Origin of the sequence: Frateuria edaphi, assembly GCF_021117405.1 — a bacterium.
GTDB classification, from domain to species: Bacteria; Pseudomonadota; Gammaproteobacteria; order Xanthomonadales; family Rhodanobacteraceae; genus Frateuria_A; species Frateuria_A edaphi.
The window spans coordinates 284,578-397,594 of sequence record NZ_CP088251.1; the positions used below are offsets into that span (position 1 = coordinate 284,578).

105 protein-coding genes, 1 tRNA gene and 1 other RNA gene (2 of these 107 running past the window's edge) are annotated in these 113,017 nt (G+C 68.2%); 71 read left to right on the top strand and 36 right to left on the bottom strand.

Annotation, left to right across the window (positions count from 1 at the left end; all coding sequences use genetic code 11):
* The 3 genes in view from LQ772_RS01265 to LQ772_RS01275 are tightly spaced (at most 60 nt apart) and all read left to right on the top strand, a layout consistent with a single transcriptional unit that may run on beyond the window.
* Window positions 1–489, top strand: partial view of a L,D-transpeptidase family protein gene (locus tag LQ772_RS01265; protein WP_231323269.1) — the 3' portion only. It extends 276 nt beyond the left edge of the window; only the last 489 of its 765 coding nucleotides appear in the window; its start codon lies off the left edge, out of view; its stop codon occupies window positions 487–489.
* Window positions 486–1,748 (top strand): dicarboxylate/amino acid:cation symporter, encoded by a 1,263-nt coding sequence (locus LQ772_RS01270; protein ID WP_231323271.1) that lies wholly within the window; start codon window positions 486–488, stop codon window positions 1,746–1,748. The genes LQ772_RS01265 and LQ772_RS01270 overlap by 4 nt, the downstream gene beginning before the upstream one ends.
* A 60-nt stretch (window positions 1,749–1,808) precedes the next feature.
* Window positions 1,809–2,942, top strand: coding sequence for an NAD(P)/FAD-dependent oxidoreductase (locus LQ772_RS01275; protein WP_231323272.1), 1,134 nt, complete (start codon window positions 1,809–1,811; stop codon window positions 2,940–2,942).
* A gap of 168 nt (window positions 2,943–3,110) precedes the next feature.
* On the opposite strand, the gene LQ772_RS01280 is transcribed toward LQ772_RS01275, so the two are convergent.
* Both LQ772_RS01280 and LQ772_RS01285 read right to left on the bottom strand, forming a co-directional pair.
* Window positions 3,111–3,746, bottom strand: coding sequence for a Vgb family protein (locus tag LQ772_RS01280; protein ID WP_231323274.1), 636 nt, complete (start codon window positions 3,744–3,746; stop codon window positions 3,111–3,113).
* A gap of 10 nt (window positions 3,747–3,756) precedes the next feature.
* The gene (locus LQ772_RS01285; protein WP_231323276.1) at window positions 3,757–4,977 is read right to left on the bottom strand and encodes a helix-turn-helix domain-containing protein; all 1,221 of its coding nucleotides are present in this window, start codon (window positions 4,975–4,977) and stop codon (window positions 3,757–3,759) included.
* A 112-nt stretch (window positions 4,978–5,089) separates the two neighbouring features.
* Between LQ772_RS01285 and LQ772_RS01290 the strand changes: the two genes are divergently transcribed.
* The 7 genes from LQ772_RS01290 (at window position 5,090) to LQ772_RS01320 (ending at window position 11,114) form a co-directional block, all read left to right on the top strand.
* Window positions 5,090–5,884, top strand: coding sequence for a DUF899 domain-containing protein (locus LQ772_RS01290; protein ID WP_231323278.1), 795 nt, complete (start codon window positions 5,090–5,092; stop codon window positions 5,882–5,884).
* Window positions 5,872–6,708: a DUF2182 domain-containing protein gene (locus tag LQ772_RS01295; protein ID WP_231323280.1), complete on the top strand. Its 837-nt coding sequence runs from the start codon at window positions 5,872–5,874 to the stop codon at window positions 6,706–6,708. The genes LQ772_RS01290 and LQ772_RS01295 overlap by 13 nt, the downstream gene beginning before the upstream one ends.
* A 138-nt stretch (window positions 6,709–6,846) precedes the next feature.
* Window positions 6,847–7,446, top strand: a complete 600-nt coding sequence (locus LQ772_RS01300; protein ID WP_231323281.1) for an anthranilate synthase component II — start codon at window positions 6,847–6,849, stop codon at window positions 7,444–7,446.
* Window positions 7,443–8,495 carry an anthranilate phosphoribosyltransferase gene (gene trpD, locus LQ772_RS01305; RefSeq protein WP_231323283.1) on the top strand — a complete coding sequence of 351 codons (1,053 nt, stop codon included), beginning with the start codon at window positions 7,443–7,445 and terminating at the stop codon, window positions 8,493–8,495. The genes LQ772_RS01300 and trpD overlap by 4 nt, the downstream gene beginning before the upstream one ends.
* Window positions 8,496–8,575: 80 nt before the next feature.
* A complete protein-coding gene (trpC, locus tag LQ772_RS01310; protein WP_231323285.1) occupies window positions 8,576–9,370 on the top strand; it encodes an indole-3-glycerol phosphate synthase TrpC in 795 nt (264 codons plus the stop codon).
* 4 nt (window positions 9,371–9,374) lie between these two features.
* Window positions 9,375–10,052, top strand: a complete 678-nt coding sequence (locus tag LQ772_RS01315) for a haloacid dehalogenase-like hydrolase (protein WP_231323287.1) — start codon at window positions 9,375–9,377, stop codon at window positions 10,050–10,052.
* Between the two features lie 93 nt (window positions 10,053–10,145).
* Window positions 10,146–11,114 carry a bifunctional helix-turn-helix transcriptional regulator/GNAT family N-acetyltransferase gene (locus tag LQ772_RS01320; RefSeq protein ID WP_231323289.1) on the top strand — a complete coding sequence of 323 codons (969 nt, stop codon included), beginning with the start codon at window positions 10,146–10,148 and terminating at the stop codon, window positions 11,112–11,114.
* 48 nt (window positions 11,115–11,162) lie between these two features.
* On the opposite strand, the gene crp is transcribed toward LQ772_RS01320, so the two are convergent.
* Window positions 11,163–11,906, bottom strand: coding sequence for a cAMP-activated global transcriptional regulator CRP (crp, locus tag LQ772_RS01325; protein WP_425600818.1), 744 nt, complete (start codon window positions 11,904–11,906; stop codon window positions 11,163–11,165).
* A gap of 226 nt (window positions 11,907–12,132) precedes the next feature.
* Between crp and speD the strand changes: the two genes are divergently transcribed.
* The gene (gene speD / locus LQ772_RS01330; protein WP_091334588.1) at window positions 12,133–12,918 is read left to right on the top strand and encodes an adenosylmethionine decarboxylase; all 786 of its coding nucleotides are present in this window, start codon (window positions 12,133–12,135) and stop codon (window positions 12,916–12,918) included.
* A gap of 104 nt (window positions 12,919–13,022) precedes the next feature.
* Here the strand turns inward: speD and coq7 are convergent, their stop codons facing one another.
* Window positions 13,023–13,664 (bottom strand): 2-polyprenyl-3-methyl-6-methoxy-1,4-benzoquinone monooxygenase, encoded by a 642-nt coding sequence (coq7, locus tag LQ772_RS01335; RefSeq protein ID WP_231323293.1) that lies wholly within the window; start codon window positions 13,662–13,664, stop codon window positions 13,023–13,025.
* On the bottom strand, window positions 13,661–14,848 hold the full coding sequence (locus LQ772_RS01340) for a (Fe-S)-binding protein (protein WP_231323295.1): 1,188 nt from the start codon (window positions 14,846–14,848) through the stop codon (window positions 13,661–13,663). Before LQ772_RS01340 ends, coq7 begins: the two co-directional genes overlap by 4 nt.
* 140 nt (window positions 14,849–14,988) lie before the next feature.
* Here LQ772_RS01340 and rplM point away from each other — a divergent pair, with 140 nt between their 5' ends.
* The 4 genes from rplM to LQ772_RS01360 all read left to right on the top strand — a co-directional run bounded on the left by rplM (window position 14,989) and on the right by LQ772_RS01360 (window position 17,838).
* Entirely contained in the window at window positions 14,989–15,417 is a 429-nt protein-coding gene (gene rplM / locus LQ772_RS01345) for a 50S ribosomal protein L13 (RefSeq protein ID WP_231323297.1), read from the top strand.
* Window positions 15,418–15,425: 8 nt separating this feature from the next.
* Window positions 15,426–15,818 (top strand): 30S ribosomal protein S9, encoded by a 393-nt coding sequence (gene rpsI / locus LQ772_RS01350; protein ID WP_231323299.1) that lies wholly within the window; start codon window positions 15,426–15,428, stop codon window positions 15,816–15,818.
* A gap of 54 nt (window positions 15,819–15,872) precedes the next feature.
* Window positions 15,873–15,946, top strand: a tRNA-Gln gene (locus tag LQ772_RS01355).
* 314 nt (window positions 15,947–16,260) lie between these two features.
* Window positions 16,261–17,838: an MASE1 domain-containing protein gene (locus LQ772_RS01360; RefSeq protein ID WP_231323301.1), complete on the top strand. Its 1,578-nt coding sequence runs from the start codon at window positions 16,261–16,263 to the stop codon at window positions 17,836–17,838.
* Between the two features lie 93 nt (window positions 17,839–17,931).
* On the opposite strand, the gene LQ772_RS01365 is transcribed toward LQ772_RS01360, so the two are convergent.
* Window positions 17,932–18,420: a hypothetical protein gene (locus LQ772_RS01365; RefSeq protein ID WP_231323303.1), complete on the bottom strand. Its 489-nt coding sequence runs from the start codon at window positions 18,418–18,420 to the stop codon at window positions 17,932–17,934.
* Between the two features lie 346 nt (window positions 18,421–18,766).
* Here LQ772_RS01365 and LQ772_RS01370 point away from each other — a divergent pair, with 346 nt between their 5' ends.
* A complete protein-coding gene (locus LQ772_RS01370) occupies window positions 18,767–20,653 on the top strand; it encodes a chloride channel protein (RefSeq protein WP_231323305.1) in 1,887 nt (628 codons plus the stop codon).
* 119 nt (window positions 20,654–20,772) lie between these two features.
* On the opposite strand, the gene rpiA is transcribed toward LQ772_RS01370, so the two are convergent.
* From rpiA to LQ772_RS01400, 6 genes are all read right to left on the bottom strand, one after another.
* Window positions 20,773–21,408 (bottom strand): ribose-5-phosphate isomerase RpiA, encoded by a 636-nt coding sequence (gene rpiA / locus LQ772_RS01375; protein WP_231323307.1) that lies wholly within the window; start codon window positions 21,406–21,408, stop codon window positions 20,773–20,775.
* A 57-nt stretch (window positions 21,409–21,465) separates the two neighbouring features.
* Complete coding sequence (locus LQ772_RS01380; protein ID WP_231323309.1) at window positions 21,466–21,933, bottom strand: EVE domain-containing protein; 468 nt, start codon at window positions 21,931–21,933, stop codon at window positions 21,466–21,468.
* Window positions 21,934–22,045: 112 nt separating this feature from the next.
* Window positions 22,046–22,651, bottom strand: a complete 606-nt coding sequence (locus LQ772_RS01385) for a 5-formyltetrahydrofolate cyclo-ligase (protein ID WP_231323311.1) — start codon at window positions 22,649–22,651, stop codon at window positions 22,046–22,048.
* A 91-nt stretch (window positions 22,652–22,742) separates the two neighbouring features.
* A non-coding RNA gene (gene ssrS, locus LQ772_RS01390) (6S RNA) lies at window positions 22,743–22,927 on the bottom strand.
* A gap of 7 nt (window positions 22,928–22,934) precedes the next feature.
* Complete coding sequence (locus LQ772_RS01395) at window positions 22,935–23,252, bottom strand: cell division protein ZapA (RefSeq protein WP_231323313.1); 318 nt, start codon at window positions 23,250–23,252, stop codon at window positions 22,935–22,937.
* Window positions 23,252–23,476, bottom strand: a complete 225-nt coding sequence (locus LQ772_RS01400; protein WP_231323315.1) for a TIGR02449 family protein — start codon at window positions 23,474–23,476, stop codon at window positions 23,252–23,254. Before LQ772_RS01400 ends, LQ772_RS01395 begins: the two co-directional genes overlap by 1 nt.
* Before the next feature lie 156 nt (window positions 23,477–23,632).
* Here LQ772_RS01400 and LQ772_RS01405 point away from each other — a divergent pair, with 156 nt between their 5' ends.
* From LQ772_RS01405 to cydB, 4 genes are all read left to right on the top strand, one after another.
* Window positions 23,633–24,199, top strand: coding sequence for a UPF0149 family protein (locus LQ772_RS01405; RefSeq protein ID WP_231323317.1), 567 nt, complete (start codon window positions 23,633–23,635; stop codon window positions 24,197–24,199).
* Window positions 24,157–25,506 carry an aminopeptidase P N-terminal domain-containing protein gene (locus tag LQ772_RS01410; RefSeq protein ID WP_231323318.1) on the top strand — a complete coding sequence of 450 codons (1,350 nt, stop codon included), beginning with the start codon at window positions 24,157–24,159 and terminating at the stop codon, window positions 25,504–25,506. The genes LQ772_RS01405 and LQ772_RS01410 overlap by 43 nt, the downstream gene beginning before the upstream one ends.
* Window positions 25,507–25,711: 205 nt before the next feature.
* Window positions 25,712–27,115 carry a cytochrome ubiquinol oxidase subunit I gene (locus tag LQ772_RS01415; protein WP_231323320.1) on the top strand — a complete coding sequence of 468 codons (1,404 nt, stop codon included), beginning with the start codon at window positions 25,712–25,714 and terminating at the stop codon, window positions 27,113–27,115.
* Between the two features lie 2 nt (window positions 27,116–27,117).
* Window positions 27,118–28,128 carry a cytochrome d ubiquinol oxidase subunit II gene (gene cydB, locus LQ772_RS01420; RefSeq protein WP_231323322.1) on the top strand — a complete coding sequence of 337 codons (1,011 nt, stop codon included), beginning with the start codon at window positions 27,118–27,120 and terminating at the stop codon, window positions 28,126–28,128.
* Between the two features lie 100 nt (window positions 28,129–28,228).
* Here cydB and pepQ read toward each other — a convergent pair whose 3' ends face one another.
* The 8 genes from pepQ to rph all read right to left on the bottom strand — a co-directional run bounded on the left by pepQ (window position 28,229) and on the right by rph (window position 37,377).
* Window positions 28,229–29,548, bottom strand: a complete 1,320-nt coding sequence (gene pepQ / locus LQ772_RS01425; RefSeq protein WP_231323324.1) for a Xaa-Pro dipeptidase — start codon at window positions 29,546–29,548, stop codon at window positions 28,229–28,231.
* Window positions 29,549–29,649: 101 nt separating this feature from the next.
* Window positions 29,650–29,994, bottom strand: a complete 345-nt coding sequence (locus tag LQ772_RS01430; protein ID WP_231323325.1) for a PilZ domain-containing protein — start codon at window positions 29,992–29,994, stop codon at window positions 29,650–29,652.
* Complete coding sequence (locus LQ772_RS01435) at window positions 29,991–32,111, bottom strand: DUF1631 family protein (RefSeq protein ID WP_231323327.1); 2,121 nt, start codon at window positions 32,109–32,111, stop codon at window positions 29,991–29,993. Before LQ772_RS01435 ends, LQ772_RS01430 begins: the two co-directional genes overlap by 4 nt.
* A 69-nt stretch (window positions 32,112–32,180) precedes the next feature.
* Complete coding sequence (locus LQ772_RS01440) at window positions 32,181–32,528, bottom strand: PilZ domain-containing protein (RefSeq protein WP_231323329.1); 348 nt, start codon at window positions 32,526–32,528, stop codon at window positions 32,181–32,183.
* A complete protein-coding gene (locus tag LQ772_RS01445) occupies window positions 32,525–34,765 on the bottom strand; it encodes a DUF1631 family protein (protein ID WP_231323330.1) in 2,241 nt (746 codons plus the stop codon). The genes LQ772_RS01440 and LQ772_RS01445 overlap by 4 nt, the downstream gene beginning before the upstream one ends.
* Window positions 34,766–34,879: 114 nt before the next feature.
* Entirely contained in the window at window positions 34,880–36,046 is a 1,167-nt protein-coding gene (gene hemW / locus LQ772_RS01450) for a radical SAM family heme chaperone HemW (protein ID WP_231323332.1), read from the bottom strand.
* 2 nt (window positions 36,047–36,048) lie between these two features.
* Window positions 36,049–36,645 carry an RdgB/HAM1 family non-canonical purine NTP pyrophosphatase gene (rdgB, locus tag LQ772_RS01455; protein ID WP_231323334.1) on the bottom strand — a complete coding sequence of 199 codons (597 nt, stop codon included), beginning with the start codon at window positions 36,643–36,645 and terminating at the stop codon, window positions 36,049–36,051.
* 3 nt (window positions 36,646–36,648) lie between these two features.
* Entirely contained in the window at window positions 36,649–37,377 is a 729-nt protein-coding gene (gene rph / locus LQ772_RS01460) for a ribonuclease PH (RefSeq protein ID WP_231323336.1), read from the bottom strand.
* A gap of 78 nt (window positions 37,378–37,455) precedes the next feature.
* Between rph and LQ772_RS01465 the strand changes: the two genes are divergently transcribed.
* From LQ772_RS01465 to LQ772_RS01495, 7 genes are all read left to right on the top strand, one after another.
* Complete coding sequence (locus LQ772_RS01465) at window positions 37,456–38,319, top strand: YicC/YloC family endoribonuclease (protein WP_231323338.1); 864 nt, start codon at window positions 37,456–37,458, stop codon at window positions 38,317–38,319.
* The gene (gmk, locus tag LQ772_RS01470) at window positions 38,316–38,939 is read left to right on the top strand and encodes a guanylate kinase (protein ID WP_231323340.1); all 624 of its coding nucleotides are present in this window, start codon (window positions 38,316–38,318) and stop codon (window positions 38,937–38,939) included. The genes LQ772_RS01465 and gmk overlap by 4 nt, the downstream gene beginning before the upstream one ends.
* 186 nt (window positions 38,940–39,125) lie before the next feature.
* Window positions 39,126–39,953, top strand: a complete 828-nt coding sequence (locus tag LQ772_RS01475; protein ID WP_231323342.1) for an ABC transporter ATP-binding protein — start codon at window positions 39,126–39,128, stop codon at window positions 39,951–39,953.
* Window positions 39,950–40,720: a lipid asymmetry maintenance ABC transporter permease subunit MlaE gene (gene mlaE / locus LQ772_RS01480; RefSeq protein ID WP_231323344.1), complete on the top strand. Its 771-nt coding sequence runs from the start codon at window positions 39,950–39,952 to the stop codon at window positions 40,718–40,720. The genes LQ772_RS01475 and mlaE overlap by 4 nt, the downstream gene beginning before the upstream one ends.
* 19 nt (window positions 40,721–40,739) lie before the next feature.
* Entirely contained in the window at window positions 40,740–41,600 is an 861-nt protein-coding gene (gene mlaD / locus LQ772_RS01485) for an outer membrane lipid asymmetry maintenance protein MlaD (RefSeq protein ID WP_231323346.1), read from the top strand.
* Between the two features lie 26 nt (window positions 41,601–41,626).
* A complete protein-coding gene (locus tag LQ772_RS01490; RefSeq protein WP_231323348.1) occupies window positions 41,627–42,298 on the top strand; it encodes an MlaC/ttg2D family ABC transporter substrate-binding protein in 672 nt (223 codons plus the stop codon).
* On the top strand, window positions 42,295–42,594 hold the full coding sequence (locus LQ772_RS01495; protein WP_338029234.1) for an STAS domain-containing protein: 300 nt from the start codon (window positions 42,295–42,297) through the stop codon (window positions 42,592–42,594). The genes LQ772_RS01490 and LQ772_RS01495 overlap by 4 nt, the downstream gene beginning before the upstream one ends.
* 82 nt (window positions 42,595–42,676) lie before the next feature.
* Here LQ772_RS01495 and LQ772_RS01500 read toward each other — a convergent pair whose 3' ends face one another.
* Window positions 42,677–43,507, bottom strand: a complete 831-nt coding sequence (locus LQ772_RS01500) for an MlaA family lipoprotein (RefSeq protein ID WP_231323350.1) — start codon at window positions 43,505–43,507, stop codon at window positions 42,677–42,679.
* Window positions 43,508–43,698: 191 nt separating this feature from the next.
* Here LQ772_RS01500 and rpoZ point away from each other — a divergent pair, with 191 nt between their 5' ends.
* The 7 genes from rpoZ to LQ772_RS01535 all read left to right on the top strand — a co-directional run bounded on the left by rpoZ (window position 43,699) and on the right by LQ772_RS01535 (window position 51,943).
* On the top strand, window positions 43,699–43,989 hold the full coding sequence (rpoZ, locus tag LQ772_RS01505; RefSeq protein WP_231323352.1) for a DNA-directed RNA polymerase subunit omega: 291 nt from the start codon (window positions 43,699–43,701) through the stop codon (window positions 43,987–43,989).
* Window positions 43,990–44,101: 112 nt separating this feature from the next.
* Window positions 44,102–46,261: a RelA/SpoT family protein gene (locus tag LQ772_RS01510; RefSeq protein ID WP_231323353.1), complete on the top strand. Its 2,160-nt coding sequence runs from the start codon at window positions 44,102–44,104 to the stop codon at window positions 46,259–46,261.
* Window positions 46,262–46,383: 122 nt separating this feature from the next.
* A complete protein-coding gene (locus LQ772_RS01515; protein WP_231323355.1) occupies window positions 46,384–46,767 on the top strand; it encodes a RidA family protein in 384 nt (127 codons plus the stop codon).
* A 100-nt stretch (window positions 46,768–46,867) separates the two neighbouring features.
* Window positions 46,868–48,982: an ATP-dependent DNA helicase RecG gene (recG, locus tag LQ772_RS01520; RefSeq protein WP_231323357.1), complete on the top strand. Its 2,115-nt coding sequence runs from the start codon at window positions 46,868–46,870 to the stop codon at window positions 48,980–48,982.
* A 129-nt stretch (window positions 48,983–49,111) separates the two neighbouring features.
* Entirely contained in the window at window positions 49,112–50,044 is a 933-nt protein-coding gene (locus LQ772_RS01525) for a nucleoside hydrolase (protein ID WP_231323359.1), read from the top strand.
* Between the two features lie 107 nt (window positions 50,045–50,151).
* A complete protein-coding gene (locus tag LQ772_RS01530) occupies window positions 50,152–50,397 on the top strand; it encodes a type B 50S ribosomal protein L31 (RefSeq protein WP_231323361.1) in 246 nt (81 codons plus the stop codon).
* A gap of 250 nt (window positions 50,398–50,647) precedes the next feature.
* On the top strand, window positions 50,648–51,943 hold the full coding sequence (locus LQ772_RS01535) for a citrate synthase (RefSeq protein ID WP_231323363.1): 1,296 nt from the start codon (window positions 50,648–50,650) through the stop codon (window positions 51,941–51,943).
* Between the two features lie 148 nt (window positions 51,944–52,091).
* On the opposite strand, the gene LQ772_RS01540 is transcribed toward LQ772_RS01535, so the two are convergent.
* Window positions 52,092–52,766: a hypothetical protein gene (locus tag LQ772_RS01540; protein WP_231323365.1), complete on the bottom strand. Its 675-nt coding sequence runs from the start codon at window positions 52,764–52,766 to the stop codon at window positions 52,092–52,094.
* Between the two features lie 72 nt (window positions 52,767–52,838).
* Window positions 52,839–55,370, bottom strand: a complete 2,532-nt coding sequence (locus tag LQ772_RS01545; protein ID WP_231323367.1) for a penicillin-binding protein 1A — start codon at window positions 55,368–55,370, stop codon at window positions 52,839–52,841.
* 251 nt (window positions 55,371–55,621) lie between these two features.
* Here LQ772_RS01545 and LQ772_RS01550 point away from each other — a divergent pair, with 251 nt between their 5' ends.
* From LQ772_RS01550 to LQ772_RS01600, 11 genes are all read left to right on the top strand, one after another.
* Window positions 55,622–56,680, top strand: coding sequence for a pilus assembly protein PilM (locus tag LQ772_RS01550; protein ID WP_275045769.1), 1,059 nt, complete (start codon window positions 55,622–55,624; stop codon window positions 56,678–56,680).
* Window positions 56,680–57,321 (top strand): PilN domain-containing protein, encoded by a 642-nt coding sequence (locus LQ772_RS01555; RefSeq protein ID WP_231323369.1) that lies wholly within the window; start codon window positions 56,680–56,682, stop codon window positions 57,319–57,321. The genes LQ772_RS01550 and LQ772_RS01555 overlap by 1 nt, the downstream gene beginning before the upstream one ends.
* Entirely contained in the window at window positions 57,318–57,989 is a 672-nt protein-coding gene (locus LQ772_RS01560) for a type IV pilus inner membrane component PilO (protein ID WP_231323371.1), read from the top strand. Before LQ772_RS01555 ends, LQ772_RS01560 begins: the two co-directional genes overlap by 4 nt.
* A complete protein-coding gene (locus LQ772_RS01565) occupies window positions 57,986–58,528 on the top strand; it encodes a pilus assembly protein PilP (RefSeq protein WP_231323372.1) in 543 nt (180 codons plus the stop codon). The genes LQ772_RS01560 and LQ772_RS01565 overlap by 4 nt, the downstream gene beginning before the upstream one ends.
* A 53-nt stretch (window positions 58,529–58,581) precedes the next feature.
* Window positions 58,582–60,783 (top strand): type IV pilus secretin PilQ, encoded by a 2,202-nt coding sequence (locus LQ772_RS01570; protein ID WP_231323374.1) that lies wholly within the window; start codon window positions 58,582–58,584, stop codon window positions 60,781–60,783.
* 163 nt (window positions 60,784–60,946) lie between these two features.
* Window positions 60,947–61,942: an AAA family ATPase gene (locus LQ772_RS01575; RefSeq protein WP_231323376.1), complete on the top strand. Its 996-nt coding sequence runs from the start codon at window positions 60,947–60,949 to the stop codon at window positions 61,940–61,942.
* The gene (locus LQ772_RS01580) at window positions 61,942–62,871 is read left to right on the top strand and encodes a DUF58 domain-containing protein (protein WP_231323378.1); all 930 of its coding nucleotides are present in this window, start codon (window positions 61,942–61,944) and stop codon (window positions 62,869–62,871) included. Before LQ772_RS01575 ends, LQ772_RS01580 begins: the two co-directional genes overlap by 1 nt.
* Complete coding sequence (locus LQ772_RS01585; RefSeq protein WP_231323379.1) at window positions 62,868–63,362, top strand: DUF4381 family protein; 495 nt, start codon at window positions 62,868–62,870, stop codon at window positions 63,360–63,362. The genes LQ772_RS01580 and LQ772_RS01585 overlap by 4 nt, the downstream gene beginning before the upstream one ends.
* Window positions 63,355–64,353 carry a VWA domain-containing protein gene (locus LQ772_RS01590; RefSeq protein ID WP_231323381.1) on the top strand — a complete coding sequence of 333 codons (999 nt, stop codon included), beginning with the start codon at window positions 63,355–63,357 and terminating at the stop codon, window positions 64,351–64,353. The genes LQ772_RS01585 and LQ772_RS01590 overlap by 8 nt, the downstream gene beginning before the upstream one ends.
* Window positions 64,350–66,242 carry a tetratricopeptide repeat protein gene (locus LQ772_RS01595; protein ID WP_231323383.1) on the top strand — a complete coding sequence of 631 codons (1,893 nt, stop codon included), beginning with the start codon at window positions 64,350–64,352 and terminating at the stop codon, window positions 66,240–66,242. The genes LQ772_RS01590 and LQ772_RS01595 overlap by 4 nt, the downstream gene beginning before the upstream one ends.
* Complete coding sequence (locus LQ772_RS01600; RefSeq protein WP_338029235.1) at window positions 66,239–67,924, top strand: BatD family protein; 1,686 nt, start codon at window positions 66,239–66,241, stop codon at window positions 67,922–67,924. Before LQ772_RS01595 ends, LQ772_RS01600 begins: the two co-directional genes overlap by 4 nt.
* Here LQ772_RS01600 and LQ772_RS01605 read toward each other — a convergent pair.
* Entirely contained in the window at window positions 67,911–68,438 is a 528-nt protein-coding gene (locus tag LQ772_RS01605; RefSeq protein ID WP_231323385.1) for an O-acetyl-ADP-ribose deacetylase, read from the bottom strand. The genes LQ772_RS01600 and LQ772_RS01605 overlap by 14 nt on opposite strands.
* A gap of 65 nt (window positions 68,439–68,503) precedes the next feature.
* Between LQ772_RS01605 and LQ772_RS01610 the strand changes: the two genes are divergently transcribed.
* The 4 genes from LQ772_RS01610 to LQ772_RS01625 all read left to right on the top strand — a co-directional run bounded on the left by LQ772_RS01610 (window position 68,504) and on the right by LQ772_RS01625 (window position 73,927).
* Window positions 68,504–68,959 carry a MarR family winged helix-turn-helix transcriptional regulator gene (locus tag LQ772_RS01610; protein ID WP_231323387.1) on the top strand — a complete coding sequence of 152 codons (456 nt, stop codon included), beginning with the start codon at window positions 68,504–68,506 and terminating at the stop codon, window positions 68,957–68,959.
* Window positions 68,960–69,097: 138 nt separating this feature from the next.
* A complete protein-coding gene (locus LQ772_RS01615; RefSeq protein ID WP_231323389.1) occupies window positions 69,098–70,210 on the top strand; it encodes an efflux RND transporter periplasmic adaptor subunit in 1,113 nt (370 codons plus the stop codon).
* Between the two features lie 144 nt (window positions 70,211–70,354).
* Complete coding sequence (locus LQ772_RS01620; protein WP_231323390.1) at window positions 70,355–73,450, top strand: efflux RND transporter permease subunit; 3,096 nt, start codon at window positions 70,355–70,357, stop codon at window positions 73,448–73,450.
* An 87-nt stretch (window positions 73,451–73,537) separates the two neighbouring features.
* Window positions 73,538–73,927, top strand: coding sequence for a hypothetical protein (locus LQ772_RS01625; RefSeq protein WP_231323392.1), 390 nt, complete (start codon window positions 73,538–73,540; stop codon window positions 73,925–73,927).
* Window positions 73,928–74,021: 94 nt separating this feature from the next.
* Here LQ772_RS01625 and LQ772_RS01630 read toward each other — a convergent pair whose 3' ends face one another.
* The 3 genes from LQ772_RS01630 to LQ772_RS01640 all read right to left on the bottom strand — a co-directional run bounded on the left by LQ772_RS01630 (window position 74,022) and on the right by LQ772_RS01640 (window position 76,744).
* On the bottom strand, window positions 74,022–75,458 hold the full coding sequence (locus LQ772_RS01630) for a M20/M25/M40 family metallo-hydrolase (RefSeq protein WP_231323394.1): 1,437 nt from the start codon (window positions 75,456–75,458) through the stop codon (window positions 74,022–74,024).
* Between the two features lie 127 nt (window positions 75,459–75,585).
* On the bottom strand, window positions 75,586–75,987 hold the full coding sequence (gene mscL, locus LQ772_RS01635; RefSeq protein ID WP_231323396.1) for a large-conductance mechanosensitive channel protein MscL: 402 nt from the start codon (window positions 75,985–75,987) through the stop codon (window positions 75,586–75,588).
* A gap of 70 nt (window positions 75,988–76,057) precedes the next feature.
* Entirely contained in the window at window positions 76,058–76,744 is a 687-nt protein-coding gene (locus LQ772_RS01640) for a fumarylacetoacetate hydrolase family protein (protein WP_231323398.1), read from the bottom strand.
* A gap of 182 nt (window positions 76,745–76,926) precedes the next feature.
* On the opposite strand from LQ772_RS01640, the gene pdxR reads away from it, so the two are divergent.
* The 5 genes from pdxR (at window position 76,927) to LQ772_RS01665 (ending at window position 83,035) form a co-directional block, all read left to right on the top strand.
* Entirely contained in the window at window positions 76,927–78,414 is a 1,488-nt protein-coding gene (gene pdxR / locus LQ772_RS01645) for a MocR-like pyridoxine biosynthesis transcription factor PdxR (protein WP_231323400.1), read from the top strand.
* Between the two features lie 116 nt (window positions 78,415–78,530).
* A complete protein-coding gene (locus LQ772_RS01650; RefSeq protein ID WP_231323402.1) occupies window positions 78,531–79,763 on the top strand; it encodes an efflux RND transporter periplasmic adaptor subunit in 1,233 nt (410 codons plus the stop codon).
* Between the two features lie 81 nt (window positions 79,764–79,844).
* Window positions 79,845–80,531: an ABC transporter ATP-binding protein gene (locus LQ772_RS01655; RefSeq protein WP_231323404.1), complete on the top strand. Its 687-nt coding sequence runs from the start codon at window positions 79,845–79,847 to the stop codon at window positions 80,529–80,531.
* 10 nt (window positions 80,532–80,541) lie between these two features.
* Window positions 80,542–81,708: an ABC transporter permease gene (locus LQ772_RS01660; protein ID WP_231323406.1), complete on the top strand. Its 1,167-nt coding sequence runs from the start codon at window positions 80,542–80,544 to the stop codon at window positions 81,706–81,708.
* 10 nt (window positions 81,709–81,718) lie between these two features.
* Entirely contained in the window at window positions 81,719–83,035 is a 1,317-nt protein-coding gene (locus LQ772_RS01665) for an ABC transporter permease (RefSeq protein WP_231323408.1), read from the top strand.
* 48 nt (window positions 83,036–83,083) lie between these two features.
* On the opposite strand, the gene LQ772_RS01670 is transcribed toward LQ772_RS01665, so the two are convergent.
* The 5 genes from LQ772_RS01670 to LQ772_RS01690 form a co-directional block, all read right to left on the bottom strand.
* Window positions 83,084–84,502, bottom strand: a complete 1,419-nt coding sequence (locus LQ772_RS01670; RefSeq protein WP_231323410.1) for a short-chain fatty acid transporter — start codon at window positions 84,500–84,502, stop codon at window positions 83,084–83,086.
* A gap of 217 nt (window positions 84,503–84,719) precedes the next feature.
* A complete protein-coding gene (gene yedA, locus LQ772_RS01675) occupies window positions 84,720–85,637 on the bottom strand; it encodes a drug/metabolite exporter YedA (protein WP_231323411.1) in 918 nt (305 codons plus the stop codon).
* Window positions 85,638–85,666: 29 nt separating this feature from the next.
* On the bottom strand, window positions 85,667–86,053 hold the full coding sequence (locus tag LQ772_RS01680; RefSeq protein WP_231323413.1) for a VOC family protein: 387 nt from the start codon (window positions 86,051–86,053) through the stop codon (window positions 85,667–85,669).
* A 144-nt stretch (window positions 86,054–86,197) separates the two neighbouring features.
* Window positions 86,198–87,064, bottom strand: a complete 867-nt coding sequence (locus LQ772_RS01685; RefSeq protein WP_231323414.1) for a methylated-DNA--[protein]-cysteine S-methyltransferase — start codon at window positions 87,062–87,064, stop codon at window positions 86,198–86,200.
* 75 nt (window positions 87,065–87,139) lie between these two features.
* Window positions 87,140–87,412, bottom strand: a complete 273-nt coding sequence (locus LQ772_RS01690) for a hypothetical protein (protein ID WP_231323415.1) — start codon at window positions 87,410–87,412, stop codon at window positions 87,140–87,142.
* A 76-nt stretch (window positions 87,413–87,488) separates the two neighbouring features.
* Between LQ772_RS01690 and LQ772_RS01695 the strand changes: the two genes are divergently transcribed.
* Window positions 87,489–87,830, top strand: a complete 342-nt coding sequence (locus LQ772_RS01695; RefSeq protein WP_231323416.1) for a Rieske (2Fe-2S) protein — start codon at window positions 87,489–87,491, stop codon at window positions 87,828–87,830.
* A 212-nt stretch (window positions 87,831–88,042) separates the two neighbouring features.
* On the opposite strand, the gene LQ772_RS01700 is transcribed toward LQ772_RS01695, so the two are convergent.
* Window positions 88,043–89,125, bottom strand: coding sequence for a polysaccharide biosynthesis/export family protein (locus tag LQ772_RS01700; protein WP_231323417.1), 1,083 nt, complete (start codon window positions 89,123–89,125; stop codon window positions 88,043–88,045).
* 104 nt (window positions 89,126–89,229) lie between these two features.
* Entirely contained in the window at window positions 89,230–89,724 is a 495-nt protein-coding gene (locus LQ772_RS01705) for a hypothetical protein (RefSeq protein ID WP_231323418.1), read from the bottom strand.
* A 68-nt stretch (window positions 89,725–89,792) separates the two neighbouring features.
* On the opposite strand from LQ772_RS01705, the gene LQ772_RS01710 reads away from it, so the two are divergent.
* The 9 genes from LQ772_RS01710 to LQ772_RS01750 all read left to right on the top strand — a co-directional run bounded on the left by LQ772_RS01710 (window position 89,793) and on the right by LQ772_RS01750 (window position 101,202).
* Window positions 89,793–90,227 carry a low molecular weight protein-tyrosine-phosphatase gene (locus LQ772_RS01710; RefSeq protein ID WP_231323419.1) on the top strand — a complete coding sequence of 145 codons (435 nt, stop codon included), beginning with the start codon at window positions 89,793–89,795 and terminating at the stop codon, window positions 90,225–90,227.
* Window positions 90,228–90,252: 25 nt separating this feature from the next.
* On the top strand, window positions 90,253–92,469 hold the full coding sequence (locus tag LQ772_RS01715) for a polysaccharide biosynthesis tyrosine autokinase (protein ID WP_231323421.1): 2,217 nt from the start codon (window positions 90,253–90,255) through the stop codon (window positions 92,467–92,469).
* 40 nt (window positions 92,470–92,509) lie between these two features.
* Entirely contained in the window at window positions 92,510–93,892 is a 1,383-nt protein-coding gene (locus tag LQ772_RS01720; RefSeq protein WP_231325838.1) for a UDP-glucose dehydrogenase family protein, read from the top strand.
* Window positions 93,893–94,043: 151 nt separating this feature from the next.
* Window positions 94,044–95,261, top strand: a complete 1,218-nt coding sequence (locus LQ772_RS01725) for a polysaccharide pyruvyl transferase family protein (protein WP_231323423.1) — start codon at window positions 94,044–94,046, stop codon at window positions 95,259–95,261.
* Between the two features lie 14 nt (window positions 95,262–95,275).
* On the top strand, window positions 95,276–96,181 hold the full coding sequence (locus tag LQ772_RS01730) for a glycosyltransferase family 2 protein (RefSeq protein WP_231323424.1): 906 nt from the start codon (window positions 95,276–95,278) through the stop codon (window positions 96,179–96,181).
* A gap of 2 nt (window positions 96,182–96,183) precedes the next feature.
* Complete coding sequence (locus LQ772_RS01735; RefSeq protein ID WP_231323426.1) at window positions 96,184–97,245, top strand: EpsG family protein; 1,062 nt, start codon at window positions 96,184–96,186, stop codon at window positions 97,243–97,245.
* A gap of 196 nt (window positions 97,246–97,441) precedes the next feature.
* Window positions 97,442–98,896: an asparagine synthase-related protein gene (locus LQ772_RS01740; RefSeq protein ID WP_231323428.1), complete on the top strand. Its 1,455-nt coding sequence runs from the start codon at window positions 97,442–97,444 to the stop codon at window positions 98,894–98,896.
* The gene (locus tag LQ772_RS01745; RefSeq protein WP_231323429.1) at window positions 98,893–99,990 is read left to right on the top strand and encodes a right-handed parallel beta-helix repeat-containing protein; all 1,098 of its coding nucleotides are present in this window, start codon (window positions 98,893–98,895) and stop codon (window positions 99,988–99,990) included. Before LQ772_RS01740 ends, LQ772_RS01745 begins: the two co-directional genes overlap by 4 nt.
* Window positions 99,991–100,032: 42 nt before the next feature.
* Entirely contained in the window at window positions 100,033–101,202 is a 1,170-nt protein-coding gene (locus LQ772_RS01750; RefSeq protein WP_231323431.1) for a glycosyltransferase family 4 protein, read from the top strand.
* Between the two features lie 143 nt (window positions 101,203–101,345).
* On the opposite strand, the gene LQ772_RS01755 is transcribed toward LQ772_RS01750, so the two are convergent.
* A complete protein-coding gene (locus LQ772_RS01755; protein WP_231323433.1) occupies window positions 101,346–102,497 on the bottom strand; it encodes a right-handed parallel beta-helix repeat-containing protein in 1,152 nt (383 codons plus the stop codon).
* A 459-nt stretch (window positions 102,498–102,956) separates the two neighbouring features.
* Window positions 102,957–104,051, bottom strand: coding sequence for a right-handed parallel beta-helix repeat-containing protein (locus LQ772_RS01760; RefSeq protein WP_231323435.1), 1,095 nt, complete (start codon window positions 104,049–104,051; stop codon window positions 102,957–102,959).
* A 702-nt stretch (window positions 104,052–104,753) separates the two neighbouring features.
* On the opposite strand from LQ772_RS01760, the gene LQ772_RS01765 reads away from it, so the two are divergent.
* The 7 genes from LQ772_RS01765 to LQ772_RS01795 form a co-directional block, all read left to right on the top strand.
* Window positions 104,754–106,040: a tyrosinase family protein gene (locus tag LQ772_RS01765; RefSeq protein ID WP_231323436.1), complete on the top strand. Its 1,287-nt coding sequence runs from the start codon at window positions 104,754–104,756 to the stop codon at window positions 106,038–106,040.
* 372 nt (window positions 106,041–106,412) lie between these two features.
* On the top strand, window positions 106,413–107,597 hold the full coding sequence (locus tag LQ772_RS01770) for a glycosyl hydrolase family 28-related protein (RefSeq protein WP_231325839.1): 1,185 nt from the start codon (window positions 106,413–106,415) through the stop codon (window positions 107,595–107,597).
* 226 nt (window positions 107,598–107,823) lie between these two features.
* The gene (locus LQ772_RS01775) at window positions 107,824–108,624 is read left to right on the top strand and encodes a glycosyltransferase family 2 protein (RefSeq protein WP_231323438.1); all 801 of its coding nucleotides are present in this window, start codon (window positions 107,824–107,826) and stop codon (window positions 108,622–108,624) included.
* Between the two features lie 183 nt (window positions 108,625–108,807).
* Complete coding sequence (locus tag LQ772_RS01780; RefSeq protein WP_231323440.1) at window positions 108,808–109,500, top strand: sulfotransferase family 2 domain-containing protein; 693 nt, start codon at window positions 108,808–108,810, stop codon at window positions 109,498–109,500.
* Window positions 109,501–109,734: 234 nt separating this feature from the next.
* The gene (locus LQ772_RS01785) at window positions 109,735–110,727 is read left to right on the top strand and encodes a glycosyltransferase family 2 protein (protein ID WP_231323442.1); all 993 of its coding nucleotides are present in this window, start codon (window positions 109,735–109,737) and stop codon (window positions 110,725–110,727) included.
* A 125-nt stretch (window positions 110,728–110,852) separates the two neighbouring features.
* Window positions 110,853–112,364 (top strand): lipopolysaccharide biosynthesis protein, encoded by a 1,512-nt coding sequence (locus tag LQ772_RS01790; RefSeq protein WP_231323444.1) that lies wholly within the window; start codon window positions 110,853–110,855, stop codon window positions 112,362–112,364.
* A 53-nt stretch (window positions 112,365–112,417) separates the two neighbouring features.
* Window positions 112,418–113,017 carry the 5' portion of a sulfotransferase family protein gene (locus LQ772_RS01795; RefSeq protein ID WP_231323446.1) on the top strand. Its footprint extends 243 nt past the window's final position, so only the first 600 of its 843 coding nucleotides appear in the window; the start codon lies at window positions 112,418–112,420; its stop codon lies off the right edge, out of view.

The window sequence follows — 113,017 nt, forward strand, 5'->3', positions numbered from 1 at the left end:
GGCGACCTGCGCAGCCCGGCCGGCGTGTTCGACATCGGCGAGGCGTTCGGCTACGCCGCCAAGGCGGACACCGCGATGCCCTACCGCGCGCTCAGCGCCACCGACTATTGCGTCGACGTCAGCGGCTCGCCCCAGTACAACCGCATCGTCGACGCCAAGGTCGCGGGCGAGAAGGCGGTAGAGGGTTCCACCGAACCGATGCGCCGCGACCTGCACGTGCACGGCGACCAGCGTTACCGGCAGGGCTTCGTGATCGAGCACAACCCGCAGCAGCGCGCACAGGGCGGCAGCTGCATCTTTGCCCATCTGTGGAAGTCGCCGGTCGACGCGACTACCGGTTGCACCGCCATGGATCCCTCGCTGATGCACCGCCTGCTGGCATGGCTGCGTCCGGACGAGCATCCGGTGTTCGTGCTGTTGCCCGCGTCTACCTATGAAAAGCTGCAAGCCGAATGGCATCTGCCAGCGCTGGAGGAAGCGGCCCGATGAGCCCCACCGCGCGCGTGCTGAGCGGCCTGGCCGCCGGCGCCATCCTCGGCCTGGTCCTGGCGGCGTGGAATCCACTGGTGGCCACGCAAGTGGCCGATGTGGTGTACCCGGTCGGCAAGCTCTGGCTCAACGGCCTGCAGATGACGGTCGTGCCGCTGGTGCTGGCGCTGGTGGTGGTCGGCGTCAATACGGCCACCGACGCGGCGGCGTCCGGGCGCATCGCGCGGCGCGCGATCGTGGTGTTCATCCTGTTGCTGTTGCTCGGTGCGTTGTTCACCGCCGCGGCGGCGCCGGCGCTGTTCTCGCTCTTCCCGCACAACCCGGCCCTGCGCGATGCGCTGGACCACGCGGTCGTGGGCAGCGCGGCGCAGGCCGCGCCGGTGAGTTGGTCGGCGGCGTTGATCGCGATGATTCCCAGCAACGCCATCATGGCCGCCGCGCAGAGCGCGATGCTGCCGCTGGTGGTGTTCGCGCTGTTCCTGGGCTTCGCGCTGACCCGCATCGCGCCCGCGCGGCGGGCCATGCTGGTGGAGTTCTTCCAGGCGATCGCCGACGCGATGATCGTGATCGTGCGCTGGGTGCTGTGGGTGGCGCCGCTGGGCGTGTTCGCGCTGATCCTGGGCGTGTGCGCGCGCTCGGGGCTGGGCATGCTGAGCGCGCTGGGTGTGTACGTGCTGGCGGAGATCGTGTTGTACCTGGCGGTGACCGCGATGATGTACGTCGTGGCGGTGGTCTGGGGCGGCGAGAAGCTGCGCCGCTTCGCCAGCGCGCTGCTGCCGCCGCAGGCGGTGGCGATCAGCACGCAGTCCTCGCTCGCCTCGTTGCCGGCGATGCTGGAAAGCGCCGAGCAACGGCTGGGCTACCCCAAGCAGGTCAACGCGCTCGTGCTGCCGATGGCGGTCACGCTGTGCCGCCTGACCAGTCCGGTGCAGTACCTGACCTCGGCTGCCTTCATCGCGTGGGCCTACGGCGTCGACCTGTCCGCCGCCCAACTGATTGCCGGCGCGCTGCTGGCGGTGGTGATCAGCCTGGGCTCGGTGGGCCTGCCCGGCGCGGTGACCTTCATCGCGACGAATCTCCCGGTGGCGCAGTCGATGGGCCTGCCGCTCGGGCCGCTGGGCCTGATGCTGGCGGTCGACACGCTGCCTGATGCCTTCGCCACCCTCGGCAACGTCACCGCCGACGTCACCGCCACCAGCGTGGTGGCAAGGCAGTCGCGCGATGCCGCGCCGGCGCAGCCAGACGCAGGCCAGGCATAACCCGCGCACAAACTTCCCTGCCTCCCCGCGACAGGGGAGAGATTCCCTGAGAGTCCCAGCATGCAATCGATCGAAACCGATGTGATCGTGATCGGCGCCGGCATGGCCGGTGCCTCGGTCGCCTATTTCCTCGCGCCGCACGCACGCGTGCTGGTGCTGGAGCGCGAGGCCTACGCCGGCATGCACTCCACCGGTCGTTCCGCGGCGCTGTTCAGCGAAACCTACGGCTCGCCGCAGGTGCGCGCGCTGACCCGCGCGACACGGCCGTTCCTCGACCATCCACCTGAGGGTTTCGCCAGCGCGCCGATCCTCACGCCGCGCGGTTCAACCGTGATCGGCACCGCCGCCGATGCCGACCGGGTGCGCGCGGAGTACGAGGCGATCCTGCCGTACACGCGCGATCTCGAGCTGCACGATGCCGCGCGCCTGCGTGCGAGCGTGCCGGTGCTGCGACCGGAAGCGGCCGCCATCGGCATGCATGAGCCGGGTGCCGCCGACATCGACGTCAACGAGCTGCACCAGGGTTTCCTGCGCGGCCTGCGCGCACGCGGCGGGCAGTTGCGCCTGGACGTGGCCATTCGCGCCATCGAACGCACGGCCGCCGGCTGGGAAGTCGACGCGGGCGAGACGGTCTACCGCGCGCCACTGTTGCTCGACGCCGCCGGCGCGTGGGCCGACCAGGTCGCACGGATGGCCGGCGTCGCGCCGCTGGGCCTGCAACCGAAGCGCCGCTCGGCCTTCGTGTTCGAACCGCCGGCCGGCATGGAGGTGCACCGCTGGCCGTTCGTCTGCGACATCGCCGAGACCTTCTACTTCAAGCCCGACGCCGGCCTGCTGCTCGGCTCGGCGGCCAACGCGGACCCGGTCGACCCGCACGACGTGCAGCCGGAGGAGTACGACATCGCGCTCGGCATCCACGGCATCGAGCAGGCCACTACCATGGAGATCCGCCGCCCGACCCGCACCTGGGCCGGCCTGCGCTCGTTCGTTGCCGATGGCGACCTGGTCGGCGGCTTTGCAGCCGACGCGCAGGGCTTCTTCTGGGTCGCCGCCCAGGGCGGCTACGGCATCCAGACCAGCGCCGCGATGGGCGAGGCCTGCGCAAACCTGGCACTGGGCCGGCCGTTGCCGGGCCCGCTGACCGACGCCGGCATCACCGCGGAGATGCTGTCGCCCGCGCGCCTGTCCAGGTGAGGGCTTTCGCCGCGAGGTCCGGGCAGTAGGCAGTCACTTCGCTTTCGGAGGCCGCCGTGCAACGGATTCTGCGCACACCGTGGGTGTTCTCCACGGAGCTGTTGCGCGACGGCATAGACCTGCAACCACCGACGCGTCCGGCTGGCTCGGCGGTTGGAGATGCGACGACTAGGCGGCGCGCCGCGGCCGGCGTACGACGCGCAGCTTGCCGCTGCCGCCGCCGCCGCAGAAGAAGCGTTCGCCGTCGCTGTCCAGGCCGGAGACACCGGTGCCCTCGGGCATGTCGATGCGTTCCAGCACCGCGCCGTCGCGCGGGTCGATCCGGCGCAATTCGCTTTCGCCGCCTTCCCAGGTGCCGTGCCAGAGCTCGCCGTCCACCCAGGTGACGCCGGTGACGAAGCGGTTCGATTCGATGGTGCGCAGGATCGCGCCGGTGTCCGGGTCCAACTGGTGGATCTTGCGGTCCTGGTACTCGCCCACCCACAGCGATCCTTCGGCCCAGGCCAGGCCCGAGTCGCTGCTGCCGGGGGCCGGAATGGCGGCGAGCACGCGGCCTGTCTGCGGATCGATCTTGTGGATCCGGTTCTCGGCGATCTGGTACAGGTGCCGGCCGTCGAAGGCGGTGCCCGCGTGCGCGGCCACCTCGATCGAGCGCAACGGCTTGCCGCTGTCCGGGTCCACGGCGGTGAGGCCTTCGCCGCCGGCGAACCACACCTGATGACCGTCCCAGGTCACGCCATGGACCATGTCGACGCCCGGATAGGGACCCAGTTCGGCGAGGATGTCGGCTTGGGATCGTTTCATGCGGGGCATCCTAGTCGCCCGGCAGCGGGGCGGGGAGTAACAAGGCCGTCGCGAAACCGGGCATCGGCGGGCACATCCAGCGGCGCGCGCGCCCGCGGCCGAGTGACTGCACCTTGCCGGCCCCGGCGAGCGCGTCGAGCGAGCGCTGCACGGTGCGCTGGCTGGCGCCGAGCGCCAGCGCGAGGGCCGAACTGGACCACGACTCGCCGTCGGCAAGCAGGGCGAGCACCGCCGCATGGGCCTCCTCGGCCGGCCGCGCCAGCACTGCAACGTCGCGCGCCCCATGTGGCATCAGCGCAAAACCCTGCTGCGTCGCGCGAACGTCGGCCAGGGGCCTGAGCAAGGCGCGCAGCCGGCCGATCTCCACGCGCAGCCGCGCGCGATGCGTTTCGTCCGGCAGTTTCGCGCGGAACGCGTGACGGATAAGCACTTCGCGCGGTACATCGCCGGGCCAGGCTTCCGCCAGCTTGCGCGCGAGTGCGAACAGCACCGGGCGGCTCGCCAGCGCGACCGTCGTGCCGGCGGCGTGCATGGCGTGGCGGCAGCCATCCAGCACCAGCGTCTCCGAGGCCAGCAGTGCTTCGACGTCCGCCAGCAGCAGCGATCGTTCCCCGTCCCTGGAAACCAGGCGCGCCCCGGGTGCATGCAGGGCCAGCGCCAGGCTCTCCACTTCCGCCGCCAGCGCCGGGATGCCCGCGTGGCGCACCGCGTGGCGGGCGCGTTCGAGTGCGGCCTGCGCCACCGCGGCCCGCAGTCGCCGCATGGCGATGCCGGCGACCGCCAGTTCGTGCGCCGTGCGCAGGGCGGGCGGCAGCAACGCGGGCCGGATCCCTTCGAGTTCGTGCTCGGCCTCGCGCAGGCGGCCGATCAGCAGGAGGCGGCGGGTCGCGAGGCAGCGGGCGTGGGCGGCATTGATGTGGTCGCCATGCTCCTCCAGCGCCTCCCGTGCGGCCGCGAGCGTCTTCTCGGGCCAGCCCAGGTCACGCGAGACCAGCGCGATCTCCGCCTCGGCCACGACGCAGCGCGCGCGGGCCAGCGCCTCCTTCGGACCGAACGTGCGCGCGGCCTGCCGTACCAGCGCACGGGCCCGAGCGAGATCGCCCAGCTGCGCCATCGCGATACCGCGCAGTGCGAGCGCCGGCGCGTCCTCGCGAAGCGCGACGCGGTTCAGCGCGCCGAGCGGATCGCCGGCGGCAAGCGCGCGACCCGCGGCCACGATCAGGGAATCCATCGCAATCCCGCCAAAGTTGTCACTCCCGCCTGCCCACGCCGCCGCGCCAATCTAGCCCACGACCACCACGCGCGTCGCCACGGCGACCGCGCCATCCACGGGAGCGCGAAACATGGCAAGCCACGAGACCACCACACGAGAGCAATGGCTGGCAGAACGACTCGATCTGCTGGCAGCGGAAAAGGAACTCACCAGGCGCAGCGACGAGCTGGCGCGACGTCGCCAGGCCCTGCCGTGGGTACGCATCGACAAGCCGTACCGCTTCATCACCGAGCTGGGCAGCGCCACGCTGGCGGAGCTGTTCCAGGGCCGCTCGCAGCTGATGGTCTATCACTTCATGTTCGGGCCCGACTATGCCGCCGGATGCCCATCCTGCTCGGCGATCGCCGACGGCTTCGACGGCATCGCAATGCACCTGGCCAACCATGACGTGACGCTGATGGCGGTATCGCGGGCGCCGCTGGACAAGCTGCTGGCCTACCGCCGGCGGATGGGCTGGTCGTTCCCGTGGGCGTCCGCCCATGGCAGCGATTTCGCGGAGGACTTCAACGTCGCCTTCGACCAGGCGCAGCAGCGCGCCGGCACGGTCGAGTACAACTACCGTCGCGGCGGCCATGCCATGGACGTGGTGCCCGCGCCCGCGCCGGTGGAGCAGTTCGCCGCCACCTGCGGCACCGACGCGCCGACCTACGCGCGCGACCGGCCGGGCATGAGCACCTTCGTCCTGGAAGACGGCGTGGTCTATCACAGCTATTCGACCTATGCGCGCGGCCTGGACGGGTTGTGGAACATGTACCAGTGGCTGGACCGGGCGCCGCGGGGGCGCAACGAAACCGGGATCTGGTGGCGTCGCCACGACGAATACGGCGGTGCGAAGCGCGGCATGGAGGCGCCATGCTGCGGCTGAGCCCCGCCGCGCCCGCGGGGTCGCCGCGAAAGGTTTCGCGGCGAGCGCTCCCGGGCATCCTGGCGCTGGCGTTCGCCGCCAGCGTGGCCGTCACGGTGCTCTGTGGCAACGCCACGGCCTCGATGGGTGCCATGCCCATGCCGGGGGGCTGGACACCGTCGATGGCCTGGATGCGGATGGGCGGGCAGGGCTGGCCCGCGGCGGCCCGAGGCTTCCTGCTCATGTGGATGCCCATGACGGCGGCGATGATGCTGCCGTCGCTGGGACCGGTGCTGTCGCGCTACGGCCGCACGCTGGCATGCGCCGGCGTCCGGCGACCCGGTCGGGTCATGTCCGCGGCCGCGCTGGGCTATTTCCTCGTCTGGGCCGCGCTCGGCGCGGCGATCTATCCGTTCGGTGCCGCATTGGCACAGGCGGCGATGGGCCATCGGTGGCTGGCGCACGGGGTGGCGTTCGTGGCCCCGATGGTCGTAATGCTCGCCGGCGCGCTCCAATTCACCGCATGGAAGGCGCGCCGCCTCGCCTGCTGCCGCGCGGCGCCTGGCGCCATGCCGACGCCACCGGGCAGCATGGCTGCGGGCCTTCGCCGTGGCGTACGCCTCGGGCTCGAGTGCGCTTGCTGCTGCGGCAACCTGATGGCGGTCTCGCTGGTCGCGGGAATGATGGACCTGCGAGCCATGGTGGCGGTGACGCTGGCGATCACGGCGGAGCGCCTGCTGCCCGCGGGCGAGCGGGTGGCCCGAGGCGTCGGCCTGCTCGCCGTCGGTGCAGGCGTGCTGTTGACCGTGCACGCCGTCAGCGGGGGCTGGCACCTCCGGCCCTGAACCCCCGGGCAAACCGGGTGGCGATTGCCACGGGATCGGCGCGGGCGGATACACTTTGGGCATCCATCTGGAATCGAACCCGCGCTCGCCGGCAGGCGACCGACGCGGCAAGTTTCCGCCCGCCGGAGGCCCAGGCCCGTGCTGCTGATGATCGACAACTACGACAGTTTTACCTTCAATCTCGTGCAGTACCTGGGCGAGCTGGGGCAGGAGGTGAAGGTGGTGCGCAACGATGCGCTGGACGTGGCCGGCATCCGCGCGCTCGAGCCTTCGCACATCATGATCTCGCCCGGGCCGGGCACGCCGGACGATGCGGGCGTATCGCTGGCGGTGCTGCGCGAGCTGGCGGGGGAGATTCCGGTGTTCGGCGTGTGCCTGGGGCACCAGGCGATCGGTCAGGCGTTTGGCGGCAGGGTGATCCGCGCCAAGCAGATCATGCATGGCAAGACGTCGCCGGTGCGCCATCGCGGGCGCGGCGTGTTCGCCGGCCTTCCCGATCCGTTCGAGGCCACGCGCTACCACTCGCTGGTGGTCGAGCAGGGCTCGCTACCGGATTGCCTGGAAGTCACGGCGTGGACCGAGCACGCCGATGGCTCGATCGACGAGATCATGGGCCTGCGCCACAAGACGCTGCCGGTCGAGGGCGTGCAGTTCCATCCCGAATCGATCCTGACCCAGTACGGCCATGACCTGCTGGCCAACTTCCTCGGGTTGCCGCGGCGGAAGCTCGCTGCATGAGTCCGCGCGGGATTTCGATCACGCCCCAGGAAGCGCTCCAGCGGACCATCGAACATCGCGAGATCTTCCACGACGAGATGATCGCGCTGATGCGCCAGATCATGGGTGGCGAGGTGAGCCCGCTGATGACCGCCGCGATCATCACCGGTCTACGCGTCAAGAAGGAGACGGTGGGCGAGATCACCGGTGCGGCGCGGGTGATGCGAGAGCTGTCGGCCAAGGTCGAGGCGCCGGCACATCCTCATTTCGTCGACATCGTCGGCACCGGTGGCGACGGCGCGTCGAGTTTCAACATTTCCACCGCCTCGATGTTCGTCGCTGCCGCGGCCGGCGCGCGCGTGGCCAAGCACGGCGGGCGCAGCGTGTCGTCCAAATCCGGCAGCGCCGACGTGCTCGAGGCGCTGGGCGCCGTGATCGACCTGGATCCGGCGCGGGTCGCCCAGTGCATGGAAGAGACCGGCATCGGCTTCATGTTCGCGCCCAACCACCATCCGGCGATGAAGGTCGTCGCGCCGGTGCGCAAGGAAATGGGCGTGCGCACCTTGTTCAACATTCTGGGTCCGCTGACCAACCCGGCCGATGCGCCGAACATCCTGATGGGCGTGTTCCACCCCGACCTGGTCGGCATCCAGGTACGCGTGCTGCAGGCGCTGGGCGCGCGCCACGCGATGGTGGTGTGGGGCCGCGACGGCATGGACGAGATCTCGCTGGGCGCGTCCACGCTGGTCGGTGAACTGCATGGTGGCGAAGTACGCGAGTACGAGATCGAGCCGGAGGATTTCGGCCTGGCAATGGCCTCCAGCCGCAACCTCAGGGTGGAGAGCGTGGACGAATCGCGCGCCATGCTGCTGGACGCGCTGGGCGGACGCCACGGCGTGGCGCACGACATCGTTTGTCTAAACGCGGGTGCGGCGCTTTACACCTCCGGGGTGGCGGCAGACATCGACGAAGGAATCGCGCTGGCGCGCCATACCATCGCCAGCGGCGCCGCGCATGCGAAAATGATGGAATTCATCGCCGCGACGCGAAGGCTCGCCGGACCCATGTAGGAGCGCCCCCGGGCGCGACCGCGTGTCGCCGGCTCGCCCCGGCCGCGCCCAAGTGCGCTCCTACGGAAATCCATTCCGCCATGACCGATATCCTGCAACGCATCCTCGCCCGCAAAGCGGAGGAGATCGCCGAGCGCAGCGCCGCGCTGCCGCTGGCCGAGCTCGCCTCGCGCATCGGGGAACTGCCGCCCACGCGTGGCTTCGCCGCCGCCATCGAGGACAGGCTTGCCGCTGGCTTGCCGGCGGTGATCGCCGAGGTGAAGAAGGCCAGCCCGAGCAAGGGTGTGATCCGGGCCGACTTCGATCCGGCCGCGATCGCGCGCAGCTATGCCGGGGGCGGCGCGACCTGCCTGTCGGTGCTGACCGACCGCGACTTCTTCCAGGGCAGCGAGGAGTACCTCAGGCAGGCACGCGAAGCTTGTGCGCTGCCGGTCCTGCGCAAGGACTTCATCATCGATCCCTACCAGGTGTACGAGGCCCGTGCGATCGGCGCCGACTGCATCCTGCTGATCGTCGCCGCGCTCGGCGACGCGGCGCTGCTGGATCTATCGCTGGTTGCCGCCGAGCTCGACCTGGACGTGTTGTGCGAAGTGCACGACGCGCAGGAGCTGGAACGCGCGCTGGCGCTGCCGGTGCCGCTGATCGGCGTGAACAACCGCAACCTGCGCACCTTCGAGACCTCGCTCGATACCTCGCTCGCGCTTCGGCCGCGCATGGCGGGCGAGGACCGCGTGCTCGTGGCCGAGTCCGGCATCCACGCGCGCGAGGACGTGGCACGCCTGCGCGAGGCAGGCATCCACGCCTTCCTGGTCGGCGAAGCATTCATGCGTGCCGAGGATCCGGGCCAGGCGCTCGATCGGCTGTTCGCGGCCTGACGCGATGGACGACGGGCAGGACACCGCAGCCGCCGGCGCACCACCGGTCGTGTTGTTCGACTTCGACGGCGTGCTTACCCACGCCGATACCTATGCCTTGTTCGTGCGCGAGCGCTACGCCCGCTCGGCCTGGCGCCAGCTGTTCGCCCTGCTGGCGCTGCCCTGGTTGATGTTGCTGTGGCCATTGACGCGCCGGCTGCAACGCCCGCTGGTGCACATCGCGTTGCTGGGGCTGGACGAGAAGCGCTACGGCACCGCCGTCGATGCCTTTGCCGCCGAGCTCGTGCGGCGCCCCGGCCATTTCTGCCGTGATGGCGTGCGGGCACTCCGACGCCACCAGGCGGCGGGCGAGCGGGTGATCGTGGTGACTGGCTGCGAGCACACGCTGGTCGAGAGCCTGCTCGCCCAGCTGGGCCTCGCCGGGGTGGAACTGGTCGCCTCGCGGCTCAAGCGCGGCCCGTTCGGCCTGCGCGTGGCGCACCACAACATCGGCGCGGGCAAGCTCAAGGCGCTGACTGCGCATGGTGTCCCTGCCTGGCGACGCGCCTACGGCGATTCGCTGCATGACCTGCACATGCTCAAAGCGGCGGCCGAACCGGTGCTGGTCAACGGCACGCCCAAGCTGTGCAAACGGATCGAGCGGGCGCTGGGCCGGTCGATCGAACGGGTGGCCTGGCACTGACGACGCGCGGAGCGACTACCCCCGAAAGGGACTTGCAAGGCATCGGCGCATTAAATACGTTAGTGCTTACGTATTGGTCTGGTGGGCAGTCGCATGTATCTGGCATCCCTTGGCAAGCTGGCGCTCGGCAGCCGGCTGAAGGCACTCAGCGATCACTTCTACGGCGCCGCGGATGAGGTCTACCGGACGCTCGGTGCGCCCATCGAATCGCGCTGGCTGCCGGTACTGCGCTATCTATGGGATGCCGGCCCGAACACGGTGACGGACGTGGCACACGCCATCGGCCAGACCCATTCGGCGGTGAGCCAGCTCACCGACAAGCTGGTGCGCGCCGGGATGGTCCGGCGCCGACGCGACCCCGCGGACGGACGGCGCAGCGTGCTGACGCTCACCGACAAGGCGCATGCGGCACTCGCCGGGCTGGGTCCGATCTGGTGTGCCGTGCAGCGTGGAGTGAGCAGCTCGCTGGAAGCGCACGCCGCCCAGCTGCTGGACGCCATCGCGGCGTGCGAGCGGTCCCTGCAGGAACGTCCCGTCGCCGCCGCCATTCTCGCCGAGCATGAAGCCATCAAGGCGACGCCGTTGCGGATCGTGCCGTATGAGCCGGCGTTGCGCGAACACTTCTACCGGTTGAACGCGCAATGGCTGGAACGCCACTTCCGTATCGAGGAGATCGATCGCGCGGTGCTGAGCGACCCGGAGCGCTACATCCTGCAGCCGGGCGGCGCGATCTTTTTCGCGCGACTGGACGAGGAGGTCATCGGCACCTGTGCGCTGTTGCAGGAATCGCCCGGGGTGTTCGAGCTGACCAAGATGGGCGTGGACGAGACATTCCGTGGCCTGGGAGCGGGCAAGCGACTGCTCGGGGCCTGCATCGCCGAGTTCCACCGCCGCGGCGGGCAGACGCTGTTCCTGGAGTCCAACAGCCGCCTGCAGACCGCGTTGCGGATGTACGAGAAGGCCGGATTCGTGATGCAGCCGTCGGTACGTCCCGGCTCGCATTACGAGCGCGCGGATGTCTACATGATCTATCGGCCGGAAACGTCGCCGCGGGAATCCTGATGACGCCGCGGCCGTGGTGGCCTTGCCGCGAAGCGGCGAGGGCGAAGATCAGCGCGTGCCCTTGACCACGATCGTCTTGCCGGACACGTTGATCATGCCCTGTTCTTCAAGCTGCTTGAGCACGCGACCGACCATCTCGCGCGAGCAGCCCACGATGCGGCTGACTTCCTGGCGCGAGATGCGGATCTGCGTGCCGTCAGGATGGGTCATGGCGTCGGGCTCCTGGCACAGGTCCAGCAGCGTGCGCGAGATGCGGTTGGTGACGTCCATGAAGGCCATGCGGCTGACCTGGCGCGAAGTGCGCAGCAAACGGTTGGTCAGTTGCGAGCCGATCGCGAATAGGATCTTCGGGCATTCCTCGCGCAGCGGGCCTTCCATCAGCTGGAACAGGCGCTCGTAGCTGATCTCGGCCATCTCGCACGGCGTGCGGCTGCGCACGATCGACTCGCGCTGCGCCTGCTCGACGAACAGGCCCATCTCGCCGATGAACTGGCCGCGGTTGAGATAGGCCAGGATCAGTTCGCGGCCCTGCTCGTCTTCGGTGCAGACCGCGAGCGAGCCTTCGATGATGTAGTAGAGCGTGTTGGCCGGGTCGCCCGGGCGGATGATCGCGGTCTTGCCGGGATAGCGCCGGCGGTGGCACAGCGCCAGGAAGCGCTCCATCGATGCCGGGTCCGGCGCAAAGCTCAGCGGCGCCTGGGACCGTTCGAAAGCCTGCTGGAGTTGGTACTTGAGTTGTGCCACGAGAGTATCCGCTGTTGAGCCACGGCGCTGCCGCGATGCCGTTACCATGCATCACGCGTCTCGCCTGATCAAGAGATGATGCGGCTTGCGCCCGTGAGTTCTGTTTTCCGGCGTTTTGCCGCATACTTCGCAGTCTTTCGGCCAAGCTGCATGTCGGGCCGGAATACAGGTCGCGCAGGATGAGGGTCCTGGCGCGCCTTTTTCTTTTCGCGGGGACCCTTAAGCTGCTAACCCGCCTCATCTGCTGGCCGCATTCCGGCCATGGAGAGTCGCCGTGGTGAAACCGCTCCCGCGCCTGCGCCTGCAGGGCTTCAACAACCTGACCAAGGCCCTGAGCTTCAACATCTACGACATCTGCTATGCGGTGTCCGAAGACCAGCGCCAGCGCTATATCGAGTACATCGACGAACAGTACGATGCCGATCGCCTGACCCAGATCCTCACCGACGTGGCGGAGATCATCGGCGCGAACATCCTCAACATTGCGCGTCAGGACTACGACCCGCAGGGCGCTTCGGTCACCATCCTCATCTCCGAGGAGCCGGTGGTGGAGAAGCTTGGCCGCGACACCATCTCCGGTGCCGTCGTCGCGCACATGGACAAGAGCCACATCACCGTCCACACCTATCCGGAAACGCACCCGCACAACGGCATCGCGACTTTTCGCGCGGACATCGATGTCGCCACCTGCGGCGTGATCTCGCCGCTGAAGGCTCTGAACTACCTGATCGACAGCTTCGAGTCGGACATCGTGGTGTGCGACTACCGCGTGCGCGGCTTCACCCGCGACGTGAAGGGCAAGAAGCACTTCATCGACCACAAGATCAATTCGGTGCAGGACTACCTGGCGCGCCACATCCGCCAGAAGTACGAGATGTTCGACGTCAACGTGTACCAGGAAAACATCTTCCACACGAAGATGCACATCAAGGACTTCGACCTGGACACCTACCTGTTCGAGGCACACGCGGACGACCTGTCGTTCAAGGAGCGCCAGAGGATCGAGTCGCTGCTCAAGCGCGAGATCGAGGAACTGTTCCACGGCCGCAACCTGATGTGATCGAGACCCCGCCGCGAGGCGGGGTTTTTCGTTGCGCGGCTCGCCAAGCCCGCTTGGGAGCCAGGACCACGCCCCGCAAGCGGTCCCGCATGGAAGCAGTGCCGTCAGATGCGGTAGGCGACGCCCTTCATCACCAGTGAACTCAGGTGCATCAGGCCGGGGATCGGGAAGGGCAGGTCAATGCCGCCGCGCGCCTTGGCGTTATCGGCATGGCGCACCTCGTCGGCCTGCATCTGCGCGAGCACTGCGCGCGAGCGTTCGTCCTGTGGCGGCAGGCGCTGGAGGTGGTCTTCCAGGTGCGCCTCCACCTGACGCTCGGTTTCCACCACGAAGCCCAAGCTGACCTTGTCGCCGACCAGCGCGGCGGCGGCGCCGATCGCGTAGCTGCCGGCGTACCACAACGGGTTGAGCAGGCTGGGACGGCTGTCCAGTTCGCGCAGCCGTTGCGCGCACCAGGCCAGATGGTCGGTCTCCTCGTCGGCCGCGTGTTGCAGATGGCGGCGGGTGTCGTCGTCGCGCGCGAGCGCGGCCTGGCCGTCGTACAGCGCCTGCGCGCAGACCTCGCCGGTGTGGTTGATGCGCATCAGGCCGGCGGCGTGGCGGCGCTCCTGTTCGTCGAGCGGGGCGTCTTCCATGTCTTCGGCCGGTGACGGGCGAGCCGGTTCCGGCGCCCCGGCGACGGTTTCCAGGGCGCGCTCGATGCCGGTCAGCAGGCGGTCGAAAGGGGAGAGCGTGCGGGCGTTCATGAGTGTTGTCCCGTTGCAAGTTGCTGCGCCAGCAGCACCAGTGGATGCAGGGTCGGTACGGTCGAGCCTTGTTCGGCAAGGCCCGCGGCCAGATGCAGCCGGCATCCGATATTGGACGACAGCAACGCTTGCGGCGCCACCGCGCCGGCGGCCTCGAGCGTCGGTGCACGCAAGGCTGCCGCGCGTTCGGGGAATTCCAGCAGGTGGCTGCCGGCCGCCCCGCAGCAGCGTGCCGGCAGCGGCATGACCTCCAGCGTCGGCACGCGCCCCAGCAGCGCCTGCAAGGCTTCGCCGCTGCGCGCGACATTCAGTTGCGTGCAGGGCAGATGGAGCGCCACGCGCCGTGGGAGCGGCCGGAACTGCAGATGTTCGGCCTGGGCGGCCAGCAACGCGTAGGGATCGTCCACCCTAGCGTCGGGCAGGGCATTGCGCAGTTGGCCGATGCAGCCGGGGGTAACCGTCACCAGCACGGACGCGCCGCTGGCCTGCCAGGCATCGCGTACACGCCGGGCCGCGCGCGCGGCCGCCTGCGTGTCACCGCCGTGGGCGTCCAGCGCGCCACAACAGAGGCCCGGCAGGCGGATGACCGGGTGACCGACCGCCTCGAGCAGGGCGATGGCCGCCTGTTGCGCCGCCGCGTCTTCCACGCTGGCCACGCAGCCCGGGAAGAGCGCCACGCGCGCCAGCGTCCGAGCGCGCGGCGCATCTGCAAGCGATGGCGCCAGTTGCGGAGCCGACGTCGAGGCCGCAAGCGCCAGGGCGGTACGCCAGCGGGAGGGCAGCGGCAGCCAGCGAGCGAGGCCGGCATGCCAGCGGTGCAATCCGACGAGCCGGGTCAGGCGCAACAGGGCGGGTTGCCTGGCCAGCGCGAGCAGCACGCGCGGACGTTGCGGTGCGGGACCGAGCAGGCCACGGGTTTCCATCAGCAGCTCGCCGAAACGCACCTGGGCGGGGCACACCCGTTCGCAGCTCAGGCAACCCAGGCAGTGGTCCAGCGGCTCGCGTACTTCGTCGGTGACCGGCGCCAACCCCTTGGCCAGCGCCGCGGCAATCGCGATGCGCCCGCGTGGCGACTCGGCCTCGTTGCCGTCCAGCGCATAGGTCGGGCACACCGGCAGGCACAGGCCGCACTGCACGCACTGGTCGGCCAGCGCGGCGATGTGCTGGGACTTGTTCTGGGGCATGGTCGGCATGCTATCATTGGCAGCTCACAGTCGGCCGACCGGCAGGCTTGCGCGATCGATGACGGCTCCGCTATCATCTCGCGCCTTTGTTCCACCGATTCCGCTAACCGCCCTCATGGCGGCAGACAGGTATTCTTGAAATGAAAACGTTCAGCGCCAAGCCGGAAAGCGTCAAGCGCGACTGGTACGTGGTCGATGCGACGGGCAAGACGCTCGGCCGTCTGTCCACCGAGATCGCCCGCCGCCTGCGCGGCAAGCACAAGCCGGAATTCACTCCGCACGTCGACACCGGCGACTACATCGTCGTGGTCAACGCCGAGAAGGTCGCGGTCACCGGCGCCAAGCTGGACGACAAGATGTACCACCGCTTCACCGGCTATGTCGGCAACCTCAAGACGATGTCCTTGAAGGACCTGCTGGCCACGCATCCGGAGCGGGTGATCGAGATCGCCGTCAAGGGCATGCTGCCGAAGAACCCGCTGGGCCGCGCGATGTACCGCAAGCTCAAGGTGTACGGCGGCGCCGAACATCCGCATACCGCCCAGCAGCCGCAGGCGCTGGAGATCTAAGGAAACCCATGGCTATCCAGCAGAATTACGGCACCGGCCGCCGCAAGACCTCCGCCGCCCGCGTGTTCCTGCGCAAGGGCAATGGCGCGATCGAAGTCAACGGCAAGACGCTCGACCAGTTCTTCGGTCGCGAGACCTCGCGCATGATCGTGCGCCAGCCGCTCGAGCTGACCCAGAGCGCCGACAAGTTCGACATCAAGGTCACGGTTGCCGGTGGCGGCATCACGGGCCAGGCCGGCGCGATCCGCCTGGGCATCGCCCGCGCGCTGATCGAATACGATGAATCCCTGAAGTCGGCGCTGCGCAAGGCCGGTTTCGTGACCCGCGATGCCCGCGAGGTCGAGCGCAAGAAGGTCGGTCTGCACAAGGCCCGCCGCGCTACCCAGTTCTCGAAGCGTTAAAATCCGCTTCGAGGGGCGATGCATCGGGTCAGAGCGCATCGTTCCCAAGGGTTTTGGGAGATCGTCTAACGGTAGGACAACGGACTCTGACTCCGTTTATCTAGGTTCGAATCCTAGTCTCCCAGCCAAACAAAAGAGGCCCGCCATTGGCGGGCCTCTTTTTTGCATGTGATGTGGCGACGGCGGAAAGCCGGCGCGCTTATTTTCGATGGCAGGTGTCCGGATACGAATCCTGCGACGCACGGCACAGCGAAACAGGGTCGCCGAACGTCGCACAGGGCCGGCTTGCGCTACGATGAGTGTCGTCGGCGATGGCTTGATAGGTTATTGGTTTCACTCGGTTTTCACGCGATAGATTGTTGTATGGGCGGAATAACATGACGACGTGGACCGGTCGCTGGATTGGGGCGATTCAGGCCAGCCACGCCAAGGGGGAAGGACGATGCTGACAAGGATCTGGGACAACATCTGGTTTCGACAGCTGGCGGTCACGGCCGGCTATGCGGTGAGCTACCTCCTGCTCCGCGAGATTTCCTTCTCCCATTGGGTGCTGTTCGCAGGCTTGCGTCTGTGCGCGCTCATGTTGATGCCCTATCGCTACTGGCCGGCACTGCTGCTCGGAGAGTTGCTCCCGCTCAGCTACATCAGCTTCAGTTGCCTGGGCCAGTACGGCTGGATGTGGTCGGCAATCATGCTCGTGCCGCCGATCGGCCTGGCCATGCCGATCGTCCGTTTCTGCAGGGAACAGCGGCGCCTGTTCCCGTCGCGCTCGATCACCAGCATCAACGTCCTGCTGCTTTGCTCGTTGCTGGTTTCGGTCGTCTGGACGGTTGCCGACACCTCGGCACTGCTCGTGGCCACGGTCAAGCCGCAGTACGACTTCCGTACGGCGGCCGGATGGTATTTCCTGGGGTCGTACATCGGCATCCTGACCATCGTGCCGCTGGCCCTGGCGGTGCGCGAAGAGCTGACCACCCGGCCGCTCCGCCAGATCCTGGCGGGTATTTCCGAAAGCCGCCTGGTACTTGAAACCGTTTCGCTGTTGCTGCCGGCCCTTGCATTGCTGGTCTGGCTGGCTTCGGGCGTGGCTGGTGACGCGAGCCAGGCTGCACGGATGGCGATGTTCCTGCCTGTCGCCTGGCTGTCGTTGCGCCACGGCTGGCGTGGGGCCGCGGTGGGTGGCACGGCGGCAAGCATTGCGGTCATCCTGACCATGCCGGTGGTGCGCGACCACGAAACCGTCCAGGCCCAGGCATTCATCGCCTTCACGATCACCACCATGTTGATGCTCGGCGCGCGGATCGCGGTGCTGCACCAGCGGGAGGAGCGGGAGCGTACGGATTCGCGCCTGGCCCTGGCCATGGCGCAGCGGAACGTCTACCTGGGCGAACTGCAGTTGCGGCAAACCTCCTATGCGCTGGAGCAGATGAGCGGCGCGATCCAGGCGTCCTATACCCAGTTGCTCGGCCGGTTGCGCTGCCTGCTGCCGGGGACTGACGAGCGCACCTACTACCGCCAGGCGGCAGTGGCGCAGCATCAGATTTATCGCCTGGCCGATTCGCTGTATCCGCTTTCCTGGCGGGACCGCGGACTGCCGGCAGCGTTGCGCGAGGGGTCGATTCCCCGTGCGCTCGACGAGGGCGGCATCGTCTACTGGTGCGACATCCAGGGCGACGTCGAACAGCTGTCCACCAGCGTCCACATGGCCCTGTACCGGCTGGCGTCGGAAGCCATCGCGGTGGCCTGTGCCAAGCGCAACGTCAGCAAGGTCCGCCTGCGCCTGCGCGGCGGCCTCTCCGGCGGTCGTCGCTGGGCGGTGCTATGCGTCGACAGCGACGTGGACTACGAGCGGCTGGCCCGCGTGCGTTGGGACGACATCCAGTCGGCGCTCGGTGGGAGCGGCATGGGCCTGGGGGCGCTGAAGGATCGCGCCGGCATCTTCGAGGGCAAGGTGCATGTGCGCGCCCACGGCACCGGCAACCGGATCAGCCTGATGTTGTTCGATCCCGAGATCGCCTGACCCCATCCGCGGGAGAGCGCGGCTTTCCCGCGGTCGTCCAGAAGAAAAAAACCGCCCTTGGGGCGGTTTTTTTGTCGCAGTACCGCCCGCGGCTTACGGCGAATGGCTGCTGCATTCGACCGGATCATTGCACGGCGCAACCGTCGCGTTGGTGGTGGAAGGCGCCGCAGTAAACGTGGTCGTGCCATCGCTCATGGGCGTTGCCAGCACCTGGACGTCGCTGCCCTGGTAGATCGTCTCGGCGTACGAGGTCAACGGCACGGCCGTGCTGCTGGTCGAGGCCGTCTGCTGCGGGGTGGAGAGGCGTTGGGCATCGCGACCCATGGGCAGGACCAGGAACTGGCCGTTCACGCTGGCGAAGGCCACGCGCAGGTTGCCGTAGAAGTCGTTCACCTGGAAGTACTGCACGCCATTGTTGGCGAACGTGTACACATGCCAGTGCGTGCTTGCGCTCACGTCCTGTGCATTTGGCCAGGCTTGACCCAGGCCCGTGCTCGTCGCCGCCGTGGCGGAAGCCGAAAGACCCATGACGACCAGGCCGGCGAAAAGTGCACGGCGCGGCAGGAATTTGATCATAGCCATGTCCCCTTGTTGGACTGCTCACTGATTGAGCAATCGCACTCTACCTTGCAATAGTGAGTTTTTCGCGAAGACAGATGGTGAAACTGAGCGTCACGTTAAGTTTTTCGGCGCACGTGGCGATCCGGGTCTGATAAGCCACCGAGCGGCAGCCGCCGACGCGCCGCAACTCGCTTTCCGCGCGGGCGTCCGCGCAGGTTTGCGACACCGCGTCGCAGCGGCATGCGGTTCTGCCGCTGGCTTCCCGAAGTGCGGCGACGCGAACGCGGCCGCAAGCGCCAAGGGGCAGCCGCTCTTCGGTTCCTCGACCAGGAGGCGTAAAATCTCCGTTTTACTTTGCGGTACTTCGATGACTTCCCCCACCGAGAAGCCGGCGCCGCCGCCGGGCGTGCGCCTGGAAGGCAGCACGGACGCCTTGCCCCTTTCCCCCGCGTTGGGTGTCAGCCTCGATGCTACGCGCATGCCGCGCCGCTCCACGCTGGTGGATCGGCGGGTATTGCGCATCACCGCGGTATCGGTGGTGCTGGGCGTTGCGGCGGCCCTCATCGCGCAAGTGTTGACCTCGCTGATCGGGCTGGTCACGAACCTGGCGTTCTATGGCCGTGTCTCGACCGCCTTCTCCTCGCCGGCAGGCAACCATCTGGGGATCTGGGTCATCGTGGTGCCGGTGATCGGTGGCCTGATCGTCGGCGCCATGGCGCGCTGGGGCTCGCGCGCCATTCGCGGCCACGGTATCCCCGAGGCGATGGAGCAGGTCCTGCTCAACGAGTCGAAGATCCCGCCGCGGATCACCTTCCTCAAGCCGGTGTCGTCGGCGATCGCCATCGGCACCGGTGGACCGTTCGGCGCCGAGGGCCCGATCATCGCCACCGGCGGCGCGCTGGGTTCATTCATCGGACAGCTCCTGCGGGTCACCGGCGGCGAGCGCAAGGTGCTGCTGGCTGCCGGTGCGGCCGCGGGCATGGCGGCGGTGTTCGCCTCGCCGGTGGCGGCAGTGGTGCTGGCGGTGGAGCTGCTGCTGTTCGAGCTGCGCCCGCGTTCGCTCATCCCCGTGGCACTGGCCACCGTGGCCGCCACCTCGGTGCGCTACGCCTTCCAGGGCACCGCGCCCGTGTTCGCCATGCCGGAACTGGCCGAGCCAGGTGCCGTCGCGCTGGCCTGTTACGTGGGCGTGGGCGCGCTGCTGGGCCTGATCAGCGTCGGCGTCACCCGGATCGTCTACGGCGTCGAGGATGCGTTCGAACGGTTGCCGATCCACTGGATGTGGTGGCCGGCGCTGGGTGGCATCGCGGTGGGCGTGGTCGGCTATTTCGCACCGCTGACGCTCGGCGTGGGCTACACCAACATCGAGGGCATCGTCAGCGGGCAGTTCACCCTGCACACGCTGTTCTTCCTGTGCGTGATGAAGTTCATCTCCTGGTCGATCTCGCTGGGCAGTGGTACCTCCGGCGGTACGCTGGCGCCGCTGTTCACCATCGGCGGCGCGCTGGGCGCGCTGATCGGGCTCGGCCTGGCGGCGATGCTGCCGCAGTTCGGCATCGATCCGCGCATCGCGGCGCTGGTGGGCATGGCGGCGATCTTCGCCGGCGCCTCGCGCGCGTTGCTGACGGCGGTGGTGTTCGCATTCGAGACCACCGGCCAGCCGGCCGGCCTTTTGCCGCTGTTGGGTGGCTGCACCGCGGCCTACCTGATCTCGGCGCTGATGATGCGCAACACCATCATGACCGAGAAGATCGCCCGCCGTGGCGTGCGCGTGCCCTCCGAGTACGCGGCCGATTACCTGGACCAGGTAGCGACCGGCGATGCCTGCTCGCGCCACGTGGTGACCCTGCGCACCACCCAGACCCTGGGAGAGGTGCGCAACTGGCTGGGCGAGGGCTTGCCCGAGGCGCAGCACCAAGGCTATCCGGTCGTCGACGAAAACAACCAGGTGCAGGGCGTGCTGACCCGGCGCAGCCTGCTCGATCCGCAGTGGTCCTACTCGTTGCCGCTGGGCGACCTCATCACGCGTCCTCCGATGATGGTCAAGGAGGATCATTCGTTGCGCGAAGCCGCCGACCACATGGTCGCCGAGCAGGTCGGTCGGTTGATCGTGGTCAGCAAGGACGCGCCGCACCGGATGGTCGGCATCATCACCCGTGGCGACCTGCTGAGCGCGCACAAGCGCCGCCTGCAGGAGGCTCGGCAGGCCAGCCGTCACCTTCGCTTCGGCAGGAACGGCGTGCGCACGGCCTAGCGATCACAAAAAAGGTCCTCCCGTTCGACGGGAGGGCCTGAGCGGGGATGCGTTTGCGCAGGGCCGGCTTCGGCCCTAGCCCCGGCCCTCCCTTGCACGGGAGGGCGCCGCGCTTCGAGCTACATCTCCTTGTCGCCCACCAGCACGATGTCGGCGGCGCGCCGCGCGAACAGGCCGACGGTCACCACGCCCGGAATCTGGTTCAGTTCGGCCTCCAGCGCCACCGGATCGGTGATCTGCCAACCGTGCACATCGATCACCCAGTTGCCGTTGTCGGTGACCACGCCATCGCGCCATACCGGCTGGCCGCCGCGCTTGACGATCTCGCGCCCGACCAAGCTGCGCGCCATCGGAATGACCTCGACCGGTAGCGGAAAGCGCCCGAGCAGGTCCACGCGCTTGCTCGCGTCGATGATGCAGACGAACTGCGCGCTCGCCTCGGCGATGATCTTCTCGCGGGTGAGCGCGGCGCCGCCGCCCTTGATCAGCCGCTTGTGCGGATCGCACTCGTCGGCTCCGTCGACGTACAGCGAGAGCGGACCGGTGGCGTTGAGGTCGAGCACCGGAATGCCGTGCCGCTTCAGCTGCGCGGTCGACTGCTCGGAACTGGACACCGCGCCATGGATGCGGTGCTTGATGCCGGCCAGCGCGTCGATGAAGTAGGCCACGGTCGAACCGGTGCCGACACCGACGATGGCGCCATCCTCGACGTAGCGGATGGCAGCCTCGCCAGCCAGACGCTTTTCGTTGCTCATGAAAGGTTTTCCTCGGAGTGTGCGCGCCGGCCTGGAGCAGCAGGCATCGATCGGTAGCTATTCGAGCGCCAGGATGAAATCCCAGTCCTGCGCGCCCACCGGCATCACGGACAGCCGGTTGCCCTTGCGCACCAGCGCCATGTCGACGAGCGCGGGCTGCGCCTTGAGCTCGTCCAGCGTGATCACGCGCTTGAGCTTGCGCACGTATTTCACGTCCACCAGCATCCATCGCGGATTGTCGCGCGAACTGGCCGCGTCGAAGTACTTGCTCGCCGGATCGAACTGGCTGGGGTCAGGATAGGCATCGCTGGCCACCTCGGCGATTCCGGCGATGCCGGGCTCGGCGCAATTGGAGTGGTAGAAGAACACCTTGTCGCCCTTGCGCATGCCGTCGCGCATGAAGTTGCGCGCCTGGTAGTTGCGCACGCCATCCCACGGTTCGCGCTTGCGCTGCTTGAGGTCGTCGATCGAGAAGGTGTCCGGCTCGGACTTCATCAGCCAGTGGGTGTAAGGCCGCTCGCTCATCGGGATCTCCGGACGCAGCAACGTTGTAGAGGCGCATCCGGTGCGCAACCGCTGAGCCGGGCATGGCGGTTGCGCACAGCTGCAACGGACACAGGAGCGGCAACTGCCGCGCTCACGGCGCTTCTTCCGGGTGGCAATCGATCAGCTCGCGGTCGGTGGCGACGTAGTCCAGTGCCACGTCCCACGGCTCGGACGCGATCGCGGGCAGTTCCTGGAAATCGTAGGCGATGCCGACCAGTAACGGCTCGGTGGGGCGCGCCTGGTCGTTCAGGAAGGCAAAGCTGCGGTCGTACCAGCCGCCACCGTAGCCGAGCCGGTGGCCGCGACGATCGAAACCAAGCAAAGGCACCAGCACCAGGTCGAGCTGGAACGGCGCGAACCACTCGCGCGGCGCCACCGGTTCGGGGATGCCATAGCGGTTGGGCTGCACGTCCTCGCCGGCCGACCAGGGCGCGAAGCGCAGTTCGCGGTCCTCGCCCAGCAGGGGCAGCAGGAAGCGCTGGCCGCGCGCGGCCAATGGCGGAATCACCAGATTGAGCGGCAGCTCGCCGTCGCAGGCCCAGTAGCCGGCCACGCGCGCGTCGGTGTGGTATTCGGGGAGCTTTTCGAGGCTGTGCCGCAGGCCCTGTGCGGCGGCGATGCGCTGGGCCGGTGTCAGTGCGCGACGACGGGCGGCGAGATGCTGGCGCAGTTCGCGGCGTTGGGCGGTGGCGTCCACGTTCGCGCGTCTCCTTGGAAGACGGCGCGACCGGCGCCGCTCGCGCCCGGCCGGCGTTGTATCAACGTCGGCCAGGCGGGGAAAAGGGGTGGCGTCAACCACGATGCCGCTGCCCACCGAACGACCTTGATCCACTTGGATCAGGTGGGAGGGCTACATGGCCTTCAAGGCTTTCCGCACGCGGCGGACATGCACAACAACCATGTGAAGCCGACCCGGGGCCGTATATAGGAACAAGGCAAATGTAGAGTGTGCTGGCGCACACCGCAGAAAACGCCGGGGTCTATCTTACTTGTGCGTCGAGCGCTGCTTCAAGCTTGCGGCGCAGCGCGGCGAGGCCGTCAGTCACGCTGCGATCAGCACCGTCGTGTTGCTTGCGCAGGCCCAGGTATTCATGGGTGATGCTGATGGCCGCCAGCACCGCCAGCCGGTCGAAGCCGGGCGTGCGGGCGTTGGCGCGCAATTCGCGCATCTTGCGGTCGAGGAAGGTGGCCGCTTCGAGCAGGCCCTCGCGTTCCTCGGGGGCGCAGGCGATCAGGAATTCGCGGTCCAGCAGGCGCAGCGCGACCGGCTCGGAGGCGGAGGGAGGCGTGCTGCTCATCAGCCGTTGTTCTCGAGGGCTTTCAACCGTTGGATCATCGCCTCGACGCGGCTGCGCGCCTGGTCGTTGCGCGCCATCAGGCCCGCCCGTTCGTTGGCCAGCTGTTCCTGGCTGTGCCGCAGGCTGCGGTTTTCTTCCTGCAGTCGGCGCACGAGGTCCAGCAGGCGATCCAGCTGCTGGTTCAGGATGGCCAATTCCTGCTGGGCGGGATCGGGCGTGCTCATGGTGTGAAATATAGCAAGCCTGCCGCAGGAAAAGGTGCCGCACTTGGCTGCAGGAAAGCGCTTGAGCGCAGCCGTATGCGCGGGCCGCGTCCAGGAGCGTTCCCGCGGCGCCCGGGCGGTTTAGACTTGGTGGTCGATTCCCGTGGAGGGGCCCCCATGACTGCCACCGATATGCTCGCCTACGAAGACCTGGACGCCGCGCTTATGCGGATGCGTATCGGCGCGGACGCCAGCGAACTGCACGGCTCGTTGTGCGGCTACCTGGCGGGCGGTGGCTCGCTGGACAAGCAACCCTTGCTGGCGGCGCTGGAATTGGAGGGAGGCGAGGCGGTCGTGCCGGCCCCGAACGACCAGGCCCTGCTCGAGCGGCTGGCGACCCAGTCCCGCGGCGAGCTGGCCGATCCCGAACTCGGCTTCGAGCCGATGTTGCCGGCCGACGACCGCCCCCTGACCGAGCGCGCCGACGCGCTGGTGGAGTGGTGCCGCGGCTTCCTCGGCGGCTTTGGCCTCGCCGGCGCCGGCGCGCACGCGCAGTTGTCGGACGAGGCACAGGAAATCCTGCGCGACCTCACCACCATCGCCAGTTCCGCCTTCGATTTCGGCGACGAAAGCGAAGACGAGGACGCGCTGATCGAGGTGCACGAATTCGTGCGCATGGGCGCGATGCTGTTGTTCGCCGAATGCCACAGCGCCCAGCGCCCGGCGAACGACACTCTGCATTGAGCATCGCGATCGCCGAATTCGCGCGCCGGCGGCGCCAGCTCATGCGCATGGCCGGCGCCGATGGCGCGCTGCTGGTCGCCGCGGCGCCCGAACGCATGCGCAATGCCGATGCCGCCTGGCCGTACCGGCAGGATTCGGATTTCCACTATCTCACGGGCTTTCCGGAGGCGGACGCCGTGCTGGCGTTGTTGCCCGGGCGCGCGCACGGCGAGGCGGTGCTGTTCTGCCGCGAGCGTGACCCGGCGCACGAGCGCTGGCACGGCGAAGTGACCGGCACCGAGCGCGCTGTGAGTGCTTTCGGGTTGGACGACGCCTTCCCGATCGAGGACATCGACGACATCCTGCCCGGCATGATCGAGGGGCGCGCGCGGGTGTATTGCCATTTCGGGCGCGAACCGGATTTCGACGCGCGGTTGCTCGCCTGGATGCGTCGCCTGCGCCAGTTGCGCGGCGGTGGCGTGGTGCCGAAGGAGTTCGTGGCGCTGGGACACCTGCTGCACGACCTGCGGCTCTACAAGTCGCGCGGCGAGCTCAAGCTGATGCGCCAGGCCGCGGCCATCGCCGCCGAGGCACACGTGGCGGCAATGGCCGCCGCGTTGCCCGGTCGCCTGGAGTACGAGGTCGAGGCCGAGCTGCTGCGGGTGATGCGCAGCCGCGGCGCGGTGCCGGCATTCCCGCCGATCGTCGCCGGCGGGGCCAATGCCTGCACCATGCATTACCTGGCCAACCGCGCGCCGCTGAAGGACGGCGACCTGCTGCTGATCGACGCCGGCGCCGAGGTGGACTGCTACGCCTCGGACATCACGCGCACCTTCCCGGTCAACGGCCGTTGGACGCGCGAGCAGCGCGCCCTGTACGAGGTGGTGCTCGCCGCGCAGCAGGCGGCGATCGACGAGGTGCAACCCGGTCGCCCGTTCGACGCCGCGCACCACGCGGCAGTGCGGGTGATTGCCGAGGGCTTGTGTGCGTTGGGATTGCTCAAGGGCTCGGCTGACGCGGCGATCGAAAGCGGGACGTACAAGACGTTCTTCCCGTCCAAGACCGGGCACTGGCTCGGGCTGGATGTGCATGACGTGGGCGATTACCGCGTCGATGGCGAAGCGCGACTGCTCGAGCCAGGCATGGTGGTGACGGTGGAACCTGGCATTTACGTGCCGCCAGACCTGCGCGGCGTGGCCGAACGCTGGCGCGGCATCGGCATCCGCATCGAGGACGACGTCGCGGTGAGTCCGGAGGGCAACGTGGTGCTCACTGCAGCGGTGCCGAGGGACCCGGAGGAGTTGGCGCGAGTGCTGGGCGGGCGCTGAATCGGGCGTGTGTCAGTCGCCCCGGGAAGCGCGCTGGGCGGCAATAGGACGCGGGTGACGGTTCGGGGGCTGGATGTTCCACGCGGCCCGCGCGCGCGAAAATCCGGCGCTGCGACGCCACGCCGCGCGGCAGCCTGTCGCGATGCCGCAGCCATCACGCGATACACGTCTATAGTCGCCGATGCCCTTCCTTCGGGAGTGAAGCATGCCGACCGCGGAGTTCCTGTCCCGCCTGCAGTTCGCGTGGGTGATGTCCTTCCACATCCTGTTCCCCGCCTTCACCATCGGCACGGCGGCGTGGCTGGCGTTCATCGAGGGCGTGTGGCTGTTCAAGCGCACCGACCTGTGGCGCGACCTGTATTTCTTCTGGCTGAAGATCTTCGCCGTCGCCTTCGGCATGGGCGTGGTCTCGGGCATCGTGATGAGCTTCCAGTTCGGCACCAACTGGGCCGGCTTCTCGATCGTCGCCGGTAATGTGGTCGGACCATTGCTCAACTACGAGGTGTTGACCGCGTTCTTCCTGGAAGCGACCTTCCTGGGCGTGATGCTGTTCGGCTGGAAGAAGGTCAGCGATCGCATGCACTTCCTTGCCACCTGCATGGTCTCGCTGGGCACGCTGTTGTCCTCGTTCTGGATCATGTCCGCCAACAGCTGGATGCAGACGCCGGCCGGCTACGAAATTCACGACGGTGTGTTCTATCCGGCCGACTGGTGGCGGGTGATCTTCAACCCGTCGTTCCTGGTGCGGTTGCCGCACATGGTGCTGGCCGCGTTCATCTCGACGGCGATGGTGGTCGGCGGCGTTTCGGCGGTTTACCTGCTCAAGGGACGTTTTGTCGATCGCGCCGGGGCGATGCTCAAGCTGGCGCTGGCCTTCCTCGCCATCGTGATCCCGATCCAGATCGTCATCGGCGACATGGCGGGCCTGAAGGTGCGCGAGTACCAGCCAGCCAAGCTGGCGGCCATCGAGGCGCGCTGGGACACCGCGAGCAGCGTGCCACTGGCGCTGTTCGCCTGGCCGGACGAACAGGCCGAAACCAATCACTACGCGGTGGAAGTGCCGCACCTGGGCAGCCTGATCCTCACCCATTCCTGGAATGGCGAGGTCAAGGGCCTGAAGGACTTCCCCCGCGACGAGCGGCCGCCGGTGAAGATCCCGTTCTTTTCCTTCCGCGTCATGGTAGGCCTGGGCCTGTTGATGCTGGCGCTGGCGTTGCTCGGCTTGTGGCGCTGGAAACGCGGCAGCCTGGTCCGTGACCGCTGGTACCTGAAGGCCTGGGTGGTGATGATTCCCTCCGGCTTCATCGCGCTGCTCACCGGTTGGTGGGTGGCCGAGGTGGGCCGCCAGCCATGGGTGGTGCAGGGACTGATGCGTACCTCGCAGGCGGCATCGGACGTGCCGGCCTCCAGCGTGCTGGCTTCGCTGATCACCTTCGTGGTGGTCTACCTCGGCATCTTCGGTGCCGGTATCTGGTACCTGTTCAAACTGTTCCGCGACGGCCCCCTGCCGGCGCCGCAACGCGAACGGCCGGTCACGCCGGTGCACGGCAACCGCCGCCGCACGCCAGCGCGTCCGCTGTCGGCGCCCGACGACCCGATGGGAGACTGACGATGGACTGGCCAACCGTGCTACCGGTGGTGTGGTTCTTCATCATCGGCTTCGCCGTGATCATGTACGTGCTGCTGGATGGCTTCGTGCTGGGCCTGGGCATCCTGCTGCCGTTTGCCGACGACGAGGACCAGCGCGACCACATGATGAACACCGCCGCGCCGATATGGGACGGCAACGAGACCTGGCTGGTGCTCGGCGGTGCGGGCCTGATGGCGACCTTCCCCAAGGCCTATGCGGTAGTGCTCTCGGCGCTGTACCTGCCGATCCTGGTGATGCTGATCGCGCTGATCTTCCGCGGCGTGGCGTTCGAGTTCCGCTTCAAGGCGCACCGCTCGCGCTGGCTGTGGGGTCTGGCCTTCAGCGTGGGCTCGGTGCTGACGGCATTGGCGCAGGGACTGATCCTTGGCGCGCTGGTGGAGGGCATGCCGCTGACTGGCGGCAAGTACGTGCAGGGCGCGTTCGGCTGGTTCAGCCCGTTCGCGGTGATGACCGCCGTGGCGGTGGTGTTCGGCTACGCGCTGCTGGGCGCAACGTGGCTGATCCTCAAGACCGACGGCCGATTGCAGCGCATCGCCTTCGACCTCACCCGGCCGCTGATGCTGGCGGTGATCGGCTTCATGCTGATGGTGAGCGCGTGGTTGCCGTTCCTCGATTCGCAGTTGATGGAGCGCTGGTTTACCGGCGCCCACATGCTTTGGCTTTCGCCGGTGCCGATCCTTACCGTGCTCAATGCGATCCTGTTGTGGCGCGCGGTGCTGAAGAACCGCGAGGTGCAGCCGTTCGTACTGGCGTTGTGCTTCTTCGCGCTGGGCTTCGTCGGCCTGGTGGTCGGCATGTGGCCGAACATCGTGCCGCCGAGCATGAGCATCTGGGAGGCCGCGTCGCCGCCCTCCTCGCAGGGTTTCGTGCTGGTCGGCGCGGCGTTCCTGATCCCGGCGGTGCTGGCCTACACGGTGTATTCGTACCGCGTGTTCCGCGGCAAGGTGCTGGCGGGCGAGGGGTATCACTAGCGCGCCCGCCGCAGCAGATGCCCGCGTGTGAGCGATGCTCCCGCCAGGACCGGGACGGGAGCATCGCCCCCGAACGGCTTGTCGGCTCTCGGCGCGCGCGTCAGAGGGCGGCGAAGGCGTCGCGGGTGAGATTCTCCGGCGCGCCGTCGGTACACACCACGTCGTCCTCGATGCGGATGCCGCCATAGGGACGGAAGGCATCGACACGGGCCCAGTCCACATCCTTGGCCGCGGGGTTGGCGCGCAATTCGTCCAGCAGCATGTCGATGAAGTACAGGCCTGGCTCGATGGTCACCACCATCCCGGCTTCGAGCACGCGGGTCATGCGCAGGAACGGATGTCCCTCCGGCCGCGGGATGCTGCCGCCGCGTTCGTTCTGCTGGAAGCCGGCCACGTCGTGCACCGCCAGTCCGATCGGGTGGCCAAGGCCGTGCGGGAAGAATGCCGAGGTCACGCCGCTGGCGACCGCCGCCTCGGCGTCCATGCGGATGATGCCGTGTTCGCGCAACACGCCGGCGACCAGGTGGTGGGCGTGGATGTGCAGTTCGGGGTAACTCTGCCCCGCGCGCACCTTCGAGGCCAGCTCGCGCTGGGCCACGTCCATGCTGTCGATCAGCGCCTGGAATTCGTCCGCGCCGGCCGCGGCGTAGGTGCGGGTGATGTCGCTGGCGTAGCCGGCGCAGCTTCCACCCGCGTCGATCAGGAACGAGCGGTGCACGGTCGGCGGCTGGCGGTCGAAATGAGTGTAGTGCAGCACCGCCCCATGCTCGTTCAAGCCCACGATGCTGGAGTAGGGAAGCTCGGCGTCGATCTGCCGCGCGGCGGCGAGGTAGGCCATGTGGATGCCGAACTCGCTCTCGCCGCTGCGGAAGGCCGCCTCCGCCGCGCGGTGCGCGCGCGTGCCGATGCGGCTGGCTTCGCGCATCAATGCGAGTTCATAAGGTGTCTTGTAGCTGCGATGCCAATGCAGGTAGTTCATCACCGGCTCGGGGTTGTTCGCTTCCACGCCTTCGATGGACGGGCAGGCCGGGCCGATGACGGCGTTGCGGCCCTGCTTCGGCAGTGCGGCGACCGCGTCGGCGTGGCTGCGCACGACGTCGATGTCGAAATGCTCCACCCAGTAGCCGCTCGGGCCGGCCGGCACCACGTGCCAGTAGTCGCGCGGCTGCACGAATATCAGTTTCGGCTTCGTGCCGGGGGCGTAAACGATCCAGCTGCCCGGCGCGTCGGTCAGCGGCAGCCAGTGGCGGAAGTGGGGATTGGAGACGAACGGGAAGTCCTGGTCGTCCAGGAACTTGTTCAGGGGTTTGCCCGCGGCGATCAGCAACCGGTCGAAGCCGCCCAGCGCGAGTGCCTTGTCCGCGCGTTCGCGCAGGGTGGCCAGATGCTGGGCGTAGAGCGGGGCGAGGTTCTCGGTCATGCGGCGTCCTTCGTCGGGCGGCGGGCGCGAGGCGGTTCCGCCGGTGGGGAGCTGCCCATGATCGCGCGGTGGGCCGCCGAGGGCCACCCGTGGAAAAAACCTCAGCCGGGCATGTCGAGCCAGCGCTGGAGCTGCGCCGACTCCTGGTCGCCGATGGCGATGATGCGGTAGCCGGCCCAGAACTGCCCGGGCGTGGCCGCTTCCTCGTGCCACTGCTCCTGCACGCCGACTTCGATCGCCGTGGTCTCGCCCAGCCCGGGCAGCGGCAGGCGTAGCTGGTAGATCGCTTCGTTTCGCGGTGCTTCGCTGCCGATCAGCAGCATGCCGCTGGCCGACAGGTTGCCCAGCTGGCCCATGCGCCGACCGCTGATCGCATCGATCACTTCGGCGGCGATGTTGACCGGCTTGCGATGGGCGCGGCGGCTTTCCTGCGGATTGGGCGTCACGAACGGGCTCCGGGTATCGGGGTCGCCTGACGCAGGCTGTCGGTCAGCGCGCGCAAGGCACGGTCCAGGTCGCTCTCGTTAACGGCCGGTACCTCGCGAACTTTACCCGCGGCGATCGCCTGGGCGAGATCGGCCAGACTCATCTCATCGGCGCGCTGCCCCTGGCGCGTCACGAACAGGCCGCGCGCGGCGCGCGGCGAATACCAGGCCAGCTTGCGGCGGACCCGGCCGCCATCGGCCTGGACGAACTCGAACCACTCGCCGGGATGCCGGCTGAAGCGCTGGTGCAGGCGCAGCGCCTCGGCCGAGGGTACTGCCGGCGTGGCCGGGGTCGCCTCGGGCGAGTCGCCGGGCCCACGGCGCTGTTTGAGGCGCATCGCCAATCCGGTCAGGCCCGGTCCGTCGCCTTCCTGCATGACGGCACCGGCGCCGATCAGCCGTTGGGCAATCTCGGTGGCTTCCTCGCCATGCATGCCGATCTGCTGCAGTCCGGCGATCACTTCGGCCTGCAGGGTTTCCAGGTTGCCGGGCGGCAGCCGGCCCAGCAGCTGGTCGGTGATCACCAGTCGGCGCGCGAAAGTTTCGCTCTGCTCGCCGTGGCGCAGCAGGGTCAATGCCAGCACGTCCGACCAGGCGTGTTCGAGCAGTGCGCGCAGCGCGGCGCGCGGCGGCGCCTTGGCGAGCAGGCCGGTGAGCAATTCGGTGGCGCGCTGGCGAGCCTGTTCCAGCCGCTCGCGGCCTTGCATCGCCTCGACGTGACGTCGCTCGGTGACCTGCGCCTTGCGCTGAAGCTGGGCAACCTGGCGTTCCAGTTCGGCCGCCAGCTCGGCATGCAGGGCGGGCGTCGGAGGCTCGCGGTCCAAGCGCTCGAGCAATTGTTCCACTGGAGCGAGCAGGCCGCCGTCGCCACCTTCCAGCCAGTCGCGGGCAGCTTCGATGAGTTGGTCCAGCAACTGGCGGGCCGGCTGTTCGCGACGCTCGAAAAAGCTCTCGTCGGCCAGGGCGGCGCGCAGCATGGGCAACTGGGCGCGGTCGAGCAGGCCGTGCGCAAGCGCCGGGGGCGGCAGTGGGCGACGCAGCGCATCGAACAGCCGCGAGATCAACTCCAGTGTGTCGTCGGCGTCCGGGCCGGGGAGGATCGGCACCGCGTCGAGCGGCTGACCGGCATTGAGCTGGTCGACCAGCGCCTCGCGCAGGCGTTGGGCGCGCCGGAGCATGTCCGGGTCCGCGCGCCGCCGCGACAAGGCGGCGAGCGCGGCATCCAGCTCGCCAGCACTGGCGAAGCGAGCATGATCGGATACCGGGCGCGGGCCGCGTTGGCGGGTGAGCAGTTCACGCACGCCGGAGGGGCGTGCCGGCGCGTCGGGCGCCTCGGCGGGAGCCGCCGGCAGCGGGCGTGGCCGGCCGCGTGGTCGCGGCGAACGCGGCAGCGGGAACGGTCGCAGCCGCGGCAGGATGCCGGCGGCGGCCAGATGGTTGTTGACCACTTCGTGCAGCGGGGTCAGGCCCTGGATCAGCTTGCCCTCCACGGCCTGCAGCAACAGCAGGTGGTGCTCGGCTGGCAGTCCGAGCGCCGCACTGGAATCGCGGAATGCCTTGGCGATCGCCTGCGGCCCCAGCGGCATGGCATCGCTTTCCAGCGGCGGAGTGCCGATCAATACCGCCAGGCGGTAGCTGAGCTCCACCAGCAGCGGTCCGCCGCGTGCCGCACTGCGGGCGACCAGTTGATCCAGTGCCGCGGTCATCTCGTGTTCGATCGGGTCGAGCAGGCTCAGGGTCAGGCGCGCGGCTGGCGCGCTTGTTGCGGCGGGCTGCGCACCCAGCTCCAGCAAGGCCCGGTCGATGCATTCGATGAACCGTTGCTCGAAGGCCTGGCGCTCCTGCACCAGGCGCTGGCGGGTCGCCTGGTAGCGCTGCTGTTCGATGTGGCTGCGGGTGTTGGCCGCGTGCTCGTGCAGGGCGCGGTCGAAGTCCGCCAGACACAGCTTCAGCGGTTCGGAGAGCCACTCGCGACAGAGCTGGCGCACGTCGTCGACCAGACGGCGCGTCTTCGCCGGCCAGTGCGCCGGTGGGGCGACTGTGCTCGAACGCGACGGGTCCGGTTGTTCGACATCCATGGGAAGCCTTGCTCTACCACGATGCCTGCGAGTCTATGCCGATGGCGCAGGCGCGTCACGGTGACCGGTTCAGGCGCGTTGCAGCCAATGCACCAGCGTCAGCGCGTCTTCCGGGGCGATGGCGATGATGCGGTAGCCGACCCACACCTGGCCGGCGTTGGCTGCCTGGTGCCATTGCTCCTGGAGACCGAGTTCGATCGCCGCGGGACCTTGCCGTGCATCGGCCAACGGCAGGCGTACCTGGAACACCGCCTCGCTGCGCGGGCGTTCGGGAGCGATCAGCAGGACGCCGCTGGCCGACAGGTTGCACAGGTGACCCAGCGGCCGCGCGCTGATGGTGTCGGTCACCAGCGGCGAGGCGGCCGCGCGCTTGCGCGGCGCGCGACGCTGCTCGAACGGAATGACCTGGGCGGTCATGCGCGTGCGGTCGGGCGCTGCAGGCTGCCAGTGAGGGCGCGCCAGGCGCGGTCGAACAGCCCGTCGCGCGGCGTTACCTGTTCACGCACCCGGCCGCTGGCGATGGCCGCGGCCAGCTCGCGCAGGTTCATCTCGGTCGCGCGCTGGCCACGCCGGTTGACGAACAGGGTGTTGCCCGACAGGGGCGAAAACCAGGCCAGTTTGCGCCGCTCGATGGCGCCGGTCTGCGGGTCGATGAATTCGAACCAGCTGCCGAAGGGCAGTTGCCGCAGGCGGTTGTGGATGCGCGCTTCCTGCGGGCCGAGCGGGGCTTCGGGCGTTTGCGGGGCCGTCGGACGCGGTTCCTGCCCACGCTGTTCGCCCAGCCGCTGGCGTTGCTTCAGGCGCAGGGCCAGGTCGGTCGCGCTGGGCGGCTCGGCGGCCAACACATAGGCGGCCAGCGCGGGCATGTCCGCGACGCTCGGAGCCTCAGCAGGGGTGCCGGCCGGTTCGAACGACTTGCCGGGAGCGGCCTCGCCACCGATCAGCCGCTGAGCTACCTGTTCCGCTTCCTCGGCCTGCATGCCGATCTGTTGCAGGTGGTCTTCCACTGCCAGGCGCAGCCCAAGCGAGTCCTCCACCGGCAGCCGGCCCAGCAGCTGGTCGGTCAGACGCAGCCGTTCGTTGAAGGCGTCGCTGCCTTCCCCGTGGCGCAGCAGCGCCAGTGCCAACACATCGGACCAGGCACGGTCGAGCAGGGCTCGCAACAGGCCGCGCGGCGTGGTTTCGGCAAAGCGTGCTGCCAGCACTTCGGCTGCGCGCTCGCGTGCCTGGTGCAGGCGCTCGCGACCCTGCATGGCCTCGACCTGGCGTCGTTCGGTGACCTGCGCCTTGCGGCTGAGCTGGGCGAGATGGTGGCGGATGTCCGCCAGCAGGCTGGTGTACAACCCGGCGCTGGGCGCTTCGCGCTGTGCGCGGGCCACCAGCCGGCTGAGCTGTGTGGCGAGGTCGGGATCGATGTCCTTGCCGTCGCCCCAGTCGTTGGTCGCTTCGGCCAGGGTGCCAAGCAGGTGGCGGGCAGGATGCTCGGCCTGCTCGAAGAAGCCGCGATCGCTCATCGCCACGCGCAGGATCGGCACCTGCAGGTCACCCAGCAGGGCGGTCGCGCCTGGGCCGGGATGAAGCTGCTGGCCAAGCTGCTCGAACAGCCGCGCGACCAGCTCCACCGTGTCGTCCTGCTCGGGGCTCAGGCCGGTTCGGGCGGCGCCGGCGGGCTTGCCCGCATTGAGGTGGGCCAGCAATTCCTCGCGCAGGCGCTGTGCGCTGCGCAATTCGCGACTGGCGCGGTCGGTCACCTGGGCCAGGTGCTGCTGCAGGGCGCCGAGCGCCGCCTCCAGCTCCGCCGAACTGGCGGCGTGGCCGGTGGCCACCTTTGCCTCGCTGGCGCGCTGGCGCGACAGCAGGTCGCGCAGGTTCTCCAGCACGGCGATCGGTTCGTGGCCGGCGGCCGGCGCGGACCTGGCGGGCTCGAGCGTGGATGCCGGTGCCTTCATCGATGGCGGCGCCGGTGGCGCGTTGGCCGGTCGCGCACCGGCGAAGGCGCGCAGGTGAGGCAGGATGCCGTCCGTCACCAGGTGCGCGTTGGCGGCTTCATAGAGCGCCGGAAGGACCGGCGCCAGCTTGCGCTCCAGCGCCTGCACCAGCAGGACCTGGTGGTCCGCCGGCAGGTCCAGCGCCGGGATGGCATGGCGCACCGCGGCCGACAGATTCGGCGGCGAGGTGGGCAGCGCCTGGCCTTCCAGCGGCGGCGCGCCGACCAATACGGCCATGCGATAGGAGAGTTCGGCCAGCACCGGGCCGGTGTGGGCTTCGCCGCGGGAAATCAGTTGTTCCAGCGCGGCGTTGAGTTCGTGTTCCTCGCGCCCGAGCAGGCTCAGCGAGGCCACGGGGTTGGGGGTACCGCCGGTTTCGTCTGCTTCGCCGAGACGGGCGAAGCTGCCGGCGACGTGCTCGGCAATCCGACGCAGGAACGCCGAACGATTGCAGCGGACCATCGCCCGGCTGTCGAAGCAGCGCTGTTGTTCGAGATGGCCGCGTGAGCGCTCGGCCTGCTGGTAGAGGCTCTCGTCGAGTGCGTCGAGCGCATCGACCAGCGCGGGCTCCAGGCGCCTGCTGCAGAGCCCATGCAGAGCCGCCACCAGGCGCTGGATGCGCATGGGCATCTGCTGCAGGGTGGCCGGGCCGTCCAATCCGTGCATGGCCGCTGGGTGCTGCCTTTGCTCGACATCCATGACGCAGTTCTCGGATTTTTGACGTTCGTCAGTGTATGCGCCCGCGGTCCGGTCCGCCATAGGCCGGGTTTCACCCGCGAATCAGGCCAGGAAAAGCTCGATCAAATCGTTGAGGAACCGCTGGCCGAGCAGGGAAGGCTGCAGCCGTCCGGGCGTGTCCTGCAGCCAGCCGCGGGCCTGGGCCTGGGCCAGGGCGGGGGCGATGCGATCCGCGGGCAGCCCGGTCCGCTGGGCGAATGCTTCCTGCGACACGCCCTGGTAGAGGCGCAGGGCGTTGAGCATGTATTCGAAAGGCAGCTCGGCCGGCTCGACCGGCCCGCTGCCGCCGATGCGCGCGGGGCCGCCTGCGGCGTCCAGATAGGTGCGCGGATGGCGGCTTTTCCAGCGCCGCATGACGGCGCCGGCGGCCGCGTCGGTGATCTTGCCGTGCGCGCCGGCGCCGATGCCGAGGTAGTCGCCGAACTCCCAGTAGTTGAGGTTGTGCCGGCAGCGGCGGTCGGTCCGCGCGTAGGCGGACACCTCGTACTGACCGTAACCGGCCTCGGCCAGGCGTGCTTCGCAGGCCTCCTGCATGGCCCAGGCGGAATCGTCGTCGGGCAGCGGCGGCGGGCTGGCGGCGAAGGCCGTGTTGGGTTCGAGCGTGAGCTGGTAGTGCGAGACGTGTGTCGGCGCCAGCGCGATCGCGCGCTCGACGTCGGCCAGCGCGCCTTCCAGCGATTGCTGCGGCAGCGCGTACATCAGGTCCAGGTTGAGGTTGGCGTAGCCGGCGTCCTGCGCCGACTTCACCGCCGCCTCGGCCTCGCTCGCCGAATGGATGCGGCCCAGCCGCTTCAGCTTGTCGTCGTCGAAGCTCTGGATCCCGAAGGAGAGCCGGTTGACGCCCGCGGCCAGGTAACCGTCGAAGCGGCCGTGTTCGACCGTGCCGGGGTTGGTCTCCAGCGTGATCTCGCAGTCCTCCACGAACGGCAACCGCGCGCGGGCCCCCTCCAGGAAACGGGCGATGTGTTCGGGTGCGAACAGGCTGGGCGTGCCGCCGCCGAAGAACACGCTGACGATCGGGCGGCCTTCGACGGCGGCGCCGAAGTCGGCCAGGTCCGCGTCCAGGTCCGCCAGCAGCGTGTCGACATAAGCCGAATACGGCGGCGGTTCGCCGCGCACGCCGTGCGAGTTGAAGTCGCAGTACGGGCACTTCTTCACGCACCAGGGCATGTGCACGTACAGCGCCAGCGGGGGTGCGACTAGTGGCATGGCTAATGCTGCGCGCCGAGCTGGGCGTGCAGCTTGGCCAGCGCCTGGCCGCGGTGGCTCAGGCGGTTCTTGAGCGTCGGGTCGAGCTCGGCCGCGGATAACGACTGGCCGTCCGGCAGGAACATCGGGTCGTAGCCGAAGCCGCGGTCGCCACGCTCGGCGTCCAGCACGCGGCCGTGCCAGCGGCCCTCGGCGATCAGCGGAGCAGGGTCGTCGGCGTGGCGCAGCAGCACCAGCACGCAGATGAAGAAGGCGCCGCGCCGCTCGGCAGGCACGCCGTCGAGCGCGTGAAGCAGCTTGGCGCGGTTGGCTGCGGCGTCGCCATGGCTGCCTGCATAACGCGCCGAGTACAGGCCGGGGGCGCCGTCCAGGTGTTCCACGCACAGGCCGGAGTCATCGGCCAGCGCCGGCAGCCGGGTGATGCGGGCAGCGTGGCGCGCCTTCAACAGCGCGTTTTCGACAAACGTGGTGCCGGTTTCCTCGATGTCGAGCACGCCCAGGCTGCCCTGGGTCACCACCTCGAAACCGCTGTCGGCGAGCAGGCCCTCGAACTCGGCGAGCTTGCCGCGGTTGCCGCTGGCGAGCACCAGGCGCCGCACGGGTCAGCCCTCCGCCAGCGCCGCGCGCTGTGCCGCGACCAGTTCGGCGATGCCCTTCTCGGCCAGCGCCAGCATGGCGTCCATCTCGTCACGGCGGAACGCGTGGCCCTCGGCGGTACCCTGCACTTCGATGAAGCCGCCGCCGTCGTTCATCACCACGTTCATGTCGGTATCGCAAGCCGAATCCTCGGCGTAGTCCAGATCCAGCACCGGCACGCCCTGGTAAACGCCGACCGATACCGCGGCCACCGCGCCGATGATCGGGCTGCGCTTGAGGTTCTCGCGCCGCATCAGGAAATTGACCGCGTCGACCAGTGCCACGTAGGCGCCGGTGATCGCCGCGGTGCGCGTGCCGCCGTCGGCCTGGATCACGTCGCAGTCGAGCGTGATGACGCGCTCGCCCAACGCCTGCCGGTTGACACAGGCACGCAGCGAGCGGCCGATCAACCGCTGGATCTCCAGCGTGCGTCCGCCCTGCGAACCACGCGCGGCTTCGCGCTGGGTGCGCGTGCCGGTGGCACGCGGCAGCATGCCGTACTCGGCGGTGACCCAGCCTTCACCCTTGCCGCGCAGCCACGGCGGCACGCGGTCCTCGATGCTGGCGGTGCACAGCACGCGGGTGTCGCCGAAGCTCACCAGCACCGAGCCCTCGGCATGGCGGGTGTAGTGGCGTTGCAGGGTCACCGGACGCAGCTGGTCGCTGGCGCGGCCGCTCGGGCGGGTCATGGTCATGCGAGGGGCCTGGGTTGGGCAAGGCGGGAGGCGAGAGTTTACCATTGCCGCTTTCCACCGACCGCAAGGGCTCGACGCATGATCCGCAGCATGACGGCCTACGCCAGCGCCGAAACCCAGGGCCCCGCGGGCACGCTCAGCTGCGAGCTGCGCACCGTCAACCACCGTTACCTGGAACTCAGCCCGCGCCTGCCCGAGGAGCTGCGCAGCTTCGAGTCGGCACTGCGCGAGCGCGTGGCGGGGCGGCTGTCGCGCGGCAAGGTCGACCTGACCGTGCGCCTGCGCGGCAACGAGGCGCGCGGCGAGTCGCTGGAAGTCGACGAGGTGACCCTCGGCCGCCTGGCGACTCTGAATCGGGAACTGGCCGGACGCTTTCCGGGCATGCAGGTGCAGCTGACCGAGCTGTTGCGCTTTCCCGGCGTGCTGCGCCAGACCGAGGCCGATCCCGAGGCCCAGCAGGCGGCGCTGTTCGAGGTGCTCGACCGCGCGCTCGATGCGCTCAGCGCCACCCGCGAGCGCGAGGGTGCCCAGTTGGAAGCGATCCTGCGCGACAAGCTCGATGCGATCGACCGCATCGTCGGCCAGGTGCGCGAGTGGATGCCGGAAATCCGCACCGCACTGCGCGCCCGCCTGGAGGCGCGGCTGGCCGACCTCAAGCAGCCCGCGGACCCCGGCCGGCTGGAGCAGGAGCTGGTGATGCAGATCACCCGCAGCGACGTCGACGAGGAACTCGATCGCCTGGCCACCCACGTGGCCGAGACCCGCCGCGTGCTGGGCCTAAAGGAACCGGTCGGGCGCCGCCTGGACTTCCTGATGCAGGAGTTCAACCGCGAAGCCAACACGCTCGGTTCCAAGTCGGTCGATGCGCGTTCGACCAACGCCGCAGTGGAACTGAAGGTGCTGATCGAGCAGATGCGCGAGCAGGTGCAGAACATCGAATGAGCGCGCCCATGGCCGGCACACTGTTCATCGTCGCCGCGCCGTCGGGTGCGGGCAAATCCACGCTCGTCAACGCGCTGCTGGAACGCGAGCCGACGATCTCGCTGTCGATCTCCCATACCACGCGGCCGCCGCGGGTGGGCGAGGAGTACGGGCGCCACTATTATTTCGTCGAGCGCGGCGAGTTCGAGCGGCAGATCGCCGCCGGCACCTTCCTCGAACATGCCGAAGTGCACGGCAATTTCTACGGCACCTCGGTCGCGACGGTGCAGGATCTGCTGGACCAGGGCCGCGACGTGCTGCTGGAGATCGACTGGCAGGGTGCCGCGCAGATCCGCCGCGCCAAGCCCGACTGCGTGAGCGTGTTCATCCTGCCGCCCTCGCGCGCCGAGCTGGAGCGGCGGTTGCGCGGGCGCGGGTCGGATGCGCCGGAAGTGATCGAGCGGCGCCTGCACAACTCGCGCGAGGAGATCGCCCACGCCCACGAGTTCGACTACATCGTGGTCAACGACGGGTTCGACGAGGCGTTGGGCGACCTGCAGGCGATCGTGCGGGCGGTGCGTCATCGCAGTGAGCTGCAGTGGCAGCGGCACGAGGCGTTGATTGCCGAACTGCTGGCCTGAAAGCTTCCTTCTCCCTCCGGGAAACGAATAGGCGCCAGGGCCGCGCGGAGCGGAAATTACCGGGATCGCGCGAACGGTCTTCCAGGCGAGGCCCGACCCCTCACCCCAGCCCTTTCCCCGGAAGGCAGCGGGGCGCTGGGCGCGCAGCTTGGCCTGCATCCGACGCTCGGCTACCTTAGTCCGCTTATGACCGCCCCCGCCGCCCTTCCCGAACCGCTGGTGCGCATCCGTGGCCTGACCACGGTGCTCAACGGCAAGACCATCTTCGATGCGCTGGACATGGACATCCCGCGCGGCAAGGTGACGGCCATCATGGGCCCCAGTGGCACCGGCAAGACCACGCTGCTCAAGCACATCACCGGACAGATGCGCGGCGACAGCGGCCAGGTGCTGGTCGATGGCCAGAACGTGCCGGGGCTTTCGCGCGAGAAGCTGTTCGGGCTGCGCGAGAAGATCGGCTACCTGTTCCAGAACTCGGCGCTGCTGACCGACTTCGACGTGTTCGAGAACGTCGCCTTCCCGCTGCGCCAGCACACGAAGCTGCCGGAAGTGCTGATCCGCAACATCGTGCTGACCAAGCTGCAGGCGGTGGGCCTGCGCGGCGCCGCGGGCCTGATGCCGGCCGAGCTCTCCGGCGGCATGGCGCGGCGCGTGGCGCTGGCGCGGGCGATCGTGTTCGATCCGATGCTGATCCTCTACGACGAGCCCTTCGTCGGCCTGGATCCGATCGCGCTGAGCCAGGTGCTCAAGCTCATCCGCACGCTCAACGAAACGCTCGGCATCACCAGCGTGCTGGTGGCGCACGAGCTGGACGCGATCAAGCAGGTGGCCGACCTGGTCTATCTGATCGCCAACGGCAAGGTGGTGGCGCAGGGCGACCCCAAGACCATCGCCGGCGATGGTTCGCCCTGGACCCGCCAGTTCTTCGGCGGCGACATCGACGGTCCGGTGCCGTTCCAGTACCCCGCCGGCGACTACGCGCAGGCGCTGGGCCTGGCCGGAGACAAGGCATGAGCGCGCAGCCGCAACGCAACGTGATCCTCAACGCGCTGGCGCAGATCGGTGAAGCCGGCCTGTTCCTGCTGACCCTGCTGGCGGCGGTGCCGCGCAGCATGAAGCACGCGCGCGAGACGGTGCGCCAGCTGTGGTTCGTCGGTGCGATGAGCCTGACCATCATCATGGTCTGCGGCCTGTTCGTCGGCATGGTGCTGGGGTTGCAGCTCTACTACGTGCTGTCGATCTTCGGCGGCACCGCGGCCAGCGGCACGGTGGTGGCGATCGCGATCTACCGCGAGCTCGGCCCGGTGGTCACCGCGCTGCTGTTCGCCGGTCGCGCCGGCACCTCCATCACGGCCGAGATCGGCCTGATGCGCGCGACCGACCAGTTGGCCGCGATGGAGATGATGGCGGTCGACCCGATCGCGTACGTCGCCGTACCGCGTTACCTCGCCGGGCTGATCGCGATGCCGCTGCTTTGCGCGGTGTTCTGCGCGCTGGGCATCTTCGGCGGCCACCTGGTCGGCGTGACCTGGCTGGGCATCGACAATGGCACGTTCTGGTCGAACATGACCGCCACCGTCGACGTGTGGAAGGACGTGGTCAACGGCATCCTGGTCAAGAGCCTTGCCTTCGGCGCGGTGGTCTCGCTGATTGCCGTCTACCAGGGCTACACCACACCGCCGACGAGCGAGGGCGTGGCCTACGCCACTACCCGCACCGTGGTCGCCTCGTCCATCGCGATCCTTGCGCTGGACTTCGTGCTGACCGCCTTTTTGATGTGATTCCCTGAGGACCTGAGCCGTGAGCCAGAGACATTCCTACGCCGTGGGCACCGGCCTGTTCATCGTGCTCGGCTTTGCCGCGCTGGCTTACCTGGCGACGCAGACCACCTCGGTGGCCAATACGCACCAGGGCGCGAGCTACACGGTCGAGGCGCACTTCGCCAACATCGGACAGCTCAAGGAGCGCGCACCGGTGAAGATCGCCGGCGTGCGCGTGGGCCAGGTGAGCTCGATCGTGCTCGATCCGAAGCAGGAAACCGCCGACGTCAAGCTGTCCATCGACCAGGCGTACAGCCACATTCCGGATGACTCGATAGCGACGATCTTCACCAGCGGCCTGCTCGGCGACCAGTACGTGGGCATCCAGTACGGCAATTCGACGAAGGATCTGGCCGACGGTGGCACGCTGGCACGCACCAAGCCCGCGCAGCAGCTGGAGGAGATGCTCGGCAAGTTCTTCGGCGCCGGCGGCGTGGCCGACAACCTGGGCGGCAGCTACACGGTGAAGGCGCGCTTCAGCAACGTCGGGACGCTCTCGGTCGGTGCCCCGGTGAAGATGGCTGGCGTGGCGATCGGAAGCGTGGCCGCGGTGCACGCTGATCCGGTGAAACTGGACGCCGAAGTGGAGTTGTCGATCGACAAGAAGTACGACCAGATTCCCGACGATTCGGCCGCTGCAGTGTTCACCAGCGGTTTGATCGGCACCCAGTACGTTGCGATCCAGCCCGGCGGCTCGCCGGAGTTCCTGAAGAACGGCGACGAAATGGTGCTGACCCAGTCGGCGATGCAGCTGGAAGACCTGATCGGCAAGTTCCTGGTCAACGGCTCGCCCGCCGAGAAGAAGGACGCCGCCAACGAATCCCCCGCCGGCAAGCAATGAGCCGGTATCCCACAAGGAGTTTCCCCATGTTGCGCACTCTGGCTTTCGCCATGGCCATCGCGTTCGGCACCGTGGCCGCCTCGCCCGTGCTCGCCCAGGACGCGGCCGCACAGGCGCCGGCTTCCCAGCAGAACCCCGAGCAGGTGGTGCAGGAGATTGCCCACCAGCTGGACACCACCATCGCCGGTCACCGTGACGAGCTGAAGAACGACAAGGAAAAGTTGATCTCGGTGATCGACGACGTCTTCCTGCCGCACTTCGACATCGATTACGCCTCGATCCTGGTGCTTGGCCGCCACGCCCGCGAGGCCACGCCCGAGCAGCGCGAACGCTTTGCCAAAGCGTTCTACAACTCGATCACCCACCGTTACGCCGAGGGCCTGCTCAACTACACCAAGGGCGCGGTGCAGGTGCTGCCGTTCAATGGCGACCTGAACGACAAGCGCACCGTGGTGCGCACCCAGGTGGTGCTGGACGACGGCAAGAAGCTCTCGGTCGACTACGCCTTCCGCAAGAGCAAGAACGGCGACTGGAAGGCGTACGACGTGATCATCGAGGGCATCTCCTACGTCACCAACTACCGCAACCAGGTCGACGCGGAGATCCGCAAGGTCGGCATCGAGAAGCTGATCGCCAACCTCGAGAACCAGGGCGAGAAGGCGCTGGAATCGATGGACAAGGACAGCAAGGCCCCGTGAGCGTGCCCGCCTTCCAGCTCCATCGCGAGATGCCGGGCACGCTCGGCGTCAGCGGCGTGCTGAGCTTCGACACCGCCGCCGCCGCGCTGCAGGCGATCGGCGCGGCGCTGGTAGCCGCGCCGGTGACCCGGCTGGACCTGGCCGGCATCGAGCGCGCCGACAGCGCGGGCCTGGCCTGCGTGCTGGCGGCCCAGGCCGAGGCCCGTCGGCTCGGCCGCGAGCTGGTCGTGGAGAACATGCCCGCCGGCATGCGCGCGCTGGCGCAGGTGTGCGAGGTGGAGGCACTGGTCGGCTGAGCTTGCGGTGCAGGCATGAAAAAGGGGCCCGCAGGCCCCTTTTTTGTGTGCTCAAACCAGGCGCCGAAACCGGTCGAGCCGGTTACGGGTGCTTCTGATCGTCGGCCGGATGCTTGTTCTCCCACTGGTGCTGCTCGTCCAGCAACTGCTCCGGGTCGAAGTTGTCGTCGTTCAGGCCCTGCATCTGCTGGATGACCTCGGCCGGCGGGTTGCCGTCGTAGATCTGGTACAGGCGCCGCTGGCGGTACGCGTCGCGCATGAACACGTACGGGTCGTACGCCGACTCCAGGAAGCTCTCCGCATCAATGCCGCGCGAGCGCAGGGTCACCAGGTACATCATCTGCGGCAGGAACTGCTGGCCGTACTTGTAGTCGTGGTTGTGCGCGTAGATCGACAGCGGATCGAAGAAATAGCTGTCCACGGGCATGCGCCACACGTCGCGCACGGTGGTCGGCCCGATCAGCGGCAGCACCAGGTAATCGCCATCGGGCACGCCCCAACGCGCCAGGGTCACGCCGAAATCGTTGTCTTCCAGCGGAATGCCGAGCTGGCTGGCCGGATCGAAAAAGCCGCCCAGGCCCAGCGTCAGGTTGACCAGGAAACGTCCGGTGCTCTGCAGCGCCTGTTTCGGCCGCGCCTGCAGAAGGTCGTTGGCGACCGTGATCGGCATGCGGATGTTGGTAAAGAAGTCGCTGACCGAACGTCGTACCGGCGGGTTGGTGACCTTGCGATAGCCCACCGCCACCGGGCGGATCACCGCCTGGTCCACCGTGTTGTTGAACGTGTAGACCTTGCGGTTGAACTTCTCCAGCGGATCGTCGGTACGCGGCTTGGCAATGGTGCAACCGGCCAGCAGGGCCAGGGCAGCCAGCGGCAACAGGCGGCTGGGCGAGAAACGGAGCAGGGAAAGCATCGGCTGAAGGGATCCGCTACGGGCACCACAAAAGTGTACCGCCTGGTTTTATATTTTTGCAGTCAGGCGGATCGGCGCCGGTCGGTCGGCGATCGAACCGCGCATGATACGCGCATGCCGCATTGCCAGCCAAGCCGGCGCTCGGCTACACTTGCCGGTCTCTAAGTTGCCTTTGTGCTTGAGGATTTCGCATGGCCCGCATTACCGTGGAAGATTGCCTCGAGGTGGTAGACAACCGCTTCGAGCTGGTGCTGATGGCGACCAAGCGCGCCCGCCAGCTGGAGAAGGGCGCCGAGCCGGCGGTCCATCCGGATCACGACAAGCCGACCGTGCTTGCCCTGCGCGAGATCGCCGATCGCCGCATCGACCAGGCCACCATCGACGAGATCGACAAGGCCGAGCGCGAGCGCGCCGAGCGCGAGGCGCTGGAGTGGGCCGCGGCCGAGGTCGACGACGACCTTTCCAAGGGCGGCGACGACTGATGCACGCCGGCGGCTGCCGCTCGCGCAGTCGCCTTGCCGGCATCGCCGGCGCCTTCGCCACACCTGGCCATAACCCGCACGGAAGCACTGTCTGAACGGGGATCGCGAACCCATGACGGCGACCACGCCTTCCGCTCCCGTGGACCCGTCCGTGCTGCCCCCCTACGTGCTGGCGCTCAAGGAGCGCGTTGCCTATCTCCCGGAAGCCCAGGTGGCGCGCGTGCTGCGCGCCTACGAGGTGGGCGCGCATGCGCACCGCGGCCAGGAGCGCAAGAGCGGCGAGCCGTACATCACCCATCCGGTCGCGGTCGCCGGCATCCTGGCGGAGCTCGGCCTGGACGCCGAGACCATCATTTCGGCGATCCTCCACGACACGCTGGAAGACACTGAGCTCAGCCGCGAGGAAATCACGGCGGAGTTCGGCGACGTCGTGGCCGATCTGGTCGATGGCGTCACCAAGCTGGACAAGATGCGTTTCTCCAATCGCCAGGAGGCCGACGCGGAAAGTTTCCGCAAGATGCTGTTGGCGATGGCGCGCGACATCCGCGTGATCCTGATCAAGCTTGCCGATCGCCTGCACAACATGCGTACGCTCGGCGCCAAGGAGCCGTCCGCGCGGCGGCGCATCGCCCGCGAGACGCTGGAGATCTATGCGCCGATCGCCCAGCGCCTGGGCATGAACAAGTTCAAGGCGGAGCTGCAGGACCTGGGCTTTCGCGCGCTTTACCCGGATCGCTACCGCGTCATCAGCGAGCGTATCCGCGCCGCGCTTGGCAACCGCCGCGAAGTGATGAGCAAGATCGAGCACGCGCTCGCCACCCGGCTGGCCGCCGAGCACCTGCCGGCCAAAGTGGTGGGGCGCATCAAGTCGCCGTGGAGCATCTATTCGAAGATGCGCAACGAGCACAAGAGCTTCGCCCAGCTGATGGACGTGTATGGCTTCCGCGTGGTGGTCGACACCGCGATGAGCTGCTACATGGCGCTGGGCGCGGTCCATTCGCTCTACAGCCCGGTCGACCGCCGCTTCAAGGATTTCATCGCGATCCCCAAGGCCAACGGCTACCAGTCGCTGCACACCGTGCTGCTGGGGCCATTTGGCGCGCCGATCGAGGTGCAGGTGCGCACGGCCGAGATGGATTCGGTGGCCGAGCGGGGCGTGGCCGCGCACTGGGCCTACAAGACCGATTCGGGCCCGGCCAACAGCGCGCAGGCACGCGCGCGCGAATGGCTCTCCGCGCTGGCCGACAGCCAGGCGCACACGCCTTCGTCGGCCGAGTTCATCGAGAACGTCAAGATCGACCTGTTCCCGGACGAGGTCTACCTGTTCACGCCGCGTGGCGACATCCTGGCGCTGCCGCGCAACTCCACCGCGCTCGACTTCGCCTACGCCGTGCACACCGATGTCGGTGACCACGCGGTCGCCGCGCGGGTGGACAAGAAGCTGCTGCCGCTGCGCACGCGGCTGGAGTCGGGCCAACTGGTGGAAATCATCACCGCCCCCTCGGCGGTACCCAATCCGGCCTGGCTCGAGTTCGTGGTCACCGGCAAGGCGCGCACCGCGATCCGGCAGTACCTCAAGCACCTGCAGCACGAGGACGCGGTGGACTTCGGCCATCGCATGCTCGACCGCGCGCTGGACGCACTGGGCACCAACATCGACGCAATCCCCGCCAAGGTGCTCGAACGCTTTCTTGAAGAGGCCAAGCTGCGCCGGCTGGAAGAGCTGCTGGCCGACATCGCGCTGGGCAACCGCATGCCCGATCAGGTCGCGCATCATCTGGTCGCGTTGCGTGGTGGCGGTCGCCCGACCGAGGCGCCGCACACGCACGAAAACATACGCATCACCGGTGCCGAGCGCGGCGTGCTGAGCTTCGGCAACTGCTGCCACCCGCTGCCGGGCGACGAGATCATCGGCTATCTGTCTTCGGGCAAGGGCATCGTCGTGCATCGCGTGGAATGCCCCAACGTGGCCGAGTTCCGCAAGTCGCCCGCGCGCTGCGTGGGAATCGAATGGGATCGTGACGTGCAGGGCGATTACCGCGCGGAACTTCGCATCGAAGTCATCAACCGCCCGGGCGTGCTTGCCACCGTGGCCGCCGCCATCGCCGCGGCCGACTCGAACATCGAGAACGTCGAATACGTCGAGCGTGACGCTGCCGCGGCCACCCTGCTGTTCGCGATGGAAGTGAAGAACCGCAAGCACCTGGCCGACGTGATCCGTCGCGTGCGGCGCACTGGCGTGGTGAGCGGGGCCTACCGTTATCCGCTGTAACGCGTAGGGCGGGCTTCCGCCCATCGACCGCCTCGCGCGATGGCCGCTGGGCCGAAGCCTGCCCACTCGCCGGCCACCCCGCACCGCTCTAGACTTGGCCTTCCCCTCTACAAGGCCACGCCATGTCCCGCAGCATCGTCTCCACCGACCAGGCTCCCGCCGCCATCGGTCCCTATTCGCAAGCCGTGCGTGCCGGCAACACCGTGTACTTTTCCGGCCAGATACCGCTGGATCCGGCCAGTGGCAACCTGGTCGAGGGCGACATCGAGACGCAGACCCGTCGCGTGTTCGACAATCTCACGGCGGTAGCCAAGGCAGCCGGCGGCTCGCTGTCGCAGTTCGTGCGGGTGGGTATCTACGTCACCGACCTTGCCAACTTCGCCGCCGTCAATGCCGTGATGGCCGAGTATTTCCAGCAGCCGTACCCGGCGCGTTCCACCATCGAGGTGTCGGCGCTGCCCAAGGGCGCGCAGGTGGAAGTCGACGCGATCATGGTCATGGATTGATCCATCGATCGCATTGCGCCGCGGACTGACCGCCCGGCGCGGCCTGCACCGACATCACCCTGCTGCATCCTGGCGGGGCGCTGGGCTAGGCTAGCGATTCATGCCCGCCCGCAGCGCCAGCGTCGCCACCCCGCCTGCCGCCGATCCCGGCCTGTCGCCGGTCGGTGCGCTGCCGGGCGTCGGTCCGGCGCTGGCCGCCACGCTTGCCAGGCTCGGGCTGGAGCGCGTGCAGGACCTGTGGTTCCACCTGCCGCTGCGCTATGAGGACAAGACCCGCGTGACCGCCATTGGCGACCTGCGGCCTGGCGAACGCGCGCAGGTGCTGGGCATAGTGGAAGCGGTCGAGCGCGGCTTCCGCTACCGTCCACAATTGAAGGTCGCGATCGGTGACGACTCGCGCCAGACCCTGCTGCTGCGCTTCTTCCACTTCAACCGCGCGCAGGCCGAGCAGCTCAAGCCTGGCCAGAAGCTGTTGTGCTACGGCGAGGTACGCCATGGCGCCCAGGGCCTGGAGATGGTGCATCCGCAATATCAGCGCGTGGGCGAGGACCAGGCCGTGGCGGTGGACGAGCGACTGAGCCCGATCTATCCCACCACCGAGGGGCTGGGTCAGAAGCGGCTGGTCGGCGTGATCGACAAGGCGCTGGCGTTGCTGCCGCCGGATGCGGCGCTGGAACTGATTCCACCGTCGCTGTGCGCGACGCACGGGCTGACCTCGCTGCGCGATGCGCTGCTCTATGCACACCGCCCTCCACCGGATGCGCCGCTGACGGACCTCGTCAACGGCCGCCACCCGGCGCAGCAGCGGCTCGCTTTCGAGGAGCTGCTGTCCCAGCACCTGAGCCTCAAGCGCATGCGCGCGGCCGTACGCCGTCGGCGGGCGCCGGAGCTGGATGGGAACGGCGAACTGCGCGGCCGCTTTGTCGGCGGCCTGCCGTTCCGGCTCACGGGCGCGCAGCAGCGCGTCACGCACGACGTGCTTGCCGATATCGCGTGCGCCAAGCCGATGCTGCGGCTGGTGCAGGGCGACGTGGGCAGCGGCAAGACCGCGGTCGCCGCGCTGGCGGCGCTGGCTGCCGTGGAAGCGGGCTGGCAAGTGGCGCTGATGGCGCCGACCGAACTGCTCGCCGAGCAGCACCTGCGCAATTTCCGGCACTGGCTGGAGCCGCTGGGCGTCGCGGTGGAATGGCTCGCTGGCAAGCAGCAGGGCAAGGCTCGCGCGCAGGCACTGGCGCGCGTGGCCGCAGGCGCGTCCGTGGTGATCGGCACGCACGCGCTCATGCAGGAAGGCGTGGCATTCGCCCGCCTGGGCCTGGTCATTGTGGACGAGCAGCATCGCTTCGGGGTGCAGCAGCGGCTGGCACTGCGCGACAAGGGGATGGAAGGCGATCTGGTCCCGCACCAGCTGGTGCTCACCGCCACGCCGATCCCGCGAACGCTGGCGATGAGCGCGTATGCGGACCTGGATGTTTCCTCCATCGACGAATTGCCGCCCGGACGCACGCCCGTGCAGACCGTGGCGGTGTCCAATGCGCGCCGCGCCGAGGTCATCGAACGCATCCACGCCGCGTGCGCGGAAGGGCGACAGGCGTACTGGGTGTGCACGCTGATCGAGGAATCTGAGCAGCTGCGCGCGCAGGCGGCCGAGGTGGCGCATGCGGAGCTTTCCGCGACGCTGGAAGGCTGTCGCGTGGGGTTGGTCCACGGGCGGATGAAGCCGAAGGAAAAGCAGGCGGTGATGGACGCCTTCAAGGCCGGCGAACTCGCCGTGCTGGTCGCCACCACCGTGATCGAGGTGGGCGTGGACGTGCCCAACGCCAGCCTGATGGTGATCGAGAACAGCGAGCGCCTGGGCCTTGCCCAGTTGCACCAGCTGCGCGGGCGCGTGGGCCGCGGCGCGGTCGCTTCCAATTGCGTGTTGCTGTACCAGCCGCCGCTGGGGCAGCTCGCACGCGAGCGCCTCAATGTGATGCGCGAGACCTGCGACGGCTTCCGCATCGCCGAGAAGGATCTCGAGTTGCGCGGCCCTGGCGAAGTGCTCGGCACGCGCCAGACCGGCCAGCTCGCCTTCCGCATCGCCGATCTTGCGCGTGACGCACACCTGCTGCCGGCAGTGCAGCAGGTCGGCGAAGCGATGTTGCGCCAGCACCCGCACGCGGCCGAACGGCTGATCGAACGGTGGATTGGCGCCGCTGCGCGCTACGCGCACGCCTGAGGCCTCTTCGGGGAAGCGGTCTGCAGGCGATGCTTATCGGCTTCGCGAAGGAGTGTCGCCACGCGGGCGGGCTTCCGCAAAAATCGAAAGCCCCGATCCCCTAAGCTATGGTTTTGCCGCAGGCTCCGCATGACCCGACCGCAACTCCTGATCGATACCGACCCCGGCGTGGATGACGCGCTGGCTATCCTGATGGCTCATGCGCACGCCGATGTCGCCGGACTCTCCATTGCGGCGGGCAACGTCGGCCTTGACCACACGGTGCGCAACGCGCGCGTGCTGGTCGATCTGCTCGGCGCCGCGACGCCGGTGTTCCCGGGCTGTGCCACGCCGCTGGTGCGCCTGCCGGAAGAGGATGCCGCCTTCGTGCACGGTCGCGACGGTTTCGGCGACGTGGGCTTTCCGCAGCCCGCGGCCACTGCGGAAGACGAGGCGGCCGCGCTGGCACTGCTGCGGCTGACCCGCGAGCGGCCCGGCGAACTGACCTTGGTCGCGCTGGCGCCGCTGACCAACGTGGCGCTGGCGCTGCGGCTGGACCCGACCCTGCCGCAACGGGTCAAGCGACTGGTGGTGATGGGCGGCGCGGTGACCGGGCAGGGCAATACCAGTCGCGTGCCGGCCGAATTCAACATCGGTTTCGATCCGGAGGCCGCGCACGTGGTGTTCGAAGCGTTCGCGGATTTCGATTTGGTCGACTGGGAGCTGACCCTGCGCCACGCCTTCGACGAGGATGCCTTCGATGGCTGGCTCGCCGCAGGCGACCAGCGCGCGGCGTTTTACGGCAACATTTGCCAGGTGGCTCGAAAGACCAATCGCGAGCGTGGCCGGCGCGGGATCATCGCCGCCGACGCGCTGGCGATGGCGGTAGCAATCGATCCGGCGGTGGTGGTGCGCAGCGAGCGGCGTGCGGTAGCGGTGGAACTTGACGGCCGGCTGACCCGCGGCGCCACCGTGGTGGACTGGGCCGGCCGGTTGGGCCGCCCGGCCAACGCCAACGTGGCGCTGGAACTGGATCAGGATCGGTTCGCGGCGATGGTTCGGCGGGCGCTCGGCGCCAGCTGAAGCGCTCCGCGATATTCGGCCGTTCCCCGTCACCTTGGGTCAAGTTGACCGTGCCGTCACCCGGCAGCTACAATGCCGCTCTTTTCACCCGCCGCTTTGAGCCCGTCATGAAGCCCGATATCCATCCCAACTACCGTCCGGTCGTTTTCCAGGACCTGTCGTCCGAGTTCGCGTTCCTGACGCGTTCGACGATCGCCACCAAGGAAACCGTCAAGTGGGAAGACGGCAACGAGTACCCGCTGGTCAAGGTGGATATCTCCAGCCAGTCGCACCCGTTCTACACCGGCAAGCAGAAGACCCTCGACGTGGGCGGCCGCGTGGACAAGTTCCGCCGCCGTTACGGCCAGAAGTAAGCGAAGGTCGCTGCACGCCCGCCGCCGCGGCGGTGGCGGGTCTGACATTCCAGGACACGGGGCGGGCCACTGGCTCGCCCCGTGTCCTTTTGCGTGTCCGTACGGTCCATCCGCGGGCGGATGTGCGCCGGCCGATGTGCGATAATGCGCCGGTTGCATCGGCCGCTTTCCCCAAGCGCGATGCCATTCCCTTGCCGGGCGGTGCCTTTTCGCGGACGCCTCCGGTACGTCTTTAGAGAAGGAGGTTCCCGTGTCCGATTCCAAGGTCGTCAAGCTCGTCGATGAATCGAGCAACCGCAGCGCCGAGCTGCCCCTGCTGAGCGGCACGCTGGGGCCCTCGTGCATCGACCTTGGCACGCTGTACAAGGACACCGGCCACTTCACGTACGACCCGGGCTTCGGTTCGACCGCCAGCACCAAGAGCGCGATCACCTACATCGACGGCGACAAGGGTGTGCTGCTGTACCGCGGCTATCCGATCGAGCAGTTGGCCGAGAAGTCGACGTTCCTGGAGGTGGCCTACCTGCTGCTCAACGGCGAACTGCCGAAGAAGGACGATTTCGCGTCCTTCGAGCACCAGATCACGCATCACACGATGATGCACGAGTCGCTGAAGAACTTCTTCCAGGGCTTCCACCACGACGCGCACCCGATGGCCATGCTTGCCGCCTCGGTCGCATCGCTCTCGGCGTTCTACCACGACGACCTCAACGTCGATGATCCGGCCGACCGCAAGCTCGCCGCGATTCGCCTGATCGCCAAGATGCCCACGATTGCCGCGGCCTGCTACCGCTATTCGATCGGCTGGCCGTTCCGTTATCCGCGCAACAACCTCGAGTACGTCGAGCGCTTCCTGCACATGATGTTCGAGGTGCCGAGCGAACCGCTGCAGCTCAACCCGGTGGCTGCCAAGGCACTGGACCTGCTGTTCATCCTGCACGCCGACCACGAGCAGAACGCCTCCACCTCGACCGTGCGCCTGGTCGGTTCCACAGGCGCCAACCCGTACGCGTCCATCGCCGCGGGCATCACCGCGTTGTGGGGCCCGGCCCATGGCGGCGCCAACGAGGCGGTGTTGGAGATGCTGCAGGAGATCGGCACGCCCGATCGGGTCGACACCGCGGTCAAGCGCGCCAAGGACAAGAACGACAACTTCCGCCTGATGGGCTTCGGCCACCGCGTCTACAAGAACTTCGATCCCCGCGCCAAGATCATCCGCGAGATGTGCCACAAGGTGCTCGCCGAGCTGGGCGTCAACGACCCGCTGCTCGACGTGGCGATGAAGCTGGAAGAGGCGGCGCTGAAGGACGACTACTTCGTCGAGCGCAAGCTGTACCCGAACGTCGACTTCTACTCGGGCATCATCTACAAGGCGCTGGGCATTCCGACCGAGATGTTCACCGTGATGTTCGCCATCGCGCGCACGGCCGGCTGGATCTCGCACTGGATCGAACAGCACGAGACCCCGGGCTCGCGCATCGGCCGCCCGCGCCAGATCTATACTGGCGCCGACGTGCGCGATTACACGGCGCTCGACAAGCGCTGATCAACGCGTTTTGCCGACACGAAACGCCCCGGCATGCCGGGGCGTTCTTCGTTTGCGTTGACTGGCAGGAGCCCAGCTGTGCGCGACCGCGCGGCCGACAGGCACGTGGCGGTCGCGCTCAGGTGCGCTGCGCCGCGATGTGAGGTGCTCAGCGGCGAACCGCGGCCAGCATGCGTTCGAACTCGTCTTCGGCGGTAGGCTCGGCCAGCAATTCCTCGACCGCGCCCAACGAAGCGCGTCGCATCGGCTTCTCGTCGATGCGATCCAACGGTGCCTGGCGCAAGGCATCGCGCGGCATCACGGTGAGGTCGAAGGGCAGTCCGTCGGCGGCGAACAACAGCACCGGATAGTCGGCCTGCTCCTCGCGATCCAGGCGCAGCCGACGGGTCTGCACTTCCGCCGGCACGCCATGCTCGTGCAGGAACAGCATCACCGCATCGGGATCATCGCTGAATACGTGAAGGCAGACGGCCGAATGCGCGTCCGCCGTACCCTCGAGCACCGGGCCGACCAGCCGTGGGTCGAAGCGTCCAAGAAAGCGCATCGCTTCCAGCGCGGCTTCGCGCCGTGCCTTCAGCTGCTGCGGCTGGCTGTCCGCGTCGAACAGACGCTGGCGCTCGCGCAGTGCGTCTTCGATTTCCTGGTTGCGCGGCAACGCCTGAGCGTCGTGGATGCCCAGCCGCTCGGCGGCCTTGAGCTTGGCGTGGTGGAAGTCGCGGATGCCGTGCTCGCTCATCAGCCGGGCGGCCTCCTGGGCCACGCGCAGCCGGTTGCGCTGCTGGCGGTCCTGGGCATGGATGCGATGGTGATCGCCGCGTGCCATGTCGTTCCTCCGTGGGGCCGGATCGGCAGCAAAGCCGATCCGGCGTGAGCGGTGCGTCGCCGCAAATGGCCGTCAGAAGATGTCGTACGGGTGTTGCTCGTCCTGGTTCTGCTGCTGCTGCGCCGCCTGGGCGCGAAGGCGGTCGACGTCTTCGACCTTGAGGATCTCGCTCATCGCGTTGGGATCGTTGGGGGCCGTGGGCAGGCCGCTCTGGCGGTTGATCTGCACGGTGGCGATACCTGGCGGCATCGGCAAGGCGTTGGACGGCATGTCCTTGAGCACCGTGCCCATGTACCCCATCCAGATCGGTAGCGCGGCCTGTGCGCCGAATTCGCCGACACCGTTGGCGCGACCGAGCGAGCTGAAATCGTCGAAGCCGACCCACACCGACGTCGAGACGTCGCCGTTGAAGCCGACGAACCAGGCGTCGCGGTGGTCGTTGGTCGAGCCGGTCTTGCCGGCCAGGTCATCGCGGCCCAGCGCCTTGGCCGCATAACCGGTGCCGCGCAGGATCACGTCTTTCATCAGCGAGGTGATCAGGTAGTCGTTGCGTACATCGATCACCTGAGGCGCGAGCAACGGCGGGTGTGCGCCCTCGCCATGGGCGTCGGCCGGCAGCACGGCATCGCCCACGCCCGCCACCGTGCTGGCACCGGCCGGCACCGCGGCGATCGCGTTTGCCGGGTGTCCGCCGATGTCCGCTGGCGGTGGGCCAGGCGGGCGGGTGTCGAGCAGGCGCTCCTGGCAAGTGCGGCAGGCGCGGGTCGGGTTGGCGACATAGACCGGCTTGCCGTCGCGGCCATCGATCTCCTTGATGAAGTAAGGCGAGACGAGGTAGCCGCCGTTGGCGAACACCGCGTAGCCGCGCGCCATGCCCATCGGCGAGACCGACGCGGTGCCCAGCGCCAGCGACAGGTTTTTCGGCAACGCATCGGGCGGGAAGCCGAAGCGCGTGATGTAGTCGCGTGCGAAGCGCACGCCGATGGCGTCGAGCAGGCGCACCGAGACCAGGTTCTTCGACTCGACCAGCGCTTCGCGAAGGCGCATCGGACCGTCGAACTTGCCGTCGTCGTTCTCCGGCGTCCACAGTCCGTTGGGCTTGGAAGGATCGGGCAGGGCGAGCGGCGCGTCGTTGACGATCGAGGCCGGGGTGAAGCCGCGCTCGAACGCCGCCGAATAAAGGTACGGCTTGAAGCTGGAGCCGGGCTGGCGAGCAGCCATCACCGCGCGATTGAACTTGCTGCGCAGGAAGCTGTAGCCGCCAACCAGCGCCTGCACCGAGCCGTCTTCCGGGTTCACCGAAACCAGCGCGCCCTGCACCTTGGGGAGCTGGGCCAGTTCCCAGTCGCCCTTGTCGTTGCGCGCCACGCGCACGATGTCGCCGCGCTTGAGTACATCGTCGACGCTCTTGGGCGTCGCGCCAGTGTGGTTCTCGTTGCGATAGGGGCGCGCCCACGCGACCGCTTCGAGGCCCAGTTCCACCGTTTGCCGGCTGGCCAGGTAAAGCGTGGCCTTGCCGTCGCCCACGGCAGTGACGATCGCCGGCTGCATGCCGGAGATGTCGGTATACCCGGAGAGCAGTCGGTCCAGATCGTCGTTGCCTGCGTCGGGCGCCAACGCCTGGTGTGCCTCGGGACCGCGCCAGCCGTGGCGGCGGTCGTAGGCGACCAGGCCGTCGCGCATGGCTTCCACCGCCGCCTGCTGCCGGGCGCTGGTGACGGTCGTGCGGACCACGTAGCCTTCGGTCAGTGCGTCATTGCCGAGCCGGTCGAGCGCCTGCAGGCGCACCATCTCGGCGAGGTACGGCGCATCCACCTCGATCGGCTGTTCGTGCGGGAAGGCGTTGTTCGGCTCGTGCACCGCCTGTTCGTACTCGGCCTGGCTGATGTAGCGGTGTTCCTGCATCTGGCCGAGCACCCAGTTGCGGCGCGCCAGCATGCGCTGGGGGCTGTTGATGGGATTGACCAGCGAGGGCAACTGGAAGGTCGAGGCGATGGTCGCGCACTGGGCGATCGTCAGCTGGTCCAGCGTCTTGCCGTAGTAGTACTCGGCGGCGGCCGCCACACCGTAGGAGCGGTGGCCCAGGAACATCTTGTTGAGGTAGAGCTCCAGGATCTGGTCCTTGGTCAGCTCGTTCTCCATGCGCAGCGCGATGAAGATTTCGATCAGCTTGCGCGAGTAAAGCTTCTCCGGACTCAGGAAGAAGTTGCGCGCCACCTGCTGGGTGATGGTCGAGCCGCCCGAACCCTTGTCGCCGCCGGAGATGATCACGTGCCAGCCGGCGCGCGCGATGCCGTGCCAGTCCACGCCCGGGTGGTTGTAGAAATCGGCATCCTCGGCCGCCAGCACCGCGTGCTTGAGCTTGTCCGGCACGTTGGCGATGTCGACCGGGATGCGCCGGGTCTCGCCGAACGTGGCGATCAGCTTGCCGTCGGCGCTGAGCACCCGCAGCGGCACCTGCATGTGGTAGTCCTTCAGCACCGCCACCGAAGGCAGGCGAGGGGAAACCAGCCAGTAGGCGACTCCTACGGCGGCGATGGCCAGGAACACACCGGTGAAGGCCAGGATCAAGGCCCAGCGCAGCAGACGCTTAAAAATTTGCATGGTTTGGAAGAGCGAGACTCAAGTCAAAACACTGTCGAGTATAGATGTTGCACTATCGATCGCCCGCCCGAACCGGGGCTGGATCGCGAAAACGGCCCACCAGGGGCGGTGTCAACCAAATGTGCAGGCCATCACGCCATTTTGTTGAGAAAGTTGCCGTAGGCCGTTGCCATAGCGTTAATTTTTCGATCTAATGCCTTCGCGCATCCGCCGGTTTCCGGCCCGGACGCCAGGGGCCAAGGGGGAAAATCGTGGGTCTGTTTACACCCAAGAAGCCGTCGCTGATCGGCGTCGACATCAGTTCGACCGCGGTCAAGCTGCTACAGCTGAGCCAGGCCGGTGGCCGTTATCGCGTGGAGCACTACGCGGTCGAGCCACTGCCCCCCAACGCCGTGGTCGAGAAGAACATCGTCGAGGTCGAGGCGGTGGGCGAGGCGATCCGACGGGCGTTGGCGCGGTCCGGTTCCAAACTCAAGCACGCTTCGGCGGCGGTGGCCGGCTCGGCCGTGATCACGCGCATCGTGCCGATGTCCGGGGATCTTTCCGAGGAAGACCTCGAGGGCCAGATCCAGGTCGAGGCCAACCAGTACATTCCCTACCCGATCGACGAGGTCAGCCTCGATTTCGAGGTAATGGGGCCGGTGCGCGACAACCCGGACATGAACAACGTCCTGCTGGCCGCCTCGCGCACCGAGAACGTGGACATGCGCGTCGCCGCGCTGGACCTGGGTGGCCTCGCCGCCAAGGTGATCGACGTGGAAGCCTTCGCGATGGAGAACGCCTTCGCGATGCTGGTCGACCAGCTCAACGTCAGCCGCGATGCGCTGGTCGCCGTGGTCGACATCGGAGCCACCATGACCACGCTGTCGGTGCTGCGCCACCAGCGCACCATCTATTCGCGCGAACAGGTCTTCGGCGGCAAACAGCTCACTGACGAAATCATGCGTCGCTACGGCCTCTCCTACGAGGAGGCCGGTCGCGCCAAACGCAAGGGCGGCCTGCCCGAGTCCTACGAGACCGAGGCGCTGGAGCCGTTCAAGGAAGCGTTGATCCAGCAGATCAGCCGCCTGCTGCAGTTCTTCTTCGCCGGCAGCGAGTACAGCAAGGTCGACCAGGTGGTGCTGGCCGGCGGTTGCGCCTCGATCGAGGGCCTCTGCCCGATGCTGGAGGAACAGCTGGGCGTGCCGTGCATGGTGGCCAATCCGCTGGCGCGCATGTCGCTGGCGCCCAAGGTGCAGGCGCAATCGCTGGCGCAGGATGCCCCCGCGCTGATGATCGCCGTCGGCCTGGCGCTCAGGAGTTTCGACTGATGGCACACATCAACCTCCTTCCCTGGCGTGCCGAACGGCGCAAGCAGCGCGAGCGCGAATTCTTCATGCAGCTCGGCGCGGCCTTCGGGGCGGCGCTGTTGGCGTTGTTCCTGTGGTCGTTCTGGATGGGCATGCGCATCGACAACCAGAACGAGCGCAACGCCTACCTGCAGGGCGAGATCAAGCAACTGGATGAGCGCATCGCCAAGATCAAGGACCTGGAGAACGTCCGCCAGCGCCTGCTCGCCCGCAAGCAGATCATCGAGCAGTTGCAGGCCAACCGCTCGCAGATGGTCCACCTGTTCGACGAACTGGTGAAGACGATCCCGGCCAGCGTGCGCCTGACGAGCATGAAGCAGAACTCGGATTCGATGGTGCTCTCCGGCGTGGCCCAGTCCAACGCCAGCGTGGCCGAATACATGCGCAACCTCGATGGCTCGCCCTGGATGGGAAATGCCGACCTGGACAAGACGCAGATCCAGTACCGCGCCGGGCGCATGCCTTACACGTTCGGCCTGCGCGTCAAGCTGAGCCAGCCCAATGCGGAGGAGCCGGGCAAGACGCCAGTGCTGCTGGATGACAGTGGCACGCCCTCGAGGGGATCCTCGGCTTCGGCCGTTAGCGGGGGGGCTGGCAAATGAAGTTCTTCGATGAATTGCGCAGCCTGGACCGCAACAACATCGGTGGCTGGTCCCGGTCGGTCAAGATCTTCTTCACCGTGCTGGTCTTCCTGATCGTGATGTTCCTGGGCTGGTACCTGCACGTCAGCGACCAGCAGGACACGCTGGCGAGCCTGGCTTCCAAGGAGGTCTCGCTCAAGCAGGAATTCACCCAGAAGCAGGCCAAGGCGGTCAATCTCGAGGCGTTGCAACAGCAGCTCGACGAGATGCAGGACATGCTGCGCCAGCTGTTGCGCCAGCTGCCCAGCAAGACCGAGATGCCGGAGCTGCTGGTGGACATTTCGCAGACCGCGCTGGCGGCGGGCCTGGAGATCCAGGTGTTCGATCCCGGCACCGAGAAACCCAAGGATTTCTACGCCGAGGAGCCGATCGAGCTGAAGATGGTCGGCACCTACCACCAGTTCGGCAATTTCATCAGCGGCGTGGCCTCGCTGCCGCGCGTGGTGATCCTCACGATGCATGACGTTTCGCTGTCCACCCAGCTTCCGGTCGGTCCCAACGGGGAACCGCCGGCCGGCGGCCAGCTCGTGCTGCAGGGCACGGTCAAGACTTACCGCTACCTGGAAGACAACGAGAGCGCCGAGAGCAAGGCCACGAAGGGCAAGGGCAAGGCGAGGGGGCGCAAATGAGCAGCTTGAATGCCGTCAGGCCCGCCCGCGTGGCGCGGCTGCTGTTGATGCTCGCCGCGCTTGCGCTGCTGGCCGGCTGCACCCGCGGCATGTCCGACCTGCGTGACTGGGTCGCCCAGGAAAAGAGCAAGAAGGGTGCGCCGATCCCCCCCTTGCCGGTCATCAAGACGTTCGAAACCTTCCAGTATTCGGACGAGGGCAAGCGCGACCCGTTCAGCGCGAGCACCGCCGAGACGCAGCCCAGTGGTCCGTCCAACGGCCCGCGTCCGGACGAGGGCCGCCCCAAAGAGCCACTTGAGATGTTCGCGCTGGACAGCCTGAAGATGGTGGGCACGGTCGGCAACGGCGCCGGCATCGAGGCGCTGGTGAAGGACCCCGGTGGCGTTATCCATCGCGTCCACGTCAATGAATACATGGGACAGAACTACGGTCGGGTCACCGACATCGCGGAAGACCACGTCGACCTGGTCGAACTGGTCTCCAATGGCAATGGCGGCTGGATGGAACGTTCGGCCAGCATCGGGCTCGGCGACAAATGAACACAGGGGCTGACGCAATGAGCAACCACATCCAACCTGTCCGGGGCCGAGCCATGCGCCAAGCACGCCGCTGCCTGTTGACGGGCCTGCTGATGGCCGCAGCCGCATGGGCGGGCGATGCCATGGCGGCCACCAACACGCTCAAGGGGATCAGTTACGACACGTTGCCGGGGGGCAAGGTCGAACTGCACATGAATTTCGCTGGCGGCCCGCCGCCGCAGCCGCGCATCTTCACCACCGGCAATCCGCCGCGCATCGCGGTCGATTTCGCTGACACGACCAACGCGGCTCCTCGTCATCTGGACATCGGCAAGGGCTCGACCTCCGGCGTGTCGGCGGTTTCCGCCGGCGGTCGCACCCGCGTGGTGGTCGAACTGATGCGCGATGCCTCGTATGACACGCGCGTGGACGGCAACGACCTGGTGATGACCGTCGACAACGGCACCGCGGCGCAGACCACCACCACCGCCTCGACGATCGACCCGACCAAGGCGCTGCCTTCGAGCATGAACGGCCCGTCGGTATCCGGCATCGACTTCCGTCGTGGTCCGAACGGCGAAGGCCGCGTGCTGGTCGGCTTCACCGGCGCTGGCGCGGATGTGGACATGCACCGCGAGGGCGACAAGCTCATCGTCAACCTGAGCCACGTGAAGCTGCCGGCCGAACAGGCCCAGCGCCTGGATGTGCTCGATTTCGCCACGCCGGTGCAGTCGATCACCACCCGCGCCGGGATGGGCGGCGGTGCGCACATGGAGATCGGCCTGAAGGGCAACGTGGAGACCTCCTCCTACCAGACCGCCGACCAGTACGTGGTCGAGGTTGCGCCCAAGAAGGATGCCGCGACCGCCGACGGCAAGCTGGCCAAGGGCCAGCCGCCGGCCTACAACGGCACCCGCGTGACTTTCAACTTCCAGGACATCCCGGTGCGAGCCGCGCTGCAGTTCATCGCGGAAATGTCCAAGAAGAACCTGGTCGTGGCCGACAGCGTGGGTGGCAGCGTCACCCTGCGGCTGGTGAACGTGCCGTGGGACCAGGCGCTGGACGTGATCCTGCGTGCCAAGGGGCTGGACAAGCGTAGTGACGGCAACGTCATCTGGATCGCTCCGCAGCAGGAACTGGCCAATTACGAGCAGAACCTGGCCGAGGCGCGCCTTAAGGCCGAGGACACCGCCGAACTCGTCACCGACTACGTGCCGATCAGCTATGGCAAGGCGGCCGACATCGCGAAGCTGCTGACCACTGGCAGCAAGAGCGCTGCTGGCGGCGGCGGTGGTGGTGGCGGCAGCCACGGTTTCCTGTCGCCGCGCGGTAGCGTGTCGTTCGACGAGCGCACCAATACCCTGCTACTGAACGAAACGCCGGACAAGATCCGCGAGCTGCGCGAGCTGATCGGCGTGCTCGACCGGCCGGTCCAGCAGGTGCTGATCGAGTCGCGTATCGTGGTGGCCACCGACGACTTCACCCGCGAGTTGGGCGTGAAGTGGGGCGTGCAGGCTCTGCACACCACCAGCGGCGGCAACGTGATCACCACCGCTCCGCAGGGCGGCGCCAACGGTGCGGGCAGCCTGGCCATCGAGCGCGCCAACAACAATGCCGGCACGGGCAACGCCTCGGGCGTGACCACCTACCAGACCGGCGCGGGCGGCTTCAACGTCAACCTGCCGGCCGCCAATCCGATGGGCAGCTTCGGCCTGGCGATCCTGGGCGCGAACTACCTGGTCGACCTGGAGCTCTCGGCCGCGCAGACCGAAGGCCGTGGCGAGGTCATCTCCAGCCCGCGTGTGATCACCGCCAACCAGCAGGAAGCGGTGATCCGCCAGGGCCAGCAGATCGGCTACGTGACCTACCAGAACAGCGCCACCGGCTCGGCCGGCAGCGGCACCGCCACGGTGCAGTTCAAGGACGCCGTGCTGGAGCTGCGCGTGACCCCGACGATTACCGCCGACAGCCGTGTGTACCTGAAGATCAACGTCAAGAAGGACGCGCTGGCCAAGTTCATCGATGCGCCGGGCAGCGGCCAGGTGCCGCAGATCGACACCCGCGAAATCAACACCTCGGTGCTGGTGGACAACGGCCAGACGGTCGTGCTTGGCGGCATCTACGAGATCACCAAGGCCAACACCATCAGCAAGGTGCCAGGCCTGGGCGACATTCCCGGCTTGGGCGCTCTGTTCCGCAAGACGGTCAAGAACAATAGCAAGGCGGAACTGTTGATCTTCGTGACGCCGCGCATCCTCAGCGAAACGCTGCAGTAAGCGCACGACGCAACGGAACAGGGGCGGCTTCGGCCGCCCTTTTTCTTTTGCGGGCCGATGCAGGCGCGACCATGCGGTCCGGCACACGCGGCCCTTGCATGTACGCACCTAAACTTCCGTGCGTTGGCGCGGTCATTACCGCGTTGCCTTGCCTGGATCGTCGATGGACACACCGCACACCGCCGCCCCCAACCGCCTGCAGCAGGCCTTCGTGCATTTGCGCGACGAGCTGCAGCGCGAGGTGATCGGCCAACCGCACCTGATCGAATGCCTGCTGATCGCGCTGCTGGCCGATGGCCACCTGCTGGTCGAGGGAGCGCCGGGCTTGGCCAAGACCACCGCGGTCAAGGCCCTGGCAGCGCGCATCGAGGCCGATTTCCACCGCGTGCAGTTCACCCCGGACTTGCTGCCGGCCGACCTCACCGGTACCGACGTCTTCCGCCCGCAGGCGGGCAGTTTCGAATTCGAGCGTGGACCTCTGTTCCACAACATCGTGCTGGCCGACGAGATCAACCGCGCGCCGGCCAAGGTGCAGTCGGCGCTGCTCGAAGCGATGGCCGAGCGACAAATCACCGTCGGTCGCAGCACCTGGCGGCTGCCGGACCTGTTCCTGGTGATGGCCACGCAAAATCCGATCGAGCAGGAGGGCACCTTCGCATTGCCCGAGGCGCAGCTTGACCGATTCGTGATGCACGTGACGATCGGCTATCCCGACGCGGCCTCGGAGCTTGCCATCCTGAAGCTGGCCCGCGAACAGGCGCGTCGCGCCCTGCACCCGGCCGCGTCGCCGCGCGCGCTGCTCAGCCCGGCCGACGTCTTCGCGGCCCGCGACGCCGCGCTCGAAGTGCACATGGCGCCCGCGCTTGAGGAATACCTTGCGCAACTGGTTCTGGCCACCCGCGATGCCGGCCGCTACGGCGCGGAACTGGAGCGGTGGATCGCGTGGGGCGCGAGCCCGCGCGCCACCATCGCGCTGGACCGTTGTGCCCGTGCGCACGCCTGGCTGGCCGGGCGCGACTACGCGTTGCCGGAGGACGTGCACGGTGTGGTGCACGAAGTGCTGCGCCACCGCGTGCTGCTCAGCTACGAAGCCGAGGCCGAGGGCGTGCGCAGCGACCAGGTCATCGACCGCCTGCTGGATCTCGTGCCGCTGCCGTGATGTCCGCCGTGCCCGCGCGCGCCGACGGCGATGGCCGCGTCACCGTATCGCTGGCCGAACTGCTCGCCCTGCGCGCGCGGGTCGGTCGCGTGCGGCCGCTTCCGCTGGACACCCGCGCCGCGCAGGCGGGGCAGCAATCCAGCCGTCTTTACGGCCGAGGCATGGATTACGCCGAATCGCGCGTGTACCAGCCGGGCGACGACGTGCGCCGGCTCGACTGGCGCCTCACCGCGCGCAGCGGTGAGCTCCATACCAAGCTGTTCCAGGAAGAGCGCGAAGGGCGCTTGCTGATCCTGCTCGACACCCACGCCAGCATGCGCTTTGGCACCCGCGTGCGCTTCAAGTCGGTGCAGGCTGCGCGCGCCGCGGCGCTCGCGGGATGGTATGCCGTGCGTGCCGGCGAACGCGTTGGCGCGATGGCCTTCGGCAACGGCCAGCACCTGCTCAAGCCGCGCGGTGGTCCGCGCGGGGCGGTGGCCCTGTGTGGCGCATTGGCGGATTGGGATGCCGACGCCGCAACCAGCGATACCGACGAGCCGTTATCCGATGCGATTGCACGCGCGGGCCGCCTGCATGGCGCCAGTCGCGTGCTGCTGATCAGTGATGGCTTGAGCTGTGACGAGGCGGCACGCGGTCGCCTGCGCGAAGTGACGCGGCACGCGCGTGTCGCTGTGCTGGTCGTGGCCGATGCACTCGAGCGCGACCTGCCGCCGCCCGGTCGCTATCCGTTCGAACATGACGGGGAGCGCCGCGAGGTCAGCCTCCAGGGCACGCGCCAGCGCAGCGAATTCCAGCAGGCGCTCGGCGCAGGCCAGGCGCGGCTGGCCGCATTGGCGCAGTCGCTGGGGCTGCGCTGGCGCAGCGTCGACACCGCCGCCGATCCGCTGGAGGCGATCACGGCCTTGCTCGGTGTGAGGCCCGGCCGATGATGCACCGTCTGTCTGCCCCCGGGGGTCCCGAGCTGCGCGACATCCACCTGCCACCAGCACCGCCCTGGTGGCCGCCGGCACCGGGCTGGTGGCTGCTGGCAGCGCTGGTGCTGGGGCTCCTGGGCGCTGGCGCTTGGCTGTTGCTGCGCGCGCGAAAGCGGCGCCATCGCCGCGCACGCATCCTCGCCGAGGTCGATGCACTGGCCATTCGCCACGCGGCCGACGCGCAGGCGCTGGCTGCCGGCCTGCATCAGCTGTTGCGCAGGGTGGCGCGGACGCACGACCCGGCGGCCGCTCGTCTGCGCGGCGAAGCCTGGCGCGAGGCGCTGGCGCGGGTGCCGGTCGATGCACCGACGCTCGAACGCCTGCTCACGCTGGAGTCCGCGATGTACCGCCCGCAACCCTATGACACCCGCGCGATGATGGAGGCCGTGCGTTGCTGGCTGCGGGCCGCGCTCGCCGCGCAGGGCAGGAGGGTGCGCCGTGCCTGAGTTCGCCTGGCCCGACTTCGCCTGGCCCTGGGTGGCATTGCTGCTGCCGCTGCCATGGTTGCTGCGTCGTTGGCTGCGTCCGTTGCCACCAGGACAAGCCCTGCACCTGCCGCATCCGGGCGTGGCGTTGGCCGCGATCGAGCGGCAACCGGGTCGCGGCCGGGCCAACTGGTGGCTCGCGCTGGCCTGGCTGTGCCTGGTCGCGGCGGCAGCGCGACCGCAGTGGGTCGGACCGCCCCAGGCGCAGCAGCGCAGTGGACGGGCGATGCTGCTGGCGATCGATCTCTCCGGCAGCATGCGCACCGAGGACATGCACCTGGCCGGGCAGGATGTCAGCCGTTTCGAAGCGGTCGAGACCATCGCCAGCGATTTCATCGCGCGCCGCGCCGGCGACGAGCTGGGCCTGGTGCTGTTCGGCAGCCGCGCCTTCCTGGTCACGCCGCTGACCTACGACCTCGACGCCGTCCGCGCGCAGCTGAAGGGCTCCGCCGTGGGGCTTGCCGGCACCGAGACGGCCATCGGCGATGCCATCGCGGTGGCGGTCAAGCGCCTGGCGGGCCTGCCGCAGCAGGCGCGCGTGCTGGTGCTGCTCACCGATGGCGTCAACAACGCCGGCAACATCGCGCCCGAACAGGCTGCCGCCGCGGCGAAAGCGGCCGGCGTGCGCGTCTATACCATCGGCGTGGGCGCCACGCAGATGCGCGTGCCGGATTTCTTCGGCATGCGCCTGGTCAATCCCTCGGCCGACCTGGACGAGACCATGCTGACGAAGATCGCCCAGGGCACCGGCGGGCGGTTCTTCCGCGCCACCGACACGCACGAGCTGGCCGCAGCCTACCGCACGATCGACACGCTCGAACCGATGCCCCAGCACGGGCCGGTGCTGCGCCCACGCCACGAGCTGTTCCGCTGGCCGCTGGGCGTGGCGATGCTGCTGCTTGCGCTGGCCCTGGCCTCGCGCGCAGGCACGATGCGGGAGCGCCTGGCATGAACGAGGCGCTGCACATGTTCCATTTCCTGCGGCCGGCCTGGTTGTGGCTGCTGCTCGCCATGCCGCTTCTGGCTTGGCTGGCGACGCGTGGACAGGGCGCGCGCGCGCAGCTGGAAAAGCTGGTCGATCCCGAGCTGTTGCCGCATCTGCTCCAGGGCCGGGCCCAGCGGCACAACGTGCCGCCAGTCTTGCTGGCGCTGGGCTGGTTGCTCGCCGTGCTGGCGTTCGCCGGGCCGAGCTGGAGCCGGGTACCGCAGCCGCTGTTTGCCGACCGCGCGGCGCAGGTGGTGGCCATTTCGCTGACCGATCGCATGCTGGCGCGCGACGTCGCGCCGAGCCGGCTCGACCGCGCGCGCTACAAGACGCGCGATCTCTTCGCCGCCAACCGCGGCGGACTCAATGGCCTGGTCGCCTACGCCGGCGAGGCTTTCGTGGTCGCCCCACTGACCAGCGACGCCAACAGCCTCGACGACCTGCTCGACGCGCTCGCGCCGGACACGATGCCGGTCGAGGGCGACAACGCCGCCGCCGCGATCGCGCGCGGCGCGGCGCTGATCCGCGACGCCAAGGTGGGCGGCGGTTCGCTGATACTGGTCACAGACGACGCCGATACCGGGGCCCTGCAGGCCGCACGCCAGGCCCGCGCCGATGGCGTGCGCGTGTCGGTGCTGGGCGTCGGTACGTCCAAGGGCGGGCCGGTACCGCTAGCCGAGGGCGGCTTCCTGCGTGATGCACAGGGCGGCGTGGCCATGGCCGGCCGCGACGATGCCGCGCTGGCGGCGCTCGCCGCCGCCGGCGGTGGGCGGTATGTCCCCATGCGGGCCGACCATGCCGACGTCGAGGCGTTGCAAGGTCAGCTGCGCACCGGTGATGCCGACCTCGCCACCGGCCAGGCCAGTGCGCAATGGGAGGACCGTGGCCCATGGCTGCTGCTGCCGCTGTTGCCCCTGCTGGCGTTGGCCTTCCGCCGTGGCTGGCTGTTGCTGCTTCCGCTGGCGTTGGCGCCACTGCTGGTGCCGGCGCGCGCGGAGGCCGGCACCTGGCAGGACCTGTGGCAGCGCCGCGACCAGCAAGCCGCCCAGGCGCTGCGCGAAGGCCATCCGAAGCAGGCCCTGGCGCTCGCACGCGATCCGGCGCTGCGTGGCGCGGCCGCCTACCGCGCAGACGATTACGACAAGGCGATCGAAGCACTGCAACCGGTCGGCACCACCGACGCGCAGTACAACCTCGGCAACGCGCTGGCCAAGGCCGGCCAATACCAGGAGGCGCTGGCAGCCTACGACCGCGCCCTCGCGCTCGATCCGGACAATGCCGATGCCAAGGCCAACCGCCAGGCGGTCGAGGACTGGCTGCGTCGTCAGCCACCACCGCAGGATTCTTCCGACGCGCAGAACCAGAATGGCGGCAAGTCCTCCCGGTCCAAGCCGGGCCAAGGCAACCAGCAGCCGAAGAAGGACAGCCAGGGCAACCGTCGCGGGGAACAGCAGGACGGCAAGCAGGACAACCAGGGGCAACAAGGCCAGGGCCGGCAGCAGCCGGACGCACAAGGCAACCAGGACGGCCAGCGTCATGGCGAGCAACGCGAGCAGCAGGGCGCCAACCGCCCGCTGACCGCGCAGGAGCGCGCCGAGCAGCAGGCCCGCATGGCGCGCGCGGGCCAAGCGCTCAAGCAGCAGATGGACCGTGCGTTGGGCGACCAGGCCAAGGCCAAAGGCGACGAGCACCAGCTCGGCGCGCTGGACAAGGACGACCCGCAGGCGCGCCTGCCGGCCGAGCTGCGCCAGGCGCTGCAGCGCGTACCGGACGATCCGGGCGCGCTGTTGCGGCGCAAGTTCGAACTGGAATACCGCCAGCGCCACGGCGTGGCGAACCCCGAGGACCTGCCGTGAGGCGATGGATCGCGCTCCTCCTGCTCGCGCTGCTGCCGATGCTGGCGCAGGCCGCGCAGGTGCACGCCTCGCTCGACCGCAACCAGGTGCAGCTGGGCGAAACGGTCACGTTGAACCTGCAGGTCGAGGGCGGCGCTCTGGCGCAGGCGCCCGACCTGTCCGCGCTGGCTCCGGACTTCGAAGTGCTTGGCCGTTCCAGCAACACCAGCGTGAGCATCCTCAACGGGCAACGCAGCGTGCAATCCACGATCGGCATCGCGTTGCGGCCCACGCATGCGGGCCAGCTGACGATCCCGGCATTGGATTTCGCCGGCGGCCAGACCCAGCCGCTCACGCTGACGGTCACGCCGCCCGATCCCCGCGCGGCCGCCAACAGCGGCAAGGCGGTGTTCCTCGAAGCGAGCGCGCAGCCGACCACGGTGCGCGTGGGCCAGCAACTGCTCTTCACCGTCCGGCTGTACTTTGCCGGCAGCCTCAGCAGTGGTTCGCTGGAAGATCCGCGGCTGCCCGGCATCGATGCGCGCCGCTTGGGGGATGACCTCGATTACGACGTGGTGCGCGGTGGCCGCGCCTACCACGTGATCGAGCGCCGCTACGCCCTGATCCCCCAGCACGCCGGCGCCATCGAACTCCCGTCGCTGCAGTTCCAGGGCGAATTGATCGATCCGACCGACCCGGACAGTTTCTTCGCCATGGGCACGCCGGCGATGGCCGCCTCGCCAACGGTTTCCATCGACGTGCAGCCGGTCCCGACGCAATGGGGCAGCAGCGCCTGGCTGCCGGCGCGGTCGCTCGCCCTGAGCCTGGAGGGCCTCCCCGCCGACGGCAAGGCGCGCGTCGGGCAGCCGCTGGACCTGGCGATGACCCTGCAGGCCACCGGCTTGCCCTACGAGGCGCTGCCCGCGCTGAGCCTGCCGGAGCTCAAGGGCGCCACCGTCTATCCCGACAAACCGGTGACCGGCACACGCAACGGCGGCCAGTGGCTGATCGGCCGTCGCCAGCAGAACTTTGCCGTGGTGCCCGGCCAGGCGGGCACGCTCACGATCCCCGCGATCACGCTCAAGTGGTGGAACGTGCAGAGCGGCCGGGTCGAGGAGGCGCGGATCCCGGCGCATGCGCTTACCGTGCTGCCTGCGGCGGGCGGTTCGGCGGCACCGGCGGCGAGCGCCCCCGCGACGACCACGTCCGCGCCGATGCCATTCGCGAACACGGTCGCGGCGAAGGCCGTGGCCGGCCGCGTGCCTGCGTGGCGCGTGCTCGTGCTGGTCGGGACGGGCGTGCTTTTGCTCGGCGGTGCGCTCGCCGCGTGGTGGGTATGGCAACGGCGCTTGCGCCCGGGCGCCCAGGCGCCAGCGTCCGCCTCCCCATCCAGCCGTGCGCTGCGCCTGGCTTTCCTCGCCGCCGCGCGCGGCAGCGACGTGGCGGCCCAGTCCCACGCGTTGCTGGCCTGGGCGCGTGCGGAGCGTCCCGGGCTGACCGGCCTCGGCGCACTGGCCGAGGCGCTGGCATCGGCCGCGCAGCGTGAGGCGATCGATTCGCTGCAGCGCCGCCGCTTCGCTGCCGACGCAAGCGGCCCGTCACCGGACCTGGCAAGCGCCTTCCGGCACGGTTTCCGGTGGCGCGAGGCGCCACCGGGAGAGGAGTCGCCGCTGCCGCCGCTCTATCCGTTCAAGCTGCGTTGAACACGCGCTGCCACAGTTGCGTCATCGCCTCATCGAGGAAACACAGCCGTACGTCCATCGCCGGCGCGGGCAGCCGGGCGAGCGTCCTGCGCAGGCTGGTGCAGGCGACCTCGGCCGCCAGCTCCGGCGGGTAGCCGTAGACGCCGCAGCTGATCGCGGGAAAGGCGATCGAGCGCAGGCCGTGCTCGTGTGCCAGTTGCAGGGAATGGCGGTAGCAGGCGGCGAGCAATTCCGGTTCATCGTGGCTGCCGCCGCGCCAGACCGGGCCCACCGTGTGGATCACGCACGTGGCTGCCAGATCGAAGCCGGGGGTGATGCGCGCCTCCCCGGTGGGACAGCGCACGCCGGCCGAGGCTTCGGGCAGCGCCGCGCAGGCTTCCAGCAGGCGGGGGCCGGCCGCGCGATGGATTGCACCGTCGACACCGCCGCCACCAAGCAGCGGCCGGTTGGCGGCATTGACGATGGCATCGACCGACAGGCGGGTCAGGTCGGCAGTAAGCAAGGTAATGGACATGGACAATAGTGTTTGGCGCAGGCGGCGCTTTATGCTCTGGCTTGGGACGGGAGATGCATAACAAAATGAAACCGGAAGACATTCCGTTCGGTTACCTGCTCAGCGATGTCACCTTGCTGTTCCGCAAGCATTTCGATCGGCGCGCGGTGCGCTTCGGGCTGACCCGGGCGCAGTGGCGGGCGATCAAGATGCTGCACCATCGCGAGGAAAACCTGCGCCAGACCGAGCTTGCCGAACTGCTCGAGATGGAGCCCATCGCGGTGGGCCGCGTGATCGACCGGCTGCAGACGGCGGGCTTCGTCGAACGACACCCTGATCCGAAGGACCGTCGCGCCTGGCGATTGCACCTGACGCCCCGTGCGCGTGCGGTGATCGACGACATGCAGGACATCGGCCGTGGCCTGCGCAAGGACGCCACCGCCGGCATCAGCGCCGAGGAACTGGCCCAGGCGCTGGCGGTGATCGGTCGCATCAAGGACAACCTGCAGTCGCTGGAGCAAAGCGAAAACGGCGGCGAGTAGGTCGAATGGCAGGGGCGTGGCCGCGCGCTTCGCTGAAAATAGCCGCGACAGGTAAACCCCTGGCCGGCTGCCGCGTTGTGGCAGGCTCACCTCATGGCACAGGCGCGCTGACCGCTCGGGCCCCAATCGACCGTTTGCATGTCCCCGAAAAAAATCCTGCTCGTCCTGGCCGTCCTCGCGCTCGTCGCGCTCGGCGTGCGTTTCGCCTGGCGGGCGGACACGGCCGCGCCTGCCGATGCGCGACCGGCCACCCGCGCGGTCCCGGTGCAGGTGGCGATCGCGCGGCAGGGCGACCTTGACCTCTCGCTCAAGCTGGTCGGCCGCGCGGAGGCCTGGTCCAGCGTGACCCTGCGCGCGCAGGTCACCGGCCAGCTCGAGTCGCTGGCGTTCCAGCCCGGCAGCCGGGTGAAGAAGGGGCAACTGCTGGCCCGGCTCGACACCCGCCTGTTGCAGGCGCAGCTGGACCAGGCGCGCGGCCTGGTCGCACGCGACCAGGCACAGCTGAAGAAGGCCCAGGCCGATCGCCAGCGTTATGCGGACATGCTGGGCAAGGGCTATGTGTCCAAGGCCGATTACGACACCTATCAGGCCAACCTCGCCGTGGCGCAGGCCACGCTCCAGGGCGACCGTGCCGCGCAGGAACTGGCTCAGGCCAACCTCGACTATGCGCGCATCGTGGCGCCGTTCGACGGCATCACCGGCGCGCCGCTGGTGTGGCCCGGCGCGCAGGTCAGCGCACAGACGACCGACATCGTGGTGCTCAACCAGGTGCAGCCCATCCGCGTCGCCTTCAGCCTGCCCGAGGCCAGTCTCGGCGCGGTGCGCGCGGCGCTCTCGCGTGGGTCGGTGAGCGTGCACGCGACCGTGCCCGGCCAGTCGGGCTCGCTCGCCGGCTCGCTGGAGTTCGTCGACAACGCGGTGGACAACACCACCGGCACGATCCTGCTCAAGGCGCGTTTCGACAACCCGGACCTGCGCCTGACGCCGGGACAGTTCGTGCAGGTCACGCTGCCGACCACGCGCATCACGGACGCGGTGTCGGTGCCGGTGGTCGCGCTGCAGAGTTCCTCGCGCGGCAGCTTCGTGTTCGTCGTTGGCGCGGACGATACCGTCACGCAGCGCTACGTCACGCCCGGACCGGCGGCGGGCGGGCAGCAGGTGATCGCCAAGGGGCTCAAGGCCGGCGAGCGGGTGGTGACCGAAGGGCAGATGCTGCTGGTCGAAGGGACGAAAGTACGTGTTGCCTCGTAGCGCCTTAGCTCCCTCTCTACAGCGCCAGGTCAAACAGCCACATGGCTGCGCGCGAACAGCCTCCGTCGCAAGAGTCGCCCCTCACCCCGGCCCTCTGCCCGACGGGGAGAGGGCGCTGTATCGCGCCACTGAGTCGCCCTTCGCATGAACATCCCCCAGCTCTGCATCCGCCGCCCGGTGATGACCACGCTGCTGATGGCCGCGCTGCTGGTATTCGGCATCGTGGCTTACCCGCGGCTGCCGGTGAACGAGCTGCCCAACGTCGACTTCCCCACCATCAGCATCAGCGCGAGCCTGCCCGGCGCCTCGCCCGAGACGATGGCGTCGGCGGTGGCGACGCCGCTGGAAGGCAAGCTCTCGACGATTGCCGGGATCAGTTCGATGAGTTCGACCAGCGCGCTGGGCTCGACCTCGATCACGCTGACCTTCGAGCTGGACCGCAACATCGACGCCGCCGCGCAGGACGTGCAGGCGGCCATTTCTTCGGCCCTGCGCCAGTTGCCGAAGGAGATGACCACGCCGCCGACCTTCCGCAAGGTGAACCCGGCGGACGCGGCGATCCTTTACCTGGCGATGAGCTCCTCCACGTTGCCGCTCACCCAGGTCGACGAGTACGCCGAGACCGAGCTCGCGCAACAGTTGTCGATGGTCGACGGCGTGGCGCAGGTGAACGTCTACGGCTCGCAGAAGTACGCCGTGCGGATCAGCCTGGACCCGGACAAGCTCGCCGCCAGCGGCATCGGCATCGACCAGGTGCAGGCGGCGGTGGCCGATGCCAACGTCAACAAGGCCACCGGCTCGCTGTACGGGCAGCGCCAGCAGCTGCCGATCCGCAGCGACGGCCAGCTCGAGCGTGCGGCTGCCTACAACGAGGTGGTGGTCGCCTACCGCAACGGCGCGCCGGTGCGCGTGGGTGACCTGGGCCAGGCGCGCGACAGCGTGCAGGACGACCAGAAGGCCAGCTGGTTCAACGGCGAGCGCGCCATCGTGCTGGCGATCCAGCGCCAGCCTGGCGCCAACACGGTCGAGACGGTCGATCGCATCAAACGCGTGCTGCCCGGCTTCGAGGCCGGCCTGCCGCCCTCGGTGAAGCTGCAGGTGCTGTACGACCGCTCGCAGTCGATCCGCGCCTCGGTGGACGACGTCCAGTTCACCCTGCTGCTCGCCGGTGGGCTGGTGGTGCTGGTCATCTACCTGTTCCTGGGCAACCTTTCGGCCACGCTGATTCCGGCGGTGGCGCTGCCGATCTCGGTGATCGGCACCTTCGGCGTGATGTACGTGCTGGGCTACAGCCTGGACAACCTCTCGCTGCTCGCGTTGACGCTCGCGGTCGGCTTCGTGGTCGACGATGCGATCGTGATGCTGGAGAACATCGTGCGCCACATCGAGGCGGGCGAGGCGCCCTACGACGCGGCGATCAGGGGCGCCGGCGAGATCGGCTTCACCATCTTCTCGATGACGCTGTCGCTGATCGCGGTGTTCATCCCGGTGATGTTCATGGGCGGCATCGTCGGGAGGCTGTTCCACGAATTCGCGGTGGTCATCAGCGTGGCGATCCTGATCTCCGGCATCGTGGCGATCACGCTGACGCCGATGCTGTGCAGCCGGTTCGTCAAGGCGCACGACCACGAGACCAGGAACCGGTTGATCGCCGGCTTCGACCGCGGCTTCAACGCCGTGCACCGCGGCTACCTGTCGAGCCTGCGCTGGTGCATGGACCGCCCGCGACTGGTGCTGGCGGCGTTCGTGGCGAGTCTGGCGGTGACCGCGCTGCTGTTCGTGGTGGCGCCCAAGGACTTCATCCCCGCCGGCGACAGCGGCCAGTTGCGCGTGAACACCGAAGGACCGGAAGACATTTCCTACGATGCGATGGTCGCGCGCCAGCAGGAGCTGGCCGATACCGTGGCCAAGGACCCCAACCTCGCCGGCTACATGTCCAGCGTCGGCGCGGGCGGCTCGCGCGCCACCGTCAACAACGGCTCGATCCTGTTGCTGCTCAAGCCTGCCAGCCAACGCGCGCTCGACGTCGACGGCGTGATGGAGGAACTGCGGCGCAAGTTCGCGCAGGTCACCGGCATCCGCACCTACATCCAGAACCCGCCCGCCATCCGCGTAGGCGGTCGGCAGAGCAAGGCCGAATACCAGTACACGCTGCAGTCGATCGATATCGGGGCGCTGTACGACTGGTCGGCCAAGGTCACCCATGCGTTCGCCGCGCTGCCGGGCTTCCAGGACGTCACCAACGACCTGGACCTCAACAGTCCCTCGATCGTGGTCGAGGTCAACCGCGACAAGCTCGCCCCGCTGGGCCTGACCATGGCGCAGGTGCAGGGCGCGCTCGGCGCGGCGTTCGGCGAAAACCAGGTTTCGACCATTTATGGCGCGGCCAGCCAGTACTGGGTGATCCTCCAGGTCAAGCGCGCGCTGCAGGATGACCCCGCGGTGCTCTCGCGCCTGTACGTCACCTCCGACACCGGCAAGGCGGTGCCGCTGGACACGGTCGCCAGCTTCGCGCGCAAGCCGCAGGTACTCACGGTCAACCACCAGGGCCAGCTGCCGGCGGTGACCGTGTCGTTCAATCTCGCAGCCGGCGTGAGCCTGAGCGAGGCGGTGGGCGAGATCGACGATGCGATGGCCCGGTTGGGGCTGCCGGCCACCATCAGCGGCTCGATCGAAGGCACCGCGCAGGCGTTCCAGGATTCGATGCAGGGCATGGGTCTGTTGCTCCTGCTGGCGGTATTCGTGATCTACCTGGTGCTGGGCATCCTGTACGAGAGCTTCATCCACCCGCTCACGATCCTCTCCGGCCTGCCGGCCGCGGCGGTGGGTGCGTTGCTCACGCTGGTGCTGTTCGGCGCTTCGCTGGACCTGTTCGCCTTCGTCGGCATCGTGATGCTGATCGGCATCGTCAAGAAGAACGCGATCATGCTGATCGATTTCGCGCTGGAGCGGCAGCGCGAGGAAGGCATGGCGCCGGCGGCGGCGATCTTCGACGCCTGCCGCGTGCGCTTCCGCCCGATCATGATGACCACCATGGCTGCCTTTGCCGGCACGCTGCCGATCGCGCTGGGCGTCGGCGCCGGCGCCGACGTGCGCCGCCCGCTGGGCCTGGCCGTGGTGGGCGGCCTGGTGGTGTCGCAGGTACTCACCTTGTACCTGACGCCGGTGATCTACCTGTACCTGGACCGCCTGCAGCGGCGCTTCGCGCGCCAGCCGGTCGCAGACGCACGGCCTCTGTAAGGAGCGCACCATCCCGGGGGATGGCGAACTTGAGGCGCATCGACGGGCCTTGGGCTAGGGTGGAAGCATCTGCCCGGGAGATCCGCCATGCCGCGCACCACCACCGCTGTCCTCATCCTCCTGTTCACCCTGGCCGGCGCCGGCTGCGCGACGCGCGCGAGCGAACCCGGCACGCTCGACGATGCGGCATTGGCCGCCTATGCGGCCAAGCCGTTCGACAAGCGCGCGTCGATGGGCCAGACAGTCGAGCTCGGTCGCAACCATGGTCTGCCGTTGGTCGCCGAGTTCCCTTGCGCGGACGTCTGTCCGCAATACACCGTGCGGATCATCCATTACCGGCTGCCTGAAGGCGCCGATTGCGCCGGCGTGGGTGGCGTGGAAAAGACGGTCGCGGTGCCGGTGGCGATCGCCGTGTTGCCCAGGACCTTCTGCGTACCCAAAGCCCTGGTGGAAAGCGGGAGCTACTACACCCGCTAGCAGGGTCGCTTGGGGTGGGCCTCGGCCCACCCGTTCCCCATGCGGAAGAAAAGCGGCGGGCCGAAGCCCGCCCTGCGCGCAACCCGAAGGGCGCTCAGTCCCCGGCGCCGTCGTCGGCGAAGGCGCCCGGCGCGGAGCCGAAGTCGCCGTCGGCCTGGGCCGCCATGTAAGAGAACGCCGCGTAAACCGCCACGTTCTGCGCCAGGTCCTTCGGGTCGATCTTGTCGAAGGTGTCGTTGGCGGTGTGGTGCCAGTCGAAGTAGTAGGTGCCGTCCTGGGTCAGCGACAGCGCGGCCATGCCCTTGCCGTGCATCTGCGAGAGATCCGAGCCGCCGCCGCCGGGGCGCTTGGCGTCATAGGCGACGCCGATCGGCGCCAACACCTTCGCGATCTGCTCGATCGCGCCGCGCGCCTCGGGCTTGACGCTGGCGCTCATGCGCCAGACCCGGCCCGAACCGAAATCCGACTCGGTGCCCAGCTGGAACTTGTGCACTTCGTTCGCATGCTTCTTGGCGTAGGCGCGCCCGCCCCACAGGCCCATCTCCTCGTTGGCGAAGGCGATCACGCGGATGGTGCGATCCGGGCGCTGGGGCAGGTCGTGGATCAGCTTGCCGGCGCCCATGGCGATCGCCACGCCCGCGGCGTCGTCGATCGCGCCGGTGCCCAGATCCCACGAATCCAGGTGGCCGCCGATCGCGACGACCTGGTCCGGATACTTCGCGCCGGTGATCTCGCCGATCACGTTTGCGCCGGTGTACTCGCCCTCGATGCCGCAATCGAGATCCAGCTTCACCGTCACCGGCTTGCCGTAGCCGAGCACGCGCTCGAGCTGGTCGGCGTCGGGGTTGGACAGCGCCGCGGCGGGAATGGCCTTGGCCGGATCGCGGAAGCCGGTGACGCCGGCGTGCGGCGTGCGGCTGTCCGGATCGGTGCCGGCCGAACGCAGCAGGTAGCCGGCGGCGCCCTTGGCCTGCGCGATCACCGGACCCTGCACGCGGATCGGCGAGCCGATGCCGTAGTCATGGCCATCCTTGTGCCGCTGCATGCGGAATCCGACGTAGACGATCTTGCCCTTGATCGTGGACGGATCGGCCGCCTTGAGCGCGTCGAGGCTGTCGAACTTCACCACTTGTGCCGTCAGGCCCCCCTTGGGCGTCGCCGGCGAATAGCCCAGCGCGGTCAACACCAGCGACTGCGGGAACGGCGAGACGATCGCGCCGCGCTCGCTGTGGCGCACCCACTTGGGGTAGGTGACCGGCTCGGTGTAGACCTTGTCGAAGCCCAGCTCCCTGAACTTGGCGATCGCCCACTCGACGCCGCGCTTGTCGGCCGGGCTGCCGGCCAGGCGCTGGCCCACCTCGGTAGTGAGCGACTCGGCGATGCGGTAACCGGTGTCGTCGTGCATCGCCTTGTCGCGCAGCTGTTCGGCCGTCTTTACGGCCGCGGCGGGAATCGTGGTGCCGGTGGCGCAGGCGACGGTGCTGGCCAGCAGCAGGCTGGCGGCGAGCAAGGTGAGGGAGGGACGGCGCATCGGGGGAACTCCGCTGGGGATGAACGCCCGATTATTGAGGCCGCGGCAGCCAACGGCGTAGGCCAGAAGTCACGGAGACGGAAGGGACGGAGGACGCGGCGCCGCTCCATCCCTCGCGTCGGCCGCTTTATGGCTTCGTCCGGAGCAGGTCGCGAATCTCGGTCAGCAGCACCACGTCGGCCGGTGGCGCGGCAGGCGCGGGTTCCGGCTTGCGGCTGACCCGGTTGATCGCCTTGATCATCAGGAAGATCGCCAGCGCGATGATCAGGAAGGTGATGACCGTATTGATGAACGCGCCGTACTGGATCGCCACCTCGGCCACCTTGTTGGCCGGGTCGGCAGGCTTGAGCACCCACTTGAGGTTGCTGAAATCCACGCCACCGGTGGCCAGGCCGATCGGCGGCATGATGATCTGGTCGACCAGCGAGGTCACCACCTTGCCGAACGCAGCACCGATGACCACGCCGACGGCGAGGTCGATCACGTTGCCGCGCATGGCGAATTCCTTGAACTCCGTGAGCATGCCCATGCGAATCCTCCCATTGCAGGGAATTCCCCCGCGAAGACTCTAGCGCGGCCGCGCTGCGTGGAACAGCGGCTCAGACCACGCGGCCGTCCAGCACGGCGATGCCTTCCAGCTCGGCGTGGAAGCGGTCTCCGCGATGCAATGCGGCGACGCCGGCCGGTGTGCCGGTGAACAGCAGGTCGCCCGGTTTCAGTTCGAACAGTTTCGACAGCGCCGCGATGATTGCCGGAACGTCATGCACCATGTCCTGCAGCGTGGCCTGCTGGCGCAGCACGTCGTTCACCTCCAGGCTGAGCCGCGTCTGCGCGCCCGGTTGTCCTTGTTCGACGGGACGCAGTGCGGATACCGGCGCGGAATGGTCGAAAGCCTTGGCCACGTCCCAGGGATGGCCCTTGGCCTTGGCCTGCGCCTGCAGGTCGCGGCGGGTGAGGTCCAGCCCCACGCCGTAGCCGAAGACGAGCGTCTCGGCGAGGTCGGCCGTGAGGTCGCGACCGCCACCGGCCAGCGCTACCACCATCTCCACCTCGTGGTGCAGTTCGGCGGTGGCGGTCGGGTAGGGCACGTCGGCGCCATCGGTGACCACCGCATCGGCCGGCTTGCAGAAGAACATCGGCTGTTCGCGGTCGACCGTCGCGCCCATCTCGCGCGCGTGGTCGGCGAAATTGCGACCGATGCAGAAGATCCGGCGCACCGGGAAGCGGTCATCGCTGCCGAGTACCGGCAGGCTGGGGACGGCGGGCTGGGGAATGGCGTAGCGCATGCGCGCGAGCCTAGCAGACCGTACCGTCGCGCTGGCGCAAAAAGCGTCGGGCGGCCGAAAGGGACCGGGCGGAAAGGAACCCCGCCCTTTTCGTAGAGGTGTGGAGCTCAGGTTTTGCTGGTACATATCCTTTTTCATGCCGCCGGTCAGGTCGCATGTCCGCAAAGGCAGCAGGGGGCGCGATGCCGGGCAGGGAACCGATCTACATGCAGGTGTACGGGGCGATCCGCCGCGACATCGAAGTGGGACGCTTCCGCATCGGTTCCCGACTGCCGGGCAGCCGGTCGATGGCAGTCACGCTTGGCGTGTCGCGCACGGTCGTGCTGATGGCCTACGAGCAACTGGAGGGCGAGGGCTACGTCGAGACCCGGGGCGGCTCGGGCACGTACGTGAGCGCGGTGGCGATCGCGGTGCCGCCGTCTATCGGGATCGACGCGGCCCAGGCAAGCGGCCTGGCGAACGTGCCGCTTTCGCGCTTTGCGCAACGCTTGAGCCTCCCGCCGCAAATGCCCGTCGACCACGGGCCCTGCGCTCCGGAAGTGATCGACCTCTCGCTGCCGCGCGTGCGCTCCGATGCCCGCAGCCTCAAGCACTGGCGCCAGACCGTGGCGCAACTGGTGCGCCGGCGCAGCGCACCGGATTACCCGGTACTCGAAGGCGCGCCGCCGTTGCGTGCCGCGGTGGCGCGCTACCTGCGCATGGAACGCGGCATCGTGGTCGATCCGGGCGAGGTGGTGATCGTCAGCGGCACCCAGCAGGCCCGCGATCTCGTCGCGCGGGTGCTGCTCGACGAAGGCGCGGTCGTGGGCGTGGAGGACCCCTGCTACTGGGGCGTGCGCCACAGCTACACCGCGACCGGCGCGCGCATCGTGCCCTGCGCGGTGGACGGGCAGGGCCTCGATGTCGCGGCACACGCCCTTGCCTTGCGCGACGCGCGACTGGTTTCGGTGGGCGCGTCCTTCCAGTACCCGACCGGCGCGGTCATGCCGATGGCGCGCAAGGAGGCGCTGCTGCGCTTCGCCTATGCCGGCCAGACCTGCGTGGTCGAGGACGATTTCGACTGCGAACACCGCTTCGGCGTGCGCGCCTCGCCCTCGCTGTGGAGCATGGACCGGCATGGCCGCGTGATCTACATCAGCAGCTTCGCGCGCGCCGTCTACCCGGCCCTCCAGCTGGGTTACATGTTGGTGCCGGCGTGGCTGCGCGAGAAGATCCTCGCCGCCAAATGGCTGGCCGATCGCGGTTGCATGTCGATGCAGCAGCACGTGCTGGCCGCATGTATCGACAGCGGGCAGTACCTGCGCGACATCCGCCGCATCAACAACCAGCTGGTGCCGCGCCACCGCGCGCTGCGCGACGCGCTGAAGGCGCAGCTGGGCGACGCGGCGGAGGTTGCCGGCGAGGGCGCCGCGGGCACGCTGTTCGCCAGCCTGCCCGGGCTGCCTGGCGAGTGCACCGCCGAGCTGGTTGCCGAGGCGCTGGCCCGCGGGGTACGGCTGTGTTCGGGCGAGGCCCTGCACGCGATGCCGCCGTCCCACGTTACGCTGGTGCTCAATTACGCCACCTTGTCCGAGGCGACCCTGAAGGCCGCGGCGGCGCGCCTGGCGCAGGCGGTCGGTGCCGTCGCCGCGCGCCGGGAAAGGCCGGCCGGGACATGCGCCGCCGCCTGAGCCCGCCGCGCGCGCGTGACACCTGTCATCGCCGATGACTGATGGCACCATCTGCCGCCGGACCGCGGCTTGCCGCATCGTTTGCACTTGAGCAATGGACTTGTGGGAGCCAAGGCGTGGACAACGGGGAACTGCTCAGGCAGCTGAAGATCGATCGCGGGCACCGTGAAGCGGTGAGCACCGCGCCGGTCCGCTGGCCCTGGATCGTCGGCGGCGTGCTGCTGGTGCTGCTGGCGCTGGGCATCGGCGGTTGGTGGATGCTCGCCAACCGCGCGGTGGTGGTGCAGACCGCCGCGGCCGCGGCCCCCGGCGGCGGCGATGCCGGCGCGGTGCTGCAGGCGACCGGCTATGTCACCGCGCGCCGCCAGGCGACGGTGTCGGCGCAGATCACCGGCACGCTCACCGACGTGCTGATCGAGGAAGGCGACCACGTCAGCAAGGGCCAGGTGCTGGCGCGACTGGAGGACAGCGCCTACCGCGCCAACCTCGACGCGGCCCAGGCCAGCGCCCGCGCGGCGCTGGCGCAGGTGGGCCAGCTCCAAGCGCAACTGGCCCAGGCCCGGCACGATGCGGCCCGCCAGGACGCGCTGGTCGGTCGCGGGCTGGTCGCCAGGCAGGCGGCCGAGCAGGCGCATACCCAGGTCGCGGCGCTCGCCGCCCAGCTCAACGCGCAGCAACGCCAGGCCGAAGCCGCGCAGGCGCAGGCCAAGGTGGCCCAGGTCGACTTCGACTACACCGTGGTGCGTGCCCCGTTCGACGGCGTGGTCACCGACAAGTCCGCGCAGGTGGGCGAGATCATCTCGCCGCTGTCGGCCGGAGGCGGCTTCACCCGCACCGGCGTGGGCACGATCGTCGATATGGATTCCCTCGAGGTCGATGTCGACGTGAACGAGGCCTACATCGGCCGCGTCAAGCCGCACATGCCCGCCGAGGCGGTGCTCGATGCCTACCCCGACTGGCGCATCCCGGCGCACGTGATCGCCATCGTGCCGGCCGCCGACCGCGGCAAGGCGACGGTGAAGGTGCGCGTGGCGCTGGAGAACAAGGACCAGCGCATCGTGCCGGACATGGGCGTGCGCGTGTCGTTCCTGGAAACCCGGGCCACGGCCACCGCGCAGACGCCGCGCGGCGTGCTGGTGCCGGCCGCGGCGATCGCACGGCGCGACGGCCACGAGGTGGTGTTCGTGGTGCAGGGCGAGCGCGTGCAGCAGCGCCCCGTGCAATCGCAGGCGCGCGGCGACCAGCGCCTCGTGTCCGAAGGCGTGCAGCCCGGCGAGACGGTGGTGGTGTCGCCGCCGGCCGAGTTGCGCGACGGCGCGGCAGTACATGTCGAGAACAAGCAGTCCTGAGCGTCGAATGCAGTGGCGGGCGTCCGTTCCAGGGCGCGCGCGAAAGCTCAAGCAACCATTACGGCTGACCGGAGAAAGCCCATGGGCAACCTGATCGAAACCCGCGACCTGGCCAAGGTCTACACGCGCGGCAAGCAGAAGGTCGAAGTGCTTCACCACATCGACCTGGACATCGCCGAGGGCGATTTCCTCGCCCTGATGGGCCCCTCGGGCTCGGGCAAGACCACCCTGCTCAACCTGATCGGCGGACTGGACACGCCGTCCGCCGGCGTCATCAGCGTGGGCGGGCAGCGCATCGACCAGCTCGGCGCCGGTGCGCTCGCCAAGTGGCGTGCGGCCAACGTCGGCTTCGTGTTCCAGTTCTACAACCTGATGCCGATGCTTTCGGCGCAGCGCAATGTCGAGTTGCCGCTGCTGCTGACCAAGCTGTCCTCTGCGGAGCGGCGCCAGCGCGCCTCGATCGCGCTGCAACTGGTGGGCCTGGCCGAGCGCGCCTCGCACAAGCCCAGCGAGCTGTCCGGTGGCCAGCAGCAGCGCGTGGCGATCGCCCGCGCGATCGTGTCCGATCCCACGCTGCTGGTGTGCGACGAGCCGACCGGCGACCTCGACCGCCAGTCCGCCGAGGATGTGCTGGGCCTGCTGCGCACGCTCAACCGCGAGCACGGCAAGACCATCGTGATGGTCACCCACGACCCCAAGGCCGCGGAGTACGCCAACCACACCCTGCACCTGGACAAGGGCACGCTGGTCGAGCAGGCGTTGGCCTGAGGAGGCTCGCATGAAATACCTGCACCTGATCTGGGCCGCACTGTGGCGGCGCAAGACGCGCACCATCCTCACGCTGGTGTCGATCCTGGCGGCGTTCCTGCTGTTCGGCATGCTCGATGGCGTGCGCACCAGCTTCGCCAACGCGGGGAAAAGCGCCGCCGGCGCCGAGCGCCTGCAGACCGGCTCGAAGCTTTCCTTCATCGAAACCCTGCCGCAGTCGCTGCAGGCGCGCATGGAGCAAGTCCCGGGCGTGAAGATGGTGGCTTATGCCAACTGGTTCGGCGGCGCCTACCAGGACCCGCACAACCAGATCTTCACCTTCGCGGTGAGCGACAACTACGTGGACATGTACCCGGAGGTCGCGGTCTCGCCGGCCGAGCGCAAGGCCTTCGAACAGACCCGCACCGGCGTGCTGGTCGGCGACCTGCTGGCGAAGAAGTACCACTGGAAGGTCGGCGACAAGCTGCCGCTGCAGTCGAACATCTTCCCCAACCGCGACGGCAGCAAGAACTGGAGCTTCGACATCGTCGGCGTGATGCGTCCGGCCAAGCCGGACGACAAGCAGATGCTCCAGGGCGGCATCCTGATGCACTGGAAGTACTTCGACGAATCCAACCCGTACAACCACGGCCGGGTCGGCTGGTACGTGACCCGCGTGGTCGACGCCAGCCAGTCCGACCGCGTGGCGAATGCGATCGACGCGCTGTCGGCCAACTCGGACCACGAAACCAGGACGATGACCGAACAGGCCGCGTTCGCGCAGTACATCAAGCAGATGGCCAACGTCGGCTTCATCGTCATCTCGATCATGGGCGCGGTGTTCTTCACCCTGCTGCTGCTGACCGGCAACACGATGGCCCAGGCGGTACGCGAGCGCACCTCGGAGCTGGCCGTGCTCAAGACCATCGGTTTCTCCAGCGCCAGCGTGCTGGGACTCGTACTGGCCGAATCGGTGGCGTTGGTGCTGCTGGGCGGCGTGCTGGGCCTCGGGCTGGCCGCGGTGCTGGGGCCGGCGCTCAGCGCCGGCAGTGGCGGGATGGTCAGCATGCCGCCGGTACCGGCGAGCAGTTGGGCGATCGGCGTCGCGCTGATGCTGGGGATCGGCCTGCTGGTCGGCGTGCTGCCCGCGATGCGCGCGATGCGCCTGAACATCGTCGATGCATTGGCCGGGCGCTAAGGAGATAGCCATGAAATCGTTTCTGCGTGGACTCTTGCTCGCCCTCGTGGTGGTGGCGAGCATCGTGGCCTGGACCGCCTTGCCCTGGCCGGCATGGCTGGCGCTGGCGGTGGTCTTCGTGCTGTGGATGCAGCTGACCCGCGCCGGCCGGCAGGCCGGTTCGGCCACCAGCGTGGGCGTGAGCACGCTGCCGCAGCGCATCGGCTCCTCCTCGGTGGTGGTGATCGGTATCGCCGGCGTGGTGGCGGTGCTGGTGTCGCTGCTGGCGATGGGCGTGGGCTACAGCGAGGCGCTGAGCAACAGCGGCAGCACCGACACTGCCATCGTGATGCGCGACGGCTCGGCGTCGGAGGTTTCCTCGGTGCTCGAACACGACAGCATCGTCGCGATCTCCGAGGCGCCGGGCATCGCGCGCGACCAGGCCGGCAAGCCGATCGCCTCGCCCGAACTGGTGGTCGCGGCCAACCTGCCGCTCAGCGACGGCAGCGGCGACGAGGGCAGCGTGCAGTTGCGCGGCATCGGCGACCAGGCGTGGACGTTGCGGCCCGACGTGAAGATCGTCGCGGGGCGCAAGTTCAAGCCGGGCCTGCGTGAACTGGTGGCCGGCAAGGGTGCGCAGCGCCAGTTCGCCGGGCTGGAGCCGGGTAGCCAGATCAAGCTGGGCAGCCAGCTCTGGACGGTGACCGGCATCTTCGCCTCCGGCAACGCGATGGACTCGGAGCTGTGGGGCGATGGCGACGTGGTCGCCTCGGCGTACCGGCGCGGCAGCAGCCGCACCTCCGTGTTCGCGCGGCTGACCGGCGCCAGCGCGTTCGACGGCTTCAAGGCTGCGCTCAAGGGCGATCCACGCCTGCAGGTGGACGTGGAAACCACGCTGGACTACTTCAGCAAGCAGTCCGAGCAGACCAGCAAGGCGATCAGGATCATCGGCATCGTGGTCGGCGTGATCATGGCGATCGGCGCCGTGTTCGGCGCGCTCAACACCATGTTCGCCGCGGTGGCCGGGCGTGCCCGCGAGATCGCCACCTTGCGCGCGATCGGCTTCCGCGGCACGCCGGTGGTGGTCGCGGTGATGCTCGAAACCATGTTGCTCGCGCTGCTCGGCGGGCTGCTGGGAGGCTTGCTGGCCTGGCTGGCCTTCAACGGTTTCGCCGCCTCGACGCTCGCCGCGGGTACCACCGGGCAGATGAGTTTCCAGCTGCACGTGACGCCGGCGCTGCTGTGGACCGGCCTGAAGTGGGCGCTGGCGATCGGCTTCATTGGCGGCCTGTTTCCCGCCGTGCGTGCCGCCCGGCTGCCGGTGACCACGGCGTTGCGCGAGTCCTGACCGGGACAACGTGGGGTGGGCTGAAGCCCACCCTGCGTGTTTTCCCGATCAGCCGGGCATCAGCGGCGGCGCGTATTGCAGCGTCAGCCCCAGCGCCCACAGCAGCCCCAGCACCAGCGGCACGTGCACCAGCAGCTGGATGAAGGTGAAGCCGACCACGTCGCGCGCCTTCAATCCCAGCACGCCCAGGAGCGGCAGCATCCAGAACGGGTTGACCAGGTTGGGCAGCGCCTCGGCGGCGTTGTAGACCTGCACCGCCCAGCCCAGATGCACGTGCAGGTCATTGGCCGCCTGCATGACGTACGGCGCCTCGACCAGCCATTTGCCGCCACCCGAAGGCACGAAGAAGCCCAGCACCGCCGAGTAGCCCCCCATCACCAGCGGGAAGCTGTCGGTGGTGGCCACGCGCACGAACACGCCGGCCAGCCGGTGCGCCAGCGTGGCACCGTCCGCGCCGGGCGCGTGGGTGAGCAGGGCAGCGATGCCGCCGTAGAGCGGGAACTGGATCAGCACGCCGGCCGTGCTGGGCACCGCGCGCGCCACCGCGTCGAGGAAGCTGCGCGGGCGCCAGTGCAGCAGCAGGCCGATGGTGAGGAACAGCAGGTTGTAGGTGTTGAGGTCGGCGATCGCCATGGCCGCCGGCACGCTGGCGAAACGCCGCAGCAGCCAGCCCAGTCCCAACACGCCGACCAGCAGCGACAGCAACGGGCTGTACTCGAGCCATTCGCCCGGCCGGGTGCGTGGCGGCAGCGCGGGGACCGCGTCCGAATCGGCCACGCCGCAGTCGCGGGCGCTGCGCACACCTTCGCCGGTCGGCGTGGTGAACCAGCACACCAGCAGCGACACGGCGATCAGCACCGCGGTGAGCAGCAGCGACTGCCACAGGAAGATCGTCTGACTGAACGGCAAGACCCCTGTGATCGCCAGCAATCCCGGTGGCATGCTGGCCGGGTTGGCCTGCAGCTGCGCGGCGGAGGAGGAAAGACCCATCGCCCACACCGCGCCCAGTCCGAGGTAGGCCGCGGCGCCGGCGGCGCGGTAGTCCATCGCAAGGTCGTCGCGGCGCGCCAGCGGGCGCACCAGCAGCCCGCCGAAGACCAGCGAGAAACCCCACGACAGCAGCGAGGCGAGCATGCTGACCAGCGCCACGTAGCACACGGCGCCGCGGCCGCTTTTCGGTACGCGCGCCAATGCATCGATCAGGCGCGCCACCACGGGCGCACTGGCCACCACGTAACCGCCGATCACCACAAACGCCATCTGCATGGTGAAAGGGATCAGGCTCCAGAAACCATCGCCGAAAGCCTGCACGGTGGTCGTCGGGGCGGCGCCGAAACCCAGCGCGAGCAACGCCACCAACGCGACGCCGAGCGCGGCGAAGACCCAGGCATCGGGGAACCAGCGTTCGGACCAGCCGGCGCAGCGCAACGCCGCGCGTGCGAGCAGACCTTGCCGCGAGTGATCCATGCCGCTCTCCGTTGCCTTCGCCCGCGGCATGGTGGCACGGAGACAAGCCCGGTAGGAGCGCACCTGTGCGCGACCGGGATGTGGGGAAGCCGCGCGCAGGACGCTTTCTGCGGGAGAACTCCGCTCGGCACCACGGCTGCTTCAATGCCGTCGGCCGGGCCTTCGGCTACCCGACCCGCGCGGTCGCGCACAGGTGCGCTCCTACACGCACTTTCGCCTAATGGGCGGGCTTCTTCGCCAGCGTGATCACGCCCACGCCCACCAGGATGATCGCCATGCCGCCCAGGTCGAACGGGCCGACGTGCTCGCCGGCCAGCAGCACGCCGAACAGCACCGCCACCGGCGGGTTGACGTAGGCGTAGCTGGTCGCCAGCGCCGGCCGTGCGTGCTTGAGCACGTAAAGGTACGCGCTGAAGGCGACGATCGACCCGAACAGCGCCAGGTACACCACCGCCGCCGTGGCGCGCAGGGTGGGATGCGCGGGCAGCTGTTCGCCGGTGCCGAAGCCGACCAGCAGCAGTGCGACGCTGGCGCAGAGCATCTGCGCGGCGGTGTTCATCGGCCCGGCCGGCATGTCCTGGCGCTTGCTCCAGGCCGAACCGAAGGCCCAGCTCATCGCCGCCACGATCAGCGCCAGCGCGCCCAGTCGCGAGCCGGAAAGTCCGCTGCCCAGGTTCAGCACCACCACGCCGGCGAAACCGATCAGCAAGCCGACCGTCTCGCGCCGGTTCGGCCATTGGCCGTACATGCCGGAGAACACCGCGGCGAACAGCGGCATGCTCGCCACCGCGACCGCGGCAATGCCCGAACTCACGCTCTGCTCGGCGTAGCAGACCAGCCCGTTGCCGCCCAGCAACAGCAACACGCCGGTCACCGCCGCGTTGCGCCACTGGCGTCGCGTGGGCGGGCGCACGCCGCGGATCCGCAGGAACGCGTACATGGCCGAGCCCGCGCCGAGGAAGCGCACGCCTGCGAGCAGGAACGGCGGATAGCTCTCCAGCGCGTAGCGGATGCCCAGGTAGGTCGAGCCCCACACGACGTACAGCGCGAGCAGGCCGAGCGGGATCAGCACACGCGGTTCGTCCAGCGCGCGGGCGGGAGCAGGAGTGGCGGAGGTGTCATCGATGGCGGACATGGCGGGAGATCATGCAGGGGGAGGGGGCTTCATTCGGCCTGGTGCGTGCCGATCCACCACAAATGGCCTTCGGGGTCGCGCAGTCCGGCGCTGCGGTCGCCGTAGGGCTGGTCGGTGGGCGGGGTCACGCTGGATGCGCCGGCGGCCAGGCCCGCGGCGTAACACGCGTCGACGTCGGGTACGTAGACATGGGTGGAACCGCGCACCGGATCGCGCCCATCGGGGCGCTCGCCGACCATCACCACCGAATCGTCGATCCACACCTCGGCGTGCATGATCGAGCCGTCATCGCGCATCTTGCGCAGCAGTTCCTTCGCGCCAAACGTCGCGTGCAGGAAGGCCAGCATGGCGCGCGCGTCAGCGACCAGCAGGTACGGCGACACGGCATTGTGGCCGGCGGGCTTGTGCGTGGGCATCGGCGGGATCCGGTGGAACGAAGGGCAAACGCCGGCAGCCGGCGAGGCCGGCGTCGATCAGGTGGTGTTGCCCGAAGCGCGCACGATAGCCGGAGCGGCACCGGCGCGGTAGCGCGCAGTTCTCAATCCAGCCTTGAGCGACGGTCAAGACGCGCGGCGGCGCTCCGGCTCCGCGACGCGGTTGCGCTCGCGCGCCAGCAGCTCGCGCTTGCGTTCCACACCCCAGCGCCAGCCGCCCAGCGAGCCGTCCTCGCGTACCACGCGGTGGCAGGGCACGATCAGCGCCAGTCGGTTGTTGCCGCAGGCGTTGCCGATCGCGCGGGCGGCGTTGGCGTCGCCCAGTTCCGTGGCGAGCGCACGGTAACTGCGCGTCTGGCCGGCGGGGATGCGGGTGAGTGCATCCCACACACGCCATTGGAACGCGGTGGCGGCGATGTCCAGCGGTGGCATGGCGGGCGCCGCGGCATCGCTCCAGCCCAGCTCGCTGGCGATGCGCGCGATCACCGCATCCAGCCATTCCTCGCGCCCGGCGTCCACGCGCTCGCGCGTGGCATGCGGGAATTCCCCGGCCAGCCCGCGTTCCAGCGCCACGTCGTCGTCGCCCAGGTTGACCGCGCAGATGCCACGCGTGGTGGTCGCCACCAGCAGCCGCCCCAGCGGCGTGCCGGTGGTGGTGTAGCGGATACACGCCCCGGCACCGCCGGCGCGGTAGCTTGCCGGGGTCATGCCGAGCAGGCGGTTGCTGTGCTCGTAGACGCGACTGCCCGAGCCGAAGCCCGCCTCGTAGACCGCGTCTGTCACGGCGGCGCCTTCACGCAGGGCGGCCTTGAACTGCCCGAAGCGGCGCGAGCGGTGGTATTCCGCCGGGCTCATGCCGAAGCGCCGCCGGAAAGCGCGCTGAAGGTAGGTGGGGCTCAGCGCCACCGCGCTGGCAAGGGCGTCCAGGCTGGGCGCGGTTTCGGCCTCGTCGAGCAGACGGCGGGCCTGTTCAAGCGGTTCGATGGCGGACATGGCGGCGTTCCGGTTTCCAGATGACGCCAGTTTGTGGCGTCAGCTCGCGCGCGGGCCATCCGCTTCTTGCGCGCCTCAACGCGCGACCGGGCGCCCTTCATGCAGGACCACGAAGTCGCCCTCGAGTACCTGCGGACGCGCTCCGGCGGCAGTCGCGGCACGGCCGACGGCGCGCGCGCGGTTCCACTGGCGCAACGCCAGCCACAGCCCGCCACCGACCAGCAGCACGCCAGCGACGAACAGCCCGAACACCAGCATCACGCCCAGCACGGCAACCCCGACGACCAGCGAAAGGGCGCGCGCAAGCGGGTGGCGGGGACGGGACGAGGGCAGCTGGAACAGGCGCATGTTAAAAATCCGTGTGGTAAAATCAACGACTTACGTGCGCAACGATGGGGCTTTCACGCCCCCGAGGCAAGTGCCGATGGACCTACCCCCCGGGGCGCTTTGCCGCCTCGATCACATTCCCGACGGCACCGCGGTAGCGGTGGACGCGACCCTGCCCGAAGGTCCCGAAACCCTCATCGTATTGCGCGACGGCGAGGAAGCGCGGGCCTGGATCAACGTCTGTCCGCACGCCGGGCGACGACTCGACTGGGCGCCCGGACAATTCCTGATCAGCCGCGGCACGTTGATCTGTGCAGTGCATGGGGCGAGCTTCCGCACCGGGGACGGGCTCTGCGTGGGCGGGCCCTGCCGTGGGCAGTCGCTGCGTGCGGTGCCGCTTCGAGTGGAGCGCGGGGTGGTCTGGCTGGCGAGCGCTTGAGCTCCCCTTCCCGTCCGGGGAGAGAGTGTGGTGACGGCAGCGGTGAAGTGCGCCGTTGCCTGGGTTGCCCTTGACTTCAACCTGCGCCGGATCGCCCATCCCACGGGCCTCTCACCCAGACCCCTCCCAAAGAAAAAAAAGGCCCGGCATGCGCCGGGCCTTTCTCGTTCCATGCCGGCGGACCTTCCCTGGTCCGCCAGCCAAACCTTCCGTCAGGGGTTGTTGACGCGATCGACCGAGCCGGCGGTCTGGTAGATCAGGCCGGACAGCGGCAGCAGCTGGCTCAGGAAGCGGTTCCACTTGGTGATGCCGGCCGCGCCGACCCACACCACGTCGCCCGGCTTGACGCGGAAGTTGTCCGCCAGGGCATAGGACGCCGGCGAGCGTGCGTTGAGGTGGAACACCTGCGCGGGCGTCTGGGTGAGCTTCTCCGAACCACGGATCACGTACACGGCGTTGCCCGAAGAGGTGATCGGGCTCAGGCCGCCGGCACGACCCAGCGCCTGGGTGAGGGTCAGCGCGGTGGTCTTGAAGGTGATGGCCTGCGGGCGGATCACCTCGCCCACGACATACACCTCCTTGTTGTCGTTGTACGGCAGGAACAGCTTGTCGCCGGGCTTGAGGTAGATCTGGCCGTCGGTGCCCTGGTTGAGCGCGGTCAGGTCGATCGGATAGGTCTTGCCGTCACGGGTGAGCGTGAAGCCGGAGAGGTCCGCTTCCTGCGTGTTGACGCCGGCCACGCCGATCGCCTGCGACAGCGTCATCGGCACCGAGTTGAGCACCTGCGCGTCGGTGTGCTGGAACGCGCCCTCCAGCGTGATGCGATGGCTGCCGTAGCCGACCACGTTGACGTCCACCTGCGGCTCGCGCACGAAGCTGCCCAGCTTCTTGGTCAGCGACTGGCGCAGTTCCTCGACGGTCAGCCCGGCCGCCTTGATGGTGCCGGCATAGGGATAGAACAGCGTGCCGTCAGGGCGCACCAGGCGGCCGTTGGCCACGGTCTGCTGCTGCGAGCCCGCGGGCGAGGTTAGTTCCGGGTGATCCCACACGGTGATGTACAGCGTGTCGCCGGGGCCGATGCGGTAGTCCTCCGGCTGGTACGAGACCAGTTCCTGCGGAATCGCGCTGGCCTGCGTCTGGCTGCTCTCCACCAGCTCCGGCGTGATCTGCAGCAGCTGCATGTGGCTGTTGTCACTTTGCAGCGCGCCCTCGTCCATGCGCTGGCCGGGGACGATCGCGCAGCCGTTCAGCGCGACGGCGAAGAGAAGGATGGCTACTGCGGGTAGCGTTTTCATAATGCGTCCTTTCTGCTGGGCCACCGTGGGGATAATCGTGACGAATTATTGAAGTCATTCGTCTGACACGCCCGCGACATGGCGGTTTTGGCTAATGGCGACGGTTAATGCGAGTGGGTGTATCTATAGCTTTTGCCGATGGCTTGCGCGGTTGCCGCGGCGGGCGTTTCCGACGTGCCGCGGACGCTTCGTCCACGCACGCCATCGATCAGCGCGGCGGGGCTGGCGCCGGCCTGCACCAGCGCCAGCCTGGCGGGAGCCGGGGCGCCGGTCGTGACATGCGGTGCCTTGTGTGCCAAGGCCTGGCCGGCGATCAGCAGACCGGCAAGCGGAAGCACGAGCTTCAACTGGTGCATGGGTTGGGCCCCCCGAAGATGGAACGTTTGCCAAGCGGGCTCGACGAATCTAACGCGATCATTCGTGAATGCGGTGAGAAAGACGTGTTTCCAAGTTGGCGATATGCCAGGCCCAGCCCGCGTGAAGAAAAGATGTAGCTGAGAAAGCATTTTCTTCACGTAAATGAAGGAAGTGTCCAACATGATTTTTTCACGGAACACGAGTTTTACTGCCGACTCTCTACCGGCCGGTTCGGCGTCCATCACGCGCCTGGTCGGCGTGGCATCGACAGGGGCCACATGGCCTTGGGTTTTTCGGGAGTGTGCGGATCGTGTTCAACAGCATCCTGGTGGTCTGCGTCGGCAATGTTTGCCGCAGCCCGGTGGCGGAATTCCTGTTCCGCCGCGAACTGGGCGAGCGCGACATCCACGTCAGCAGCGCCGGCCTGGGCGCGCTGGTGGGGCGGCCGATCGACCAGAACGCCGCCGCACTGCTGGAAGACGACGGCATCGATGCCAGCGAACACCGTGCGCGCCAGCTCGAGGCATCGATGCTGCGCGAAGCGGACCTGGTCCTGGCGATGGAGCGCCGACACCTGAACGCGGTGGTGAAGCTCGCCCCGGAGGCCAGCGGCAAGGTGTTTCTTTTCGACAAATGGCACGCGGGCAGCGACGTGCCGGATCCATTTCGACGTTCGCGCAGTGTGTTCGAGCAAGTACACGCCTCAATCGAACGTGGCGTCGGCAGTTGGCTGCGCTACCTGTGAACCCCCCAAGCCTAGGAACCGGGCTATGACCACCAAACAGACCTTCCCGTCCTCACCGCGTCGCGATGACGACATCGATCTGCACGCGCTGCTCGGCACGCTGCTCGACCACAAGTGGTTGATCATCGGCGTCACTGCGGTGTTCTTCGTGATCAGCGTGATTTATGCCACGCTGACCACACCGATCTACGAGGCCACCGCCACCGTACAGGTGGAACAGAAAGTCCCCAGCCTGCCTGGCCTGGACGATCTGTCGCAAACGTTGGGCACCTCTTCCTCGCAGGCGACCACCGAGATCGCACTGATCACCTCGCGCACGATCATCGGGCAGGCGGTGAACAACCTCAAGCTGGACATCACCGCCAAGCCGGAGCGCTTCCCGGTGATCGGCGACTACATGGCGCGCAGCTACAACCCGCAGATGCCGGGTGACGTGGCCCCGCCGTTCATGGGCATGGACAGCTACGACTGGGGCGGCGCGGAACTGGACATCTTCCAGCTCGACGTGCCTTCGGCGCTCCTCGACAAGCAGCTGCGGCTGGTCGCCGGTGAGCATGGCACCTATACGCTGACCGACGCGGGCGACAACGTGCTGCTGACCGGCCGCGTGGGCGAATCGGCCACGGGCAACGGCATCACGATGCAGGTGCAGTCGCTGCACGCCAATCCCGGCGCCGTGTTCGACGTGGCGCGCCACTCGCACCTGGGCACGATCACCGGCCTGCAGGGGGCCATCCAGGCCACCGAGCAGGGCAAGGACTCGGGCATCATCGTGCTCACCTACGACAACATCGATCCGGTGCTGGCAACGCAGCTGCTGGACCAGATCAGCGCGCTGTACGTGCAGCAGAACGTGGAGCGCAACTCCGCCGAGGCGGCCAACAGCCTGAAGTTCGTCAAGGAGCAGCTGCCCAAGGTCAAGATGGACCTGGAGAAGGCGACCGCCGCGTTGAACGCGTTCCAGATGCGCGCGCACTCGGTGGACATCAGCCTGCAGACCAAGGGATTGCTCGACCAGACGGTCGCGCTGGACACGCAGATCGAAAACCTGCGCATGCAGATGGCCGACGTCGAGCGCAAGTTCACTTCCAACCATCCGACCTACCAGGCCCTCGCCGCGCAGATCGGGCAGTTGCAGGGCAAGAAGGCCGCGCTGGAGAAGCAGGTCGGCCACCTGCCCGACACGCAGCAGGAACTGCTGCGCCTGACCCGCGACGTGCAGGTCAGCAACGAGACCTACACCAACCTGCTCAACCAGGCCCAGCAGCTCGACATCGCGCGCGCCGGCACCGTCGGCAACGTGCGCGTGGTCGACCGCGCCGCGACCAACACCAACCGTCCGGTGTGGCCGCCGAAGATGATCCTGGTGCTCGCCGGCACCGCGCTGGGTGGCCTGCTCGCGCTCGCCTTCATCTTCATCCGCCAGTTGCTCAACCGTGGCGTGGAAGACCTGGCCGCCATCGAGCACGTCGGCCTGCCGGTCTACGCCTGCGTGCCGCTGTCGGCCGCCGAGCGCGAGATCACCGAGCGCAATGGCCGCGTGCGACGAGGGGCGTACGCCCAGCACCTGCTGGCGCAAAGCGCGCCGGACGACCTGGCGGTGGAGGCGTTGCGCAGCCTGCGCACCAGCCTGCACTTCGCCCGCCTGGAAGCGAAGAACAACCTGCTGATGATCTCCAGCCCCGGCCCGGGCGCAGGCAAGACCTTCGTCGGTTCGAACCTGGCGGCGGTGATCGCGCAGGCCGGCCAGCGCGTGCTGCTGATCGACGCGGACATGCGCAAGGGCGCACTGCACACCGTGGTCGGCGGCCGTCCGGAGCAGGGCCTGTCGGAACTGATCTCCGGCCAGATCGGCCTGTCCGAGGCCGTGCGCACGGTGGAGGGGGCGAACAACCTCTACTTCATCTCGCGTGGCAAGGTTCCGCCGAATCCGTCCGAGCTGCTGATGCACTCGCACTTCACCGCGTTGCTCGAGAAGCTCAAGCCGCGCTTCGACCTGATCATCATCGATACGCCGCCGATCCTGGCGGTGACCGACGCGGCGGTGATCGGCCATCACGTAGGCACCAGCCTGATGGTCGTGCGCTTCGGCGTGAACCAGGCGCGCGAGATCGCGCTGGCCAAGCAGCGCTTCGAACAGAACGGCGTGCCAGTGAAGGGCGCGATCTTCAACGCGGTCGAGAAGCGCAGCGCCGGCTACTACGCCTACGCGTACTACGAGTACGCGGGCGCCAAGGCCTGATCACGCTTTCCACCTCGAATCAGAAGGATTTCGCATGACACTGAAAGTCACCCTGTTCGGTACCGGCTACGTCGGCCTGGTCACCGGGACCTGCCTGGCGGAAATGGGCAACCACGTCCTGTGCGTGGACGTGGACGCGGCCAAGGTCGCGCGTTTGAAGCATGGCGAGGTGCCGATCTACGAGCCAGGCCTCGCGCCGTTGGTCAAGCGCAACCACGAGGGTGGTCGGCTGGACTTCACCACCGAGGCGGAGCCGGCGGTGCACCACGCCGACGTGATCTTCATCGCCGTGGGGACGCCGCCGGACGAGGACGGCAGCGCGGACCTGCGCTACGTGCTCGAAGTGGCGCGCAGCATCGGCAAGCACCTGAACCGCTACGCGGTGGTGGTCAACAAGTCGACCGTGCCGGTGGGCACCGCCGACAAGGTGCGCGCGACCATCGCCCAGGCGCTGGCCGAGCGCGGCGCGGTGATTCCGTTCGACGTGGTCTCCAACCCCGAGTTCCTCAAGGAAGGCGATGCGGTGGAGGACTGCCTGCGGCCGGACCGCATCGTGATCGGCAGCTCCAGCGAGCGCGCCGTCGGCGTGCTGCGCAAGCTGTACGCGCCGTTCAACCGCAACCATGACCGCACGGTGGTGATGGACGAGCGCTCGGCCGAGCTGACCAAGTACGCGGCCAACGCGATGCTGGCGACCAAGATCAGCTTCATGAACGAGATCGCCAACATCGCCGAGCGCGTCGGCGCGGACATCGAACAGGTGCGCCGCGGCATCGGTTCGGACCCGCGCATCGGCTACCACTTCATCTACCCCGGCGCCGGCTACGGAGGCTCGTGCTTTCCCAAGGACGTGCAGGCGCTGGAGCGCATCGCGCGCACGGTGGACTACGAGGCGAAGCTGCTGGGTGCGGTGGAGGCGGTCAACCACGCGCAGAAGGGCAAGCTGTTCGAGCTGATCGAGCGCCACTGCGGCGGCCAGCTGAAGGGCCGGACCGTGGCGTTGTGGGGCCTGGCGTTCAAGCCCAACACGGACGACATGCGCGAGGCGTCCAGCCGGCGGCTGATGGAACAGCTGTGGGCGGCCGGCGCCAGGGTGCGGGCGTTCGACCCGGAGGCGCGCGCGGAGACCACGCGCATCTACGGCGAGCGGCCGGACCTCACGCTGTGCGAGGACGCGTACGAGGCGCTGGACGGTGCCGACGTGCTGGCGATCGTGACCGAGTGGAAGGCGTTCCGCGCGCCGGACTTCGCGCGCATCCGCGGCGCATTGAAGGACCCGGCGATCTTCGACGGACGCAACCTGTACGACCCGGCGCAAGTGGAGGAGGCAGGGCTGGCCTATTACGGCATCGGGCGCGGGCGTTCGCTCGCATCGGTGCCGGTGCCCTCGGCGGCCGTGCTGCGGCCGGCGGCCACGGCCTGAGCAAGCATCGCCCGCCGGCCGCGCCAGCCGCGGCCGACGGGCGGTTGCCGCCGCCCGAAACGGTGTCTGGACGATGCCGCCTCCCACCGCCGCCGGATCGGACGCAGTCCGCCAACCCGGTCATTCCTCGTATCCACGCCAGGACGCTCACGTGAAACGCTTCTACCTCTCCGGACAGCGCACGTTTCGCAACCGAGGTTGCGAGGCCATCGTGCGCAGTACGGTCGCCCTGCTGAAGGAACAATTCGGCGACGTCGAGGTGCTCGTGCCCTCGGTCAACATCGCGCGCGACAGCGAGCAGTGGCCGAATGCCGCCGATGACGGCGTCCGCCTCGTGCGCGCCTACCTGCCGCCGCCGTCGCGCTACTGGGTGCAACTGCAGAGCCTGCCGCTGCCGCTGATCAAGCGCGCCGGCTGGCCCTTCCCCATGCCGCGCTGGTTGCGTCGCCAGCTCGAATCGGTCGACGCCGTGCTGGCCGTGGGTGGCGACAACTATTCGCTCGACTACCGCATCCCCTCGCCGATCATGAGCGTGGACGGCTGGGCCATGGACATGGGCAAGCCGGTAATGCTGTGGGGCGCCTCGGTCGGTCCGTTCGAGCGCGAGCCCGAGTTCGTCGAGCCGGTCACGCGCCACCTGGCGCGCATGCATTTCGTGGCGGCCGGCGAGTCGATGAGCCACGACTACCTGGTCCACAAGCTGGGCCTGCGCAACGTGATCCGCATGGCCGAGCCCTCGTTCATGCTCGGCAAGGAGCCGGTCGACCTGGCGCCGTTCTGGCCGCGCGGCGAGGGCCACGTGCTGGGCCTCAACGTGAGCCGGCTGATCGAACGGCACAAGCGCCAGGACAAGGACCTGCACGCGGAACTGGCGGCATTCATCCGCCACGCGGTGAAGGAACACCAGCTTGGCGTGCTGCTGATCCCGCACGCCGACCCGCTGCGCGAAGACACGCGCGGCGGCGACGCGGCGTACATGGAACCGTTGCTGGCGCGGCTGGCCGACCTGGGCGACTCGGTCAAGATGATGCCCAACGACTTCAACGCGGTGCAGACCAAGTACGTCATCAGCTACCTGCGCTTCTTCATCGGCGCGCGCGCGCATCCGGTGATCGCCGCGCTCTCCAGCGGCGTGCCCACGGTGTCGATCGCGTACAGCGTCAAGGCCTGCGGGATCAACCGCGACATGTTCGGCAACCAGGAAATGGTGCTGCAGGCACGCAACCTTTCCTCGACCTCCCTGCGCGAGGCGCTCGATCACCTGGTGCAGCGGGAGGACACGCTGCGCAGCCTGCTCGAACAGCGCACCACCGAGTGGCAGCTCGCCGCGCGGGCGGCCGCCGCACGCATCAACGACTGCCTGTGCTGACCCCGGGAGCCTCCATGGAAACGCTGATCGCAGGAAACACGATGCGCCCGACCCTCGCCCTCGACGACAAGGTGGCGCCGGTGAGCGTGGTGGTGCCTTGCTACCGCTGCGTCGACACCATCGGTCCGGCGGTGGCATCGGTCGCCGCGCAGCAACTGCCGCCGGCCGAAGTGCTGTTGGTCGACGACTGCAGCGGCGACGGCACGCTCGAGCGCCTCTACCAGGTGGCCGCCGAATACCCGGATGGCTGGGTGCGTGTCTTCACGCTGGCGCGCAACGGCGGGCCCAGCGCGGCGCGAAACCACGGCTGGGAGCACGCACGCCAGCCGTACATCGCTTTCCTCGACGCCGACGACACCTGGCATCCGGAAAAGCTCGCGATCCAGATGCACGTGCTTGCGGGCGATCCGGGCATTGCCCTGCTGGCACACGCCATGAACGTACAGGCACGCACCGACCCGCCGCCGCAGGTGCGCCGTCCGATCGCGGTACGCGTCCTGCCCAACCGCTTGCCGCTGATGGGCAGCCCGTTTCCCACCGCCTCGATGCTGCTTCGGCGCGACCTGCCGTTCCGCTTCGACGAACGCCGCCGACGCGCGGAGGACTTCATGCTCTGGGCGCAGATCCTGCTCTCCGGCTACCGCTGCGCGCGGATCGAACCCGTGCTGGCGTCCTGGCACAAGCCGCCGTTCGGCGCCGGCGGCCTGAGCGGCGACATGGAAGCGATGTACGCCGCGGCGATCGACGTGCGCCGCACGCTCCACGAACAAGGCCTGATCGGCGGCGCGCGCATGCGCGTGGCCGCCGTGCTGGGCGTGGCCCGCTACGCGCGCCGGCGCGCCATCACCTACGCGCGCCGGTTCTCCGCGGGCACGCGCTCCACCGGCACGCGTGCCACCCATGCCGACCAGACGAGCTGACGATGAACACCACCAGCACCATGGACCAGCCCCTCGCGTACTCCGACAGTCCGACCAACACCAATGCCCGCGTGCTGCTCGGGCTGATGCTGGTGGCGGCGGTGATCGTCGTGGTCACCTTTGCCGTGGCTACCCGCGGCAACATCGGCACCGACACCTCGGTCTACGCCAGCTTCTTCGAAAGCCTCCAGCACCATGGCGAAACGGACAGCCGCTTCGAACCGGTCTTCTACTACCTGAGCGTGATCCTGGCCGCCACCGGCATGAGCTTCACGGGCTACGAGGGCGTGATGTTCCTGGTGATGATGGGCACCGCGCTGGTGGCCACCCGCCGCTACCACACGTTCCTGGAGAGCGAGACCGGCTACACGACCTTCCTGGCCGCCTCGCTGCTGTTCCTGTTCATCTCGCCGGTGATGTCCAACGCGACGATCAACGTGATGCGCCAGGGCCTCTCCTCGCTACTGGTGTTCACCGCGCTGCTGGCGTTCTACCAGCGCCAGTGGCGCGCGTTCATCCTGTGGGGCCTGCTGGCCACCGGGTTCCACTACTCGGCGCTGCTGTACCTGTTCTTCGCGCCGGTACTGCTGCTCAATACCAAGCTGCTGCGCGTGGCTGGCATCCTGGCGTTCCTGGCCTACTGCAGCGGCGTGACCATGGTGCTGGTGCGGGCGCTGGTGCCAGCCGTCTACACCATGGTGATGGCCTACGACGCCGGTTCCTCCTACAAGGCCGGTGTGCGCCTGGATTTCGCGGTGTTCTCGCTGTTCTGGTACGTGTTGCCGTGGGTGGTCGCGCCGTTCGTGCGCGAGCCGGTGCGCGAGCGCATCAACCAGAGCACCGCGATCTACCTGGTACTGATGCTGCCGTTCTTCGCGGTGGGCTGGGGCAACTTCTCCAACCGCTACCTGTTGCCGGCTTGGTTGTCGGTATCGCTGATCCTGGCCGCGATCTGTTGCGACAGCCGGCTCTCGCCCCTGCGCAATCCGGTCGTGCTGCGGATGGGGCTGGTCGGTGCGGGCGGCGTGTTCTGCTACTACGTCACCCACGGCGTGGTGCTGTGAACCGCCTGCCGCCGCTCCCGAAGCGCGCGTGTGCCGTCCCTCGGGCGGCCGCGACCGCGACGCTTCACCCGTCGCCTGCATCGCGATTGCTATCTGTAAACGCGCGCGCGCATTGCGGCCCGCGGCCATAAGGCGCGTCCCGATGTCCGCGCCAGTCATTCCACGCCAGCCCAGGGCGTCTGCAAAGGAAGACACCATGTCCACCGCCACCGCCGTGCAGGATGCCGATCCCCGCATCAAGCTCCAGGCTTCGCCGTACCGTTACGACGCGGATTTCGCGCCGTTGTCGGGGCAGGCTGGCGGCAGGCCGATCGATCCGGTTTCCGTCGCCGACGTGCTGCGCAATGCGTTCGTGTATCCGCCGCATACGATCTATCGGGATGTCCGGGTGGCGGTGATCGGCTTCGACCCGGAACTCGACCTGCATGCGGCGCCCGAATACCGCTTTCCGTTCCGCTCTTCGCCCGCGCCGAAGCGGCCGACCGAACAGGTCGCGGACGAGGACTCGCTGCTCGAAACCTACCACCGGCTGCTGTGCGAGGCGGTCACGCGCTCGACCGCTGGCATGCATACGCCCTGGATGCTGCAGAGCGGCGGCAAGGATTCCAGCTCGCTGGCGATCGCGGTCGCCGAGGCCCGGCCGGACACCACGTGCCTGACCTATCTGGGCGGGCGCGAGGAGGACGAGGTCGAGTCCGCCCGCGCGGTCGCGCGGCAGCTCGGCCTGCGCCACGAAGCGCTGGTGTGCCAGCCGGCGCGCGCCTACGACCGTTACCTGGCGATGGTGCCGCGCCTGCCGTTGCTGTCGGCCGACTTCGCCATGCTGTCCTACGCCGATCTCACCACCGAGATCGCCGGCGCCGGCGGTGATGGCGTCATCGACGGGCTGGGTTCGGACATCTATTTCGGCACGCCGGTGGATGCGCGCAAGAGCGCGCTGTTCCGCATGGCCAGGGATCTTCCGGTGCCGGCAAAGCTGTTCGAGGCCGGCCCGGTCAGCCGCAGCTTCGTCGCCTGCTTCGTGCTGGCGACGCTGGGCATGGACCCGTTCGAGCGCTACTTCCCCGGCTCGCGCTTCAGCGACGCGGAAGTCGACCGCCTGCTGGGCCGCCCGGTGGCGTCGCAGTCGCGCCAACGCCTGCGCGTGTTCCAGGAGGAACTTGCCAACGCCCGCACCATCGAGGCGCGCAAGCGCGTCACGCTGGCGATCGTCGAGGCCGGCGCGGGCTTTCCCAAGGGGCAGTACACCACCAGCGCGCTCGGCCTGCGCCAGGCCTATCCGTTCTGCGACCCGCAGCTGGCCGAATGGGTCTATCGCGAGGTGCCCGACGCGCAGCTGATCGACCGCGACGGCCACAACAAGCCGCTGGTGCGCAAGCACATCGCGCGTCGCTTCGGCGAGCTGCCGTACGTGCGTGCCAAGGGCTGCTTCCGCTTCGACCTGTGCGGGCTGGCCGCGGAACGCTTCGAGCAGGTGCACGCCTTCGCCGTGGAAGCGCGCGACCTGGTGCCCGGCGCCGCGCGCTGGCTGGAGGATTACCGCGGACGCATGGGCAACAAGTTCTTCGCCTCCAAGTTCTACCTGCTGGCCGTGGTGCTGCCGTGGCTGCTCAGCCGCGCCGACGCGCCGGCGCAGAGGCCCGACGCATGAACGGGCCCGACGCCAACGCGCGCCGCCTGTTCCTGCAACGCGCCCTAGCGCTGGCGGGGGCCGCGCTGTTGCCGGCGTTGCCGCGTATCGCCACGGCGGCCGCCAACCAGATCGACGTGCGCGCCAAGGGCGCGCGCGGCGACGGCAAGACCGACGACACCACCGCGATCCAGGCCGCCATCGACGCCATCGCCGCCACCGGCGGCACGGTGCACGTGCCGGCGGGCAACTACATGATCGACGCCGCGCGCGCGATCAGCCTGCGCTCGAACATCCGCCTGGAAATGGCGCCGGACGCGCAGTTCACCGCGCTGCCCAACACGCTCAAGCGCTACCACGTCATCCGCGTCTGGCGGGTGGACAACGTGCAGATCGTGGGCGGCCGCGTGGTCGGCGAGCGCGACCAGCACCGTGGCGACAAGGGCGAGTGGGGCTACGGCATCAACATCCAGGCCTCGCACAACGTGCTGGTCCAGGGCACCCGCATTTCCGATTGCTGGGGCGACGGCATGTGGATCGGCGCGTTCGGCCGCGGCGCCAAGGCCGACATCTCCACCGACATCACCGTGCAGAACGTGGTGTGCACCAACAACCGCCGCCAGGGACTGTCGCTGGGTCCGTGCCAGCGCGTGCGCATCCTGGACAGCACCTTCAGCGACACCAACGGCACCAAGCCGCAGTCCGGCATCGACCTGGAGCCGATGGGGCAGGGCGAGGTGAAGGACGTGCTGATCCAGGGTTGCACGCTGACCGGCAACAAGGGCTGTGGCGTCGAGATCCATCACAGCGTGTCCGGCGTGGTGATCCGCCGCTGCACGATCCGCGACAACGGCGGCTTCGGCGTGCTGGCCGCGCAGATGAACGACCTGTGGGTGGACGACAACGTCATCACCGCCAACGGCATGAGCGGGGTCAAGCTCGCCGGCCACACCAGCGACGTGAAGGTCACCGACAACACGCTGTCGGACAACAGCGCGCATTCGATGCGCCGCGCGCTCAAGGCGATGACCTCCGGTGGCGGTGGCGACCACCCCGCGCAGCTGCACATCGGCGACAAGACTTCCAACGTGCAAGTGTCGGGCAACAAGTTCTAGCGCGGCACGCGCCCAGGAGCGCAACAGCAAAGGATCCGAGCGATGAAATTCGTCTTCTACGCCAACACCGACTGGTATCTGTACAACTTCCGCCTGTCGACCGCGCAACGGTTGCAGGCCGATGGCCACGACGTGGTGATGCTCTCCCCGCCCGGCCCGTTCGGCGGGCGCTTTGCCGCGCGCGGCTTCCGCTGGATCACGCTGCCGATGGACCGCGCGAGCCTCAACCCGCTTCGCGAGGCAGTGACGCTGCGCCACCTGGTGCGCATCCTGCGCCGCGAGAAGCCGGACCTCCTGCACAACTTCACGGTCAAGTGCGCCGTCTATGGCGGCGCCGCGGCGCGCATGGCCGGCGTGCCGGCCACCGTCAACGCGGTAGCCGGCATGGGCTACGTGTTCACCAGCAACGATCTGAAGGCACGCTGCCTGCGGCCGATGGTGCAGGCCTTGATGCGCGGTACGCTCGACCATCGCCGCTCGCTGCTGATCCTGCAGAACCCGGACGACGCGGAGATCTTCCGCCGCTCGCGGCTGGTGGCGCGCGATCGCATCCACGTGATCCGCAGTTCCGGCGTGGACACCTCGCGCTTCCGTCCCAGTTCGATGTCCGGCCGCGATGGACGCCTGCGCGTGCTGCTGGCCGCGCGCCTGCTGTGGGAGAAGGGCATCGGCGAGTACGTCGAGGCCGCCCGTCAGCTCAAGGCGCAGGGCCGCGACATCGAGTTCGTGCTGGCCGGCGCGCCCGACCCGGGCAACCCGCGCTCGGTGAGCGACGAGCAGGTGGGACGCTGGGCCGCGGAAGGCGTGATCACGTGGCTTGGCCACGTCGAGGACATGCCCGCGCTGCTTTCCACCATCGACGTGATGGCGCTGCCCAGCTATTACCGCGAAGGCGTGCCCAAGAGCCTGATCGAAGGCGCCGCGGCGGGACTGGCGCTGATCACCACCGACCAGCCCGGTTGCCGCGAGGTGGTCACGCGGCACGGCATGGACGGTCTGGTGGTGCCGCCGCGCAACGCCGCGGCGCTGGCCGCGCTCGTCGCGCGGCTGGACGACGACCGCGAATTGCTGGCGCGCCTGGGCGCGAAGGCGCGCGAGAAGGCGATCGGCGAGTTCGACGAGCGCGCGGTGATCCAGCGCACGCTGGACGTCTACGAGCGCCTGCTGGGCACGGACATGCCCGGCGGTTCGCTGGCCGGCTCGGCCTCGTAGCGCGCCACGCAAAAGAAATCGGGCATCCGCGCGCAGCTTCGCCCCCTGCGAACAGCAAAAAAAGAAAACGCCGGGGCAGCGTGGCTGCCCCGGCGCGAGGTCGTGCGCTTGCGCGACAGCCTGGCGGCTGCCCGCGGCGCGGTTTACTTCCGCTTGGGCGAAAGGGTGTTGTTGGACTGGCTGATCGAATAGGTCTTCTTGCCGATCTGGATGTCGCGGCTGGTGCCGCCGCCGGCGCTCGTCGCCGACATGTAGCGGGTGCTGTTGTACTGGAGCTTGTTGTTGCTGATCGTCACGTTGTGGGTCTTGGCGCTCATGCGCAGGCCCGCCAGGCCGTTCTTCGTGGCGTGGTTGCCATTGAGCTGCATGTGGTGCGCGTTGATCGACATCAGGCCGAAGCCGCGGTTGCCGCTGAACGTGTTGCCTGCGAACGTCACCTGGGAAACGTGGGCATGCATCTCGATGCCGTTGCCGTTGTTGCCCGAGATCAGGTTGTTCTCGAGGCGGATGGTGTCGGCCGGGCCTTGTTCCTGCGGCTCGAAGTCGATGCCGGCCTCCGGCAGCGTGCCCTTGGTGTCCTTGAAGGTGCTGTTGACGATGTAGACGTGCTGCGCCGGACCGATCGACAGGCCCTGGCGGCGGTTGTGCGAGGACGTCACGTTGTTGAGCGTCACGTAGTTGGAGCGGTCCAGGCTGCCGTTGCGACCCAGGGCACCGATCCACATGCCGTCGCCCCAGAACTCGGACAGGTGCACGTTGCGCACCAGCACATGATCGGAGCCGGAGATGTTGATGCCGTAGCCCCACTCGCCGCGCGTGCCCTTGTGGCGGGCGCGGTCGCCGGTCATCTTGCCGCCGACGATCTCGACGTTGTTGGCGTTGTGCACCTTGACCACCCAGTAGCGGCTGGCGCCGTTGGGGATCACGCGAAGTTCTGCGCTCGGGTCGAGCTTCAGCCGCGTATGCGAATGCAGCTTGAGCGCCTTGGTGGCGTCGATCATGTAGCGGCCGGCCGGAACGAAGACGGTGCCGCCGCTGCTGGGCAGCGAATCGATCGCCTTCTGGATGGCGGCCGTGTCGTTGTGCGTACCGTTGCCGCGGGCGCCGAAGTTCTTGACGTTGACGGTGCGCGAACCGATCGAGATATTGGGGGTGGCGTCCCACCAGGAAGCAGCAGCAGCAGGAAGTGCCACGGCAGACAGTGCCAGCGAAGCGGCGATCACCAGGGGCTTGGCAAACAGCGAGCGCTTGGCGGTCTTCTTCGCGGAGGACTGGGTGTCGTGCAAATTCATCATCAGGAGTTGACCCTCTCGTCACGTGAAAGTGACGCGAACCATGCATGACCTTCACGGACCCTAACAAGCTCGACCATTGGGTGCCGTTCATGAAAATTGCACGGGCCTCCGACGGGCTCGGGGCAGTTCCGTGACACGCTCGTAACCGTTTCGTTTTACGTTCGCGATCAAGGCGTTAAGAAGCGGGTGGAAAGACGCCCGGGTCCCGATCGTCCAGGCGCCACCGACAGACGGCACGGACATGCCCACGGGAGTCGGAAACGAGCGCTTGTCGAGGGGTTATGCACGCGTTCTTGACGCTGTTCCGGTCCCTCGCGCGTCCGCGCCTTCACGCTTTGCAAGAAGCACAGCGAGAGCCGCGGCGCACGCGGTTCGAACAACGCCCCCTCGAACAAAAAAACGCCGGGCATCGCTGCCCGGCGCTGTTTTGTGCAAAGGCCCTCCTGGCCTGGCCAGCCCTTAACCGTTGGGCGTGAGCTGGTTGCCGGAAACCGAGATCGAGGACGTCTTCTTGCCGATCTGGATATCGCGGCTGTCCGCGCCGCCGGAGCTGCTCGGCGACATGTAGTGCGTGCTGTTGTACTGCAGCTTGTTGTTGCTCACGGACGAGTTGTGCGTCTGGCCGCTCATGCCCACGCCGGCCAGGCCGTTGCGGGTCGCGTAGTTGTTGCTGACGTGCAGCTGTCCCGGGCCGATGGCCAGCGAGCCGAAGCCGTCGTTGCCGCTGAGCGTGTTGCCGGTGATGGTCACGTTCGAGACGTTGTAGTGCAGCTCGATGCCGTTGCCGGCGTTGCCGGAGAAGGTGTTGTTCTCCAGGCGGATGGTGTCAGCCGGGCCCTGGTCCTGCGGCTCGATGTCCAGGCCGGCCTCGGGCAGCGTGCCCTGGGTGTTCTTGAAGGTGCTGTTGACGATGTAGACGTGCTGGGACGGCCCGATCGACAGGCCCTGGCGGCGATTGTGCGAGGAGGTGACGTTGTTGACCGTCACGTAGTTGGAGCGGGTCAGGTTGCCGTTCGCCTTGACGGCGCCGATCCACATGCCGTCGCCCCAGAACTCCGAAAGCACCACGTTGCGCACGAGCACGTTGGAAGAGCCGGAGATGTTGATGCCATAGCCCCACTCGCCGGTGTTGCCCTTGTGGTTGGCACGGTCGCCGGTCATCTTGCCGCCGACGATCTCGACGTTGTTGACCTTGAAGGCCTTGACCACCCAGTAGCGGCTGGCGCTGTTGGGGATCACTTTGAGCTCGGCGTCCGGGTCCAGCTGCAGGCGCGTGTGCGAATGCAGGGTGAGCGGCTTGAGCGCGTTGATCATGTAGCGGCCGGCCGGGACGACGACCGTGCCGCCGCTGCTCGGAAGCGAGTTGATGGCGGACTGGATGGCAGCGGTGTCGTCATGCGAACCGTTGCCCAGCGCGCCCTTGTTCTTGACGTTGACGGACGCCGAGCCGATCGAAATGTTCGGCGTCGCGTCCCACCAGTTGGAAGCGGCAGCGGGGAGTGCCACGGCAGACAGCGTCAGCGAAGCGATAGCGATCATCAAGTGCTTTTTCATGGAGAAATTCCGCTTGGTGGTGCCCGGCTTGGCCGAGGACTGGGTGTCGTGTTGATTCATCATCAGGAGGTTGACTCTCTCGTCACATGGAAGCGACGCGGAAGATGCAAGTCCTTCACGGGACTAACAAGCTCGACCATTGGGTTCGGTTCATGGAAATCGGGCGGACCGGTGCGCGCCGGATCGTTGGCGCACGCGGCTTGGCGGGCGATACGAGCGGATTGGCGCGCCCGTGCAATCGGATCGGAAAAGACCGCGATGACGGGCCCGCGAGGGGGCAGCGTCGAGGCAATGGCAGGCAGGCGGGTGCCTGTGCGCGAGCGTATGCAGGAAAGCGGCGCTTCCTATACCTCCGGTTGACGTGCCTCGCTATTCACTGAATAGGTGCCTAGGACGGCACCTTCAAAAGCGGCCGCCGGAACAGCCCCGCCGCGCCGAAAGTCTGCAATCCCGCTTGAGGTCTCGTCCCCACTTCCGTGCCGGGCAATCCGGGCGCGTTGATCCCTCGAGACCCGCTAGCCCCATGGAGGACCAACCATGATTTCAAGAAGGCGCTTTCTTCAGTCGTCCGCTTCCCTTGCCCTGTTGCCGCTCCTGCCGGGCGTGGTCAGGTCCGCCGATACGATCGTGCGCACCCGGCCCAGTTGGGACACGTTCTGCACCGGCCCCCTGTACGAGCCTTTCGTCGCCGCGATCGGCGCCATGCGGAACAACCGAGGCACCACCACGCCCGCGAACTGGGGTTACTGGGTGGATGTCCACGTCAATTTCTGTCCCCACCGCAGCCCGTACTTCCTCGCCTGGCACCGCGGATTGCTGTATCGCTTCGAGGAAAACCTGCGCACTGTTTCGGGCATCCCCGACATGGTGCTTCCGTACTGGGACTACTACACCCATCCGAAAGTCCCGCCGGAGTTCCTGGACACCACCTCGCCGCTGTGGCGCAAGGAGCGCACGGGCGACGATGTCACCGAGGCGCTGAGCCTCGATCCGTTCGCCGACGACGTGATCAATTTCCAGCGCGGCAGCGGCAACGCGTTCGAGACGAAACTCGAGAACGCGCCGCACAACCCGGTGCACAACCTCATCGGCGGGGCGATGGGCGACATCATCATTTCACCCCGGGATCCGCTGTTCTGGGTGCATCACGCCAACATCGACCGGTTGTGGCTGGCCTGGTTCGAGGCCGGCGACGGGCGCCAGATGCCGCGGGCCTACCAGAACTACTGGCAGGGCTCCTTCCAGTACGGCGATGCGGTGGACGAGGTGCCGCGCGTGTGGGCCAGGAACCCTTCCCGGTACATGTTCTACCAGTACGAAAACCAGACCATGCCCGCCGCGCTCCCGCCCACCGAGCCGCCGCCGCCCACCTCCACGTCGGCGGTACGCGCCACCTCGCTGTCGTCGTTCTCGGCTCCGCGTACGGCGCCGCTGCGGCCGGCGAGCGTGCGGACCACCGCGCTGGGCGCATCGGAGCCGCTGGTGCTGGACGAACACTCGATCACCGTGGACGTTGCGCTCACCACCCAGGACGCCAGCCAGGTGCGTTCGCTGCTGCTGCGCCCGACCGGTGCGCAGGCCACGGCGAAGGCCGATCCGCTGCGCCTGGTGCTCGATGGCGTGCAGCTCACCGGGCTGGGCGCCAAGGGCGGGTATTTCTACAGTGTGTTCGTCAACCTGCCCGAACAAGCGGGAGTGAACCAGCCCGAGCGCAAGTATCTGCTCGGCATGCTGGGCTCCTTCGAGATCGGCGTGGCGCAGATGCAGGCGGCCATGCAGGGCAAGGGAATGCAAGGCATGCAGGACATGCACGGGGCAGGCAAGCCGGAAGTGCGCTTCGTGTTCCCGCTGAGCAAGGCGCTGCGCGGCATCTGGCCCGCGGACCTGGACAAGCTCAGCATCTCCTTCGTGCGGGCGAACGGCCGTGCCCATCCGGCCAAGGGCGACACGATCCACCTCAAGTCGTTGCGGGTGGAAGCCGATAACTAGCCATCGGACGTGACGCATCGGCCGGCCCGTGCCGGCCTGCCAAGGGCGCCGTAGCGATACGGCGCCCTTTTTCCGTGTGGGGCGCATGCCTCCGCGCCAAGAGGTTTCGGTGGCGTGCAACGGGTGGCCGCAGTCATTCCGCCGAAAGCTGGCAGGCGCCTGTCTGTGTGCCCTGCAGCCCTTGTGGGATGCGGTTCTCGCCTGTCACGACAGGCTTCGAGGCCGCCCGGGTACGTTTTGCCAACGTGATCATGTTTTGTTCACTTGGGGTCCTCTGTCGAGCTTGCTTAGGTACGTGACGATCGCGCATTTTTTGCGTGAGCTTCGCGTGACGAAGTGCTACCCGACAAAAGACCCGAGATCCCGTTGAACATGAACACTTCCGTTAATAATCAGCAGCTTGCCGTCGCCGGCCGCGCCTCCGTCACCGCGAAGAACCTCGTGAAGAAGCCGTTGATGCTGGCGTTCGCCGCGCTGGCCCTTTCCGCCATCGCCGCGCCTTCGTTCGCCGCCGACTGGTGGACCGCCATGCCCAAGCCGGTCATCGGCAAGACCATGACCGTCGACGTGCGCACCAAGGGCGCCCTGGGCGACGGCGTGCATGACGACACCGCCGCCATCCAGGCCGCCGTCGACTCGCTGCCGACCAGCGGCGGCACGGTCTTCGTGCCGGCCGGCCACTACATGGTCAACGCCACCAAGCCGATCAAGCTGCGCTCGCACACCCGGCTGAAGATGGATCCGGCCGCCACCCTGGAAGTGATCCCGACCAGCGCCAGCCGCTACATGGTGATCCAGGTCTACAACGCGACCGACGTGCGCGTGGTCGGCGGCAACCTGATCGGCGACCGCACCAAGCACCTGGGCGACACCGGCGAGTGGGGCTACGGCATCAACGTCACCGCCTCGACCAACGTCGTGCTGAAGAACGTCAATCTCTCCAACTTCTGGGGCGACGGCGTCTGGATCGGCGCCAAGGACGTCAACAAGGTGCACGTGCGTTCGGACTACGTGACCGTCGACGGCATCGTGTCGAGCAACAACCGCCGCCAGGGCCTGTCGATCGGTCCGTCGCAGCACGTCTACATCGTCAACAGCACGTTCCAGGGCACCAACGGCACGCTGCCGGAAGCCGGCATCGACATCGAGCCGATGACGGAGGGTGAGACCAACGCGATCCGCCTGGAAAACAACACCTTCGCCAACAACCACGGCAACGGCATCGAGCTGCACGCCAACATCGCCGACATCGCCATCGTCGGCAACACGATGAAGGGCAACTACGGCTTCGGCGTGATGGGCATCGGCGCCCCGTACGTCACCGTCACCGGCAACTTCATGACCGAGAACGGCCTGGCGGGCGTGCGCCCGAGCGGCAAGTCGCACGACTGGCTGATCACCGGCAACACGCTCAAGTACAACAGCACCCGCTACATGTCCGCCACCAAGGAAGGCGGTTCGCTGAGCCGCGACATCCAGTTCAGCAAGGGCTCGTACAACATCACGGTGCACGACAACCTGTACTCGAACTCCAAGTACAACACCTACACCCGCTAAGCATCACCGGCTGGGTACTCCCCGGGGCAGCCTCATGGCTGCCCCTTTTTTTTGCGCCGGTCGACCGGCCGCCGGGCATTGACGATGCATTGATCCAGTCCGGTCAATGCTAGGTCGTTAAATTTCCGAACGGTCGAGGTCGGTCATGAACAGCGGGCATGAAGCTCAAGCCGTCCTGGAAGGGGGCGCACGGGGCCGGGTCACGCCTTCGAGGGCGCTGGCGCCGGTGAGCGTGGTGGTTCCCTGCTTCCGTTGCACGGCGACCATCGACGACGCGGTCGCGTCGATCGCCGCCCAGACGCTGCGTCCCGCCGAGGTACTGCTGGTGGAGGACGCCAGCGGCGACGACACGATCGAGGCCTTGCACCGCGTTGCGTCCGCCTACGGCAACGACTGGATCAAGGTGATCGCGCTTCCCGCCAACCGCGGGCCCTCGCACGCGCGCAACACCGGCTGGCAACAGGCCCAGCAACCCTACATCGCCTTTCTCGACGCCGACGACACCTGGGGGCCGCGCAAGCTGGAGTTGCAGATGGCCGCACTGGAAGCCGATCCCGAGATCGCGCTCATCGCGCACCAGATGCTGGTGCGACCGCGCGGTACGGTGCTGCCGGCGCCACAGTCGCCGGTGGGCGTGGACATCGTGGGGCGCGGAACCCTGCTGGTGCGCAATCCCTTTCCGACCGCTTCGGTCGTCCTGCGGCGGGACCTCCCGTTCCGCTTCGACGAGGAATTCCGCCGCTCGGAGGACTACCTGCTGTGGTCGCAGATCGTGCTGTCCGGCTACCGCTGCGCCAAGATCGACCAGGTGCTGGCCATCTGGAACCGGCGCGAGGACGGCGAGGTGGGCTTGAGCGACGACTTCGACGCGATCCACCGCGGCCGGCGCGACCTGCGCCGCAAACTGGTGCGCCAAGGCCTGCTCAGCAGGCATGAGTATGTCTTCGCCAGCACCGTCGGCCTGGTCAACAAGATGCGCCGCACCGTGGCGCGCACCCTGCGCGGCCGGACCCACGCCCCCGCCTGAGCGCGCTTCGTGCCGGAGCCTCCAAGGGCGGGGAACGGCGTCGGGCGAGCCAGGCTCACGCCGCCCCGCGGGCGCCACGCAGACACTTCGTCCACGTTCCTGTCGAAAGAATGTCCGGGCATCGCCGCGCGCCTGCGCCGCCGCGCGGCCATCCTGTTCTGCGGGCAAGTTAGGAAGACTGCCATGATCGTTTCACACAAGCACAAGTTCATCTTCCTCAAGACCAATAAGACGGCCGGCACGTCGATCGAGATCGCGTTGTCGAAGTTCTGCGGTCCGGACGACATCATCACGCCGATCTCGCCGGTCGACGAGGAAACCCGGCGCTCGCTGGGCTACCGCGGTGCCCAGAACTACCTGGCGCCCTGGTACGAATACGGGCTGCGCGATGTCGCGAAGCTGGCGTTCAAGGGCAAGCGCAAGCTGCGCTTCTACAACCACATGACCGGGCGCGAAGTGCGCGAGTACATCGGCCGGGATGCCTGGAACGGCTATTTCAAGTTCTGCTTCGAGCGCAATCCCTACGACCGGCTCATCTCGCACTACTACTGGTGCAACCGCTCCGAGCCGCGTCCGCCGATGTCCAGCTTCATCCGCACTCCGCGGGCGATGATGCTCAAGCACCGCGGCTTCGACGTGTACACGCTCGGCGGCAAGGTGGCGGTCGATCGCATCTGCCGCTTCGAGTCGATCGCCGACGAGCTTGAAGAGGTCCGCCGGATCATCGGCCTGCCCGAGCCGCTGCAATTGCCGCACGCCAAGGCCAAGCACCGCAGCGACAATCGTGGCTATCGCGAAGTGCTGGGCGAAGAGGAGCGCAGCTGGGTGGACCAGACCTTCGGCGACGAATTGCGGTTGCTGGGCTATCACTACTGAGATCGCCGCGCCCCTCAGGCTCCCTCTCCTTCGGGGGCGACGGCTCGATCAAGGTGCGCCGGGAATCCGCGCGCTTGCGGTTCTTGAACGGCGATTTCACGGCAAAACCCCAATCATCCGGCAGGCAAGACGGGTCGCGCGGGCGCCCTTGCGCAGGGCACCCCGCGGGCGGCGCCTGCCGCTTGCGAAAGCGCGGCCGGCCTGCAATCCGTACGACTTGAAGGGTTTGGCTTGATGGATCCGATCGACCGCAAACACGGCAACCGGCAAGAGGCGCGCATGAACCTCAGCGTGGTGGTGCCCGCTTACCGTTCCGAACGCTGGGTCGGTCGGACGATCCGTTCGGCGATCGCCGAGGGCGTTGCCGAGCGCAACGTCATCGTGGTCGAGGACGGCGTGCTCGACGGCACGGGCAAGGTGGTCCAGGCCACCGGGGCGCGGTTGTTCTCGCTGCAGCAGAACGGCGGTGCGCCGCATGCGCGCAACCTCGGCCTGGCCCAGGTGGACACCGATTATGTGATGTTCCTTGACGCCGACGACTACGTGGAGAACGGTCTGCTGGCCGGCCTGGTCGACGCGATGGAGCGCGAGCGCGCGGACGTGGGCATCGGCCCGTGGGTGTATGACGGCGAAGGGCGCGAGCGCGGGATGCTGCGCCAGCCACCGGCGCTGGACAACGGCGAGCGGATCTTCCACTGGGTCATGCACGCGTTCTTCCCGCCCTGCTGCATCGCCTGGCGCACCGACGCGATCCGCTCGATCGGTGGCTGGGACGAGCGGCTGCGCAAGGACCAGGACGGCGAGCTGATGATCCGCGCGCTCATCCGCGGTTTGAAAGTGGCGATCTCCGACCAGGGCAACGGTGTCTACTGGCAGCATGACTCACCCCACCGCGTCACCAAGGCGCAGATCAAGGACGTGATGTACGCGGCCGACGTGGTGTTCGAGCAGATCGAAGGCTGGGTGCGGTCGCGGCTCTCCGGCGGCAACGGGCAGGACGAGCAGTTCGCCCTCGGCCGGTTCTGCTGCAAGACCGCCTGGGTGGCCTACGCCTACGGCGACAGCGCGTCGGGGGCGAAGTGGAGCGCCAAGGCGCGCGAGTTCGGCTTCCACAACCGCGGCTACAACGCCCGCAGCGCGCTGCTGGCCTCGTTCCTTGGCATCCGGATTTCCTCGCGCATCAAGGCCGGCACCAGTTCGGTGTATCGACGCATCGCGCAACGATAGGACTTTCGATGCGGCGCAACGGCGATCAGTCGTCCCGGTACCGTCGCTATACGGCCGATTCACGCCGTTCCCTCCAACGTTCGCGACCCCGGCCTACGGTCGAGCCCGCCTCTGATTCACCTCCCATGACAGACACGCACGTAAGCGCCGCCCACCACGCCCTGTTCGAAACGGAACACCTGCACCAGGACCTGCGCAAGCGCAGCGTGCGGGGTGCGGCGGTGACCGTTTCCAGCCAGGCGGCCCGTCTGTTGCTGCAGGTCGGCGGCATGGCGGTGCTCGCGCGGCTGCTGTTGCCGGCGGATTTCGGCGTCTACGGCAAGACCATCGCGCTCACCGGCTTCATCACGACCATCCAGACCGGTGGCCTGTCGCTGGCGACCGTGCAGCAGGCCGAGATCAACCATGGCCAGGTCAGCACGCTGTTCTGGCTCAATGCTTTGCTGGGCCTCACCGCCGCCGCGCTCGTTGCCGGACTCAGTCCCGCAATGGCGTGGTTCTACAAGGACCCGCGCGTGCTGGCCCTCGGCCTGGCCATGGCTGGCGTGGTGCTGATCAGCAGTCTGGGCGTGCAACACCGCGCGCTGTTGCAGCGACAGATGCGCTTCACGCAAAAGGTGAGCGGCGACCTGGTGGCGCTGGTGGCGGGCTTCGCCGCCGCCGTCCTCGCCGCCTGGCTGGGCGCCGGCTACTGGGCGTTCGTCGTGCAGCAATACACCATGGCGCTGGTCACGCTGGCGATGCTCTACGGCTTCTGCCGCTGGGTGCCGGGGTTGCCGCGCCGGCGCAGCGGCGTGCGGCCGATGGTGAAGCTCGGCGCCAACCAGAGCGCGTCGAGCATCCTCAACTTCGCCAACCGCAACGTGGACAACGTGCTCATCGGCCGCTACATCTCCGATGCGGCGCTGGGTTTCTACACGCTGGCCTATCGCCTGCTGCTGCTGCCGATCCAGCAGATCAACGCGCCGCTCTCCTCGGTCATGCTGCCCGCGCTGAGCCGCCTGCAGCACCAGCCCAAGCGGTTCTGCCGGTTCTACTACCGGGCGCTGGGGGCGATCGTCTTCGTCGGCATGCCGATCGTATGCTTCCTGTGGGTGGATGCGCGCTCGGTCATCGAGCTGGCGCTGGGGCCGAAGTGGCTGCCGACCGTGCCGCTGTTCCAGGCGCTCGGCGTCGCCGCCTTCATCGGTACCTTCAACATTGCCGGCAACTGGGTCTATACCTCGCTGGGGCGTACCGATCGCCGCTTGTTCTGGCAGGCCATCGCCACGCCGGTGACACTGGCGGCCTTCTTCATCGGCCTGCCCTGGGGCGCGTTCGGCATCGCCGTCTCGTTCAGCGCCACCCGCGTGCTGCTGGTGGTCCCCTCGCTGCACAACGCCTACCGCGGTACGCCGGTCGACCTGTGGACCACGGGCAAGACGCTGGCGCGGCCGGCCGCCACCTCCATCGGTGCCGCCTTCGTGCTGTGGGGCCTCCACCAGGTGACGGGCGAATGGCCGGCGCCGTGGGTGTTCCTCGACGCGCTGATCTATGGCGGGCTGTACCTCGGCGCGTGGTTCGCCGATGCGTCCGGTCGGGCGCACGTGCGGGATCTGATGTCGGTGCTGGAGGAGTTGCGCTCGCGCAAGCGTTGAGGGCGTTTCGCGGCGCGCCGCGATTCCCCGGACCCAAGGGCAAGGAGGGCACCATGCAGGGAACATGGCTTCGCGTGTCGCGACCGCTGCGTGAGGCAGGGGCGGGCCTGGTCCGCTACTGCCGCCACCGCACCGCGGCGGTTTTCCCCAGTCCCGTCATCTTCGGCGGCAGCCCCAAGTCGGGCACCACGGCCATCGCGGCGCTGCTGGCGGAGGCGACCGGCCTTTCGCTCAGCAACGATCCGTTCTGGCGCGTGCTTCGCAGCGACGGCGACGGCTTCCTGCTGCCGGACGTGCTGGAGGGAAACCTGCGGCTGGACGCATTCGTGCGCAAGTACCCGGCCTACTTCTCCGCGCAGATCGTCAAGGACCCCGACTTCGCCTTCCTTTACCGCGAACTGCAGCAGGTGTTCCCGGAGTCGCCGCAGGTGTTCATCGTGCGCGACCCGCGCGAGAACATCCGCAGCATCCTCGACCGGCTGCACATGCGCGGCGACCTCGAGCGCCTGGGCCAGGCCGAGAACCGCACGCTCGCCCGCGAGGGCGGCTGGCGCGCGATCCTGGACGGCCGTGGGCTGGGACTGGACGGGCGCGCGAACTACATCGGCCGGCTGGCGCAGCGCTGGGCGCGCGGGGTCGACGCGTACTTCGCC

Excerpts from the sequence above, each read along its gene's own strand:
- LQ772_RS01270 (WP_231323271.1), top strand. The coding sequence starts at position 486 with ATGAGCCCCACCGCGCGCGTGCTGAGCGGCCTGGCCGCCGGCGCCATC.
- LQ772_RS01275 (WP_231323272.1), top strand. The coding sequence starts at position 1,809 with ATGCAATCGATCGAAACCGATGTGATCGTGATCGGCGCCGGCATGGCC.
- LQ772_RS01280 (WP_231323274.1), bottom strand. The coding sequence starts at position 3,746 with ATGAAACGATCCCAAGCCGACATCCTCGCCGAACTGGGTCCCTATCCG.
- LQ772_RS01285 (WP_231323276.1), bottom strand. The coding sequence starts at position 4,977 with ATGGATTCCCTGATCGTGGCCGCGGGTCGCGCGCTTGCCGCCGGCGAT.
- LQ772_RS01290 (WP_231323278.1), top strand. The coding sequence starts at position 5,090 with ATGGCAAGCCACGAGACCACCACACGAGAGCAATGGCTGGCAGAACGA.
- LQ772_RS01295 (WP_231323280.1), top strand. The coding sequence starts at position 5,872 with ATGCTGCGGCTGAGCCCCGCCGCGCCCGCGGGGTCGCCGCGAAAGGTT.
- trpD (WP_231323283.1), top strand. The coding sequence starts at position 7,443 with ATGAGTCCGCGCGGGATTTCGATCACGCCCCAGGAAGCGCTCCAGCGG.
- trpC (WP_231323285.1), top strand. The coding sequence starts at position 8,576 with ATGACCGATATCCTGCAACGCATCCTCGCCCGCAAAGCGGAGGAGATC.
- LQ772_RS01315 (WP_231323287.1), top strand. The coding sequence starts at position 9,375 with ATGGACGACGGGCAGGACACCGCAGCCGCCGGCGCACCACCGGTCGTG.
- LQ772_RS01320 (WP_231323289.1), top strand. The coding sequence starts at position 10,146 with ATGTATCTGGCATCCCTTGGCAAGCTGGCGCTCGGCAGCCGGCTGAAG.
- crp (WP_425600818.1), bottom strand. The coding sequence starts at position 11,906 with ATGGTAACGGCATCGCGGCAGCGCCGTGGCTCAACAGCGGATACTCTC.
- coq7 (WP_231323293.1), bottom strand. The coding sequence starts at position 13,664 with ATGAACGCCCGCACGCTCTCCCCTTTCGACCGCCTGCTGACCGGCATC.
- LQ772_RS01340 (WP_231323295.1), bottom strand. The coding sequence starts at position 14,848 with ATGCCCCAGAACAAGTCCCAGCACATCGCCGCGCTGGCCGACCAGTGC.
- rplM (WP_231323297.1), top strand. The coding sequence starts at position 14,989 with ATGAAAACGTTCAGCGCCAAGCCGGAAAGCGTCAAGCGCGACTGGTAC.
- rpsI (WP_231323299.1), top strand. The coding sequence starts at position 15,426 with ATGGCTATCCAGCAGAATTACGGCACCGGCCGCCGCAAGACCTCCGCC.
- LQ772_RS01360 (WP_231323301.1), top strand. The coding sequence starts at position 16,261 with ATGCTGACAAGGATCTGGGACAACATCTGGTTTCGACAGCTGGCGGTC.
- LQ772_RS01365 (WP_231323303.1), bottom strand. The coding sequence starts at position 18,420 with ATGGCTATGATCAAATTCCTGCCGCGCCGTGCACTTTTCGCCGGCCTG.
- LQ772_RS01370 (WP_231323305.1), top strand. The coding sequence starts at position 18,767 with ATGACTTCCCCCACCGAGAAGCCGGCGCCGCCGCCGGGCGTGCGCCTG.
- rpiA (WP_231323307.1), bottom strand. The coding sequence starts at position 21,408 with ATGAGCAACGAAAAGCGTCTGGCTGGCGAGGCTGCCATCCGCTACGTC.
- LQ772_RS01380 (WP_231323309.1), bottom strand. The coding sequence starts at position 21,933 with ATGAGCGAGCGGCCTTACACCCACTGGCTGATGAAGTCCGAGCCGGAC.
- LQ772_RS01395 (WP_231323313.1), bottom strand. The coding sequence starts at position 23,252 with ATGAGCAGCACGCCTCCCTCCGCCTCCGAGCCGGTCGCGCTGCGCCTG.
- LQ772_RS01400 (WP_231323315.1), bottom strand. The coding sequence starts at position 23,476 with ATGAGCACGCCCGATCCCGCCCAGCAGGAATTGGCCATCCTGAACCAG.
- LQ772_RS01405 (WP_231323317.1), top strand. The coding sequence starts at position 23,633 with ATGACTGCCACCGATATGCTCGCCTACGAAGACCTGGACGCCGCGCTT.
- LQ772_RS01410 (WP_231323318.1), top strand. The coding sequence starts at position 24,157 with ATGCCACAGCGCCCAGCGCCCGGCGAACGACACTCTGCATTGAGCATC.
- LQ772_RS01415 (WP_231323320.1), top strand. The coding sequence starts at position 25,712 with ATGCCGACCGCGGAGTTCCTGTCCCGCCTGCAGTTCGCGTGGGTGATG.
- cydB (WP_231323322.1), top strand. The coding sequence starts at position 27,118 with ATGGACTGGCCAACCGTGCTACCGGTGGTGTGGTTCTTCATCATCGGC.
- pepQ (WP_231323324.1), bottom strand. The coding sequence starts at position 29,548 with ATGACCGAGAACCTCGCCCCGCTCTACGCCCAGCATCTGGCCACCCTG.
- LQ772_RS01435 (WP_231323327.1), bottom strand. The coding sequence starts at position 32,111 with ATGGATGTCGAACAACCGGACCCGTCGCGTTCGAGCACAGTCGCCCCA.
- LQ772_RS01440 (WP_231323329.1), bottom strand. The coding sequence starts at position 32,528 with ATGACCGCCCAGGTCATTCCGTTCGAGCAGCGTCGCGCGCCGCGCAAG.
- LQ772_RS01445 (WP_231323330.1), bottom strand. The coding sequence starts at position 34,765 with ATGCACGGATTGGACGGCCCGGCCACCCTGCAGCAGATGCCCATGCGC.
- hemW (WP_231323332.1), bottom strand. The coding sequence starts at position 36,046 with ATGCCACTAGTCGCACCCCCGCTGGCGCTGTACGTGCACATGCCCTGG.
- rph (WP_231323336.1), bottom strand. The coding sequence starts at position 37,377 with ATGACCATGACCCGCCCGAGCGGCCGCGCCAGCGACCAGCTGCGTCCG.
- LQ772_RS01465 (WP_231323338.1), top strand. The coding sequence starts at position 37,456 with ATGATCCGCAGCATGACGGCCTACGCCAGCGCCGAAACCCAGGGCCCC.
- gmk (WP_231323340.1), top strand. The coding sequence starts at position 38,316 with ATGAGCGCGCCCATGGCCGGCACACTGTTCATCGTCGCCGCGCCGTCG.
- LQ772_RS01475 (WP_231323342.1), top strand. The coding sequence starts at position 39,126 with ATGACCGCCCCCGCCGCCCTTCCCGAACCGCTGGTGCGCATCCGTGGC.
- mlaE (WP_231323344.1), top strand. The coding sequence starts at position 39,950 with ATGAGCGCGCAGCCGCAACGCAACGTGATCCTCAACGCGCTGGCGCAG.
- LQ772_RS01490 (WP_231323348.1), top strand. The coding sequence starts at position 41,627 with ATGTTGCGCACTCTGGCTTTCGCCATGGCCATCGCGTTCGGCACCGTG.
- LQ772_RS01500 (WP_231323350.1), bottom strand. The coding sequence starts at position 43,507 with ATGCTTTCCCTGCTCCGTTTCTCGCCCAGCCGCCTGTTGCCGCTGGCT.
- rpoZ (WP_231323352.1), top strand. The coding sequence starts at position 43,699 with ATGGCCCGCATTACCGTGGAAGATTGCCTCGAGGTGGTAGACAACCGC.
- LQ772_RS01510 (WP_231323353.1), top strand. The coding sequence starts at position 44,102 with ATGACGGCGACCACGCCTTCCGCTCCCGTGGACCCGTCCGTGCTGCCC.
- LQ772_RS01515 (WP_231323355.1), top strand. The coding sequence starts at position 46,384 with ATGTCCCGCAGCATCGTCTCCACCGACCAGGCTCCCGCCGCCATCGGT.
- recG (WP_231323357.1), top strand. The coding sequence starts at position 46,868 with ATGCCCGCCCGCAGCGCCAGCGTCGCCACCCCGCCTGCCGCCGATCCC.
- LQ772_RS01525 (WP_231323359.1), top strand. The coding sequence starts at position 49,112 with ATGACCCGACCGCAACTCCTGATCGATACCGACCCCGGCGTGGATGAC.
- LQ772_RS01530 (WP_231323361.1), top strand. The coding sequence starts at position 50,152 with ATGAAGCCCGATATCCATCCCAACTACCGTCCGGTCGTTTTCCAGGAC.
- LQ772_RS01540 (WP_231323365.1), bottom strand. The coding sequence starts at position 52,766 with ATGGCACGCGGCGATCACCATCGCATCCATGCCCAGGACCGCCAGCAG.
- LQ772_RS01545 (WP_231323367.1), bottom strand. The coding sequence starts at position 55,370 with ATGCAAATTTTTAAGCGTCTGCTGCGCTGGGCCTTGATCCTGGCCTTC.
- LQ772_RS01555 (WP_231323369.1), top strand. The coding sequence starts at position 56,680 with ATGGCACACATCAACCTCCTTCCCTGGCGTGCCGAACGGCGCAAGCAG.
- LQ772_RS01560 (WP_231323371.1), top strand. The coding sequence starts at position 57,318 with ATGAAGTTCTTCGATGAATTGCGCAGCCTGGACCGCAACAACATCGGT.
- LQ772_RS01565 (WP_231323372.1), top strand. The coding sequence starts at position 57,986 with ATGAGCAGCTTGAATGCCGTCAGGCCCGCCCGCGTGGCGCGGCTGCTG.
- LQ772_RS01570 (WP_231323374.1), top strand. The coding sequence starts at position 58,582 with ATGCGCCAAGCACGCCGCTGCCTGTTGACGGGCCTGCTGATGGCCGCA.
- LQ772_RS01575 (WP_231323376.1), top strand. The coding sequence starts at position 60,947 with ATGGACACACCGCACACCGCCGCCCCCAACCGCCTGCAGCAGGCCTTC.
- LQ772_RS01580 (WP_231323378.1), top strand. The coding sequence starts at position 61,942 with ATGTCCGCCGTGCCCGCGCGCGCCGACGGCGATGGCCGCGTCACCGTA.
- LQ772_RS01585 (WP_231323379.1), top strand. The coding sequence starts at position 62,868 with ATGATGCACCGTCTGTCTGCCCCCGGGGGTCCCGAGCTGCGCGACATC.
- LQ772_RS01595 (WP_231323383.1), top strand. The coding sequence starts at position 64,350 with ATGAACGAGGCGCTGCACATGTTCCATTTCCTGCGGCCGGCCTGGTTG.
- LQ772_RS01605 (WP_231323385.1), bottom strand. The coding sequence starts at position 68,438 with ATGTCCATTACCTTGCTTACTGCCGACCTGACCCGCCTGTCGGTCGAT.
- LQ772_RS01610 (WP_231323387.1), top strand. The coding sequence starts at position 68,504 with ATGAAACCGGAAGACATTCCGTTCGGTTACCTGCTCAGCGATGTCACC.
- LQ772_RS01615 (WP_231323389.1), top strand. The coding sequence starts at position 69,098 with ATGTCCCCGAAAAAAATCCTGCTCGTCCTGGCCGTCCTCGCGCTCGTC.
- LQ772_RS01620 (WP_231323390.1), top strand. The coding sequence starts at position 70,355 with ATGAACATCCCCCAGCTCTGCATCCGCCGCCCGGTGATGACCACGCTG.
- LQ772_RS01625 (WP_231323392.1), top strand. The coding sequence starts at position 73,538 with ATGCCGCGCACCACCACCGCTGTCCTCATCCTCCTGTTCACCCTGGCC.
- LQ772_RS01630 (WP_231323394.1), bottom strand. The coding sequence starts at position 75,458 with ATGCGCCGTCCCTCCCTCACCTTGCTCGCCGCCAGCCTGCTGCTGGCC.
- mscL (WP_231323396.1), bottom strand. The coding sequence starts at position 75,987 with ATGGGCATGCTCACGGAGTTCAAGGAATTCGCCATGCGCGGCAACGTG.
- LQ772_RS01640 (WP_231323398.1), bottom strand. The coding sequence starts at position 76,744 with ATGCGCTACGCCATTCCCCAGCCCGCCGTCCCCAGCCTGCCGGTACTC.
- pdxR (WP_231323400.1), top strand. The coding sequence starts at position 76,927 with ATGCCGGGCAGGGAACCGATCTACATGCAGGTGTACGGGGCGATCCGC.
- LQ772_RS01655 (WP_231323404.1), top strand. The coding sequence starts at position 79,845 with ATGGGCAACCTGATCGAAACCCGCGACCTGGCCAAGGTCTACACGCGC.
- LQ772_RS01660 (WP_231323406.1), top strand. The coding sequence starts at position 80,542 with ATGAAATACCTGCACCTGATCTGGGCCGCACTGTGGCGGCGCAAGACG.
- LQ772_RS01665 (WP_231323408.1), top strand. The coding sequence starts at position 81,719 with ATGAAATCGTTTCTGCGTGGACTCTTGCTCGCCCTCGTGGTGGTGGCG.
- LQ772_RS01670 (WP_231323410.1), bottom strand. The coding sequence starts at position 84,502 with ATGGATCACTCGCGGCAAGGTCTGCTCGCACGCGCGGCGTTGCGCTGC.
- yedA (WP_231323411.1), bottom strand. The coding sequence starts at position 85,637 with ATGTCCGCCATCGATGACACCTCCGCCACTCCTGCTCCCGCCCGCGCG.
- LQ772_RS01680 (WP_231323413.1), bottom strand. The coding sequence starts at position 86,053 with ATGCCCACGCACAAGCCCGCCGGCCACAATGCCGTGTCGCCGTACCTG.
- LQ772_RS01685 (WP_231323414.1), bottom strand. The coding sequence starts at position 87,064 with ATGTCCGCCATCGAACCGCTTGAACAGGCCCGCCGTCTGCTCGACGAG.
- LQ772_RS01690 (WP_231323415.1), bottom strand. The coding sequence starts at position 87,412 with ATGCGCCTGTTCCAGCTGCCCTCGTCCCGTCCCCGCCACCCGCTTGCG.
- LQ772_RS01695 (WP_231323416.1), top strand. The coding sequence starts at position 87,489 with ATGGACCTACCCCCCGGGGCGCTTTGCCGCCTCGATCACATTCCCGAC.
- LQ772_RS01700 (WP_231323417.1), bottom strand. The coding sequence starts at position 89,125 with ATGAAAACGCTACCCGCAGTAGCCATCCTTCTCTTCGCCGTCGCGCTG.
- LQ772_RS01705 (WP_231323418.1), bottom strand. The coding sequence starts at position 89,724 with ATGGACGCCGAACCGGCCGGTAGAGAGTCGGCAGTAAAACTCGTGTTC.
- LQ772_RS01715 (WP_231323421.1), top strand. The coding sequence starts at position 90,253 with ATGACCACCAAACAGACCTTCCCGTCCTCACCGCGTCGCGATGACGAC.
- LQ772_RS01730 (WP_231323424.1), top strand. The coding sequence starts at position 95,276 with ATGGAAACGCTGATCGCAGGAAACACGATGCGCCCGACCCTCGCCCTC.
- LQ772_RS01735 (WP_231323426.1), top strand. The coding sequence starts at position 96,184 with ATGAACACCACCAGCACCATGGACCAGCCCCTCGCGTACTCCGACAGT.
- LQ772_RS01740 (WP_231323428.1), top strand. The coding sequence starts at position 97,442 with ATGTCCACCGCCACCGCCGTGCAGGATGCCGATCCCCGCATCAAGCTC.
- LQ772_RS01745 (WP_231323429.1), top strand. The coding sequence starts at position 98,893 with ATGAACGGGCCCGACGCCAACGCGCGCCGCCTGTTCCTGCAACGCGCC.
- LQ772_RS01750 (WP_231323431.1), top strand. The coding sequence starts at position 100,033 with ATGAAATTCGTCTTCTACGCCAACACCGACTGGTATCTGTACAACTTC.
- LQ772_RS01755 (WP_231323433.1), bottom strand. The coding sequence starts at position 102,497 with ATGATGAATTTGCACGACACCCAGTCCTCCGCGAAGAAGACCGCCAAG.
- LQ772_RS01760 (WP_231323435.1), bottom strand. The coding sequence starts at position 104,051 with ATGAAAAAGCACTTGATGATCGCTATCGCTTCGCTGACGCTGTCTGCC.
- LQ772_RS01765 (WP_231323436.1), top strand. The coding sequence starts at position 104,754 with ATGCGGAACAACCGAGGCACCACCACGCCCGCGAACTGGGGTTACTGG.
- LQ772_RS01770 (WP_231325839.1), top strand. The coding sequence starts at position 106,413 with ATGAACACTTCCGTTAATAATCAGCAGCTTGCCGTCGCCGGCCGCGCC.
- LQ772_RS01780 (WP_231323440.1), top strand. The coding sequence starts at position 108,808 with ATGATCGTTTCACACAAGCACAAGTTCATCTTCCTCAAGACCAATAAG.
- LQ772_RS01785 (WP_231323442.1), top strand. The coding sequence starts at position 109,735 with ATGGATCCGATCGACCGCAAACACGGCAACCGGCAAGAGGCGCGCATG.
- LQ772_RS01790 (WP_231323444.1), top strand. The coding sequence starts at position 110,853 with ATGACAGACACGCACGTAAGCGCCGCCCACCACGCCCTGTTCGAAACG.